This is a genomic window from Mesorhizobium shonense (assembly GCF_040545255.1).
GTDB classification, from domain to species: domain Bacteria; phylum Pseudomonadota; class Alphaproteobacteria; order Rhizobiales; family Rhizobiaceae; genus Mesorhizobium; species Mesorhizobium shonense.
The window spans coordinates 169470-263706 of record NZ_JBEPLM010000010.1; the positions used below are offsets into that span (position 1 = coordinate 169470).

88 protein-coding genes, 1 tRNA gene and 1 pseudogene (1 of these 90 running past the window's edge) are annotated in these 94237 nt (G+C 64.9%); 51 read left to right on the plus strand and 39 right to left on the minus strand.

Annotated features, from left to right (window positions below):
* Nucleotides 1–835, plus strand: partial view of a zinc-binding alcohol dehydrogenase family protein gene (locus tag ABID26_RS24290; protein WP_292342813.1) — the 3' portion only. It extends 182 nt beyond the left edge of the window; 835 of the gene's 1017 nt are visible here — the last part of the coding sequence; the start codon falls outside the window, past its left edge; it ends in the stop codon at nt 833–835.
* 405 nt (nt 836–1240) lie between these two features.
* Here ABID26_RS24290 and phnF read toward each other — a convergent pair whose 3' ends face one another.
* Nucleotides 1241–1987 (minus strand): phosphonate metabolism transcriptional regulator PhnF, encoded by a 747-nt coding sequence (phnF, locus tag ABID26_RS24295; RefSeq protein WP_126097825.1) that lies wholly within the window; start codon nt 1985–1987, stop codon nt 1241–1243.
* A gap of 127 nt (nt 1988–2114) precedes the next feature.
* On the opposite strand from phnF, the gene phnG reads away from it, so the two are divergent.
* The 12 genes from phnG (at nt 2115) to phnE (ABID26_RS24355) (ending at nt 13038) form a co-directional block, all read left to right on the plus strand.
* Nucleotides 2115–2576: a phosphonate C-P lyase system protein PhnG gene (gene phnG, locus ABID26_RS24300; RefSeq protein WP_126097824.1), complete on the plus strand. Its 462-nt coding sequence runs from the start codon at nt 2115–2117 to the stop codon at nt 2574–2576.
* Nucleotides 2576–3187 (plus strand): phosphonate C-P lyase system protein PhnH, encoded by a 612-nt coding sequence (gene phnH, locus ABID26_RS24305; protein WP_126097823.1) that lies wholly within the window; start codon nt 2576–2578, stop codon nt 3185–3187. The genes phnG and phnH overlap by 1 nt, the downstream gene beginning before the upstream one ends.
* 1 nt (nt 3188) lies before the next feature.
* A complete protein-coding gene (locus ABID26_RS24310; protein WP_126097822.1) occupies nt 3189–4301 on the plus strand; it encodes a carbon-phosphorus lyase complex subunit in 1113 nt (370 codons plus the stop codon).
* Entirely contained in the window at nt 4298–5257 is a 960-nt protein-coding gene (locus ABID26_RS24315) for an alpha-D-ribose 1-methylphosphonate 5-phosphate C-P-lyase PhnJ (RefSeq protein WP_245460195.1), read from the plus strand. Before ABID26_RS24310 ends, ABID26_RS24315 begins: the two co-directional genes overlap by 4 nt.
* A 9-nt stretch (nt 5258–5266) precedes the next feature.
* Nucleotides 5267–6043, plus strand: a complete 777-nt coding sequence (gene phnK / locus ABID26_RS24320) for a phosphonate C-P lyase system protein PhnK (protein ID WP_126097821.1) — start codon at nt 5267–5269, stop codon at nt 6041–6043.
* Nucleotides 6044–6045: 2 nt separating this feature from the next.
* On the plus strand, nt 6046–6753 hold the full coding sequence (phnL, locus tag ABID26_RS24325; RefSeq protein ID WP_292302301.1) for a phosphonate C-P lyase system protein PhnL: 708 nt from the start codon (nt 6046–6048) through the stop codon (nt 6751–6753).
* Nucleotides 6750–7361, plus strand: coding sequence for a DapH/DapD/GlmU-related protein (locus ABID26_RS24330; RefSeq protein ID WP_292302303.1), 612 nt, complete (start codon nt 6750–6752; stop codon nt 7359–7361). The genes phnL and ABID26_RS24330 overlap by 4 nt, the downstream gene beginning before the upstream one ends.
* Nucleotides 7362–7765: 404 nt before the next feature.
* The gene (locus ABID26_RS24335) at nt 7766–8476 is read left to right on the plus strand and encodes a DUF1868 domain-containing protein (RefSeq protein ID WP_126097818.1); all 711 of its coding nucleotides are present in this window, start codon (nt 7766–7768) and stop codon (nt 8474–8476) included.
* Nucleotides 8477–8651: 175 nt separating this feature from the next.
* Nucleotides 8652–9509, plus strand: coding sequence for a phosphonate ABC transporter ATP-binding protein (gene phnC / locus ABID26_RS24340; RefSeq protein ID WP_126097817.1), 858 nt, complete (start codon nt 8652–8654; stop codon nt 9507–9509).
* Nucleotides 9510–9641: 132 nt separating this feature from the next.
* Nucleotides 9642–10550 carry a phosphonate ABC transporter substrate-binding protein gene (gene phnD / locus ABID26_RS24345; RefSeq protein WP_126097816.1) on the plus strand — a complete coding sequence of 303 codons (909 nt, stop codon included), beginning with the start codon at nt 9642–9644 and terminating at the stop codon, nt 10548–10550.
* 161 nt (nt 10551–10711) lie between these two features.
* Nucleotides 10712–11671, plus strand: coding sequence for a phosphonate ABC transporter, permease protein PhnE (gene phnE, locus ABID26_RS24350; RefSeq protein ID WP_292302307.1), 960 nt, complete (start codon nt 10712–10714; stop codon nt 11669–11671).
* Nucleotides 11672–11679: 8 nt separating this feature from the next.
* A complete protein-coding gene (gene phnE, locus ABID26_RS24355; RefSeq protein WP_292302324.1) occupies nt 11680–13038 on the plus strand; it encodes a phosphonate ABC transporter, permease protein PhnE in 1359 nt (452 codons plus the stop codon).
* Nucleotides 13039–13196: 158 nt separating this feature from the next.
* Here phnE (ABID26_RS24355) and ABID26_RS24360 read toward each other — a convergent pair whose 3' ends face one another.
* The 3 genes from ABID26_RS24360 to ABID26_RS24370 form a co-directional block, all read right to left on the minus strand.
* Entirely contained in the window at nt 13197–14048 is an 852-nt protein-coding gene (locus tag ABID26_RS24360) for a sugar phosphate isomerase/epimerase family protein (RefSeq protein WP_292302309.1), read from the minus strand.
* A 225-nt stretch (nt 14049–14273) separates the two neighbouring features.
* The gene (locus ABID26_RS24365; RefSeq protein ID WP_292302311.1) at nt 14274–15461 is read right to left on the minus strand and encodes a Gfo/Idh/MocA family protein; all 1188 of its coding nucleotides are present in this window, start codon (nt 15459–15461) and stop codon (nt 14274–14276) included.
* A 155-nt stretch (nt 15462–15616) separates the two neighbouring features.
* Nucleotides 15617–16672, minus strand: a complete 1056-nt coding sequence (locus ABID26_RS24370; protein WP_126097811.1) for a sugar phosphate isomerase/epimerase family protein — start codon at nt 16670–16672, stop codon at nt 15617–15619.
* Nucleotides 16673–17074: 402 nt separating this feature from the next.
* Between ABID26_RS24370 and ABID26_RS24375 the strand changes: the two genes are divergently transcribed.
* The 4 genes from ABID26_RS24375 to ABID26_RS24390 are packed head-to-tail and all read left to right on the plus strand — an operon-like array spanning nt 17075 to nt 20891.
* Nucleotides 17075–17962, plus strand: coding sequence for a sugar phosphate isomerase/epimerase family protein (locus ABID26_RS24375; RefSeq protein WP_126097810.1), 888 nt, complete (start codon nt 17075–17077; stop codon nt 17960–17962).
* A gap of 54 nt (nt 17963–18016) precedes the next feature.
* Nucleotides 18017–19186 carry a mandelate racemase/muconate lactonizing enzyme family protein gene (locus tag ABID26_RS24380; protein ID WP_126097809.1) on the plus strand — a complete coding sequence of 390 codons (1170 nt, stop codon included), beginning with the start codon at nt 18017–18019 and terminating at the stop codon, nt 19184–19186.
* Between the two features lie 2 nt (nt 19187–19188).
* Nucleotides 19189–19905, plus strand: a complete 717-nt coding sequence (locus tag ABID26_RS24385) for a FadR/GntR family transcriptional regulator (protein ID WP_126097808.1) — start codon at nt 19189–19191, stop codon at nt 19903–19905.
* 5 nt (nt 19906–19910) lie between these two features.
* Nucleotides 19911–20891: a hydroxyacid dehydrogenase gene (locus tag ABID26_RS24390; RefSeq protein ID WP_292373313.1), complete on the plus strand. Its 981-nt coding sequence runs from the start codon at nt 19911–19913 to the stop codon at nt 20889–20891.
* A gap of 267 nt (nt 20892–21158) precedes the next feature.
* On the opposite strand, the gene ABID26_RS24395 is transcribed toward ABID26_RS24390, so the two are convergent.
* Entirely contained in the window at nt 21159–22454 is a 1296-nt protein-coding gene (locus ABID26_RS24395) for an amidase (protein ID WP_126097806.1), read from the minus strand.
* A 171-nt stretch (nt 22455–22625) separates the two neighbouring features.
* On the opposite strand from ABID26_RS24395, the gene ABID26_RS24400 reads away from it, so the two are divergent.
* Nucleotides 22626–22973 carry a GFA family protein gene (locus ABID26_RS24400; protein ID WP_126097805.1) on the plus strand — a complete coding sequence of 116 codons (348 nt, stop codon included), beginning with the start codon at nt 22626–22628 and terminating at the stop codon, nt 22971–22973.
* A 215-nt stretch (nt 22974–23188) separates the two neighbouring features.
* Here ABID26_RS24400 and ABID26_RS24405 read toward each other — a convergent pair whose 3' ends face one another.
* A complete protein-coding gene (locus ABID26_RS24405) occupies nt 23189–24400 on the minus strand; it encodes an MFS transporter (RefSeq protein WP_126097804.1) in 1212 nt (403 codons plus the stop codon).
* Nucleotides 24401–24492: 92 nt separating this feature from the next.
* Between ABID26_RS24405 and ABID26_RS24410 the strand changes: the two genes are divergently transcribed.
* Together ABID26_RS24410 and ABID26_RS24415 are read left to right on the plus strand one after the other, a co-directional pair.
* Nucleotides 24493–25461: an AraC family transcriptional regulator gene (locus tag ABID26_RS24410; RefSeq protein WP_126097803.1), complete on the plus strand. Its 969-nt coding sequence runs from the start codon at nt 24493–24495 to the stop codon at nt 25459–25461.
* Nucleotides 25462–25580: 119 nt separating this feature from the next.
* Nucleotides 25581–26012, plus strand: coding sequence for a DUF4437 domain-containing protein (locus ABID26_RS24415; protein WP_292304253.1), 432 nt, complete (start codon nt 25581–25583; stop codon nt 26010–26012).
* A gap of 96 nt (nt 26013–26108) precedes the next feature.
* On the opposite strand, the gene ABID26_RS24420 is transcribed toward ABID26_RS24415, so the two are convergent.
* From ABID26_RS24420 to ABID26_RS24455, 8 genes are all read right to left on the minus strand, one after another.
* The gene (locus ABID26_RS24420; RefSeq protein WP_126097801.1) at nt 26109–26681 is read right to left on the minus strand and encodes a c-type cytochrome; all 573 of its coding nucleotides are present in this window, start codon (nt 26679–26681) and stop codon (nt 26109–26111) included.
* Nucleotides 26682–27050: 369 nt separating this feature from the next.
* Nucleotides 27051–28136, minus strand: coding sequence for an ABC transporter ATP-binding protein (locus ABID26_RS24425; protein WP_126097800.1), 1086 nt, complete (start codon nt 28134–28136; stop codon nt 27051–27053).
* A gap of 105 nt (nt 28137–28241) precedes the next feature.
* Nucleotides 28242–29345 (minus strand): ABC transporter ATP-binding protein, encoded by a 1104-nt coding sequence (locus ABID26_RS24430; RefSeq protein WP_126097799.1) that lies wholly within the window; start codon nt 29343–29345, stop codon nt 28242–28244.
* Nucleotides 29342–29578 carry a hypothetical protein gene (locus ABID26_RS24435; RefSeq protein ID WP_126097798.1) on the minus strand — a complete coding sequence of 79 codons (237 nt, stop codon included), beginning with the start codon at nt 29576–29578 and terminating at the stop codon, nt 29342–29344. The genes ABID26_RS24430 and ABID26_RS24435 overlap by 4 nt, the downstream gene beginning before the upstream one ends.
* Entirely contained in the window at nt 29575–30534 is a 960-nt protein-coding gene (locus tag ABID26_RS24440; RefSeq protein ID WP_126097797.1) for a carbohydrate ABC transporter permease, read from the minus strand. Before ABID26_RS24440 ends, ABID26_RS24435 begins: the two co-directional genes overlap by 4 nt.
* A 1-nt stretch (nt 30535) precedes the next feature.
* Nucleotides 30536–31441 carry a carbohydrate ABC transporter permease gene (locus ABID26_RS24445; RefSeq protein ID WP_126097796.1) on the minus strand — a complete coding sequence of 302 codons (906 nt, stop codon included), beginning with the start codon at nt 31439–31441 and terminating at the stop codon, nt 30536–30538.
* A gap of 70 nt (nt 31442–31511) precedes the next feature.
* On the minus strand, nt 31512–32828 hold the full coding sequence (locus ABID26_RS24450; protein WP_126097795.1) for an ABC transporter substrate-binding protein: 1317 nt from the start codon (nt 32826–32828) through the stop codon (nt 31512–31514).
* Nucleotides 32829–33184: 356 nt separating this feature from the next.
* On the minus strand, nt 33185–33880 hold the full coding sequence (locus ABID26_RS24455) for a TetR/AcrR family transcriptional regulator (protein WP_126097794.1): 696 nt from the start codon (nt 33878–33880) through the stop codon (nt 33185–33187).
* Nucleotides 33881–33992: 112 nt separating this feature from the next.
* Here ABID26_RS24455 and ABID26_RS24460 point away from each other — a divergent pair, with 112 nt between their 5' ends.
* Genes ABID26_RS24460 through ABID26_RS24470 form a run of 3 tightly spaced genes read left to right on the plus strand, consistent with a single transcriptional unit; the run spans nt 33993 to nt 36491 of the window.
* Entirely contained in the window at nt 33993–35189 is a 1197-nt protein-coding gene (locus ABID26_RS24460) for a Tm-1-like ATP-binding domain-containing protein (protein WP_292373309.1), read from the plus strand.
* Between the two features lie 12 nt (nt 35190–35201).
* A complete protein-coding gene (locus tag ABID26_RS24465; protein ID WP_126097792.1) occupies nt 35202–36056 on the plus strand; it encodes a phosphoenolpyruvate hydrolase family protein in 855 nt (284 codons plus the stop codon).
* Between the two features lie 15 nt (nt 36057–36071).
* A complete protein-coding gene (locus tag ABID26_RS24470; protein ID WP_126097791.1) occupies nt 36072–36491 on the plus strand; it encodes a cupin domain-containing protein in 420 nt (139 codons plus the stop codon).
* 213 nt (nt 36492–36704) lie between these two features.
* Here the strand turns inward: ABID26_RS24470 and ABID26_RS24475 are convergent, their stop codons facing one another.
* Nucleotides 36705–37892 carry a Xaa-Pro peptidase family protein gene (locus ABID26_RS24475; protein WP_354416866.1) on the minus strand — a complete coding sequence of 396 codons (1188 nt, stop codon included), beginning with the start codon at nt 37890–37892 and terminating at the stop codon, nt 36705–36707.
* Between the two features lie 339 nt (nt 37893–38231).
* On the opposite strand from ABID26_RS24475, the gene ABID26_RS24480 reads away from it, so the two are divergent.
* From ABID26_RS24480 to ABID26_RS24505, 6 genes are all read left to right on the plus strand, one after another.
* A complete protein-coding gene (locus tag ABID26_RS24480; RefSeq protein ID WP_292304589.1) occupies nt 38232–39842 on the plus strand; it encodes an ABC transporter substrate-binding protein in 1611 nt (536 codons plus the stop codon).
* A gap of 267 nt (nt 39843–40109) precedes the next feature.
* Nucleotides 40110–41096, plus strand: a complete 987-nt coding sequence (locus ABID26_RS24485; RefSeq protein ID WP_292345307.1) for an ABC transporter permease — start codon at nt 40110–40112, stop codon at nt 41094–41096.
* The gene (locus ABID26_RS24490) at nt 41093–41923 is read left to right on the plus strand and encodes an ABC transporter permease (protein WP_292305004.1); all 831 of its coding nucleotides are present in this window, start codon (nt 41093–41095) and stop codon (nt 41921–41923) included. Before ABID26_RS24485 ends, ABID26_RS24490 begins: the two co-directional genes overlap by 4 nt.
* Nucleotides 41920–42933: an ABC transporter ATP-binding protein gene (locus ABID26_RS24495; RefSeq protein ID WP_292345304.1), complete on the plus strand. Its 1014-nt coding sequence runs from the start codon at nt 41920–41922 to the stop codon at nt 42931–42933. Before ABID26_RS24490 ends, ABID26_RS24495 begins: the two co-directional genes overlap by 4 nt.
* Nucleotides 42930–43715, plus strand: a complete 786-nt coding sequence (locus ABID26_RS24500; protein ID WP_292345302.1) for an ATP-binding cassette domain-containing protein — start codon at nt 42930–42932, stop codon at nt 43713–43715. The genes ABID26_RS24495 and ABID26_RS24500 overlap by 4 nt, the downstream gene beginning before the upstream one ends.
* The gene (locus ABID26_RS24505) at nt 43712–44218 is read left to right on the plus strand and encodes an L-2-amino-thiazoline-4-carboxylic acid hydrolase (RefSeq protein WP_126097784.1); all 507 of its coding nucleotides are present in this window, start codon (nt 43712–43714) and stop codon (nt 44216–44218) included. The genes ABID26_RS24500 and ABID26_RS24505 overlap by 4 nt, the downstream gene beginning before the upstream one ends.
* Before the next feature lie 178 nt (nt 44219–44396).
* Here the strand turns inward: ABID26_RS24505 and ABID26_RS24510 are convergent, their stop codons facing one another.
* The 4 genes from ABID26_RS24510 to ABID26_RS24525 form a co-directional block, all read right to left on the minus strand.
* A complete protein-coding gene (locus ABID26_RS24510; protein ID WP_292302599.1) occupies nt 44397–45152 on the minus strand; it encodes an ATP-binding cassette domain-containing protein in 756 nt (251 codons plus the stop codon).
* Nucleotides 45145–46206, minus strand: coding sequence for an ABC transporter permease subunit (locus ABID26_RS24515; protein ID WP_292373307.1), 1062 nt, complete (start codon nt 46204–46206; stop codon nt 45145–45147). Before ABID26_RS24515 ends, ABID26_RS24510 begins: the two co-directional genes overlap by 8 nt.
* Nucleotides 46207–46281: 75 nt before the next feature.
* The gene (locus ABID26_RS24520; RefSeq protein ID WP_292302602.1) at nt 46282–47259 is read right to left on the minus strand and encodes an ABC transporter substrate-binding protein; all 978 of its coding nucleotides are present in this window, start codon (nt 47257–47259) and stop codon (nt 46282–46284) included.
* A gap of 423 nt (nt 47260–47682) precedes the next feature.
* The gene (locus tag ABID26_RS24525; protein ID WP_292302603.1) at nt 47683–48588 is read right to left on the minus strand and encodes a sugar-binding transcriptional regulator; all 906 of its coding nucleotides are present in this window, start codon (nt 48586–48588) and stop codon (nt 47683–47685) included.
* A 265-nt stretch (nt 48589–48853) separates the two neighbouring features.
* On the opposite strand from ABID26_RS24525, the gene ABID26_RS24530 reads away from it, so the two are divergent.
* Nucleotides 48854–49759 carry a tagatose-bisphosphate aldolase gene (locus ABID26_RS24530; protein WP_126097779.1) on the plus strand — a complete coding sequence of 302 codons (906 nt, stop codon included), beginning with the start codon at nt 48854–48856 and terminating at the stop codon, nt 49757–49759.
* Nucleotides 49760–49957: 198 nt separating this feature from the next.
* The gene (locus tag ABID26_RS24535) at nt 49958–51364 is read left to right on the plus strand and encodes an ROK family protein (RefSeq protein WP_435528607.1); all 1407 of its coding nucleotides are present in this window, start codon (nt 49958–49960) and stop codon (nt 51362–51364) included.
* A gap of 32 nt (nt 51365–51396) precedes the next feature.
* On the opposite strand, the gene ABID26_RS24540 is transcribed toward ABID26_RS24535, so the two are convergent.
* A complete protein-coding gene (locus ABID26_RS24540; RefSeq protein ID WP_126097777.1) occupies nt 51397–52296 on the minus strand; it encodes a LysR family transcriptional regulator in 900 nt (299 codons plus the stop codon).
* Nucleotides 52297–52390: 94 nt separating this feature from the next.
* Between ABID26_RS24540 and ABID26_RS24545 the strand changes: the two genes are divergently transcribed.
* Nucleotides 52391–53404, plus strand: coding sequence for a DJ-1/PfpI family protein (locus ABID26_RS24545; RefSeq protein WP_292373305.1), 1014 nt, complete (start codon nt 52391–52393; stop codon nt 53402–53404).
* A gap of 298 nt (nt 53405–53702) precedes the next feature.
* Here ABID26_RS24545 and ABID26_RS24550 read toward each other — a convergent pair whose 3' ends face one another.
* Nucleotides 53703–54380: a GntR family transcriptional regulator gene (locus ABID26_RS24550; RefSeq protein ID WP_354416872.1), complete on the minus strand. Its 678-nt coding sequence runs from the start codon at nt 54378–54380 to the stop codon at nt 53703–53705.
* A 134-nt stretch (nt 54381–54514) separates the two neighbouring features.
* On the opposite strand from ABID26_RS24550, the gene ABID26_RS24555 reads away from it, so the two are divergent.
* From ABID26_RS24555 to ABID26_RS24590, 8 genes are all read left to right on the plus strand, one after another.
* Nucleotides 54515–55102 carry an amino acid synthesis family protein gene (locus ABID26_RS24555; protein WP_126097774.1) on the plus strand — a complete coding sequence of 196 codons (588 nt, stop codon included), beginning with the start codon at nt 54515–54517 and terminating at the stop codon, nt 55100–55102.
* Nucleotides 55095–56891 carry an alpha/beta fold hydrolase gene (locus ABID26_RS24560; RefSeq protein ID WP_292373304.1) on the plus strand — a complete coding sequence of 599 codons (1797 nt, stop codon included), beginning with the start codon at nt 55095–55097 and terminating at the stop codon, nt 56889–56891. Before ABID26_RS24555 ends, ABID26_RS24560 begins: the two co-directional genes overlap by 8 nt.
* Nucleotides 56888–57925 carry an LLM class flavin-dependent oxidoreductase gene (locus ABID26_RS24565; RefSeq protein ID WP_292373303.1) on the plus strand — a complete coding sequence of 346 codons (1038 nt, stop codon included), beginning with the start codon at nt 56888–56890 and terminating at the stop codon, nt 57923–57925. The genes ABID26_RS24560 and ABID26_RS24565 overlap by 4 nt, the downstream gene beginning before the upstream one ends.
* A gap of 10 nt (nt 57926–57935) precedes the next feature.
* On the plus strand, nt 57936–59408 hold the full coding sequence (locus ABID26_RS24570; protein WP_292302609.1) for an aldehyde dehydrogenase: 1473 nt from the start codon (nt 57936–57938) through the stop codon (nt 59406–59408).
* Nucleotides 59409–59474: 66 nt separating this feature from the next.
* Nucleotides 59475–60479, plus strand: a complete 1005-nt coding sequence (locus ABID26_RS24575) for an ABC transporter substrate-binding protein (RefSeq protein ID WP_292302610.1) — start codon at nt 59475–59477, stop codon at nt 60477–60479.
* A gap of 54 nt (nt 60480–60533) precedes the next feature.
* Nucleotides 60534–61394, plus strand: coding sequence for an ABC transporter permease (locus ABID26_RS24580; RefSeq protein ID WP_354416875.1), 861 nt, complete (start codon nt 60534–60536; stop codon nt 61392–61394).
* Between the two features lies 1 nt (nt 61395).
* Nucleotides 61396–62196 carry an ABC transporter permease gene (locus ABID26_RS24585; protein ID WP_292302612.1) on the plus strand — a complete coding sequence of 267 codons (801 nt, stop codon included), beginning with the start codon at nt 61396–61398 and terminating at the stop codon, nt 62194–62196.
* Nucleotides 62193–63272, plus strand: coding sequence for an ABC transporter ATP-binding protein (locus ABID26_RS24590; protein WP_292302613.1), 1080 nt, complete (start codon nt 62193–62195; stop codon nt 63270–63272). The genes ABID26_RS24585 and ABID26_RS24590 overlap by 4 nt, the downstream gene beginning before the upstream one ends.
* Before the next feature lie 26 nt (nt 63273–63298).
* On the opposite strand, the gene ABID26_RS24595 is transcribed toward ABID26_RS24590, so the two are convergent.
* From ABID26_RS24595 to ABID26_RS24630, 8 genes are all read right to left on the minus strand, one after another.
* Nucleotides 63299–64087, minus strand: a complete 789-nt coding sequence (locus tag ABID26_RS24595; RefSeq protein ID WP_292302614.1) for a DeoR/GlpR family DNA-binding transcription regulator — start codon at nt 64085–64087, stop codon at nt 63299–63301.
* Nucleotides 64088–64260: 173 nt separating this feature from the next.
* Complete coding sequence (locus tag ABID26_RS24600; protein WP_292302615.1) at nt 64261–65559, minus strand: NAD(P)/FAD-dependent oxidoreductase; 1299 nt, start codon at nt 65557–65559, stop codon at nt 64261–64263.
* Between the two features lie 2 nt (nt 65560–65561).
* Nucleotides 65562–66938, minus strand: a complete 1377-nt coding sequence (locus ABID26_RS24605; protein WP_292302616.1) for a glutamine synthetase family protein — start codon at nt 66936–66938, stop codon at nt 65562–65564.
* Between the two features lie 386 nt (nt 66939–67324).
* Nucleotides 67325–68086 carry an SDR family NAD(P)-dependent oxidoreductase gene (locus ABID26_RS24610; protein ID WP_292302617.1) on the minus strand — a complete coding sequence of 254 codons (762 nt, stop codon included), beginning with the start codon at nt 68084–68086 and terminating at the stop codon, nt 67325–67327.
* Between the two features lie 11 nt (nt 68087–68097).
* Nucleotides 68098–68910, minus strand: coding sequence for an ABC transporter permease (locus ABID26_RS24615; RefSeq protein ID WP_292302618.1), 813 nt, complete (start codon nt 68908–68910; stop codon nt 68098–68100).
* A complete protein-coding gene (locus ABID26_RS24620; RefSeq protein WP_292302619.1) occupies nt 68910–69803 on the minus strand; it encodes an ABC transporter permease in 894 nt (297 codons plus the stop codon). Before ABID26_RS24620 ends, ABID26_RS24615 begins: the two co-directional genes overlap by 1 nt.
* Before the next feature lie 47 nt (nt 69804–69850).
* Complete coding sequence (locus tag ABID26_RS24625) at nt 69851–71014, minus strand: ABC transporter substrate-binding protein (protein ID WP_292302620.1); 1164 nt, start codon at nt 71012–71014, stop codon at nt 69851–69853.
* Nucleotides 70995–72131, minus strand: a complete 1137-nt coding sequence (locus ABID26_RS24630) for an ABC transporter ATP-binding protein (RefSeq protein WP_292302621.1) — start codon at nt 72129–72131, stop codon at nt 70995–70997. The genes ABID26_RS24625 and ABID26_RS24630 overlap by 20 nt, the downstream gene beginning before the upstream one ends.
* Nucleotides 72132–72249: 118 nt before the next feature.
* On the opposite strand from ABID26_RS24630, the gene ABID26_RS24635 reads away from it, so the two are divergent.
* Entirely contained in the window at nt 72250–73062 is an 813-nt protein-coding gene (locus ABID26_RS24635; RefSeq protein ID WP_292345275.1) for a LuxR C-terminal-related transcriptional regulator, read from the plus strand.
* Here the strand turns inward: ABID26_RS24635 and ABID26_RS24640 are convergent.
* The gene (locus ABID26_RS24640; RefSeq protein ID WP_189521534.1) at nt 73040–73693 is read right to left on the minus strand and encodes a GntR family transcriptional regulator; all 654 of its coding nucleotides are present in this window, start codon (nt 73691–73693) and stop codon (nt 73040–73042) included. The two genes, ABID26_RS24635 and ABID26_RS24640, sit on opposite strands and share 23 nt — an antisense overlap.
* Nucleotides 73694–74028: 335 nt before the next feature.
* On the opposite strand from ABID26_RS24640, the gene ABID26_RS24645 reads away from it, so the two are divergent.
* From ABID26_RS24645 to atzF, 8 genes are all read left to right on the plus strand, one after another.
* On the plus strand, nt 74029–75156 hold the full coding sequence (locus tag ABID26_RS24645) for a BMP family ABC transporter substrate-binding protein (RefSeq protein ID WP_126097759.1): 1128 nt from the start codon (nt 74029–74031) through the stop codon (nt 75154–75156).
* Between the two features lie 104 nt (nt 75157–75260).
* Complete coding sequence (locus ABID26_RS24650) at nt 75261–76403, plus strand: ABC transporter permease (RefSeq protein WP_126097758.1); 1143 nt, start codon at nt 75261–75263, stop codon at nt 76401–76403.
* The gene (locus tag ABID26_RS24655) at nt 76403–77329 is read left to right on the plus strand and encodes an ABC transporter permease (RefSeq protein ID WP_292302623.1); all 927 of its coding nucleotides are present in this window, start codon (nt 76403–76405) and stop codon (nt 77327–77329) included. Before ABID26_RS24650 ends, ABID26_RS24655 begins: the two co-directional genes overlap by 1 nt.
* Nucleotides 77330–77369: 40 nt before the next feature.
* Nucleotides 77370–78071 (plus strand): biuret amidohydrolase, encoded by a 702-nt coding sequence (gene biuH / locus ABID26_RS24660; RefSeq protein WP_126097756.1) that lies wholly within the window; start codon nt 77370–77372, stop codon nt 78069–78071.
* A gap of 10 nt (nt 78072–78081) precedes the next feature.
* Nucleotides 78082–79614, plus strand: coding sequence for an ABC transporter ATP-binding protein (locus tag ABID26_RS24665; protein ID WP_354416882.1), 1533 nt, complete (start codon nt 78082–78084; stop codon nt 79612–79614).
* The gene (locus ABID26_RS24670) at nt 79614–80282 is read left to right on the plus strand and encodes a cysteine hydrolase family protein (protein WP_126097754.1); all 669 of its coding nucleotides are present in this window, start codon (nt 79614–79616) and stop codon (nt 80280–80282) included. The genes ABID26_RS24665 and ABID26_RS24670 overlap by 1 nt, the downstream gene beginning before the upstream one ends.
* On the plus strand, nt 80275–80625 hold the full coding sequence (locus ABID26_RS24675; protein ID WP_292302625.1) for a cupin domain-containing protein: 351 nt from the start codon (nt 80275–80277) through the stop codon (nt 80623–80625). The genes ABID26_RS24670 and ABID26_RS24675 overlap by 8 nt, the downstream gene beginning before the upstream one ends.
* Nucleotides 80622–82454 carry an allophanate hydrolase gene (atzF, locus tag ABID26_RS24680; RefSeq protein ID WP_292345271.1) on the plus strand — a complete coding sequence of 611 codons (1833 nt, stop codon included), beginning with the start codon at nt 80622–80624 and terminating at the stop codon, nt 82452–82454. Before ABID26_RS24675 ends, atzF begins: the two co-directional genes overlap by 4 nt.
* A gap of 68 nt (nt 82455–82522) precedes the next feature.
* On the opposite strand, the pseudogene uxuA reads toward atzF, so the two are convergent.
* Nucleotides 82523–83929 (minus strand): annotated as a pseudogene (uxuA, locus tag ABID26_RS24685) (mannonate dehydratase).
* A gap of 5 nt (nt 83930–83934) precedes the next feature.
* Between uxuA and ABID26_RS24690 the strand changes: the two are divergent.
* Entirely contained in the window at nt 83935–84633 is a 699-nt protein-coding gene (locus ABID26_RS24690) for a GntR family transcriptional regulator (RefSeq protein ID WP_292302627.1), read from the plus strand.
* A 460-nt stretch (nt 84634–85093) separates the two neighbouring features.
* The gene (locus ABID26_RS24695; protein WP_292302628.1) at nt 85094–86449 is read left to right on the plus strand and encodes a glutamine synthetase family protein; all 1356 of its coding nucleotides are present in this window, start codon (nt 85094–85096) and stop codon (nt 86447–86449) included.
* Nucleotides 86450–86460: 11 nt separating this feature from the next.
* On the opposite strand, the gene ABID26_RS24700 is transcribed toward ABID26_RS24695, so the two are convergent.
* The 8 genes from ABID26_RS24700 to ABID26_RS24735 form a co-directional block, all read right to left on the minus strand.
* Entirely contained in the window at nt 86461–87450 is a 990-nt protein-coding gene (locus ABID26_RS24700; RefSeq protein ID WP_292302629.1) for an ABC transporter permease, read from the minus strand.
* Nucleotides 87447–88967 (minus strand): sugar ABC transporter ATP-binding protein, encoded by a 1521-nt coding sequence (locus ABID26_RS24705; RefSeq protein ID WP_292345269.1) that lies wholly within the window; start codon nt 88965–88967, stop codon nt 87447–87449. Before ABID26_RS24705 ends, ABID26_RS24700 begins: the two co-directional genes overlap by 4 nt.
* Nucleotides 88968–89031: 64 nt before the next feature.
* Nucleotides 89032–90024 carry a substrate-binding domain-containing protein gene (locus ABID26_RS24710; protein WP_292304854.1) on the minus strand — a complete coding sequence of 331 codons (993 nt, stop codon included), beginning with the start codon at nt 90022–90024 and terminating at the stop codon, nt 89032–89034.
* 83 nt (nt 90025–90107) lie between these two features.
* Nucleotides 90108–90884 (minus strand): SDR family oxidoreductase, encoded by a 777-nt coding sequence (locus tag ABID26_RS24715; RefSeq protein ID WP_292345267.1) that lies wholly within the window; start codon nt 90882–90884, stop codon nt 90108–90110.
* 2 nt (nt 90885–90886) lie between these two features.
* Nucleotides 90887–92050 (minus strand): galactonate dehydratase, encoded by a 1164-nt coding sequence (gene dgoD, locus ABID26_RS24720; protein ID WP_292304856.1) that lies wholly within the window; start codon nt 92048–92050, stop codon nt 90887–90889.
* An 89-nt stretch (nt 92051–92139) separates the two neighbouring features.
* The gene (locus ABID26_RS24725; protein ID WP_292304852.1) at nt 92140–92883 is read right to left on the minus strand and encodes a FadR/GntR family transcriptional regulator; all 744 of its coding nucleotides are present in this window, start codon (nt 92881–92883) and stop codon (nt 92140–92142) included.
* Nucleotides 92884–93030: 147 nt separating this feature from the next.
* A complete protein-coding gene (locus ABID26_RS24730) occupies nt 93031–93672 on the minus strand; it encodes a ThuA domain-containing protein (RefSeq protein ID WP_292304851.1) in 642 nt (213 codons plus the stop codon).
* A 291-nt stretch (nt 93673–93963) separates the two neighbouring features.
* Nucleotides 93964–94040 (minus strand) — tRNA-Met (locus ABID26_RS24735).
* Nucleotides 94041–94237 lie beyond the last annotated feature (197 nt).

Sequence of the window (94237 nt, forward strand, 5' to 3'; positions counted from 1 at the left end):
GGTTTCGGGCACAGTCGTGGAAAGCGGTGAAGGCGTCGACCTTCCCGTCGGCGAGCCGGTGATCATCAATCCCTATCTCGCCTGCGGCAAATGCATCGCCTGCCGGCACGACAAGCCGAACTGCTGCGTCAGGATCGAGGTGCTTGGCGTACACCGCGACGGCGCCATGTGCGACGAGATCCTGGTGCCGGCCGAGAATCTTTACCCGGCAAACGGCCTGACGCTGGCCGATGCGGCCGCGGTCGAATTCCTGGCGATCGGCGCGCACGCCGTTCGGCGTTCGCTTGGTGCGCAAGGCGCGCGCACGCTGGTCATCGGCGCCGGTCCGATCGGACTCGGTACAGCGATCTTCGCGCGCATTGCCGGGTTTAACGTCAGCCTGCTCGACATGAGCACGGAACGGCTCGGTTTCGCAGAAGGCGCGCTCGGCTTTGCCGCGCTCGACGGTTCGAAAGCACCAGCGACCGACCTGGTACGGGAGGCGACGAGCGGCGAAGGCTTCGACCTGGTCTTCGACGCCGCCGGCAACACGCAGTCGGTAGAGTCGGCCTTCGCCCATGTCGCACATGGCGGCACGCTGGTGCTGGTCAGCGTCGTCAAGGACGACATCACCTTCTCCGATCCCGAGTTCCACAAACGCGAGATGACGCTGGTCGGCAGCCGCAATGCGCTCCGTGCCGATTTCGACCACGTCGCCGCCTCGATCCGCAATGGTGCGGTGCCGCTCGGGAAACTCGTCACGCATCGCACGACGCTCGCCGGAACGCCGCGCGATCTCGCGCGATGGGCGCATGAGAAGTCGGGATTGATCAAGGCGGTTATCGAGGTTGGGTGAGACGCTGGTTCGCAGGTCGGCTTGCGTCGGCGATTGGCGGAAAACGCCAAGGGAGTCGTCCTAGGGTGAAGCAAGGGGCGAAGACTCTGGGACCCTATGACTTCAGAACGCCTCAGCAGCGCAGCACTCCGAAACGCTGGCGGGACAGCACCCCCTCTGTCCTGCCGGACATCTCCTCCGCAAGGGGGGAGATCGGATGTTGCGCGGCTTTCGCCAATTGTCGACGTCGAAGAAGGGCGCGGCGCTTAAGCTGCCAATCTCCCCCCTTGCAGGGGAGATGTCCGGCAGGACAGAGGGGGGTGTGAAAGAACGCGGCGTCACAGTACCTTTCTTAATCGTCTTTATCCAAGGGATCTCCGCGACGGAGCTTCGCTCCTGCTACGCCCCGGATGACGACGTCGAAGGCTAATCGTTCGCCGAAAGCCTGAGTTCCACCCGCTCCGCGGGAAAGCGCGACTCCGCGAACTGGATCGGCTGGCCGTCGAGCGTGACGTTGACCGCAACCGCCACCAGCACGATGGCGCCAGGCTGCAAATCCAGTGCGGCAAGATCGTCGGCATCGGCATGACGGGCCGACAACACCGTCGAGTGCCTCAGATAGTCGTTGATGCCGAAGCGCTTGAGCGAGGCGGTGATCGATCCCGTCTCCGCCATCGCGGCCTCGATGCCGGCGAAGCGCTTGGCGTCGAACCAGGTCGTCGCCCGCGACACCGGATGCCCGTCGGCCTCGCCGCGCGTTTCCAGCCGGATCACCGCTGCCCCCCTGGCGATCCCGAGCGCCTCGGCGATGCGCCGGTTGGCCGGCTCGGTCGAGGACGACAACAGAGCGATGTGGCGCTCGGTCGTCTGTCCCTGCAGCCCGGTCGAAAAGCGTGTGCGGGCGCCGATCGGATAGGACAGCCGCTTGCGCGATAAGACGAAGGTGCCGCGCCCCTGCTCGGCCTTGAGCACGCCGTCCTGCACCAGGGCTGCAATGGCGCTGCGCACCGTATGGCGATTGACGCCGTAGCGTTCCGCCAGCGCGACCTCGGGCGGCAGCGCCGCGTTCTCGGCGAAATCGCCGCTCGCGATCCCCTGCAATATCTTGTCGGCGATCTGGCGCCACAGCGACACGCCGCTGCGCCTTTCAATGCTGCTCGCAATTCCGATCATTTCCCCGCCGCCAAACTTTTACGCTCCTTTGTCATCCACCCGTCATGGACTCTCGCTAGGTGATGAGTATAATTTGTATAGTTGTCTATATCAATAGATAAATTATCTTCATGCGAGGAGTGAAGCCATGCGAGGACAGGAAGCGCGCGAGCAGGCCGAGCGGAAGGCTATGATGGCGACGCTGGCGCATGCGGCGGCCGATGAAATCACGCGTCTTTGGAACGGCTCCGGCCTGCCCTCCGAGGCCGAACTGCTGCGCGGCCCGGAAACCGGGCTGGTGACGGTGCGCGGGCGGATCGGCGGCGGCGGCGCGCCCTTCAATGTCGGCGAGGCGACGGTCACCCGCGCCACCGTGCGGCTGCCCTCCGGACAGGTCGGCCATTCCTATGCGCTCGGCCGCGACAAGGGGAAGGCGAAGCTCGCGGCAATAGCCGACGCGCTCTGGCAGGACCCGGCTCATCGCGAGGCGGTCGAGAGAAAACTGGTCGCGCCGTTGCGCGCGGTGCTCGAGGCGGCGCACGAGAAGCGGCGTGTCGAGACGGCGGCCACGAAGGTCGATTTCTTCACCATGGTGCGCGGAGAGGACTGATGGACATCGCCACGCAATCGATCGAAGGCGGCTTCGTCGATCCCGTCTTCAACGCTCAAGTCGTGTTTCGCGCCATCATGGATGCGATGGCGCGCCCCGGCAGCGTGCAGGCCCTGCCGCCGCTCGCCCATCCGCCGGCGCCGCTGTCGGCGACCGCCGGCGCCGTGGCGCTTTCGCTCTGCGACAACGACACGCCGATCTGGCTCGATCCACGGCTGCAGGCGGAAGCTTCCGTCAAGGCCTGGCTCGGCTTCCACACCGGCGCGCCCTTGGCCAACACGCCGGCCGATGCCCATTTCGCTTTGATCGCCAATCCGGCGGAGATGGCGGCGCTCGACGGCTTTTCGCAAGGCACGCAGGAATATCCCGACCGCTCGACGACGCTGATCCTGTTGGTCGACGATCTCGCCTCCGGTCCGTCGCTGCTGCTTGAAGGGCCGGGCATCGAGAAGACCGCGATGATCGCGCCGACAGCCATGCCGCGCCATTTCGTCGAGCAGTGGAAGCAGAACAACCAGCGGTTCCCGCGCGGCGTCGACATCGTCCTCGCGGCGCCCGGCAGCCTCGCCTGCCTGCCGCGCACCACCCGCATCAAGACGATGGAGGCATGACATGTATGTCGCGGTGAAAGGTGGCGAAGCCGCAATTGCCAATGCGCACCGCCTGCTTGCCGATCGCCGGCGCGGCGACCGCTCGGTGCCTGCGCTGCGCCTCGACCAGATCGTCGAGCAGCTGGCGCTTGGCGTCGACCGGGTGATGAGCGAGGGCTCGCTCTATGACCGCGAGCTTGCGGCTTTAGCCGTCGTCCAGGCCCGCGGCGACATGATCGAGGCGATCTTCCTGGTGCGCGCCTACCGCACCACGCTGCCGCGCTTCGGCTACACCAGTCCGGTCGACACCGGCGCCATGCAGGTCGAGCGGCGCGTGTCGGCCACCTACAAGGATCTGCCCGGCGGCCAGGTGCTCGGCCCGACCTTCGACTACACCCATCGCCTGCTCGACCCCGAGCTTGCCGTCGGCGCCGATGTCGAGGCGCCCGCGCAGCGTCCGGCCGAAGCCGAAGCCATGCCGCGCGTTTCCGCGATCCTCGCCCATGAAGGGCTGATCGAGGCCGATGGGGAGATGCCGCTGGACCATGTGCCCGGCGACATCACGCGCGAGCCGCTGCAGTTCCCGATGGCGCGCGACATCCGCCTGCAAGCGCTGTCACGCGGCGACGAGGGGTTCCTGCTGGCGCTCGGCTATTCGACGCAGCGCGGCTATGCCCGCAACCATCCCTTCGTCGGCGAGATCCGCATCGGCGAGGTCGAGCTGGAGCTTGATGTGCCGGAGTTGCCTTTCGCCGTGCCGCTCGGTTCCATCCGCGTCACCGAATGCCAGATGGTCAACCAGTTCAAGGGCTCGGCCAAGGCGCCGCCGCAATTCACCCGCGGCTATGGCCTGGTCTTCGGCCAGAGCGAGCGCAAGGCGATGGCCATGGCGCTCTGCGACCGGGCGCTGCGCGCGAGCGAGCTCGGCGAGGATGTGATTGCCGCCGCGCAGGACGAGGAGTTCGTCATCTCGCACTCCGACAATGTCCAGGCAACGGGCTTCGTCGAGCATCTGAAGCTGCCGCACTATGTCGACTTCCAGGCCGAGCTCGACCTCGTGCGCCGCATGCGCGCCGAATACGAGGCGCGCGATAATGAAGACAAGGCCGAGGAGAAGAGGGAGGCCGCGGAATGACAGCGCAACCGACAGAGATCGCCACCTACAACTTCGCCTATCTCGACGAACAGACCAAGCGGATGATCCGCCGCGCCATCCTGAAGGGCATTGCCATTCCCGGCTACCAGGTGCCCTTCGCCTCGCGCGAGATGCCGATGCCTTACGGCTGGGGCACAGGCGGCGTTCAGGTCACCGCCTCGATCATCGGTCCGGATGACGTGCTGAAGGTCATCGACCAGGGCGCCGACGACACCACCAACGCCGTCTCGATCCGCGCCTTCTTCAAGAAGGTCGCCAACGTCGCCGTCACCACCGAGACGGCGAAGGCCACCATCATCCAGACCCGTCACCGCATCCCCGAACATCCGCTCGATGCCGGCCAGGTGCTGGTCTTCCAGGTGCCGATCCCCGAGCCGCTGCGTTTCCTTGAGCCGCGCGAGACCGAGACCCGCAAGATGCATGCGCTCGAGGAATACGGCCTCATGCATGTGAAGCTCTATGAGGACATCGCCAGGCACGGCCGCATCGCCACCACCTACGCCTATCCGGTCAAGGTCGAGGGCCGCTATGTGATGGACCCCTCGCCGACGCCCAAATTCGACAATCCGAAGATGCACCGTTCCCCGGCCCTGCAGCTTTTCGGCGCCGGCCGCGAGAAGCGCATCTACGCGGTGCCGCCCTTCACCGACGTCGTCAGCCTCGATTTCGAGGATCATCCCTTCGAGGTGCAGACCTTCGACCAGCCCTGCGCGCTTTGCGGCGCCGAGAACGTCTACCTCGACGAGGTCATCCTCGACGACCATGGCGGGCACATGTTCGTCTGTTCCGACACCGATCACTGCGAGAAGCGGCGCGCCGATCCTACCTCCTCCTTGTGGGGAGGTAGCGCCGAAGGCGCGGGTGGGGGTGATGGCGAATTCCTCTCAACCCCCACGCCGGCGCTGCGCGCCGACCCTCCCCACAAGGGAGGGTAAGGAGGCAAAATGACCGACGAACCGCTGCTGCGCGTTTCAGCGCTTTCCAAGTTCTACGGCTCGCGCGTCGGCTGCGAGGACATCTCCTTCGACCTCTGGCCGGGCGAGGTGCTGGCGGTGGTCGGCGAGTCCGGCTCGGGCAAGACGACGTTGCTCAACTGCCTGTCCACCAGGCTGCTGCCGTCGTCCGGCACGGCGAGCTACCGCATGCGCGATGGCCAGTGGCGCGAGCTCTACCGCATGAGCGAGGCAGAGCGCCGTTTCCTGATGCGCACCGACTGGGGCTTTGTGCATCAGAACCCTGCGGACGGCCTGCGCATGACCGTATCGGCCGGCGCCAATGTCGGCGAGAGGCTGATGGCGGTCGGCGACCGCCACTACGGCAAGATCCGCGCCACCGCAGTGGACTGGCTGTCGCGGGTCGAGATCGACGAGGACCGCATCGACGACGAGCCGCGCGCCTTTTCCGGCGGCATGCGCCAGCGCCTGCAGATCGCCCGCAACCTGGTGACGGGACCGCGGCTGGTGTTCATGGACGAGCCGACCGGCGGCCTCGACGTCTCGGTGCAGGCGCGCCTGCTCGACCTGTTGCGCGGCCTGGTCACCGATCTCGGCCTCGCGGCCGTCGTCGTCACCCACGATCTCGCCGTTGCGCGGCTTCTGTCGCAGCGCATGATGGTGATGAAGGACGGCCGCGTCGTCGAAAGCGGCCTCACCGACCGCGTGCTCGACGACCCGCGCGCGCCTTACACCCAGCTTCTCGTTTCCTCGATTTTGCAGGTTTGACGATGGCCACCCCTCTCGTCGTTTCCGATGTCGCCAAAAGCTTCACCATGCACCTGCGCGATGGCGTCACGCTGCCGGTTGTCGTGGGCGTCTCCTTCTCGATCCGCGCCGGCGAATGCGCCGTGCTCGGTGGCCCGTCCGGCGCGGGAAAAAGCTCGGTCCTGAAGATGCTCTACGGCAACTACGCCGTCGACGAAGGCCAGATCATCGTCCAGCATGAGGGCGGCCTGATCGATCTCGGTTCAGCCAGTCCGCGCACCGTGCTTGCCGTGCGCCGTCATACCATCGGCTATGTCAGCCAATTCCTGCGCACCGTGCCGCGCGTCTCGGCGCTCGACGTCGTCGCCGAGCCGCTAGTCGAGCGTGGCGAGGACAGGGAAACTGCCCGTGGCAAGGCACGCACCCTGCTTGCGCAGCTCAATTTGCCGGAAAAGCTCTGGGCCCTGCCGCCGGCGACCTTCTCCGGCGGCGAGCAGCAGCGCGTCAACATCGCGCGTGGCTTCATCACCGAGCATCCGATCCTTTTGCTCGACGAGCCGACCGCTTCGCTCGACGCGAGGAACCGCGATGTGGTGGTCGAGCTCATCGCCGCCAAAAAGGCGGCGGGCGTCGCCCTGCTCGGCATCTTTCACGACCAGGATGTGCGCGACGCGGTGGCCGACCGCATCATCGACGTCACCGCCTTCGCCGCGGGCAGGATCGCCGCATGAGGAAGCTTTCGGAGACGCCGCTGGTCCACGAGACGGCGCAGGTCGAGAACTCCAAGCTCGGCCGCTGGACCGAGATCGCCGAGCGCAGCCGCATCTCGGAAAGCGAGCTTGGCGATTATTCCTACATGATGCAGGACTGCGCCGTCTGGTGCACGACCATTCGAAAATTCTCCAACATCGCGGCAAGCGTGCGCATCAACGCCACCAACCACCCGACCTGGCGGCCGACACTGCATCACTTCACCTACCGCGCCTCGGACTACTGGGACGATGCCGAGCACGAGAGCGAGTTCTTCGCAGAGCGCCGCGCCAGACGGGTCACCATCGGCCACGACACCTGGCTCGGCCACGGCTCGACCATCCTGCCCGGCGTGACCGTCGGCGATGGCGCCGCGGTCGGCGCGGGCGCCGTGGTATCGAAGGATGTCGCGCCTTACACCATCGTTGCCGGCGTGCCGGCGAAACCGATCCGCGAACGTTTCGACCGCCGCACCGCCGAGCGCTACCAGGCGCTCGCCTGGTGGGACTGGGACCATGCAAGGCTGCGTGCCGCGCTCGATGATTTCCGCGAGCTGGAGGCGGAGGCGTTTCTGGAGAAGTACGGTTGACGCCAGTGATGTTTTTGTCGAATTAGTATCCGCGCAAATTTGCGCGGTGGAGCACATGTGTGAGCCCTATTTTCGCAATACCTCTTTTCATTGGACTGGCGTTAATCGCATTGGGAATTTGGATGGTGAGACTTGGAGTTACGCGCTGGGGACAATCTGACAAAGTCTCGGCAATAACATTGGTAATTTTGGGTTTTGTTTTGTTGGCAGCAGCCATAGCTCCGCTCTATATCTTGTGGTTCCTCGCGAACCTTACAGGAAAGCCAGGCTGACAACCTCTGCACGTTTACGTTGTCAATCTTCCATTTTACAGCTTTACCACCAAGGCCCCCCGGAACATGCGCCGAGTTTCACGTCCTTGACACATGACTCGGACAAGAGCCGATCTCCCCCAGGAGATCGCCATGCTCGCCACTGTTAGACCCTCGCTCGCCGGATTTTTCGAAGGCACGAACCCGGCGCCGCCCGCGCATCTCGGCACCCGTTACGACGCATCTGGCAACTTCCTGCCGGAACCCGGCAACACGGTCGTCAGCCATCTCGTTGAGGGCTCGCCTTCGGAAGTCGCCATCATCGAGGTGCGTGAGCGGATGCTCGCCATGCCGGACGCGGATCGCCTCGCCTTTACGCCGATCTCCAGCCTGCATATGACCCTTTTCCAGGGCATCATCGAATACCGGCGCCGCCTTCCTTACTGGCCGTCGGACGTGCCGTTCGACACCGGAATAGGCGACATGACTCGCCTCTATCTCGAGCGCCTCCAAGGCTTCGAGGACCGCGGCGCATTCAACATCAAGGTCGTCGAAGTCCTGCCGACCGGCCTGACCGTCGCCGGCGCCACCGAGGAAGACCGCCTGATCCTGAAAGCCTGGCGCGACGCGCTGTCGGTGCCGTTCGGCTACCGTCACCCCGACCACGACACTTACGTCTTCCACATCACCTTCGCTTACCAGATCCGCCGGCTTGCCGATGAACGTGTGTCCGCCTGGCAGCACCTGTTCGACGACTGCCTGTCGTTCCTCGACCGCGAGGCCCCGGTGATCGAATTGCGCCCGCCAGCCTTCTGCAGCTTCAAGGACATGAAACGTTTCGAGGAATTGCTGGTCCTTGGATAATCCGATGCATGTCGCCCAAAAGTGCCTGGCGGTTTTTGGACAACGACATGCATAAACAAGGATTCCTGCCTGTGGGTCGTAACAAAACTGACATCAATCCGACACCCCAGCTTCATGGGGCTGCGCTAGCGAAGGTTAACGGACCTTCGAAACCGCGACGTACCGGAGTCTTGCCATGTCAGCATCATCGGCCACGCTGGAAATCCGCGGCGTAACCCGACGATTTGGCAAGAACACTGCCGTCAGCGACATCAACATCTCGATCCCGCAGGGCCAGATGGTCGGCATCATCGGCCGCTCCGGCGCCGGCAAATCGACGCTTCTGCGCATGATCAACCGTCTCATCGATCCCAGCCAGGGATCGATTTTCTTTGACGGCGCCGAGGTTTCCAGCCTGCAAGGCTCGCCGCTGCGCCGCTGGCAGCGCGACTGCGCCATGATCTTCCAGCAGTTCAACCTGGTGCCGCGCCTTGACGTGCTGACCAACGTGCTGCTCGGCCGGCTCAACCACCGTTCGACGTTCTCCAACCTGCTCGGCATGTTCTCGCGCACCGAATGCGCCGAGGCGGTGGCCGCGCTCGAGCGCCTCGACATCGCCCGCACCGCGCTGCAGCCGGCCGGCACGCTTTCCGGCGGCCAGCAGCAGCGCGTGGCGATCGCGCGCGCTATGATGCAGCAGCCGAAGGTGCTTCTGGCAGACGAACCGATTGCCTCTCTCGACCCGCTCAACGCCAAGGTGGTGATGGATTCGCTGCGCGACATCAATTTGCGCGAAGGCATCACCGTCGTCACCAACCTGCACACGCTGGATACCGCCCGCGCCTACTGCAACCGCATCATCGGCATGGCCGCCGGCAAGGTCGTGTTCGACGGCGCGCCGGAGGATCTCGACCGGGACGCCGTCCGCACGGTCTATGGCGCCGACGCCAATGGCGTCGAGATCTCCGAGGCCATCACGTCGACCAGCGTCACCGTCAAGCCGAAGATCACCGCATCCGCCGGCCCGCTCGAACCAGCCTTCCCTGGCTACTGAGTCCACCGCCGGCCGAAATGGTCCCGGCAACTCGTTAGCAAGAGCAACCCGGATCGCACGCCCGCGTCAAAGGCTGAATTCAAAATTAGAACGCTGCCGGCGCGAAGCCGGCAAAACAGGAGAGAGGTCAAAATGTTCAGGAAAATGGTTTTTGGCGCCGTATCGTTGCTCGCCATGGCGGCAAGCGCCGCTCACGCCGCCGACATCAAGGAGTTCCGCGTCGGCATCCTCGGCGGCGAGAACGAAACCGATCGTCTGCGCAACTACCAGTGCCTTGCCGACCATCTAAAGGCCGAATTCGGCTTCGAGAAGGTGTCGCTGTTCCCGGCCGCCGACTATGACGGCGTCATCCAGGGCCTGCTTGGCGGCACGCTCGACTTCGCCGAGCTCGGCGCGTCCGGCTACGCCAGCGTCTATCTCAAGGACCCGAAGGCCGTCACCCCGATCCTCACCACCAAGCAGACCGACGGCTCGACCGGCTACTATTCGATCGGCCTGGCGCTGAAGACTTCCGGCATCACCGACATCAAGTCGGCCAAGGGCAAGAAGCTCGGCTATGCCGACCCGGATTCGACCTCGGGCTATCTGATCCCGCTGACCCAGATTCCGAAGGACACCGGCGCCTCCAACGAGACCTACTTCGCCTCGACACAGTTCAACGGCGGCCATGAGAACAACGTTCTCGCCGTCCGCGACGGCAAGGTCGACGTGGCGGTGGACGATTCGTCCGGCATCGGCGACTTCAAGAACGGCTACACCTCCGGCACCTTCCACAAGGAAGTCGCCAAGGGCGCCGTCGACCCGAACGACTTCGTCGAAGTCTGGCGCTCGGGCCTGATCCCGAACGGCCCGCTGGTCGTCCGCACCGCGCTGGGCGCCGACATGACCGCCAAGCTCGCCGACTTCTTCACCCAACTGCCGGCCAAGGACAAGCCCTGCTTCGAAGGCGTCGAAGGCGGCGATTTCACCGGCTATGTTCCCGTGAAGCCGGACTTCTACAGCGTCATCGTCGAAGCCCGCAAAGCCGCTATCGGCGGCTGACGGCATCAGGAAAAAGGGCGGCGTCCACTAAAGCGACGTGCGTCCACTTGGACGCACAAAGTACGCTTTAGCACTTTGGATTGCCGCATCGGACTTTCCGAAAATCGGATTTCGATTTTCGGGCCGATGCGGCGGCGCCGCCCTTTTTTCATGTTCCGATCATGACAGCCTCAGCGACAATCCATTCCGAAGCGACAAGGCAGCAGGCGGACGCCTGGCGGCGCCAGACGTCGCTCCGCCGCTTCTACACCGCGCTCGGCGTCGGCCTTCTTCTGGTTGCCATGTGCGCGACCATGTGGTTTGCCGACGAGGCCAATGCCGGCCATTTCTTCGAGCGGCTGCCGCATATACTCGATTTCCTGAGCTGGCTTGTCCCGAAGGACTGGTACGATGTCTGGCGGGCGCTGTTCGACATCGCCTCGCCGCACGACAAGGGCACGCAGGAATTCAACTTCCCGCTCGGCCGCGTCTATGTCTGGGGCGGCTTCTACGTCCCCGAATATTTCGAGCTGATGCTGACCACCGTCAATGTTGCGCTGGTCTCGACCTTCATCGGCTTCGTTTTCGCTGTTCCCTTCTCCTTCATCGCCGCGCGCAACCTGACGCCGAACCCGATCCTGCGGCTCGTCGTCAAGCGCTTCATGGAACTGCTGCGCGCCTTCCCGGAGATCGTCATCGCCGGCCTGTTCGCCGCCATCGTCTCGATCGGCCCGGTCGCAGCGATCATCGCCATCGGCCTGCATTCGATCGGCGCGCTGGGCAAGCTGTTCTACGAGATCAACGAGAATATCGACATGCGGCCTGAAGAGGGTCTGCGCGCAGTCGGCGCCAACTGGATCGAGCGCGTGCGCTTCGCCGACCTGCCGCAAGTGCTGCCCAATTTCATGTCCTACACGCTGCTCCGGATCGAGATCAACGTGCGCATCTCGACCATCATGGGCGCCGTCGGCGGCGGCGGCATCGGCGAGGAGCTGAAGCTTTCGATCTCGCGCGGCTTCGGCGCCAAGACGTTGGCGCTGGTGCTGCTGCTCTTCGTCACCATCTTCCTCGTCGACCAGTTCTCCGCCTGGCTGCGCCGCAAGCTTGTTGGTGAGCAGGCTTTCCTGATGAGTGCTGCTTAACCATGGCTATGACAGTCGACGAAATCAGGGCCATCGAGGAACGCCACCCGCGGATATTCCAGCGGCCGGCCTACAAGCGCTTCTGGCCGCTGCTCCTGATCGCGGGCACGGTGCTCTATCTCGCCTACGCCCTGTGGTTCTTCAGCCTGCCGCAGGTGTTGAAGGAATCGCATTGGGAGCGCCTGCCGCTCTTCCTGTCGCAGTGGATCAGCTACGACCTGCAGCCGGAATTCCGGCTCGACCAGTCTCAGATCACGCCGAAATATCCGCGCTTCTCGGCGCTGGGCGAGAACCCCAATCCGGACTGGGTGATCAGGAATCCCGACGGCACCTTCACCGTGCAGATCGACGGGGAAGCCAAATCCGTCACCTTCGACAAGACCCGGGCGACGATTGTCGCCAGCGGCGAGACCATTCCGATATCGCTTACCGGCGGCAAACCGGTCGTCGCGGGCCCGGTACCCTCCTGGGTGACCGTGCATGACGACGAGGTCGTCGCCAAGATGGGCTTTGCCGGCGAGGTGCGCGTCACCGTCGACCGCGTCAAGGTGCGCAAGCGCTTCCTCGGCTGGGCGAACTTCGTCTTCGACACGCGCTCGCCTTTCTTCGGCAAATCGGCCGGGGAGGTGATTTCGCTGATCGTCTCGGGGCCTGAGCTCCAGCCCGGCACCTCGAACCTCACGCTTGCCGCCGACAACATCTGGAACAACGCGCAGTGGCAGCACGGCGACGTCTGGACGAAGCTGTTGCAGACCATCGTCATGGCCTTCCTTGGCACGCTGCTCGGCGGCATCGTCGCCTTCCCGCTCGCCTTCTTCGCCGCCCGCAACATCACGCCGAGCGGCCTGCTCAGCCAGGTCTTGAAGCGCTTCTTCGACTTCATGCGCTCGGTCGACATGCTGATCTGGGCGCTGTTCTTCACCCGCGCCTTCGGCCCCGGCCCGCTGGCCGGCAGTGCCGCCATCTTCTTCACCGAGATCGGCACGCTCGGCAAAACCTACTCCGAGGCGCTGGAGAACATCGACGACAAGCCGCGCGAAGGCGTGCTCTCGACCGGCGCCAACGGCCTGCTCGTGCAGCGCTACGGCGTGCTGCCTGAGGTGGTGCCGATCTTCATCAGCCAGACGCTCTACCAGTGGGAATCGAACACCCGTGGCGCGACCATCATCGGCGCCGTCGGCGCCGGCGGCATCGGCCTGAAGCTGTGGGAAGCCATGCGCACCAACTCGAACTGGGCCAACGTCTTCTACATGGTGCTGCTGACGCTGTTCGTCGTCTTCGTCTTCGACAACATCTCGAATTTTTTGCGCCGAAGGCTGAGCCGCACGCTGCATGATTACAATAGGCTACAGGCGGCGCATGAGTGATGAACTCAGCGCCGGATGGGTGCGCCGAGATTCAGGTCAGGCCGAGTCGAAAATGGTGGCTTCCGAGAACCGGAGCGGAGCGTACTTGAAGTACGTGAGCACCGGAAGCGCAGGAAGCCGGCATTTGCAGGCCGGCCTCACCTGAATATCGGTGTGCCCTAAGCGGCCTTCTTCCACCCGTCCCTGATATGCCGATACCCCTCGCGATAAACCGCCTCCGGGCTCTCCGCAAAATCCCGCCACACCTTGGTCGCCGCCGCCAGATCCTTCAGCGAGCGGCCGAAGGACTCGATGGTCAGCCAGTCGTCATAGCCGCTCTTGCGGATGGCTGAAAAAGTATCCTTCCAGGGGATGTTGCCGCGCCCGGGCACACCGCGGTCGTTCTCCGAAATATGGATATGGACGACGTTTCGGCGATTGCGCGTATAGGCGCCGATCGGATCGGCCTCCTCGATATTGGCATGAAACGTGTCGTACATCGCCTTGATGTGCGGCCGGTCGATCGCGTCGATATGCTCGCACAGATCGTCCATGGTGTTCACCAGATAGCATTCGAAGCGGTTGAGCGCTTCGAGCCCGATGGTCACGCCCTTCTTGCCGGCATGGTCGCCGATGGCGCGCTGCGAGGCGACCGAGCGCTTCTTCTCGGCAGCCGTCGGCCCGCTGCCGGAGAAGGCGCCGAGCGTCGAATGCAACGGCCCGCTCAGCCTGTTCGCGCCTAGCGCAGCGCTGCAGTCGATCGCCCATTTCATGTAGTCGATGCCGGCCTTGCGTGTCGCGCCGTCAGGCGAGATCAGGTTCATTGCCGGATCGCCCATGGCCGAGACCGCGGTGCGCTCCAGCCCGATGCGATCGAGCATCTCGCCGAGCTTTTTGTAGTCGTCAGGTTTGCTCGCGAAAACCGGGATCTCGACGCCGTCGAAGCCTGTCGCCTTGATGTCCTTCAGCAGCGCCTCATGCTTCTTCGAGACGCTGGTCGTCCATAAGAACATGCACATGCCGATTTTCATCGACATCCTCCCCCCTTTGACGGCCGACATTTTCCCCCCCGTCGGCGCTGCCCCCTCATCCGGCCGCTTCGCGGCCACCTTCTCCCCGGTGGGGAGAAGAGACGCGCGCCACCCTCGGCGACCTCCTCTCCCCTCGGGGAGAGGTCGGATTGCCCCGAATTGCTTTCGCAATTCGGCTGGCAATCCGGGTGAGGGGGACTCTCCGTTCGCCGACGAGCGCCGCGACTACAGCTTCGTCCACGCCCCATTCTTCTTCGACGACTTCACGCAGGCCTCGATGAAGGCCATGCCTTCGACGCCGTCCGCGATCGTCGGGAAGACGACATCCTTGGCCAGCTTGCCGCCTTTGCGCCGTGCTGCCCGGATCGCCCGCGCGGCCTCCTGGTAGATATTGGCGAAGCCTTCGAGATAGCCTTCCGGATGGCCGGACGGCACGCGCGACACACGCGCCGCGACAGGCATCGCGCCGGCGCCGGCGCGGGTCAGCAATTGCTTCGGCTGGCCGAACGGCGTGTACCACAGATAGTTCGGGTCCGCCTGCACCCACTCCAGCCCGCCCTTCGAGCCGTAGATGCGCAGCTTAAGCCCGTTCTCGTGCCCAGGCGCGACCTGGCTCGCCCAGATCATGCCCTTGGCCGGATGCGCCTTGCCGACCGGCTTGAAGCGCAGCATGACGTTGACATTGTCGTCGAGCTGGCGTCCCGGCACGAAAGCATCGAGGTCGGCCGAAAGCGAATCGAGCTCCAGCCCCGAGACGAAGCGGGCGAGGTTGTAGGCATGGGTGCCGATGTCGCCGAGCGCGCCGCCGGCGCCGGCCTGCTTGGGGTCGGAGCGCCATGAGGCCTGCTTCTGGCCGGTGGCGGCGAGGTCTTCGGTCAACCAGTCCTGCGGATATTCCGACTGCACGATGCGGATATCGCCGAGCTGGCCCTTGGCCACCATCTCGCGCGCCTGCCGGATCATCGGATAGGCGGTGTAGTTGTGGGTGAGCACGAACACCTTGCCGGTCTTTTCGACCAGGGCCGCAAGCTTCTTCGCCTCGGCCAGCGAAGTCGCCAGCGGCTTGTCGCAAATGACATGGATGCCCGCCTCCAGGAAGGCTTTTGCCGCCGGCACATGCACATTGTTGGGCGTGACGATCGCCACCGCCTCGATGCCGTCCGGACGCTTGGCTTCCGCTTTTGCCATCTCGGCGTAGGAGCCGTAGCTGCGCGCCGGGTCGAGCCCGAGTTCTTCGGCCGAGGCCCTTGCCCGTTCCGGATTCGACGACAGCGCGCCGGCCACCAGCACAAAATCATTGTCCATGCGCGCCGCGATGCGATGCACCGCCCCGATGAAGGCGCCCTGCCCGCCGCCGACCATGCCGTAGCGGATCGGGCCGCCTCCCGTTTCCGACTTCGATGCGCCGACCATTTCTGTCTCCCTTGTCTGAGATACCCCTCCCCCTCGAGGGGAGGGTGGCCCGTAGGGCCGGAAGGGGTCGGTTCATGCCGAGCTCTACGCCCGGCGACCCCACCCCGATCCGCATTGCGGATCGACCCTCCCCTCAAGGGGGAGGGTAAACTGTGCTAAATCCCCATCATCGCGCGCAGCAGCTTCTTGTCGCTGGTGCCGCCGGCGAAATCGTCGAATGCCCTCTCGGTGACCCGGATGATGTGGTGCTGGATGAAGGGCGCGCCTTCGGCGGCGCCGTCCTCGGGATGCTTGAGGCAGCATTCCCATTCCAGCACCGCCCAGGAGTCGTAATTGTACTGGGTGAGCTTGGAGAAGATGCCGCTGAAATCCACCTGCCCGTCGCCGAGCGAGCGGAAGCGTCCGGCCCGGTTCACCCAGCCCTGATAGCCGGAATAGACGCCCTGCCGCCCCGTCGGGTTGAACTCGGCATCCTTGACGTGGAAGGCTTTGATCCGCTCGTGGTAGATGTCGATGAACTCGAGATAGTCGAGCTGCTGCAACAGGAAGTGCGACGGGTCGTAATTGATGTTGCAGCGTTTGTGGCCGCCGACCGCGTCGAGGAACATCTCGAAGGTCGCGCCATCGAACACATCCTCGCCCGGATGGATCTCGTAGCCGACATCGACGCCGTTCTCGTCATAGACGTCGAGGATCGGCTTCCAGCGCTTGCCGAGCTCGGCGAAGGCCTCCTCGATCAGCCCCGGCGGCCGCTGCGGCCAGGGATAGAGGTACGGAAAGGCGAGCGCGCCGCTGAAGGACACCGAGGCCTTGAGCCCGAGATTCTTCGACGCCTTGGCGCCGAACTCCATCTGCTCGACCGCCCATTTCTGCCGGGCTTTCGGATTGTTGTGCACCTCGGCCGGCGCGAAGCCGTCGAACTGCGCGTCGTAGGCCGGATGGACCGCCACCAACTGCCCCTGCAGATGCGTCGACAGCTCGGTGATCTCGACGCCGGCGTCGGCGCAGATGCCCTTCACCTCGTCGCAATAGGCCTTCGACGACGCCGCTTTCTTGAGGTCGAACAGGCGCCCGTCCCAGGTCGGGACCTGCACGCCCTTGTAGCCGAGACCGGCCGCCCATTTGGTGATCGAGGCCAGCGAATTGAACGGCGCCGCGTCGCCCGCGAACTGCGCCAGAAACAGGCCGGGACCCTTCATCGTCGTCGGCATCGGCATCCTCCCTCTCTCGTTTGTCGCGACCAAGCATAGCGCCGATTGGAGTGAGGGCCAGCCTGTTTGGTCGTTCGGTGTTGGCGCCAGAACATGGCGTCATTCTGGTATTACCAAATCCAGCCATTCGGTCAAGCCGTTGCAAACGGCGAGAAGGCGGCGGCCACAACCGCAAAGCGAAGATTTAATCCATTGAAATCAACGCATTGCTTAACGACCCGGGTGCCATATCCGGTCTCCTTGCCGTTCATACGAATTTGCTGTAGAGGTCTTGTCAGGCCCAATTGGTCGAACCAGTTTCAAAGAAAAATCGCTGGAGCGCCTTGGGGAGGAATCGTGTGGCGAGCTCTTTTGAAGTCGTCGCGGGCAAACATGACAGGCGAATTCTGGGAAGGATAGACCATGCATCTTTCGACGCACAACTGGATGCGGGCGGAGCCTCTGGAGACGACGCTCAAGCGCATCAAGAAGCTCGGCTATGAGTCGATCGAGATTTCCGGCGAGCCCGAGCAGTACAAGACCAAGGAAACGCGCGCGCTGCTGAAGGAGCACGGCATCCGCTGCTGGGGCTCGGTGACGCTGATGTTGGGCGAGCGCAATCTCGCCGCCAAGAACCAGGGCCAGCGCGAACGCTCGGTGCAGTATGTCAAGGACGTGCTGACCATGGTGAGCGAGCTCGATGGCGAGATCATCACGCTGGTTCCCGCGACCGTCGGCAAGGTGGTGCCGGACGGCACCGAAGCCGAAGAATGGGGCTGGGTTGTGGATGCCACGCGCGAATGCTTCGCCCATGCCAAGAAGGTCGGCGTCAAGGTCGCCGTCGAGCCGCTCAACCGCTTCGAGACCTATCTCTTCAATCGGGGCGCCCAGGCGCTCGCCCTTGCCGATGCGGTGAGCCCGGAATGCGGCGTCTGCCTCGACGCCTACCACATCCACATGGAGGAATTTAACGTCTACGACGCCATCCGCCAGGTCGGAAAGCGCCTCTACGACTTCCATGTCGCCGACAACAACCGCTTCGCCGCCGGCCTCGGCCAGATCGATTGGCCGAAGATCGTCGGCACGCTGAAGGAGATCGGCTATGACGGCGCGCTGACCAACGAGTTCGTCGCGCCCGTCGACCGCACGCCGGCCGCGCCCTATCCGGAGATGGTGGAGCGCAACCCGGTCGATATCTCGCCCGAGCAGCTCAAATTTATCCAGGACCACGGCTCCAGCCTGCTCACCGAGAAGTTCTACACCGATCAGATGCGCATCACCGCTGAAACGCTGCTGCCGCTGATCAAGTAGCCGATCGAAGCTTAGCCCTTCCGCCCTCGCCGGGCGGCGGGGCCGGGGATGAAGATGCACATCAAAAGCGTCCAGGCCTGGTGGGTTCGCATACCGATCGAAGTCGCGAAGCAGCACCGCAGCGACTTCGGTCAGGTGACGACGTTCGACGCCGCCATTTTGCGCATCGAGACCGATGACGGCCTGGTCGGCTGGGGCGAAGGCAAGAACGCCGCCGGCAGCGCCGGCAGCTATGGCGCGCTGGTCCACATGCTGAATCACGAGATTGCGCCGCAGCTTATCGGCCGCGACCCGGCCGACATCGGCATCATCTGGGAGATGCTTTATAACGGCGTGCGCCACCACACGGCAGCCCACACCGGCCATGCCATGCCGCAGCTGGCGCGGCGCGGCATGAGCGTGGCGGCGATCAGCGCCGTCGACATCGCGCTCTGGGACATCCTCGGCAAGTCCTTGGGACAGCCGGTCTGGCGGCTGCTCGGCGGCCGCAAGGTCGAGCGCATGCAGGCCTATGCCTCGGGCGGCTGGGCATCGGCGGACGCAATCGGCGAGCAGCTCAAATCCTACATCGCCAGGGGCGGCTTCAAGGCGCTGAAGATGCGCGTCGGCGCCATGGACGGCGCGCCGCATATTTCCGCGGCCCGTGTGCGCGCCGCCAGGGAAGCGATCGGCCCCGACGTCGACCTGATGGTCGACGCGCATGGCACCTACACCGTTGCCGAGGCGAAGCGCTTCATCCAGCTCACCGCCGATCTCGACCTCGCCTGGTTCGAGGAGCCGGTGATCGCCGACGACAAGCCGGGCATGGCCGAGGTGCGCGCCTCAGGTTCGGTTCCGGTCGCCACCGGCGAGAGCGAGGCGACGCGCTATGCCTTCCGCGATCTGGCGGTGCTGAAATCGGCCGATATCTTCCAGCCGGATCCCGCTTTCTGCGGCGGCATCAGCGAGGCAATGAAGATCGGCACCATCGCCAGCGCCTTCAACCTGCGTTTCGCGCCGCATCTTTGGGCCGGCGCGCCCTGCTTCTTCGCCGGGCTGCATGTCTGCGCCGCTTCGCCCGCGAGCTTCACCGTCGAATATTCGCTCGGCGCCAACCCGATGATCCACGATCTCGTCGAAGAGACTGTCGAAGCAAAGGACGGTATGATAGCGATCCCTGAAAAGCCTGGATTGGGATTCACCGTTTCGGAGCGATTCGTGGAGGCGCACGCGCAACGCATTTGACGATGAAAGAAAAGAACCTTCTCGCGGAACTCGCCGCCTATCTGTTCTCCAACTCGGACAAGGAGTCGGGCCGCACGCCGTCGGAGCGCGAGCTGGCGGAACATTTCGGTGTCAGCCGCGGGCAAATCCGAGAAGCGTTGGCAATTTTGGAAGCCATGCGCATCGTCGAGCGCCGCGCCAAATCCGGCATCTATATCGACACCAAGCAGGCCAGCGTAGAAGCGTTGGCGCTTTTCGCCCGCGCGGGCCTGCCGCTCGATCCGGTACAGATCTACGAGACGGTCGAGCTGCGCAAAATCCACGAGATCAAGGCGGCCGAGCTTGCCTGCTCGCGCGCCACCGAGGAGAATTTCGAGCGTCTGCGCGAGATACTGAAAGCTTCCGAGGAGCGCATCGCCGCCGGTGAAGGCCTCGCCAAGGAAGACCGCGAGTTCCATCTCGAGATCGTGCGTGCGACCAAGAACGGCGTCTTCCACAACATCTGCAGCGTCTATTATCTGATGGGCGAGCAGCGCCTGCCGATCTATTTCAACGATCCCGAGCGCAATATGCGTTCGCATGCCGAGCACATCCAGATCTACGAGGCGCTGCTGCGCCGTGACGGCAATCTGGCGCAAGCGCTGATGAGCGCCCATCTGCAGGGCGCCGAGAGCTACTGGAAGGGCCTGATCGAAGGCCGTGGGGCCGAGCCGAAAAGCGCGGCGCTCGAAAAGGCCTGAGCCCGATGCGCAAGATTCTCTCGACGCATCCGCTGCACCCGCGCGCCACGGCCATGCTGGCGGGGGCTGGCCGGCTGGCGATCGCTTCCGCCCTCGACGCCAGGACGCTGACCGCTGAAGCCAGGGACGCCGACATCGTCATCGTCCGTGCGCCGCTGCCGCCGGATCTCTTCGACGGCGCCAAGGATCTGCGCGCCGCGATCCGCCACGGCGCCGGGCTGGACATGATTCCGGTCGAAGCGGCGACCGCCGCCGGCGTGCTGGTGGCGAATGTGCCGGCCGTCAATGCCCGCTCGGTCGCCGAGCATGTGATGTTCACCGCACTCGCGCTCTCGCGGCGCTTCCGCGTGATGGACCGCGACTTGCGCGCCAAGGGCTGGCTCGCCGGGCGCGAGCACGCCAATTCGACCAGCGAGCTTGCCGGCAAGACCATCGGCATCGTCGGCCTGGGCGCCGTCGGTCAGGCCGTCGGCCATATCGCCGCGCACGGTTTCGACCTCAATGTCGTGGCGACCACGCGCAGCTTGCGTCCGGCACCGGAACGCGTCGGCTTCCTGTCGATCGACGCGCTTGTCGAGCAGAGCGACATCATCGTGCTCTGCTGTCCGCTGACCGAGGAGACGCGCGGCCTGATCAGCCGCGAGCGTATCGGCCGCATGAAACCGCATGCGCTTTTGATCAATGTCTCACGCGGACCGGTGGTCGATGACGAGGCGCTGATCGAAGCCCTGCGAAAGAGCCGCATCGGCGGCGCCGCGCTCGACGTCTTTTCGACTCAGCCGCTGCCGCCGAACCATCCCTATTTCGGCTTCGACAACGTCATCGCCACCCCGCATTTGGCTGGCATCACCGAGGAATCGATGATGCGCATGGGCGTCGGCGCGGCGAACGAGGCCCTGCTGGTGCTCGCCAACAAGCTGCCGGTCAACTTGCGCAATCCGGAAGTGATCGAACACTATCGGCGGCGGTTTCCGGCCGGCGGTTAGTTTCGCGGCGAGCATCGAGACAGAGCAGACCTGAGATGCCGGCCGGACAGCGCCCCCCTCTGTCCTGCCGGACATCTCCCCCACAAGGGGGGAGATTGGACGTCACCCCCGGCTTTCGCCAATCACCAACGTCGCAGGTTGAGCGCGGCCCTGAAACTGCCAATCTCCCCCAAAGTGGGGGAGATGGCCGGCAGGCCAGAGGGGGGCGCCAAGGAACGCAACGCAAATTTCCCTGATGCCAATTTGCCTCGGTTCGCGGCGTCCCTATCAACGGCCAAGCAAAGCCTCTATCGCGGCAGCAATCGCAAGCAAACGACGATCATCCCCATGCCTTGCCACCAGCATCAGCCCGGCCGGCAGGCTTGTCCCAGGCATCGGCAGCGAGATCGCGCAGAGATCGAACTGGTTGGCGACCTGAGTGTTGCGCAAGAGGAGGCCTTCCGTTCGTTCGCGAAGCGCTTGATCGCCGGCCATGGCGGCAATGGACGGCGCGACCATCGGCACGGTCGGCAGGGCAAGCACGTCGACTGCTTGCAGCCGTTCCTCCATGGCTGCGGCCAATTCCCCGCGGCGGCGGATTGTTCGGATATAGACGGAAGCGGGAACGGCGAGCGCGCGAGACAACGGCCCGCTCACGTGCAGATCGACCGGCACCGAGGAGCCAGCGGCCAGCCAGTCGGCATGCACTTCTGCGCCTTCTATTGCTGCGATCGAGGCCCGCTTTGTCGCCAAGCGCATCTCGGCGATCAGATCATCGATCGGCAAGTCAGCGAGGCGCGCGCCCACCTGATCCATCCCGCTAACACATCTGTCGAAGGCCTCAGTCACCTCGGATTGCGTCTCGCCGAAGAGCACGCCACGTGGAATGCCGACGCGCAGGCCGGCAAGCGGGATCGGCTGGAGAGAAACCGGCTCCTCTCCCGCCATGATCGCGTCGGCAGCCATGCAATCGGCTACGCTGCGGGCAAGCGGACCGATCGAATCCAGCGTTGCCGACAAAGGCAAGGCGCCGGCCAGCGGCACGCGCCGCGCCGTCGGCTTGAAGCCGACGACACCGTTGAGCGAGGCTGGAATGCGCACCGAGCCGCCTGTGTCCGAGCCGATAGAGATGTCGCTGCTGCCCTCGCCCACCGCGACCGCCGCTCCGGACGACGAGCCACCCGGGATCAGGCTGGCATCGGCGGCATTGCCCGGCGTGCCGTAATGCAGATTGTCGCCGATCGCGGTGAAGGCGAATTCGGTCATGTTGGTCTTGCCGAGGATCACGGCTCCCGCCTGGCGCAATCGGCGCACGACTGCCGCGTCCCGCGCGGCAGGCTGGGCACCGGCGAGCATCAGCGAACCCGCCCTGGTCGGCTCGCCGGCGATATCGAACAGATCCTTGATCGAGACGATCGCGCCGTCTAGCGGCCCGAGGCTCATCCCGGCTTTGCGGCGGGCATCGGATGCATCGGCGGCTGCCCGCGCGGCCTCGGCATAGAGCCTTGTGTAAACCCTCTCGTCCGCGGCGCGATTGGCAAGACGTGACAGGATGGTTTCGAGACGGTCGCGGACGGGTTGCATGTCGATGTCGGACTCCGCAAGAATCGAACGTCTTTAGAGCAATTCCAGGAAAAGTGCACAGCGGTTTTCCGTCCGGAATTGCGTAGGAACAAAGGCACGGGCCGATTGGGCCTGCGGAAGGGATAACCCGGCAGGCGTGCCTTTGCACCTGCCAGCGACAGGAAGAGACTGATGCTGTACAAAGGCAGTTGCCACTGCGGCAAGGTGGCGTTCGAGGTCGAAGGCGAGCTCGGCGGTGCGGTGCGCTGCAACTGTTCGATCTGCGCGCGCAAGGGCGCGCTGCTCTGGGCCGTGCCGCACGGCAGCCTGCGTCTGGTCGCCTGGGGCGACGACCTCGGCAAATACACTTTCGGCAAGGGCTCGATCGCGCATCGCTTCTGCCGGACCTGCGGCATTCATCCCTTCGCCGAGGATGCCAGCCTGGGCAGCGAGCGCAGCGCCTACATCAATATCAATTGCCTCGAGGACGTCGACCTCGCGGCGGTGCAGGTGTTCGAGTTCGACGGCCGCTCTGCCTAGTTCCTCGGATACAAGGTGTAGGAAATCCGAATGCCGGCGGGACAGCGCCCCCTCTGTCCTGCCGGACATCTCCCCCACTTGGGGGGAGATCGGACACCACCACGGCTTTCGCCAATCGCCAACGTTGCAGGAAGAGCGCCTTCGGCAAAGCTGCCAATCTCCCCCATTGTGGGGGAGATGTCCGGCAGGACAGAGGGGGCGCGAAGGATCGCGGCCTATCCCTGTTTCGGGCCGATGGCGAAAGTCACCAGCGCCGCGAGCAGCGTCGCCACGGCGCCGTAGGCAAAGGCGCTGGCCACGCCGGCGTGGTCGACCAGCAGGCCGCCGAACACCGCGCCCAGCGCGATCGCCACCTGGAAGGTCGCGACCATCAGGCCGCCGGCGCTCTCGGCCTGGTCGGGCGCGGCGTGCACCAGCCAGGTCTGCAGCCCGACCGGCACCGCGCCGAAGGCAAAACCCCAGGTGGTGACCGCGACGGCTGCCGTTACCGGCGAAGCGCCGAGCGTGAGCAGCGCCAGCGCCGACACTGCGATCAGCAGTGGCGCCAGGCCGACTGCGAGCTTGAGGTTACGCTCGGCCAGGAAGGCGCCGGCGAAATTGCCGAAAAAGCCGCCGATGCCATAGGCGAGCAGCACCAGCGAGATCGTCTCGATCGGCATCACCGGCACCGTCTCCAGGAACGGCCGCACATAGGTGAAGCCGGCAAACTGTCCGGACGCGACCAGCAGCACGACAAGAAGCGCGACGCGGATCGTCCGCCGCTTCAGAACCTCGATCAGGGTGCGGAAGCCTGCCACGGCCGTCGGCGGCAGGCTGGGAATGGTGGCAAGCTGCACCAGCAAGGTCAGCGCGCCGACGACCGCCGCGATCATGAAGGCCGTGCGCCAGCCCCAGATGTCGCCGACATAGGCGCCTACCGGCGCCGCGGTGACGGTGGCGACCGACACGCCGGTCAGGATGATCGACATGGCCCGCGGCATCAGCCGCATCGGCACCAGCCGCATCGCCATGGCGGCCGACATCGACCAGAAGCCGCCAAGCGCGATACCCAGAACCACGCGGGCCAGAAGCAGGACGGTGAGCGAGGATGCAAAGGCGGCAAGCAGGTTGGAGACGATCAGAAGCACCGTGAGCATCCACATCACCAGCCTGCGGTCGAGCCGCTTGGTGACTATGGCCATGGTCGGTGCCGCGATCGCGCCGACAACGGCGGTCGCGGTGACCGCCTGGCCGGCGGCGCCTTCGCTGACGCCGAGATCCTGCGCCAGCCGCGTCAGCAGGCTGGCGGGCAGGAATTCGGCGGTCACCAGGCCGAACACCCCGAGCGCCAGCGAGACCACCGCGCCCCACACAGGCTCGGTTCGTTCTTCGTCATCGGTTCGGTCGAGGATAGCGGCGTCGATAACGCCTGTGGCAGGTTCGGTCATGGAAGCGTCTCCGGGAAAGTTGCAGCGCAACATTTGACTGCAGTGCAACATAGGGAGTGACGACCTGGAGTTTCCATGTTAAAAACACCGAAATGAATTACAATTCGTCCAAAACCACCGTACCGGCATCCGGCGATCCGCTGACCGACATGCTGCGCGGATTGCGGCTCGACGGCGTCGATTATGGCCGCTGCGTGCTGGGCGAGCCCTGGGCCGTTTCCTTCCCAGCGCAGAATGCGGCGCGGTTCCATTTCATCGGCCAGCAGGGCTGCTGGCTGTTCTCGCCGGCGAAGGAATGGATCGAGCTCTCGGTGGGCGACGCGCTGCTGATCCCGCGCGGCGACGAGCACGTGCTGGCCAGCGCGCCGGGCGTGCCGCCCGTGCCGATCGGCCGCTACACCATCGAGCCGGTCTGCGAGAACATCTACGATGTCTCCAACGGCTGCGATGGCTGCAAGACGCTGCTGTTTTGCGGCAGCATGCATTTCAATCTCGACGGCTCGCATCCGCTGCTCGACATGATGCCCGACCTGATGCAGGCGCATAAGCTGATGGCGAACGCGCCGGGCATCCAGCACCTGCTCGACGCGATGGCCGGCGAGGTGACGATGGACCGGGTCGGCTCCGGCGGCATCCTGGCTCGGTTGGCCGACGTGCTCGCCGCCACCATCATCCGCTCCTGGGTGGAGAATGGCTGCGGCGATGCCACCGGGTGGATCGCCGCGGTCCGCAATCCCGATGTCGGCAAGGTGCTCGCTTCCATCCACCTGCAGCCCGACCGCGACTGGTCGGTCGAGTCCCTGGCGCGATTGATGGGGGCGTCGCGCTCCGCCTTCGCGCAACGCTTCGCAACGGTGGTCGGCGAGACGCCGGCTAAATATGTGCTGCGTGTGCGCATGCACCAGGCACGGCAGTGGCTCGCCCGCGACGGCATGAGGGTGTCGGTGGTGGCGGCGAAGCTCGGCTATGACTCGGAAGCTTCCTTCAGCCGCGCCTTCAAGCGCGTGATGGGCGTCGCGCCGAGCCATCTGCGCAGCGCCGGCGGCGACGAACAACCCTGACACCCGCGGTCATGCTGGAGCTGACCTGCCGCCGGCTGGAGGAATTGCCAAGTCTTTTGGACGACGCGTCATTCCGCGCCTGCTGAGGCGGCATAAGCTCTTCGGCGGAGGAAACCGTCATGGCCAAACATCTTGCTCCGCTGACGCTTGCCGCACTCACGATCTTTTCGGGGCAGGCATTCGCTCTCGAAGACAGCTATCTGCCCGCCGACAAGATCCCTTATGCCGTCGAAGCGCCGGACCAGCCGCAACGCCTCGGCCCGCTATGGGGCGAGCGCGCCAAAGGCCCGGCCGGCACCTTGCTGAAAGTTCCCGGCAACTGGCATGCGCCTGTCCACGCGCACACCGCCGATTACCGCGCCGTGGTTATCAAGGGGCTTTGGGCGCATTGGCAGATGGACGGCGGCGAAGCAACCAAGGTCGAATTGCCTCCGGGCTCCTACTGGACCCAGAAGGCCAACGAGATGCATGACGATGCCTGCCTGTCGGACACCGAATGCGTGATCCTGCTGATCAACGACACGCCTTACGAGACTTATCTGCCGAAATAGCCGGCCGGCGGCCGGCGGGTCTCTGCGGACGAAAAGGCAGGCTCGTCAGCCAGCTTGATCGGATGCGTTGGGGTCTCTTCCGCTATCCTGCATGCCTCATTTTTGAGACGCAGCCGCTCCATGGTCTTCACCTTCAGCCTGATGATGCCCCCCACCTTCAGAGGCTTCGGTGATCTTCTCGTATTCGGATAGCGACATCTTCGGAAGACGGCGAACAAAGGCCACCATCGCCCATAGCTCTTCCTGGTTATGCGTTGAACCAAACGCAGGCATCCCGGTCATCTTTATGCCGTTTTGCAGGACCCAATAGAGCTCAGCATCATTTAAGGTGGCAGTGGTTCTTGTAAGGTCCGGCGGCTGGGGCTGCATGTTCCTAGCGAATTCTGCCCGGGAAATTCCCGGACCACCGTGACAGGCGACGCAGCCTTCCTCCTTGAAGTGAAGGCCACCAGTGTGGATCATCTCCGGATCGTCAAGCGATCGAGCGAAGCTGACATTGTGGCCGGCGTGGCGTTCAATAGAATTGGTCCGGATTTTCTCAAGCGACCAGCGGACAACGTTCGCGTCCTGCTCGTTGGCAGCAACATTGTAGAATCCGAAATAGGCGTAGCTTGCCACTCCGATGATGATTGCAAACAGGAAAACAGCGATCGCAGCCAGGGTTCGCACGGGTTAACTCCGTGGCGGCAGGCGTTATCGCGTATACCCACCGTCTGCCAAAGTGAACGCCTGGAGCCGCCAAATTATTCCACGGCTTATCATCGCGACATCGCGAGCCGCGTACCCGAGACCAACGCAGTGATAGCCCGGCTGGTGTGTCAGTCAGAGCATCGAATCGGGATTCTTATTGGGTGCGCGCCTGCGCGGATAGATCAGGTGAGGAAGCGCTGCGTGGCCTGGCCGAACGCCGGGACGTGTCGCGCAACCTGATCCGAGGCGCGGCGAAGCGCCAGCCCACATAGTCCCGCGCTCCGCATAATTCGGCTTATGCCCAGTTCAACATAGGTCAAAAACCGTTCCGATTTTTGCGGCCATGCCCTACCCGGCGTGCCGCAGGCTCACCCCGCTGCCCTTGTCGAACATCACCACCTTGTCTGAGTTCCAGGCAAAGCGGACCGGCTGCTCGATCTCGACGGCGGTCCTGGCAGGCACGGTGGCTCTCAGCATCGCGTCGCCGACCCTCAGCGTCACGATCTTCTCGACGCCGTGATTCTCGACGTCGTGGACGCGTGCCTCGACCGGTGCGCCGCTTTCCAGATAGACGTCCTCCGGACGGATGCCGAAGACGAGCGGGCGACCGTCGATCGCACCGCCCGTCCTGGCTCCCCCGCTAACCGGCAATTCGAAACTCATCGGCGCCATCACCGCGCGGTCGTCGACCAGCTTGCCGTCGATGAGGTTCATCGGCGGCGAGCCGACGAAGCTCGCCACATAGGTGTCGCGCGGATTGTTGTAGATCTCCTGTGGCGTGCCGGTCTGGACGATGCGGCCGTGATTGAGCACGCCGACCTTGTCGCCCATCGACATCGCCTCGATCTGGTCGTGGGTGACGAACAAAAAGGTTGCGCCAAGCTGCATCTGCAGGTTCTTCAACTCGGTCCGCAGCGCCTCGCGCAGCTTGGCGTCGAGCGCCGACAGCGGCTCGTCCATCAGGAACACGCGCGGCTTGCGCACGATCGCCCGGCCGATCGAGACGCGCTGCATCTCGCCGCCGGACAACCGGTCGGTCTTGCGGTCGAGCAGGTGCTCGATGCGCAGCGTGCGGGCGGCGCGCGCGACACGGTCCTTGATCTCGGCATCGGGCAAGCGACGGATCTTCGGCTTCAGCGGGAACTCGAGATTCTGCCGCACCGTGTAGCGCGGATAGAGCGAATATTGCTGCAGCACCAGGGCCACGTCGCGCTCGGCCGCGCCCCAGTCGGCGACGTCGACGCCGTCGATGAAGACCTGGCCCTCGGTCGGCTTCTCGAGGCCCGCGATCATCCTGAGCGTCGTCGTCTTGCCGGCGCCGGTTTCGCCGAGCAGCACGAAGAATTCGCCGTCGGCGATGTCGAGGTTGAGCCCCGACAGCGCGGTGTGCGTGCCGAACGTCTTTGAAATGTTCTTGAGCTGGATATGGGCCATGTCTACCGTCTCAATTTCTTTTCGAGGGCGTCTGCCCTCCGCTATGGCTCCGGACGTTCGGTTGTTCGAAAGGCCAAATCGTTGGCCTTTCGCGTCCTTCGGCCATCACAATCTCACTCCGAGCGACTTGCCGCTCGCGGTGTCGAAGAAATGCGCCTGCGAGGGATCGATCCGGGCATAGACCTTCTCGCCCGGTCCGCTGACAAAGCCGCTCTTGGTGCGGGCGCGCAGCATCTTGGAGCCGACCTTGAGGTCGACGATGTCGAAGGAGCCGAGCGGCTCGACGATCTGCGCCTCGACCGGCAGGAAACCTGCCGCCGCCTCGTGACGCACAAGCACGCCCTCCGGCCGGATGCCAAGCGCAAGCTGGCCGCCGGCACGGCCGTTGAGTTTCGACAGCAGCGCGCGCGGGAACTCGAAGCCGCTGGCCGCATCCCCGACCGTGACCGACGCGGCCGAGGCGTTTTCGGCGACCTTGGCTTCGGCCACATTCATCACCGGGCTGCCGACGAACTGCGCGACGAACAGATTGGCCGGGTGCGAATAGACCTCGTCCGGTGTGCCGACCTGCTGCAGCACGCCTTCGTGCATGATGACGATGCGGTCGGCGAGGCTCATCGCCTCGATCTGGTCGTGGGTGACGTAGATGCTGGTCGAGCCCTGCTTGATGTGCAGCCGCTTGATCTCGGCACGCATTTCCTCGCGCAGCTTGGCGTCGAGCGCGCCGATCGGCTCGTCCATCAGCATTGCCTTGGGACGCCGCACCAGCGCGCGGCCGATCGCCACGCGCTGCATGTCGCCGCCCGACAGCGCCGAAGGCTTCTTGTTGATGAGGTCGGTGATCTGCAGCGTCTTGGCGACCGAGCGCACTTCGGTATCGATCTCGCTCCTGCTCTTGCGCGTCGCGCGCAGCGGGAAGGCGATGTTCTCGTAGACGTTCATGTGCGGATAGAGCGAGAACGACTGGAACACCATGGCGATGTCGCGGTCGGCGGCCTTGAGATGCTGCACCGGCTTGCCGTCGATCAGGATGTCGCCCTGGTCGATCGTCTCCAGCCCGGCTATGGCGCGCAGCGTCGTCGTCTTGCCGCAGCCCGACTGTCCAAGCAGCACGATGAACTCGTTGTCGTCGATCTTGAGGTTCAGGTCCTTGATGACCTGGACCGCGCCGAAGAATTTCTGGACGCTGCGAAGCTCGATCTGGGTCAATGCTGTGCCCCCTGATTTCGCGCCTGCTCAGCCGCCCCGTGTCCGGTGCCGGCTTCCTCCTCGCGCGGGATCTTGGAGGTGATGTTGAAGCCGATCAGCCCGATCAGAATGATGGTCACGCCATAGCTGTGGAGCAGCATGTTCCAAGGCTGGCAGAGCGCAATGATGCCCAGCACCATCAGGATCTGCGATCCAGGCTCCAGGTACTTTTCGTTGATGGCGCGAAAACTCATTTGCGGATCGCTCCGAAGGACATGCCGCGCAAGAGATGGTTGCGGAGCAGGAAGGTGAAGATCGCGACCGGCAGCAGGAACAGGAACGTGCCCGCCGCGATCACCGTCCAGTCGGGCAGGCCGGAACCGACCTGGCTGGGGATGAAGGGCGGCGCCGTCTGCGCGCGGCGGTTGGTCATGATCAGCGCGAAGGCATATTCGTTCCAGGCCGTGATGAAGCAGAACACAGCTGTGGCGGCGATGCCGGTCGCGGCCTCGGGCAGCACGATCTTGAAGAAGGCTTCCATGCGGGTATAGCCGTCGACCAGCGCCGCCTCCTCATATTCCTTCGGGATCTCGTCGATGAAGCCCTTCATCAGCCAGACCGAGAAGGAGAGATTGAAAGCAGTGTAGAGGATTATGAGGCCGAGATGGGAATCGTTGAGACCCGCAGCCCGGTACATCAGGAACATGGGAATCGCGACCACCACCGGCGGCAGCATGCGCGTCGACAGGATGAAGAAGAGCAGGTCCGCCTCTCCCTTCACCTTGAAGCGCGAGAAGCCGTAGGCGGTGAAGGTGCCCATGCCGACCGCCAGGATCGTCGAGGTGATGGCGACGATCAGCGAATTCATGAAGCGGCTCGGATAGCCCGACCACTGCACATTGCCCTGGCCGTCGCGCACGATCTTCTCGCCGCCGTTGAAGACGACGCGCTCCCACCACGGGGCGGCCGCATACTCTTCCGGCGTCGGCGGGCTGCGCAGTTGCGAGCGCTTGGCGAACAGTTTCACGAAGGGCGATATCTCCGGCTGGAACACCACCGTCGGCGGGATCGTCGTGGCGAGGTTGCGCGGCTTGAAGGCGGTCGAGGCGATCCAGTAGATCGGCGCCAGGAAGATGATCGTCACCACCAGCACGGCGACGATAGCGATGCGGTTGAAGGCGACTTCGGAAGACGTGCGGACGGCAGCCATCTCAGCGCTCCTTCACCTTGTTGAGGTATTTCACGTAGATGTTGGTGATCGCCAGCACCATGATCAACACGATGTAGGCCATGGCGCAGGAGCGGCCGGTCTGCCATTCCTGGAAGGCCATCTTGTAGAGCCGGATCGAGATCAGCTCGGCCGTCGGCTGGCTGGTCAGGATATAGGCGAGGTCGAAGGTCTTGAACGCTTCCATGGTGCGGAAGATGATCGCGATCATCAGGATCGGCGCGACCAGCGGCAGGGTGATACGGAAGAAGGTATAGAATGGGCCGGCCCGATCGATCGCGGCGGCCTCGTAGAGATGCTTCGGCACCGCCGAGAGACCGGCCAGCGACAGAAGCATGACGAAGGGCGACCACATCCAGATGTCGGTGAGCGCCACCGCATAGAGCGCCATCTTCGGATCGGACAGCCATTCGAACGTGCCGAGCCCGAGCGCGTAGTTGATGATGCCGAAGGACGGATCGTAGAGCAGCTTCCAGAACAGGCCGACAACGGCCATCGAGAGCATCATCGGCAACAGAAGCAGCGTCGTAAGAAGGCCCTTCATCGGGATGTCGCGATTGAGCAGCATCGCCACGCCGAAGCCGACGAACAGCTGGCCGGCAACCGAGATGATCACATATTTCGCGGTGATGGCGAAGTTCGACCACACATAGGGATCGTTGAGCAGGTCGCGATAGTTCTGCAACCCAACGAAATTAGCCGGCGCATTGGTCGAGGCGCGGAAGTCGGTGAAGGAGTAGCCCAGCGAATAGATCAGCGGGAAGATGTTGAAGACGATCAGGAACAGGATCGTCGGGATGATGAAGAGATTGCGGATCGAAATGTCGCTGAGGCCGCGGGCCGCGGCCCGCGAGGACCTGTCCAGCGTGGTGATCATCGTGGTCGCCAAAGCCCTGCTCCAGATTTCAGAAAAAAAGAGCGGAGGAGGCATGGAATGCCTCCTCCGTGAGGCATGTCGGTTACTTCACGCGGCCGTATTTCTTGAAGGTCGCGTTCCAGTCGCCAGCCAGTGCGTCGAGCGTCTCCTTGGCCGTGCCAGGTCCGCCGATCACATAGGGATAGATGCGCTGGTTGAGCTGCTGCAGCAGTTCGGCATATTCCGGCACCGCCCAGAAGTCCTTCACCTTGAACATGGTCTCGTAGAAGGCCTTGTTGTAAGGCGTGGCGTTCTGGAATTCAGGCGACTTCAGCACGGCCGCGCTGCAGGTGTAGCCGCCGAGCGCCGCCCACTTCTTCTGGGTCTCGTCCTTGATGAACCATTCGAGGAACTTCATCGCCTCGTCCTGCTTCTGCGAGTAGGAGACGATGGAGATGCCCTGGCCGCCCAGCGCTGCGAACTGATCGCCGTTAGGTCCCGGAGGATTGGCGAAGAAACCGGTGTTCTTGGCGTTCGGGTTCGACGCCTCGTTGATCAGCGAGGGGAAGAACGCGAAATAGTTCATGCTCATCGCCGCCAGGTTCTCGGTGATCGCCTGGTTGTCCTCGACGAAGAACGACTTGGCCCAGCCCGGAGGGGTGAACTTGTAGAGATCCCGGTAGGCATCGAGCGCGGCGACCGCCTTGTCCGAGTTGATGATGCCATCGACCTTGTAGGTCGAATAGTCGCCCAATTCGCCGCCGTACGAGAACAGCGCGTTCTCGAAGCCCATCGCCATCGCGTCGTAGGAATTGTCGGTGTAGATGGCGATGCCGTATTTCTTCTGGTCCGGCCGGTGGAAGAACTCGGCGATGTCATGCAGCGCCTTGAAATCCTTCGGCACGTCGAGGTCGTAGCCGTATTTGGCCTTGAAGGCTTCCTTTTCCTTCGGATCCTCGAACCAGTCCTTGCGATAGGACCAGCCGACGGCGTCGCCTTCGAGCGGGATCGCCCAGTACTTGCCGCTGTTGCCGGGATATTCGGCGTAATATTTCACCGTCGCCGGCGCCATCACGTCGTTCAGCTTGTGCTTGTTGAAGAAGTCGGTCAGGTCGACATAGTGGCCGCCGGTCGAGCCGGCGCCGAGCCATTGCGAGTCGCCGACCACCATGTCGTAGGCATCGCCATGGGCATTGAATTCGGTGAAGGCCTTGGTCTGGAAGTCCGACCAAGGCGTGGTTTCCACCGTGATCTTGACGCCGGTTTCCTTCTCGTACTCGTTGCCGAGTTCCTGCAAATAGTTGGCCGGATCCCATTCCGCCCAGAAGATGGTGAGTTCCTTGTCCTGCGCATAGACGGATGTCCCGCAGGCAAGCGACAGGCCGATACCAGCAAGCACGCTGGTTACTATCTTGCGCATAGTTTTCCTCCCTGGTGCGCATTCTACCGTGTCATTGAGAGCCGGCAGCATGGTCGGCCCTGGTAGTTCCTCCCGTGACGGCACTTTTCCGGCATCGAGCCTCCTCATCCTGCCGGAAAAAATGGATCGCAGCCCTCACTTTCGATCCGCTTTATGTCTACTGATCTGGTATTACCAATTCAAGAGGGACGTCAAGCGCTTTCTTGGACGCCTCGAAGCGGTTCGACAAGCCAATCGAGGCAGTATCTGTCTGTTTTCTCTTATTTTTCCTACTCCTTGATACATGAAGGCCTTGCTTCCGGCGATGCACCACAATTATTATCGGTAGCTGGCCCTCCAATCTGGTCGAACCAGATTTAAGACATCTCCGTCTTGGGTGATGTCGAAACTCCACCCGCTTTCGCCTCTGATTCCGCTATCGCCGCGCGCACCAGCGCGCCCGCCGCCCAGTCGGCGACCGACATCATGTCGCGGCTCTCCAGCCCCCATATATCCTTCAGCACGATCAGCACCTCGACGCCGAACATCATCGACAGCGCTTGGGCAAGACGCTTGAACTGACGCGGCTTGAGCTGACCCTTGAGCGGCGCGATCGCGTCCTTCAAAAGATCGACGCGATGACCGCGCTTGAAGGCCGGCTCGGTGCCCAGCGTGCCCGCCTGCCGCTGCGCCCACTGGTCGAGCGAAAGCTTGAGCGCCGCCTTGAACGTCGCCTCGAAAGCCTCGATGCGCGGCATGGCGGTGGCGAACAGCTCCGCCACTCGCCGCTCCGGATCGGTCGAAGCCGATTTCCAGGTCAGGATCGGGCCGAGTCCTTCGTCGACGACCGCCTGCACCAGTGCCGCCTGGCTTGGGAAGTAGCGGTAGGCGGTCGCGCGCGACACCTCCGCCGCCTCGGCCACCTCGCTCACCGAAGGCGTCACGCCAGCCTGCATCAGCCGCGTCGCCGTCTCCAGCATCAGCCGCCTCGTCCGCGCGCGTGGCCCCTTTTCGGCTGCCGGCATTTGCTCGGCGTCGTCGTTCGATGTGGCTTGTTGACGTGAGACATCCATATCAATACGATACGCGCGTCTCAAAAAATTGCAAGGCATCGCGCCGTGCGAGAAGCGGCAGGCGGCAACGCCGGACGCGCCGGAGAACAGGAGAGACAACGGGGAAACGCGGATGAAGCGCATCTATGTGGCCGGCACGGCCGACACCAAGGGTGAGGAACTCGCCTTCCTGGCCGATGCCGTCACTGCCGCCGGTGGCGCGGTCGCCCGCGTCGACATCGGCACGCGCGGCGCCACCGTCCCCGTCGATGTCGGGGCAAGCGAGGTCGCCGCGCATCATCCGGACGGAGCCGGCGCGGTGCTCGGCATCGACGATCGCGGCACCGCCGTTGCCGGCATGGGCGTCGCGTTTGCCCGATTCATGCAATCCCGCGACGACGTCGCCGGCGTGATCGGCATCGGCGGCGGCGGCGGCACCTCGATCGTCACCGCCGGCATGCGCGCGCTGCCGCTCGGCTTGCCGAAGATCATGGTCTCGACGCTCGCCTCCGGGGACACCGCGCCTTACGTCGATGTCTCCGACATCATCATGATGCCGTCGGTGACCGACATGGCCGGTCTCAACCGCCTGTCGCGGGTCGTGCTGCACAACGCCGCCCAGGCCATCGTCGGCATGGCGGCCAAGCCCGCGCCCGCCGCTGCCGGGAAACCCGCGCTTGGCCTCACCATGTTCGGCGTCACCACGCCATGCGTCACCGCAATCGCCGACCGGCTGCGCGCCGACTATGACTGCATGGTCTTCCACGCCACCGGCACCGGCGGCCGCTCGATGGAGAAGCTCGCCGACAGCGGCCTGCTCGCCGGCGTCATCGACATCACCACGACGGAAGTCTGCGACCTGCTGTTCGGCGGCGTGCTGCCGGCTACGGAAGATCGCTTCCGTGCCATTGCCCGTACGAAACTGCCTTATGCCGGCTCGGTCGGCGCGCTCGACATGGTGAATTTCTGGGCCCCGCCGACCATTCCCGAACGTTATCGCGGCCGTCTCTTCTACGAGCACAATCCGAACGTCACGCTGATGCGTACCACGGCCGATGAATGCCGCCAGATCGGCGAATGGATCGGCGGCCGCCTCGCCCGCTGCGACGGTCCGGTCCGTTTCCTCATCCCGGAAAAAGGTGTGTCCGCGCTCGACATCGAGGGCGGCGCCTTCTTCGATGCGGAAGCCGATGCCGCCCTGTTCGACGCCATCGAGCGCACGATCCAGCCGACGAAGAACCGCACCGTGACGCGCCTGCCGATGCACATCAACGACCCCGCATTCGCCAAGGCCGCGGCCGAGGCTTTCCTCGACATCGCCAAGAAGTGAGACCGGACAAGCATGGCCGCCATTCCCCGCAAGACGATTCTGGAGAAGTTCCGCAAGATGATCGCCGAGGGCGTGCCGATCGTCGGCGGCGGCGCCGGCACCGGCCTGTCGGCCAAGGCCGAGGAAGCCGGCGGCATCGACTTGATCATCATCTACAATTCCGGTCGCTACCGCATGGCGGGGCGCGGCTCGGCGGCCGGCCTGCTCGCCTATGGCAATGCCAACGAGATCGTCAAGGAAATGGCCTATGAGGTGCTGCCGGTGGTGAGGAAAACGCCGGTGCTGGCCGGCGTCAACGGCACCGACCCTTTCGTCATCATGCCGCTGCTGCTCACCGAGCTGAAGACGATGGGCTTCTCCGGCGTGCAGAACTTTCCGACTGTCGGCCTGTTCGACGGCACCATGCGCCAGAGTTTTGAGGAGACCGGCATGGGTTTTGGCCTTGAGGTCGACATGATCGCCGAGGCGCACAAGCTCGACCTGCTGACCACGCCCTACGTCTTCAATCCGGACGAAGCGCGCGCCATGACGAGGGCCGGCGCCGACATCGTCGTCGCCCATATGGGCGTGACCACGGGTGGATCGATCGGCGCCACCTCGGCGAAGTCGCTCGACGGCTGCGTGAAGGAGATCGACGCCATTGCCGATGCCGCGCGATCGGTACGCAGGGACGTCATCCTGCTTTGCCATGGCGGGCCGATCTCGATGCCCGACGACGCGCGCTACATCCTGGAGCGCTGTGAGGGTCTGCACGGCTTCTACGGCGCAAGCTCGATGGAGCGGCTGCCGGCCGAGGCGGCGATCGCCAGGCAGACGGCGGATTTCAAGGCCGCGGCAATCGGCAAAGCGAAGACCGCCAGCAACTAGGAAGGGATGAGGCAAATGGCCGACAGGAGCAAAGTGTTCGTCTACCCGAAGGATGTCAGCGCCTTCGGCTTCGACTGGGGCAGACTGGCCCTCACCGTCGCGCCGGAAGTGAACGGCGCGGAGCGCTTTTCCGGCGGCGTCGTCGACCTGCCGCCCGGCAAGGGGCACACGCGCCACAACCATCCGGGCGCCGAAGAGATCATCTTCGTCATCTCGGGCAATGGCGAACAGATGGTCGAGGACGAGAAGGGTAATCCCGTGGTCGCGAAGGTCGGCCCCGGCTGCACCATCTACGTGCCGGAAAGCCGTTTCCACTCGACGCTCAACACCGGCGACCAGCCGATGCAGCTTTTCGTCGTCTACTCGCCGGCCGGACCGGAGCTTGCGCTGCGCGACCTACCGGACTTCAGGCTGCTGCCGCCGGGTAAGCAGTAGATTGATTCCTGTTCACGGCAGCGCCGCCCCTCATTGTCCTGCCGGACATTTCTCCCCGTATAGTGACGGGGAGAAAGACGCTTTCATCAATGCTTTCGCCAATTTTCCACGTCGGAAGGTAAGCGCCGAGGTTGCGGCCATCTGCCTTCTCCCCGTCACTATACGGGGAGAAGGTGCCGGCAGGCGGATGAGGGGCAGCGCCTACCTTTGGCTCTATGAAGCTCCCCTGTTCCAGCCGCGCCCCCGATCGCCGAACATCACATAGCCGGTGTCGGTCACCGCGACGGTGTCCTCCAGCTTTACGAAGCCGCGCTTCGGGTGAAGCACGGTCGTCTCGACCGAGAGCACCATGTTCTTTTCCAGCGGCTTGGCGGCATAGGTGCCCTCATAGGTGACCGGGTGGTTAGTCATCAGGAACGGCGCCTCGTGGGTTATCAGCCCCATGCCGTGGGCGAAGAAATCCGTGTAGGACGCAACTTTCGAAGCCTTCAGCACGCTTTCGGCATGCGCGATCATGTCGCCGCCCAGCGTGCCCGCCTTGACCTTGGAAAAGGCCGCCTGCTGCACCGCTTCAACTTCGGCCAGCAGATCCTGGAGCTCCGCATCCGGCTCGCCAAGCACGCCCATGCGGCAGAGGTCGCCGATATAGCCGTGATAATTGCCGCCGGAATCGATCGACAGCACCTCGCCCTTCTTCCACGCCTGGTCTGACGCCGCGCGGTTGTGGCTGGAGCCAAACGTCAGCAGGCAATATTCGAAATGCGCGCCGCGATTGGTCTCCTCACGCCTGAGCCGCTCTATGATGTCGGTTTTCGTCGTGTCCTCGCGCGCCCAGGCGATCGTTGCCAGCATCGAGTCGGTGATGAGCTCGGAGGCGATGCGCAGTTTTTCGAGCTCGGCCTCGGTCTTGATGGCGCGCATATTCTCCAGCATGCCGGTCGCATCGATCAGCTTGGCATCCGGCAGCGCCTTGCGGATCAGCGTATAGGCATCCGACGGCAGGAAGCCCGGCTCGATGCCGATGCGCGCCGCCGACTTGCCGATCTTCTGCAAATGCTCCACCGCAAGGTTGGCGGCATCGAGCGTGCCCCAGCAGGCGGCATGCAATGTCGGTGTCCAGAACGGATGGTTCTGGTGCTCGCCGCCTTCCATCTTGTTGCCGATATAGGCCGCGCGCTCCGGCCCGCCCTTCTCGTAAAGGACGATCGGCAGGTAGCGGCTGTGGCCGATGGCATCCATCGCTGCGAAGAAGATGAACTTGTAGCCGCCGAGCAGATATTGCGTGTTGTGCTTGGAGGTGGCGAAGAGCACGTCGATGCCGGCCTCCTCCATCAGCCGGTCCACCCGCGCCTGATCGAACGGGATGCTGCTGACCTCGGTTTTGCCCGGAGCGATGTTCATCGGCCTCTCCCTGAATCTTCCGGCCGCTCAGGCGGCCAATCTTCTTGAACTTGGCTGTCGGCCAAATCTGCATCATTTTGACCACTCTGGTCCAGCCAGAATCGACGGCGCTTGGCCGATCTAGCCCTACGGCAGCGGCTCAAAATGGCATTACGCCATATCTGGTCCTACCAGATACTCGCAACTGCAGCCTGCATATAACTGGTCCAGTGAACGAAAATTTCAAAGCCAAGCCATCCTGCGCCAAAACCGTCTCTGGCGAAACCTTTGCCAAGGGCCATAATCCCGCTCATTTTGAGGCTGCCCGTGCCTGTCGCGGGTGAAGAGGGGAGTTGAGCGATGTCCGAATTGACCATTTCGCGCCGAGGCCTGCTTGCCGGTTCGGCGCTGCTTTTGGCTTCGACCGCATTGCCGGCCATCGGCAGGGCGCAAACGCCCAAGAAAGGCGGAAGGCTGATCGTCGCCGCCGACTCCGAGCCGCGCAACTTGAACCCGGCGATCGTCGCCTCCAACGGCGTCTTCTTCATCTCCAGCAAGATCGTCGAGACGCTGGCCGAGGCCTCCTTCGACGGCAAGGATGGACTTGAGCCGCGCCTCGCTCTCTCCTGGGAAGGTGCCGCCGACGGCTTGTCGGTGACCTTCAAATTGCGCGACGGCGTCAAATGGCATGACGGCAAGCCCTTCACCTCCGCCGACGTCGCCTTCTCGGCGCTGCGGATCTGGAAGCCGCTGCAGAATCTCGGGCGCACCGTGTTCAAGGATCTTGCAGCCGTCGACACACCCGACGACCTGACAGCAATCTTCAAATTCGCCAAGCCGACGCCGTTCCAGCTGATCCGCAACGCGTTGCCTGCACTGTCGAGCGTCGTGCCGAAGCATGTCTATGAGGTGGGCAAGATCGAGGACAATCCGGCCAACAACGCGCCGGTCGGCACCGGTCCGTTCAAGTTCGCCGAATACAAGGCCGGCCAGTACTACCGGCTGGCGCGGAACGACGACTATTGGGGCAAGGACGAGCCTTATCTCGACGAGATCGTCTACCAGGTGCTGCCCGACCGCACCTCGGCGGCGGCGGCGCTCGAGGCGGAAGAGATCCAACTCGCCGCCTTCTCCGCCGTGCCGCTCGCCGATCTCGACCGCATCTCCAAGGTGCCGGGCCTGAAGGTCATCACCAAGGGCTATGAGGGGCTCACCTACCAGCTCGTCGTCGAGATCAACCATCGCCGCAAGGAGCTGGCCGACCTCAAGGTGCGCCAGGCCATCGCCCATGCCATCGACAAGGACTTCGTCGTCAAGACGATCTTCCTCGGCTATGCCGCGGCCGCCACCGGCCCGGTGCCGAAGAACGATCCGCAATTCTACACCGCCGATGTCCCGACTTACGCGTTCGACGTCGCCAAGGCCAACGACCTGCTGGACGAAGCCGGCTACAAGCGCGCCGACGACGGCAAGCGCTTTTCGCTGAAACTGCTGCCGGCGCCCTACTTCAACGAGACAAAGCAATTCGGCGACTATCTGCGCCAGGCGCTGGCCGCGATCGGCATCGACGCCGAGATCGTCAACAACGATTCGGCCGCCCACATAAAGGCTGTCTACACCGACCATGCGTTCGACCTCGCCGTCGGTCCGCCGGTGTTCCGCGGCGACCCGGCGATCTCGACCACAATCCTGGTGCAGAGCGGCATTCCGGACGGCGTGCCCTTCTCCAACCAGGGCGGCTACAAGAATGCCGACCTGGACGCGCTGATCGCGAAAGCCTCGGAGACGCTCGATACCGGCGCCCGCACCGAGCTGTACAAAGAATTCCAGAAGAAGGTCGCGGCTGACCTGCCGTTGATCAATGTCTCCGAATGGAGCTTCATTTCCGTCGCCCGCGACACGGTCGGAAACATCGCCGACAACCCGCGCTGGGCGGTGTCGAACTGGGCGGACACCTATTTGGAATCGTGACACACTCGCGCGGATGAGCGTTCGCGAGGAAATGGGAACTTTGGCAAAGGCCGAGTTCCCGCCCACCCCCCTCTGTCCTGCCGGACATCTCCCCCGCAAGGGGGGAGATCAGCAGCTTGTCTGTCTCGCCAATTCTGCAACGTTGGAGATTAGCGAAACCGATAGTGACAGCCAATCTCCCCCCTTGAGGGGGAGATGTCCGGCAGGACAGAGGGGGGTGCCTGGGCGCATTCCTGGCCAGCTTGTCGTCACCCCTTCGAGGCGCGCATGACACGCGCCCTCATCCTGCTGCGCCGCCGTCTCGTCGGCAGCATCTTCGTCCTCCTGATCGTCGTCATCGGCAGCTTCCTGCTGCTCGAAGCGGCACCGGGCGATGCGGTCGACGCCTATATCGTCTCGACCGGCGGCGATGCCGGCATGATCGAATTGCTGCGCCACCGCTGGGGCCTCGACCAATCCGAACTGACCCGGCTGGCAAACTACCTCTGGGCATTGCTGCATCTCGATCTCGGCCAGTCGATCACCTTCTCGCGGCCGATCCGCGAAATCATCCTCGAACGTCTGCCCACCACGCTCATCCTGATGGGCAGCGCCACCGCCCTCTCCTTCGGCCTCGGTTCGGCGCTCGGCATCTTTGCCGGCGCGAGGCCCGGCAGTTTTCGCGATCGCTTCTTGTCGATCGGTTCGCTGGCACTCTATGCCGTGCCCGGATTCTGGCTCGGCCTTGTGCTGATCGTCGTCTTCGCCGTCGACCTGCGCTGGCTGCCGATCGGTGGCATCGAAACCATCGCTTCCGGCAAGGCCGGGTTTTCCCGCTCCGCCGACATCGCCACCCATCTCGTGCTGCCGGTGTCGGCGCTCGGCTTCATCTACCTCGCGCTCTATCTGCGCATGATGCGCGCCGGCATGGCCGAGGCCTGGCGGCAGGACTTTGTCCTCGCCGCCCGCGCCCGGGGCCTGCCGCGCCGCCGCATCGTGCTTGCCCATGTCGCCCGCAACGCGCTCTTACCCTTGGTCACCATGCTCGGCCTGCAATCGGCGCAGATGCTCGGCGGCAGCGTCGTCATCGAAAGCGTCTTTGCCGTCCCCGGCCTCGGCCGGCTGGCGCAGGAAGCCGTCGCCGGGCGCGACACGCCGCTGCTGCTCGGCATCATCCTGGTGAGCGCCGTCCTCGTTGTCGCCATCAATCTCCTGGTCGACCTTGCCTACGCCTTCCTCGATCCGCGCGTCGGCGCCAGCGAGGCCGGCGCATGAACCGCCTGCGCCGCTTCTTCAGCACGCCGGAAGCGATTGCCGGCGCAGTCATCCTTGCCTTGCTGGCCGCAATGGCGCTGGCGGCGCCGCTGCTTTTCCCGGGCGATCCGCAGGCGATCGCCGGCCCGGCGCTGCTGCCGCCGTTCCAGGACTGGTCGCTGCCGCTCGGCACCGACCGGCTCGGCCGCGACGTGCTGGCCGAGCTGTTCCACGGTGCCCGCACGTCGCTGGCGGTCGGGCTGGCAGCAGCCGCCGCGGCGCTTCTGATCGGCGCGGCGGTCGGCACGCTGGCCGGTTTCGCGGGAGGCCTCGTCGACGAGGTGCTGATGCGCATCACCGACGCCTTCCAGACCGTGCCGAGCTTTCTTCTTGCCTTGGCTTTTGTCAGCATCGTCGGCCCCTCGCTCGGCGTCGTCGTCTGGGCAATAGCGCTCGGTGCCTGGACCGGACCGGCCCGCGTGGCCCGCGCCGAAGTCCTGTCGATCCGCGAGCGCGACTATGTCGCCGGCGCCCGCGTCATCGGCATGCATCCGATTGCGATCGCTTTTCGCGAGGTGCTGCCCAATGCGCTGCCGCCGGTGCTGGCGCTCTCGTCGGTGATCGTCGCGGCGGCCATCCTCACCGAAGCGGCGCTCTCCTTCCTCGGATTGGGCGATCCCAACCGCGTCACCTGGGGCGGCATGATCGCCGAAGGCCGCGCTGTCTTGCGCACCGCGCCGTATTTGTCGATCGTTCCCGGCATCGCGCTGGTGCTGACCGTGCTCGGCGTCTATCTCGCCGGCGAAGGTGTGGTTGAAAGCACCGCGGTGCGCAGGAGTCTGTCGTGACGGCACTGCTCACGATCCGCGATCTTTCGGTGCGCTACCGCCGCGACGGCGCTGCGGTGGCGGCGCTGAACGGCATCGGCCTTGAGGTTGAAGCCGGCGAGCGCCTGGCGATCATCGGCGAAAGCGGCTCGGGGAAAAGCACGCTAGCGCTGGCGATTGCGGGGTTGTTGCAGGGAAGTGCGAGGATCGACGGAACGATTGACTGGCAAGCAAGCCAATTTCAAACGCCTCGTTCCGTCACACCCCCCTCTGTCCTGCCGGACATCTCCCCCGCAAGGGGGGAGATTGGCAGCGTCAACGCCGGCTCGCTTCCTGCAGTGTCAACATTTGGCGAAGGCGGAAATGAGAGCGCAATCTCCCCCCTAGAGGGGGAGATGTCCGGCAGGACAGAGGGGGGCGTGACAGAACGCGACCTGTCCAAGATTGATAGCAACCAAATCCCCCTCCTCGGCCGCGACATCGGCTTCGTCTTCCAGGACCCGTCCTCCAGCCTCGACCCGGTCATGCCGATCGGCAAGCAGATCGCCGAAGTCACACGCACGCACATCGGCCTGACCTGGTCGCAAGCCTACGCCAAAGCCAAAACCCTCCTCGAGCGCGTCCGCCTCCCCGCCCCGGAAGCCGTCCTACATGCCTATCCGCACCAGCTTTCCGGCGGCCAGAAACAGCGCGTAGCGATTGCCGCGGCCATCGCCGCCGCGCCCAAGCTTTTGATCGCCGACGAGGCGACCAGCGCGCTCGATACCATCGTCCAGGCCGAAATTGTCGCCCTGATCCGCCGGCTGGTCGCCGAGGACGGTATGACGCTCATCTTCATCAGCCACGACATTGCGCTGGCGGCCACGCTGGCCGAGCGCATCGCCGTGCTGCGCAGTGGCGAACTGGTCGAGCTCGGCGAAACCCGTCAAATCATCAACGCGCCGCGCCATGCCTATACCCGGGCACTGCTCGATGCCCATCTCGGTCTCGACGCCGAACCGTTGCTCGACCGGCAAGGCGTGTTGACATGAGCCTCCTCGCCGTTTCCAACCTTGCCAAGCACTATCGCCGTGGCGGCAAACCCTTCGCCGCTGTCGACGACGTTTCCTTCGAGATCGGGCCGGCCGAGACGCTGGCGCTTGCTGGCCCGTCCGGCAGCGGCAAGTCGACGATCGCCCGTCTGGTGTCGCGGCTGCTCGAGCCGGACTCCGGCCGCATCGACTTCGAGGGCACGGACTTCCTTGCGCTTTCGGGCGCCCGATTGCGCGCCCGCCGCGCCCGTCTTCAGATGGTGTTCCAGGACCCGCTCGCCGCCTTCAACCCGCGCGCCACGGTAGCGCGCGTGCTGGACGACCCTCTGCGCGTCCATGGCATCGCTCCGCGCGCCGAGCGCCCGCGTCGCATCGCGGCGCTGCTGGAGCGCGTCGGCCTCGATGCCGGCCTTACCGCGCGCGCCATCCACGAGATCTCCGGCGGCCAGCGCCAGCGCATCGCGATTGCCCGCGCCATCGCCACGCGGCCATCCCTGGTCGTGCTCGACGAGGCGGTGTCGGCGCTCGACGTTTCGGTGCGCGGACAAATCCTGGAATTGCTACTCGATCTGCAAAGACAGGAACGGATTGCCTATCTTTTCATTTCCCATGACCTCGGCGTCATCCGCGCCGTCGCGCATCGCGTCGTCATCCTCGATGCCGGCCGGGTCGCCGAGAGCGGCGATGCTCGCACGGTGATCGCGTCGCCACAGTCGGCGATCGGCAAGGCGCTGGTGGCGGCAACGCCGAAGCTTGGCAGAACCAGTCAGGACGCATCATGACCGACCCCGCAGCCAGAGCCGAAAACCTGTCGCGCGAACTCGATTCCGCTTTCCGCAACCGGGCCGATCTCTATCGCCTCTTCCTGGATGAACTGACCGCTGAGCTTGGCGCCGAGAGGGCCGAGGCGGTCATGATCCGCACCATCGAAAAGCGCGGCCGGGAAGTCGCCGCGGCTGCCTTTACCGGTTTCGGCCCTAATGATGCGCTGGCGATCGGCGAGGCCTTCCTTTCGGTCAGTCCGGATGGCGGCCGCATGTACCCGACCGACGTCGATCGCGGGCCCGACCACATCGCCTTCAAGGTGAAGCGCTGCCCGCTCAAGGACGCCTGGGTCGAGGCCGGGGTCGGCGAGGAAAAGCTCGCCACGCTCTGCCGCATCGCCGGCGCCTTCGACCGCGGCCTGTTCGAGGCGACCGGCGTGCGTTTCGCCAACGTCACCTGGACGCCGGGCCACGGCTCCGGCTGCTGCCACATCGCGCTGACCAACCGCGACGCCGGCTAAAGCATGATCCCAAACCGAAGGTCAGCGTAGCAAAAAGTGGGAACCGGTTTTCGGACAAGATCATGCTCAAAAAGACCTAGAGCAATTCCAGGAAAAGTGTGAAACGGTTTTCTGTCCGGAATTGCGTCAAACCAAAGAGATAGAGCGGTTCGCCGTTTCCGTGAAACGGTGAAACGCCCTAGCCGCCGACCATCAGCTTGACGACTTCGTCGTGATTGGTCTCGGAGATCTTGCGCTCGCCCGCCTGGACGCCTCGCCTCAGCACGACGATGCGGTCGGAGACGGCGAAGATGTCCTGCAGATTGTGCGAGATGAAGATCACGCCGCGCCCTTGCGCCTTGAGTTGACGGATCAGCGAAATGACCTTGCGCTGCTCCGGAACGCCGAGCGCCGCGGTAGGCTCGTCCATGATCAGGATCTGCGCGTCCCAGTAGACGGCGCGGCCGATGGCGACGGCCTGACGCTGGCCGCCGGAGAAATTGCTGACCGGCGCCTCCAGCCGGCTGACATGGAAATCGAGCCGGCTCATCGTCTCCTTGGCCGCCCTGGCCATCGCCTTGCGGTCGAGCACCGGCAGGAAGCCGAATGCCTTGCGCATCGGCTCGCGGCCAAGAAAGATGTTGGCGCCGATCGACAGATTGTCGGCCAAAGCGAGATCCTGGTAGATCGTCTCGATGCCTTTCTCGCGCGCCTCCTGCGGCGTGGCGAAGCTCACCGGCTGGCCTCTCAGCAGGATTTCGCCGCCGGTCGGCTGATAGACCCCGGATATCGCCTTGATCAGCGTCGTCTTGCCGGCGCCGTTGTCGCCGGCAAGCGCCACGACTTCGCCCGGCCGCACGACCATGGAGAAATCGTTGAGCGCGCGCACGGCGCCGAAATGCTTGGACAGATTCCGGACTTCGAGGAGGGGAGCGGTCTCAACGCTTCTATTCATCCTGACGGGCTCCACTGAACCGGCGCTGCGCCTGGTCGATGAGGACGGAAATGATGATGACGACGCCGACGGCGATGAACTGCCAGAACGGCTCGACATTGACGAAGACCAGCCCGTACTGGATGACCGCGATCACCAGCGCGCCGGCCACGGTGCCTAAGATCGTGCCGGACCCGCCGAACAGGCTGGCGCCGCCGATCACCACCGCGGCGACACTGTCGAGCAAGAGCGGCTCGCCGGCCTGCGCGGCGCCCGCCGTGAAGCGCGCGGCATAGAGCGCGCCGCCGAGGCCGGCGCACATCGCCGACAGCACGTAGAGGCGCAAGATGTGATCCTTGATGTCGATGCCGGCGCGGCGCGCGGCCTGCGCATTGGCGCCGATCGCGTAATTGTGCTGGCCGAACCGCGTCTGGCTCAGAATGTAGTGCATCACGATGATGAAGATCGCGGTGATGATGACAAGGTAGGGCACGCTGTAGAACTTGCCGTTGCCGAGCAGCGCGAACCAGGAATTCTGCACCGGCACCGTTGTGCCCCCGGCAAGCAGGTAAGCGGCACCGCGCGCGACGCCGAACATGCCGAGCGTGCCGATAAAAGGTGGTACCCTGAGGCGCGAGATCAAGAGGCCGTTGATGACGCCGGGCACGCCGGCGACGATCACGGCGGCAAGGATTCCGGCCAGCATCGCCAGCGGCAACGGGATAGCGGCCCCGGCCATGTTGGTCGCATGCGCGGCGATGACGGCGGCGAGCCCCATGATGAAGCCGAGCGACAGGTCGATGCCGCCCGAAATGATGACGAAGGTCTGCCCGGTCGCGAGCAGCAGCGGCGCCACGGCGAATATCGCAATCGATTGCAGGTTGAACGGATTGAGCACGAAGGTCGCGCCATAGACGACCCTTGACCAGACCTCGAAACAGATGATCAAGGCGGCGAGGAACAGCCATGCGCGCCCTTCGGCGATGCGTCGGATCCAGCTCTTGGCCGCTTCGCTGTGGTCGGCCTGAGGGGCGATATGCTTTTCGGCCTGCTGGGCCGGTGTTGTTGAGGTCATGAATGCTCCGCGGCGCGGCTCGCTTCAGGCGCAGGTCCCCTCCCGGCAGGCCGGGAGGAGACCAAACGTGTTTGGTTACTCGGAGTATAGATACTTCGAGATGTTCGGATCCGCGATGTTGGACTTGTCCATGATCGTGAAGCCGGTGCCGATCGAAACCGGGATCGAATGGCCGGTCAGGTGCGCATAGGCCGAGACGACGCCGAAATAACCGATCTCGGCCGGATGCTGGGCGATCGCCACGTCCACCAGGCCGGTGTTGATGTTGTCGACGATGCTGGTCGGAGCATCGAAGGCGACCACCTTGACGGTGCCGGTCTGCCCGGCCTGCTTGACGCCGTTGGCGGCGCCCAGCGCCGAGAACAGGTTGGCGCCGAAGACGCCGACGAGATCGGGATTGCGGGCGAACACCGCCTGCAATTGCGAGGCCGCCTTGTTGGCGTCGTCGTCGTTGAACTGGGTCTCCAGCACGGTGATGCCGGGATGCTTGGCCATTTCCTTTTTGAAGCCCTCTTCCCGCTGGTCGGTGGTCGAGATGCCGGGCTTGACGTTCGAGACATAGACCTTGCCCTTGTCGCCGATGGCGGTAGCCAAAGCCCGTGCCGCGATTTCACCGCCGAGCACGTTGTCGGAAGCGATGTAGGCCAGCGGGAAATCGGCGTCGCCGGCGCCGGTCTGGTAGGTCCCGGTGCCGATGAAGGTGTCGACGGTGATGACCGGAATGCCGGCGTCATTGGCCTTGCGCAGCGGCTCGACCAGCTGAACCTTGTCGGTCGGCGCGATCAGGATCGCATCCGGCTTCTTGGCGATGACCGCGTCAAGCACAGGCACCTGGGTGACCGGATTGAACTCCGGGGCACCCTGGAAAACCAGGTTCACGCCGAGCGCGTCGGCCGCCGCCTGGGCGCCTTTGCGCATGGTGATGTAGAAACCGTCGGTGGTCAGGCCCGGAATGAGCGCGATGGTGTATTTCTTGTCCTGCGCTTGCGCGGGCGCAATCAGCACCCCGGCGCTGACGGCGAGCGCCGCCAGCGCGGCAACAATCTTCTTCATGAACTCCTCCTCTTTGTGGTTGGCAGATTTGCCGTTGCAAATGACTGGAATGGCCATCGATCCGCCCAGGATGCCGACGGCCGGGAACGCCTGTCTGCTGTCGCGGGCAGCTTTCCTCCCAAGCGCCCTCCGGTCGATACGCGAACCGGTCGAAGCCGACCGGCCATTAGCTGCAGTCTCGTTTGCCGGCCTCAGCCAGACCCGAGGAACTGCGCCGCTCGGAGTTCATCCACCGAGTGCGCAGACTTGTAACACTTTGCAGAAATAAATTGCAACTCGGTTTTTCCGAGACCGCAGCGACAGCTTTTTCGCACCGGACAGCATCTGCCTGCTCCGAAGAGGCCCCGGCGGACTATTGCTCCGAGCTTGCGGCGACACAACTGATTTCGCGCCGGCGACCTGCACTGGCCGGCTGCTGGCGGTTTAACGAGGCGGCATGGTGTCGATGACCGCCTGCGCCGTCTTCGTGTCCGTCACAAGAGCATTGATGAGCCCGGCTCGGACGGCGCCGATGATCGCGGTTGCCTTCTCCGGCGAAGCTGCGACGCCGATCGCCAGCGGCGCGGCGCGAAGCTGTGTCGGCGACATCGCGATCATCCGGCTCTCTCCTTCCCAAGGGATCAGCACGCCATCGGCATCGAAATAGTGCCGAAGCACATCGCCCGCCGCATGGACCAGCGCCTGCTCGCTCGGCGTCGCGGCGCTCGCCTCCGGCGCGTTGATGGCATGCGGCAGGCCGACGCCGACGATCGCGACGTCGGTCCGGTCCCAGAGTGCCACGGCATCGCGGATCGCGGCATCGCCAAGGAAAACCTCGCGCAACTCGCTCGACGGCAGATAGGGCGCATGGATGAAGTGCGGCGTGCCGCCGAACTCTTCGGCTGCAAGCCGCACGAACTCGTTGATCTGGAAATGCGGGGCGTGCTGCTGCATGCCGCCGGTGGCGGCAACGGTGAGAACGCCCGGAATGCGCGGCAGACCGGCCCGGATCACCTCGCGTACGGCGCGTCCCCAGCCGATGGCCACCACGGAGCCGGCCGCCAGTTGCGCCTGTTTGAGCAGGCCGCCGAGCGGAGCGGAGAGCGCCGTCAGCGCGCCGGCCGACGGCGTCTCGATCACTGCGGCGTCGCGAAGCCCCAGCCGGTCGATCAGCTGTCGGGTGACGTCCTCCGGCGTCACCAGATCGATAACCTCGATCCTCACGATCCCTTCGGCCCGCGCGCGCTGCAGCAGGCGCGAGATCGTCGCCGTCGACACGCCGAGCTGCCGCGCGATATCGACCTGCGACATCTCCGCTTCGTAATGCAGCTTGGCGACCGTGTGCAGCATCGTGCGCGATGTGGTCGCATCCTGGATCGGAGAGACAGGCAGCTTGCAATTCCTTTCAGCAACGTGTTACACACACATACGCCGACGGGAGTTATCGCGCAAATCCGGCGAAGCCGCAACTTGAGGTCACTGCTCCGGCGAGGCCGCCTTCTGCAGCAGCCGACGGCACCATCAAAGGCGCAAAAATCGCCCTGCGGCGGGTGAAACTGAGCATCCCTGATCCGCGCTCTCGGCGAGGGCGCGCCCAACATCGGACGAAAAGACCATGGCGAAGATGACCACCGCGGAGTTGCGCGGCTACCAGCAAATCTGCGGACCGGACGGGGCCATGATGGCTATCGCATGCGACCAGCGCGGCGGCATGCGCACCTTGCTGGCGTCGGATCCGGCCGAACAGGCCAAGATCACCAACGACATGCTCGGCGACACCAAGACGGACATCACGCGCTACCTCGCCAGCGCCGCGTCCTGCGTGTTGCTCGACCCGCTTTGCGCCGTGCCGCGTGTGGTCGACAAGGGCGTGCTGAGCCGCGACACCGCCCTGCTCATCGGTCTCGACGCCTCCGGCTTCGATGTCTCGCCCGAGGGTTACCGCCTGTCGCGCCTGGTTCCCGGCATCGACGCGCGGCGCGTGCGCGAGCTGGGCGGCACCGGCGGCAAGATCATGGTCTACCTCAGGGCCGACAGGCCGGCGGCCAACGAGCATAACATCGCTATCCTGCGCCAGTGCATCGCCGATTTCGGCAAAGAGGACCTGCTGCTCGTGGTCGAGTTCCTGACCTATCAGCTCGAAGGCGAAAGCCCCGAGGATTATGCGGCCAGGACGCCCTGGCTCGTCGAGGAAGGCACGAGGATTTCGCTGGAGTGCGGCGCCAAGGTGCTGAAGCTTCCTTATCCCGGCACGGCCGAGGCCTGCGCCAACATCACCAGGATGGCGGGCGAGGTGCCGTGGGCGGTGCTGTCGGCCGGCGTCAATCATGCGACCTTCCTCGGCCAGGTCGAGATCGCTATGCAGAACGGCGCGTCCGGCGTCATCGCCGGCCGTTCGCTGTGGAAGGACTGCATCTCGCTCGACCGTGACATCCAGCGCGAAAGGCTGAAGACCATCGCCGTGCCGCGACTGCGCGAGATCCAGGCGGTGATCGGGCGCTACCGGCAAAAGGCCGCCTAGAGCATGATGCCGAAAAGTGTGAAGCGGTTTTCGGGCGACATCATGCTCTATTTCTTTGATTTAGAGCCGGATTCAGACTTCAGGTCGGTTCGACCTGAAATCATCCGGCTCTAGGGCATTGTGATTCAGGTGATGCGGGCCTGACCTCAATCGCAGGCCGGCGCCGGACAAGTGCGGAACATCATGCCACAAAGGTCGATGGCCATCGGGATCGATATAGGCGGCACCAATCTGCGTGCCGCCCGCATCTCGGGCGCGGGTGAAATCCTCAAGCGCGTCGCCGAGCAAAGCGCGCCCGATCCGGAACTGGTGCTCGGCCGCATCGCCGACATGGTGCGCCTGCTCGACACGCCCGAGGTGGCGGCCATCGGCGTCGGCGTTCCCGGCCGCGTCGATGCAAGGCGCGGCGCGGTGTTGTCAGGCGGTTACGTCGACCTTGCCTCGGTCGCCCTGCAACAGCGTCTGGAGAGCATGGCCGGCAAGCCCGTCGTGCTCGACAACGACTGCAACATGGCGCTGGTCGCCGAGATGGCGCTGGGGGCGGCCGCGGGGCACGACAATATCGTCATGTTCACCATCGGCACCGGCATCGGCGGCGCCGTTGCACAGAACCGTCAGATCATGCGCGGGCGCGCAACCGCCGGCCAGCTCGGCCACATCAGCGTCGACGCCAACGGCGAGATCTGCGCCTGCGGCCGGCGCGGCTGCGTCGAGACCACCAGTTCGGGCACGGCGCTCGGCCGCCACATCGCACGCGCAGGCCTGGGGCCGGGCATCTCCGTCGATCAGCTCTTTGCCCGCGACGCGGCCGGCGACGGCACGACGCGCGGCATACTGGAAGCCTGGGCCAAGCCGTTGCGGGCGGCAATCGATTCGGTTGTCGCCATGTTCGACCCCGACCTCGTTCTGCTCGGCGGCGGCCTGGGCCGGGCGGCGCACCGGGCGCTCGCATATGCGCCGGCGCTGGCGCCCTGGTATCAATGCAAGGTGGAACCGGCTAAGCTCGGCGACGACGCCGGCGTGATCGGCGCCGGCCTGCAGGCGCTCAAAGCGAAGGCAGGCACGCCATCGCCGAGGCGCGCCGTGCTCGTCAACGGCATCCCGGCAAGCGGCAAGGGCACCGTCTCGCGCGGCATCGCCGACCGCATGGGCTGGCCGCTGCTGGCGCTCGACACGGTCAAGAACCCGTTCCTCGAAATACTCGGCGGCGCCGACCGCGAGTTCAACCGGACGCTTGGCCGCGCCAGCTACCAGGCGATCTGGTCCGTTGTCGGCGAAGCTCCGGCGGGCGTCACTTTCGTCGTCGATGCCTGGTTCGGTTTCCAGCCACGAGACGTTCTCGAGGACCATCTGCGCAAAGCCGGCGTCGAGCGGACCGCCGAAATCTGGTGCCACGCGCCCGGCGAGGTCCTTGCCGAGCGCTACCGCGCCCGGCTTGACCAGAGGCCCGCCGGCCATCCGGGCGCGGCTTACATCCCCGAGCTGATCGAACTGGCCAAGCGCGCCGAGCCGCTGCGGCGCGGACCGCTTTTCGACGTCGATACGACGCAGCCGGTCGACTTCGACGCCATCACGGCGTGGCTGCGGTCGGCGATGGAGGGGTAGGAGTATTATTGAGCGCAATTTTTCTGCGACGACTACCAACTTCTTGCCGCTTGTAGCAGCCGCTCCCGCACGAATGCGTTCAGCGGCTGCCGCAGCCCCAGCCGATTCCAGGCGAGAAGAATGTCGTTGCTCGGCGGGTCAGAAGGGTCGTGCATCACCACCAGGGAACCTGTTGCGAGATATGATGCGCATAGATACTTCGGCAGCACGGTGATGCCGGCTCCGGCAACACAGGCATCGGTCAACGCGCGCAGGTCGGGGATAACTTGGACGGCCTCGGGCGGCGGTTCAGCGCGGAAGACCTGGCGGAAATAGCGCCGCACGATCGGCAGATCAGGCCCGTAACTGAGCCAAGGCAAGCCGGTGACCGCCGCTGCTCCGGTGCGCGACACCATCGCCGGCGGCATCAACGCCGCCCACCTCGGCGCCCCGACGAGCACAAAGGTTTCGCGGAACACCGGATCATATCCGATCATCTTGCGCGGAATGCGGACGGTGGCAATCGCCATGTCCAGTTCGCTGCTTTGGACACCCTCGATTAGGTCGCGCGCCACACCGAACCGCAATTCGATCCGAATGCCCATGTCCGGGAACCCGCTCAGCGCCGGGAGCACCTTCTCGGTCATGAATTCTATGGGACCGCCCAAGCGCACCGTACCGACAAGACTATCGTGGCGCATTGCTGCCGCGGCCAAGGCTGCCTCGATGCCGTCGAGATGCGGCGCAACGGCACGGGCAAGCGATTCCGCGGCGGCTGTCGGCGCTATGCCGCGTCCAACTCGCCGGAAAAGCTTGCGCTTGAGATGAGTTTCCAGCGCTTTGATGTGCCCGGACGCGGCAGGCTGCGTGAGAGCGAGTTGGACCGCGGCCTTCGTTACCGAGCCGACACGGTAAACGGCGAGGAAGGTTCGCAGTTGGTTGAGCTGATTCATAATTATTTTTATCAATTCGGCTCAACAATATGATTTTTCAGATGTGAGGCCAAGCCATATGAGCAGCATCAGCGGTTTGTTATGGAGACCTCCGATGCCCAAGATACTCATCGTCACCACGTCGCACGACCAGCTCGGCGGCACCGGTCGTCAGACGGGTTTGTGGCTCGAAGAGCTGGCAACGCCCTATTATGCCCTGCTCGATAGCGGCGCCGACATCATCGTGGCATCGATAAAGGGCGGTGAGGTGCCCTTCGACGCGAGGAGCATCAAAGCTGATGGCAACAATCCTCCGCCGGTGCAGCGGTTCCTTTCCGACGATCATGCGATGGCCTGCGTGAGGTCGACACCCTCCATCGATAAGGTACGCGCCTCGGATTATGACGCGATCTTCCTGCCGGGAGGCCACGCTGCGATGTGGGATCTTCCAGGCAATGCGGCGCTCGCCAACGCCCTAGGCCAAGCGTTCGACGAGGGGCGCGTGGTCGCCGCGGTGTGTCACGGTGCGGCGGGCCTCATATCTGCCAAGCGCGCGGACGGCAGCCCCATCGTGCGCGACAGGCGCGTCAGCGGGTTCACGGACGCAGAGGAGGAGGCGGAAGGTTTGACGGAGATCGTGCCCTTCCTGCTCGAGACGCGCTTGCGCGAACTGGGCGCACGTTTTGAGAAGACGTCCAACTTCCGACCATTCGCGGTGCAAGACGGCAACCTTATCACCGGTCAGAATCCGATGTCATCTGCGAAGGTGGCCGAGCTCGTGCTGCAGGCCGTCACATCGGCGAGTGACAGGCCGCCGGCCTTTGCAACTCCCACCGACGCAAGGCCGATGTTTATCACCATGCGGCTTAGCGCAAAGGACGCGGACGCGTTCAAGCGCCATTTGTTGAGCGTGATCCCCGTGACGCGGCTCGCGCCGGGTTGCCGCTACAGCCATTCCTATCAAGGCACCTCAACCGCGAACGCCTTACTATTGGTTCAAGGCTGGGACTCGATCGAACAGCAGCACGCCTATGTCGCCTGGCGCACACGACGCGGCGATTTTGTCCGGTTTCGCGCCCTTCTCGACAAGGACCCTGAGGTCGAGTCGTTCACGCTGTTCGATGCTTAGCGCCAAGATGGCAATATCGCACTCTGGTATGGCTTTGACGAACCCGACAGGATTCGAACCTGCCGTGACCTCCGTCTTCGCGAACGCTATAGATCCCGACCCTCCCATCGGCCTGCCGGCCGCCCCGGCGCCGCTAACATCCCCGAGCTGATCGAACTGGCCAGACGCGCCGAACCGCTGCTGCGCGGCTCACCTCTCGACGTCGACACGACGCAGCCGATCGACTTCGACGCCATCACGACGTGGCTGCGGTCGGCGATGTCGACGGGAGCGTAGAGAGCAAGCTGGCCGCCCTCGGTCACGCCGGCGACGGCTGCAGCGCCGTGCGGGCGATCTTCCAGGCGGATTCGACATGCCGCCGCGCCGCGGCTTCCGCCTCCTCCGGCTTGCGCGCCCTGATCGCATTCATGATCTCGTTCATCTCGGCGATCGCCGGCTCGCGCCGGTTCACTGAAGCGATCGTCATCGAGCGTAGCTGGTTGATACGCACATTCAGTCCGCTCACGATCTCCCAGGCGACGCGCTTGTCCGCCGCCTCGAACAGCGCCTCATAAAATCCGGTCGTCGCCCGCATCACCGCCGGCGGCTTGCCGGATGCCCAAGCCTCAAAAAGGGCCTCGAGCACACGTTCGAGGACAGCCAATTGCCCGTCAGTCGCCGACAAGGCGCAGGCGCGCGCCGCGATCCCCTCGAGCAGGGCCCTGAGCTCATAGATCTCGTCGGTGCGGCCGAGGTCCGGCCGTGCCACCGCCGGCCCGTGCCCGGGGATCATCTGCACGAGACCTTCAGCTTCCAGCTGCCGCAAAACCTCGCGCACAACCGAACGGCTGACGCCGAGCTGGTCGCAAAGCGGCCGCTCGATCAGCCTTTCGCCGGGCTGGAAATGAAAATCCATGATGGCCTCGCGCATGCGCTCGAGAGCCAATGTTCTCAAGGTCTTGGCGCTGCGATCGATGCGAAGCGTGTCGTCCTGCATGTGCTTGCTCCCTGCCTCGCCACAAAAACAGATTCCATGGCCGATTGACAGGTATTTGGTGCTCCATAGTATGGTATACCATAAGACAACGCGGGAAATGGCGCCTTTTCAAGCGTCGCCCGACAGAGGTTTCCATGCAGCCGGCCATTCGCAAGATCGTCACCTATACCGAAAACACGCTGATCGAAGGCGGCAAGGCGGCACCCAGGCCGCTGCGCCTGATCGGCGTCGCCGCCGTGCTGACGAACCCCTGGGCAGGCCGCGGCTTCACCGAGGACCTCTCGCCCGAGATCCGCGCCTGTGCGCCGGTGCTCGGAGAAATGCTGACCCGCGAGATCATTGCAGTCGCCGGCTCGGGCGACGCGATCGAAGGTTACGGCAAGGCCGCCATCTGCGGCACGTCGGGTGAGATCGAGCACGCCTCGGCGCTGATCCACACGCTGCATTTCGGCAACCATTATCGCCGCGCCGTCGGCGCCAAGACCTATCTCGCCTTCACCAATCTGCGCGGCGGGCCGAACACGCCGATCATGATCCCGCTGATGGACAAGAACGACGAAGGCCGGCGCTCGCATTACCTGACCGTGCATTTCCAGATCAGCGACGCCCCGGCCCCCGACGAGCTGGTCGTGGCGCTTGGCGCTTCCATCGGCGGCCGCCCGCATCATCGCATCGGCGACCGCTATCAGGATCTCAAGGAAGTGGGCGACCTGCATGGCTGACGCCGCGCTTGAATGGACCCGGGCCGCCGCGCCCGACGGCACCAGCTTCATCCGCGCCGGATCAGGCGCGCCGGTGCTTTTCATTCACGGCGTCGGCATGAACGCTGCGATCTGGCAGCCGCAGATCGAGCGCATGGCGGATCGTTGGGACGTCATCGCCATCGACATGCTCGGTCACGGCCGCTCGCCGCTGCCGCCGCAGGTGCCGGAGCTGGCCGACTATGCCAGGCAGGCGATCCGGCTGCTCGACCATCTCGGCCTCAATAGCGTATCCGTCGTCGGCCACTCGATGGGCGCGCTGGTCGCGCAGGAACTCGCTCTGCTCGCGCCCGAGCGCGTCAGCCGCATCGTTTCGCTCAACGCCGTGTTCCGCCGGCCGCCCGACCTCGCCGAAGCCGTTCGCGAGCGAGCCGCCGCCCTCACCGGCCACGGCGACACGGCAGGCGCCGCGCAGACCATTGCGCGCTGGTTCGGCGATCCGATTTCTGCGGAGCTCATGGCGGCAGCCGAAAAGACGGCGGCGGCGCTGGGCGAGGTCGACCCCGAAGGCTATGCCCGCACCTATCGCCTCTTCGCCCGCGCCGATAGCGATCACGCCGAGCGCCTGCCGGCGCTGGCCATGCCGGCCCTGTTCATCACCGGCTCGGAAGACAAGAACTCCTCGCCGGCAATGTCGGCCGCCATGGCGCGACTGGCGCCGCACGGCCGCTGTACCGTGCTTGGCGGCGAACGGCACATGATGGCGGTGGCGGCGCCCGATTTCACCACGCGTCACATCGTCGACTTCCTGACGGACGGCGAAGTCGCCGCGCAGAGCAACGGAGCGGATGCAGGCGCCAGCTTCGACAGCGGCGAGTTCCGCCGCGCGCTGGGCTCCTTCCTCACCGGCGTCACCATCGTCACCACGATCGGACCGGAAGGCGAGCCGCGCGGGTTCACCGCCAACTCCTTCACCTCGGTGTCGCTCGACCCGCCGCTGGTGCTGGTCTGCATCGCCCACAAGGCGCTGGGGCACCCGGTCTTCGCGACCGCAAAGAGCTTCGCTATCAACATCTTGAACGAAAGCCAGAAGGCGGCCTCCGGCATCTTCGCCTCAAAAGCGGCGGACAAGTTCGCCTCGGTCGACTGGCGCCCGGGACAGACCGGCAGCCCCATCTTGGACGGCTCGGTCGCGTGCTTCGACTGCGACACGGAGCGGCTGGTCGACGCGGGCGATCATTCGATCCTCATCGGCCACGTCCGCGATTTCCAGCACAACGCAGCACAGCCGCTCGGCTATTGCCGCGGCGCCTACGTCACGCCAGGCCTCAGCCAGGAGGCGCTGGCCGCCGCCCAGCCAGGCACCGATGTCGGCGCCATTCTCGAAAACGGCGGCCGCATCCTGTTTCTGGATACACCGGACGGCTTTCTCGAACTGCCGCGCGGCCGGGGCCTTGGCTCGGCAAGCGACGGCAAAAGCCTCAAGGGTTTGTTTGCCGCAAAAGCCATCGAAGCCCAACTCGGCTTCCTCTACGCGGTCTGGGACGATGCGGGGGACGTCTCGCGCACGCATGTCTATTATCGCGGCACCTTCGATGTGCCGGTGTCCAGCGATCGCGGCATCCGGCTGATCGACATCGACGCGATCGATGGATTGAAGATCGCCGACCCGGCGATCCGCTCGATGCTGGCCCGCTATATGCGCGAATGCACCGAAGACGCATTCGGCGTCTATGTCGGCAACGAGGTCGAAGGCGAGGTGCGGCCACTCGCCAGGGCTGCCTCGCTCATCACAGGTGACCAGGGATGAAGTTCTCGCTCTTCGTGCATATGGAACGCACCGATCTCGCCAAGCCCCATTCGGAGCTGCTGAGCGAGTTGGGAGAGCTGGTCCTTTTGGCGGAAAAGGCTGGCTTCGAGACCGCCTGGATCGGCGAGCATCATGGGATGGAATTCACGATCTCGCCCAATCCCTTCATCAACATCGCCTATCTGGCGGCCAAGACGACCCGCATCCGTCTCGGCACCGGAACCATCATCGCGCCGTTCTGGCACCCGATCAAGCTTGCCGGCGAGGCGGCGATGGCCGACGTCATCACCGGCGGCCGGCTCGACATCGGCATCGCGCGCGGCGCCTACAGCTACGAATACCAGCGCGTCTTCCCGGGGCTCGACGCCTGGGGCGCCGGCCAGCGCATGCGCGAGATCATCCCGGCGATCCGCGGCCTGTGGGACGGCGATTTCGAGTTCTCCGGCGAGTTCTGGCAGTTTCCTTCCACCACCTCCTCGCCAAAGCCCCTGCAGAAGCCGTATCCGCCGATCTGGGTGGCCGCCCGCGACCCGAACTCGCACGACTTTGCCGTCGCCAACCAATGCAAGGTGCAGGTGACGCCGCTGGCTTCCGGCGACGACGAGGTGGCGAGCCTGATGCAGCGCTTCAACACCGCCTGCGATGCGCATCCAGACATCGCACGGCCGGAAATCATGCTTTTGATGCATACATTCGTTGCCGAGGACGCGGCCGACACCGACCGCCTCAGCAAGGACCTGTCGAACTTCTACTGCCAGTTCGGCGCCTGGTTCCAGAACAAGAAGCCGGTGCACCAGGGCATATTGGAACCGCTCACCGTCGACGAGATCGCGGCCATGCCGCAATATGCGCCGGACAAGATGCGCCAGAACCTGGTGATCGGCGAAGCCGACGAGGTGATTACCCGGCTAAAGGCCTATGAGGCGCTCGGCTACGACCAGTACTCGATCTGGATCGACAGCGGCCTTTCACACGAGCGCAAGAAGAAGTCGCTGCAACTGTTCATCGACCGGGTGATGCCGGCCTTCCTCTGATCGCGAGCCCATGACCGACGCTCTTTTCAGGAACTTCATCGACGGCCGCTTCGACGAACCGTCCGCCACCTTCGACAGCGTCGATCCGTCGACCGGCGCGCCGTGGGCGAAGATGCCGGCTGCAAGCGAGGCCGATGTCGACCGCGCCGTCAAGGCGGCGCACCGCGCGCTGCGCTCGGGGCCGTGGCGGACGATGACGGCGAGTGCGCGTGGAAAACTGCTGGTCAGGCTCGGTGACCTCGTCGCCGCCAATGCCGGACGCCTGGCGGAGCTCGAGACGCGCGACACCGGCAAGATCATCCGCGAGACCCACGCCCAGATCGCCTATGTCGGCGACTACTACCGCTACTATGGCGGGCTGGCCGACAAGCATGAAGGCGCGCATGTGCCGATCGACAAGGCGGATCTCGACGTCACTATCCGCCGCGAGCCGATCGGCGTCGTTGCGGCGGTGGTGCCGTGGAACTCGCAGCTCTTCCTCTCTGCAGTAAAGCTCGGCCCGGCGCTGGCCGCCGGCTGCACGGTCGTGCTCAAGGCATCCGAGGACGGCCCGGCGCCGCTGCTCGCCTTTGCCGAGTTGGTCCACGAAGCTGGGTTTCCGGCCGGCACCGTCAACATCCTCACCGGTTTCGGCCAGGATTGCGGACGGCGCCTGACCAGCCATCCGCTGGTCTCGCGCGTCGCCTTCACCGGCGGTCCGGCGACGGCGCGCGCCATTGTCCGGAACACGGCCGAGAACCTCGCCTATACGACGCTCGAGCTTGGCGGCAAAAGCCCGGTCGTCGTCTTTGCCGATGCCGATCTCGACAGCGCCGCCAATGCGGTCGTCGCCGGCATCTTCGCCGCGACGGGGCAGAGCTGCGTCGCCGGTTCGCGCCTGCTGATCGAACGCCCGGTGAGGCAAGAATTCCTCGACCGGCTGAAGCGCAAGGCCGAAGCGATCCGCATCGGCGACCCGCAGGATCCGGCCACCGAGATGGGGCCTTTAGCCACGCTGCGCCAACGCGACCGGATCGAGACCATCGTCGCCGAAAGCCTCGCCGCCGGCGGCACGCTGGTCACCGGCGGCAAGCGCCCCGACATCGGCGACGGCTTCTACTACGCGCCGACCATCATCGATGCCGGTGCCAGCAACCTGCCCTGCGTGCGCGAGGAACTGTTCGGCCCGGTGCTCAGCGTGCTTGCCTTCGACACCGAGGCCGAGGCGCTGGCTTTAGCCAACGACACGCCATTTGGCCTCGCCTCCGGCGTCTTCACCTCGAATCTCGGCAAGGCGCACCGCATGGCGCGCGACATCCATGCCGGCGTCGTCTGGGTCAACACCTACCGCGCCGTGTCGCCGCTCGTCCCCTTCGGCGGCTACGGCCTGTCCGGCCTCGGCCGCGAGGGCGGGCTCGACGCCATCCGCGACTACACGCGCTCGAAATCGGTCTGGATCAAGACCTCGGACGAGCCGATCCCAGATCCCTTCGTCATGCGCTGAGAACGGCATGACGAGGGTGCACTGACAAGAACAAGAAACGGAACAGAGAAATCAGAGGAGAATGACATGAAACTGATCTTAGCCGGCGTCCTCGCCGGGCTTATGGCAGCAACCGCCGCCAAGGCCGATGAAATGGTGTTCACCAGTTGGGGCGGCACCACGCAGGAAGCGCAGACCAAGTCCTGGGCCGAGCCGTTCGCGGCCGGTTCCGGCATCAAGGTGCTGCAGGACGGCCCGACCGACTACGGTAAGCTCAAGGCGATGGTCGACGCCAAGAACGTCACCTGGGACGTGGTCGACGTCGAGATGGACTTCGCCATCAAAGCCGCCAAGGACGGACTGCTGGAGCCGATCGACTTCGCCGTCGTGCCCAAGGCCGATCTCGATCCGCGCTTCAGCAACGAGAACGCCGTCGGCAGCTTCTATTATTCCTTCGTGCTGGCCTGGAACAAGAGCGCGGTCTCGGGCGAGCCGACCAGCTGGGCCGACATGTTCGACACCAAGAAATTTCCCGGCAAACGGACCTTCTACAAATGGTCGGCGCCTGGCGTGATCGAGATCGCATTGCTCGCCGACGGCGTGCCGGCGGACAAGCTCTATCCGCTCGACCTCGACCGCGCCTTCAAGAAGCTCGACACGATCAAGTCGGACATCGTCTGGTGGGGCGGCGGTGCCGAATCGCAGCAGCTGATTGCCTCGGGCGAGGCCGCCTTCGGCCAGCTCTGGAACGGCCGTGTCTTCGCGCTGGAGAAGGACGGCGCCGATGTCGGCGTCTCGTGGAACCAGAACCTCACCGCCGCCGACGTCCTCGTCGTGCCGAAAGGCGCCAAGAACAAGGACAGCGCGATGAAGTTTCTCGCCACTGCCACCAGCCCGACCGGCCAGGCGAAGTTCGCCGAGGCGAGCGGCTACGCGCCGATCAACACCAAGGCCAAGGCCGAGATGGCCGCCGACGTGGTCAAGGGCCTGCCCGACGCCCATGTCGACGGCCAGATCAACCTCGACATGAACTACTGGGCCGAGCATCGCGACGAGATCGCCACGCGCTGGTACGCCTGGCAGACCAAGTAGCCCCCACGACAGGAGCGGGGCGCGGCAACGCGCCCCGTTTGAAAGGGACGTCCCATGACGGCGAATGCTTTCAGACGCCAGTCCTTCGCCGGCCTGCCGGCCGGCAGCGGCGGCGCCTTGCCGGCGCTGACCCTGGTCGGCCTATTCTTCATCGTGCCGGTGGTCGCGCTTCTCCTGCGCAGCGTCACCGATCCCGAGCCCGGCCTGCAGAACTACGCCGCGCTGTTCGGCAGTGGCACCTATGCGCGCGTGTTCCTCAACACTTTCCTGGTGGCTGCCGTCGTCACCGGCGTCACCATCGTAGTGGCGTTTCCGGTTGCCTGGATGCTGGCGATCATGCCGCCGGCGCTCGGCTCGATCGTCTTCGGCATCATCATCCTGTCGATGTGGACCAACCTTCTCACCCGCACCTATGCCTGGATGGTGCTTCTGCAGCGTACCGGCGTGATCAACAGGGCCTTGATGGGGCTCGGCGTCATCCATGAGCCGCTGCCGCTCATCAACAACCTGACCGGCGTCACCATCGGCATGGTCTACATCATGCTGCCCTTCATGATCCTGCCGCTGGTCGGCACGCTTCGCGCCATCGATCCGATGACCCTGCGCGCCGCCGCCCTTTGCGGCGCAAGCCCGTTGCAGGCGTTCCGCCGCATCCTGCTGCCGCTGTCGCTGCCCGGCATCGCCGCCGGCGGGCTGATGGTGTTCGTCATGTCGCTCGGCTATTTCGTGACGCCCGCCCTGCTCGGCGGCACCTCCAACATGATGCTCGCCGAGATGATCGCCCAGACGATGCAATCGCTGCTCAACTGGGGGCTCGGAAGTGCCGCCGCCTTCGTGCTGCTTGTCGTCACCATGGTGCTATACGCGATCCAGCTGCGCATGGTCGGTGCCAAACGGCTTGCCGGAGGGCTATGACATGCTGCTCGACTACGACCGGCTCGGATGGTTGCGCGCAGCACTTGCCGGCTTCACCGCTCTGGTCGCCGCCTTCCTCCTGCTGCCGGTGGTCTTCATCATCCTGCTGTCGTTCGGCTCGTCGCGCTGGCTGGCTTTTCCGCCACCCGGCTGGACGGTGAAATGGTATCAGGAATTGCTGGCCGACCCGGCCTGGATCGATGCCGCACTGACCAGCGCCAAGATTGCCGCGATGGCCGCCATCCTCTCGGTGCTGATCGGCCTGCTTGCATCCTTCAGCCTGGTCAGGGGCGAATTTCGCGGGCGGCAATTGCTGCGCGGGCTGCTGCTGACGCCGATGGTGCTGCCGGTGGTGGTTTTCGCCATCGCCATCTATGCCTTCTTCCTGCGCCTCGGCCTTGCCGGCACCACTGTGGGCTTCGTCGTAGCCCACACCATCCTGGCGCTGCCCTTCGCCATCATCCCGATCGCCACCGCGCTCGAGGGTTTCGACAAATCCATCGAGGACGCGGCGATCGTCTGCGGCGCGAGTCCGCTGCAGGCGAGGCTCAGGATCACCCTGCCCTCGATCCGCATCGGCATCTTCTCGGCGGCGATCTTTTCCTTCCTTGCCTCCTGGGACGAGGTGGTGGTGGCGATCTTCATGGCGAGCCCCACCCTGCAGACCCTGCCGGTGAAGATCTGGGGCAGCCTGCGCGCCGACTTGAGCCCGGTCGTCGCCGCCGCCTCCAGCCTGCTCGTCGGGCTCACTTTGTGCCTGATGATCGTGACCGCCCTCCTTCGTAGAAGACTGTCCAGATGACCCGGCCATTCCTGTCCATTCGCGCGGTGAGAAAGGCGTTCGGCGCCTTCGTCGCCGTCCATGACGTCACCATCGATGTGCCCAAGGGCGAATTCCTGACCTTTCTCGGACCGTCCGGCTCCGGCAAATCGACGACGCTCTACGCCATCGCCGGCTTCCAGGACCCGAGCTCCGGCGACGTGCTTTTGGAAGACAGGTCGCTGCTTGCCGTGCCGTCGCACAAGCGCAACATCGGCATGGTCTTCCAGCGCTACACGCTGTTTCCGCATCTGAGCGTCGCCGAGAATGTCGCCTTTCCGCTGCGCGTGCGCGGGCGGCCGGATGCCGATGTGAAGCGCAAGGTAGCCGACATGCTGGCGCTGGTGCGCCTGGAAAAGTTTGCCGACCGCTATCCGGGCGCGCTGTCGGGCGGCCAGCAGCAGCGCGTCGCGCTTGCCCGCGCGCTGGCCTACGACCCGCCGATCCTGTTGATGGACGAGCCGCTGTCGGCCCTCGACAAGAAGCTGCGCCAGGAAATCCAGGCCGAGATCCGCCGCATCCACCGCGAGACGGGCGTCACCATCCTCTATGTCACGCACGACCAGGAAGAGGCGCTGCACCTCTCCGACCGCATCGCGCTGTTCAAGGAAGGCCGCATCGAGCAGATCGGCACCGGCGAGGACCTTTATCTCAGGCCCGCGAGCGAGTTCGTCGCCGGCTTCATCGGCAACTCCAACTTCCTGCCGGTGGAGCATCTGGAGACTGAGAGCGGCGCAGCAACGGTGCGGCTTGCCGACGGCTCGGTCGTCACGGGCGTGAAGACCACGCGAGCCCTGGATCGCGGCGAGAAGGCCAGGCTGATGGTGCGCCCCGAAGCCTTCCGCCTCACCGCCGCTCCAGGAAATGCAGCACTCGCCGTAGAGATCGTCGACGCCGCCTTCTTCGGCGACCGCCGGCGCGTCGTGGCCCGCACCGCGTCGGGCGACGAGATCGACGTCAGGCCGACCTCGGACGCGGCGGAGCCGGACGACGCAAATGGCGCTTCGAGCCGGCAAATCTTCTTCGATCCCGCGTCGGCCTTCCTGTTTCCGGTCTGACGGCCAGCTATCCCGCGGCAGCTCTATCAGCCGGCGGTGAAGACGTGCAGTTCCGCACCCGCTTCGTCGATCGCGGCGCGAAGCTCTGCCGCCGGCTCGCTGTCGGTGACGAGATCGGAAATCTCGCTCAATGCGCAGACGCGTTCCAGGCTGTTGCGGCCGAACTTGTCGTTGGTGACGACCAGCATCGTCGACAGCGACCGCGCCATCATCGCCCGCTTCACCGCCGCGGCGCCTGAGACCATGTCGCTCGGCCCTTCGGCATTGACGGCCGATGCGCCGATGATGGCGACGTCGGCATTGTAGCGGCGCACGAATTCGACGGTGTCCTCGCCGAGCACGCTGGCTTCCCGGTGGTCATAGGTGCCGGGGCAAAGGATGACCCGAAAACTCGGATTGGCACCCGCAACCGACGCGATGCCGATCGAGTTGGTGATGACCGTCAGATCCCGTCTTAGCTGGGAAAAGCTGCGCGCAACCTCATAGGTCGTCGATCCGCCGTCGATCATCACGATGCGCCCGTTCTCGATCAGGCCGGCGGCGCCCCGCCCGATGCGGGCGCGCTCCTCGATCATGGTGAGGCCGCGCTCGGTGATCGCCGGCTCCGACGTCATCAGCGAGATCGTGGCGCCGCCATAGGTGCGGTTGATCAGCCCCGCCTCGCCGAGCTCGATCAGGTCGCGGCGGATGGTCTCGCCAGCGACGCCGATGCGGCGGGCGAGCTTGGAGACGCGGATCGATGCCGAGCGCCTGACTTCCGACAGGATCAGCTCGTGTCGCTCCTTCTTCGTCAGCCGGCCCGGCTCGATGTTCATCCTCTTCCTTACCCGGATTTCGTCCCCGGCGCCTGGACACTAGAGCATGTCTCCCGAAAGTGGGAACCGGTTTCGGGACAAAGACATGCGTAAAATCAAAAACCTAAAGCGCACGGAGCGAATCTGAAAGATCGCGACGCGCTTTAGCCGCGCCGGGGACCGGAAAGCCAGTATCAATGTCTCAGACGGTCGCGCATGGCATACCACAGCATGCCGAGCACGTAGAGCGGTCCGCGCAGCGCCGTGCCGCCCGGGAACGGCAGCGGCGTCAGCGTCGAGAACAGGTCGAGCCGCGCGGCGTCGCCCGTGATCGCTTCCGCCAGCAGCTTGCCCGACAGCGTCGACAGGATGACGCCCTTGCCGGAATAGCCATGCGCGAAATAGACCTCGCCGTAATGCCCGACATGCGGCAGGCGCGACGTCGTCACCGACACCAGCCCGCCCCACGCGTGATCGATCCGGCAGCCTCTGAGTTGCGGGAAGGTCTTTTCCATATGCGGCCGCACGAAGCCGGCGATGTCGGCCGGCGGCGAAGGCGTGTAGCGCTCGCCGCCTCCGAACAGCAGGCGGCCGTCAGCCGACAGGCGGTAGTAGTTGACGACGAAAAGCGTGTCGGAAACCGCGACATTGGAAGGGATGACGTTGCGCTCGCCCAAAGGCTCGGTGGCGACGATGTAGTTGCCGATCGGCATGATGCGGCTGTTGACGCGCGGCTCGAGCCCCTGGAGCAGCGCATCGCCGGCCAGCACGACATGTTTGGCGCGAACCGAACCCTTGTCCGTGAACACCCGAATGGACGGCTCGCGCTCCAGCCGCACCGCGACCGAGTTCTCGTAGATGGCAACACCCGCGGCGGAAGTCGCGCGCGCGAGCCCGAGTGTGTAGTTCAGCGGATGCATGTGGCCGCCGAGCCTCTCGAAGACCGCGCCCTGGTAGGGTGTATCTACCATCTGCCGCGCCTGCGCCGCCGAGAGGATCTCGACATCGGCAAAGTTCATCACCTTGGCGAGGCACTCGGCTTCCTCCTCGAAGTCGCGCATGTCCGAGCCGTTGACGGCGCCGACCAAGTGGCCAGTCAGGCGAAGGTCACACTCGATGCCATGGCGCTCGATGATGTCGAGCACCAACCCGCGCGCCTCGAAGGCGAGGTCGAACAGCGCCTTCGCCCGTTCGCGCCCAAATGCCTTGACCAGCCCCTTGGCGCCTTTGCGCAGGCCGGGGATCATCTGGCCGCCGTTGCGCCCGGAGGCGCCCCAGCCGATCTTGCCACCCTCCAGCAGCACCACCTTCAGACCGCGCTCGGCCGCATGAAGCGCAGCCGACAGGCCGGTGCAGCCGCCGCCGACGACCACCAGGTCGGCTTCGACGTCACCAACGAGCGCCGGATGGTCCGGCGCCGGATTGGCGGTGGCGACATAGTAGGATTTGCCGATATCGAGACCGGAATTGAAACCAGTTGAACGGGAAGCCACGGTCACACCTTGAGCAGCAGATGGTCGCGTTCCCACGACGTCACCACGGTCTGGAACAGGTCGAGCTCGACACTTTTGACGCGCAGATAGGTCTGGAAGAAATCCTCGCCGAGCAGCGCCCGCACCGGCTCGCAGGCGGCGAAGCGGTCGAGCGCTTCCTCCATGGTCTTCGGCAGCGTGCTTTGGCTGCGATAGGCATTGCCGAAAGCTTCCGCCGAGCGGGCGAGCTTCTCCTCGATGCCGAGATAGCCGGCGATCAGCGAGCCAGCCATGGCGAGATACGGATTGGCATCGGCGCCGGGCAGCCGGTTCTCCACCCGCCGCGCGGCGCGCCCGCCCATCGGCACCCGCAGGCCGCAGGAGCGGTTGTCATGCGACCATTCGATATTGGCCGGCGCGCTGTGACCCGGCCGGATGCGACGATACGAGTTCACATTGGGCGCGAACAGCGGCATCACTTCGGGGATGTATTTCTGCAGGCCGCCGATGAACTGCGCGAACATCTCGCTGTCGGTGCCATCTTTGCCGGCAAACAAGGGCTCGCCCTTCTCGTCGACGATCGACATGTGCAGATGCATCGAGCTGCCGGCCTGCGCCGCGATCGGCTTGGCCATGAAGGTGGCATGCAGGCCGCTCGCCTGCGCCGCCTGCCTCGTCAGGCGCTTGAACAGCAGCACCTTGTCGGCCAGCGCCAGCGGATCGCCATGCAGGAAATTGATCTCGAGCTGCGCCGTGCCGGATTCGTGGATCAGCGTGTCGAGCGGCAGGCCGGCGGCGGCCGAATGCGCGTAGATGCGCTGTATGACCGGTTCGAATTCTTCCAGCGCCTGCATGTCGTAGGGATGCTGCACGCTTTCCGGCCGGCCGTTGCGCCCGACCGGCGCGGTCAGCGGCCGGTCCGGATCGGGGTTTGGCGCCGTGACATAGAATTCGAGCTCGGGCGCCATCACTGCGCGCCAGCCGCGCCGGCGGTAGAGGTCGAGCACCGCCCTCAGCACATGGCGCGGCGAAGCCATCCATGGCCGGTCGTCCATATGGAATGTGTCGGCAAAGACATAGGCTCTGCCGGCGCCGCCGCCTGGCGCAAGGCAGAGCGTCGAAAGGTCGGGCACCATCCGCATGTCGGGGTCCTGATAGGCGAACCCTTCGTCGATGGAGCCGGAATAGCGGCCGTCGATGGCGACCAGGAAGGCGCTGCTCGGCAAGTAAAGCGCCCGGTCCTCGAGTGACTTGAGGAACTTCGCCGCCGGCAAGGCCTTGCCGCGCAGCACGCCGTTCACGTCGGGCACGAGGCACTCGACCTCGTTTATCCCACGCGTTGTCAGCCAGCTTTGCGGATCGGCGCTGCTGGAGAGGGGAAAGTATTGTTTGTCAGGCATCGGTCATGTCCGTACGAAGGAGAAATCGCTTCGGCGGGCACGTCCGTTGGGTTTTGAGCGTTAAATAAGCTGCGCTATCTGAATGACGGACGCCCGCCTGGTGGCCGGCCGAGAGGCCGGATCGAGCGTCCTGCTACTCCCTCGGTCCAGCCGTCACGGACGACATGCGAGCCGACCTTGGTCTCCTCCGCGCGTTGCAGGTTCTCGTGCCGGCAGCAGCGCATGATCAGTGGCACCCCGCTCGCGCAAATGAAACACCGCCGGCAGAAATCGAATGCCTTTCGCGATATCGCTGTTTTGCGGCTTGCATGACGGGTCTCATCAAGGTGGAGCCTATGGTTTGACCGATCCTGGCTGTCGGCGCAAGTCCGCTCTGTTGGAACAGCTCAGCCTATGCTCTCGCCGCCATCGACGACCAGCGCCTGGCCGGTCATGAAGGACGAACGGTCGGAAACGAGGAACAGAATGGCTTCGGCGATCTCCTCCGCGCTCGCCCAGCGCCCCATCGGAATCTTGGTGCGGACATAGTTTTCGATCGCATCGCGTCCGCCCATCTGGGCGATGAACGGCTCGTTGAACGGCGTGTCGACCCAGCCCGGGCAGAGCGCGTTGATGCGCACATTGTGTTTGGCATAGTCGAGCGACATCTGCCTGGTCATTGCCACCACGGCGTGCTTGGACGTGGCATAGGCGATCATCTCGCGGTCGTAGAACACGCCGGAATTGGAGGCGGTGTTCAGGATGACGCCGCCGCCCTGCGCGATCATTGCTGGCATCACCGCCTTGGCCGCGAGGAACTGCGCCCGCACATTGATCCGCCACGAAGCGTCCATGCCGTCGGTGCTGACTTCGGTAAGCGTGCCGCCGACCTGGATGCCGGCATGGCTGTGCAGGATATCGATCCGACCATGCTTGCCGAGCGTTCCCGCGATCAGCTCTTCGACCGCGGTGTCGTTGCCGACATCGGTGGCGACCGCCTCGGCGCGGCCGCCGGCTTCGCGGATGTCGGACGCCGTGGCTTCGCCGGCCGCCGGATCGCGGTCGGCGATCACCACGACCGCCCCTTCTCTTGCCATGATCATGGCGCCGGCGCGCCCGATGCCCGACCCGGCGCCCGTCACCACGGCGATGCGATCTTTCAAAATCATGGACTTGTCTTTCAAGGCGATGGTTTTCGTCGGCCGAGCTGCCATTGGGCGAGCAGGACGAGCAGAACCGAGGCGGCGAGCACGATCGTGGCGATGGCGTTGATTTCCGGTGTCACGCCGCGCCGGATCGAGGCGAAGACGTAGATCGGAAGCGTCGTCTGCGCGCCGGCGACGAAGAAGGCGATGATGAAATCGTCGAAGGAGAAGGTGAAGGCGAGCAGGAAGCCGGCGACCACCGCCGGCATGATCTGCGGCAGCACGATCGAGCGGAACGTCGTCAGCGGCGTGGCGTAGAGATCGCTCGACGCCTCGACCAGGTTGCGGTCGAGGCTGCCAAGGCGCGTGCCGACGATCATCGTCACCAGCGCCATCGAGAACAGTCCGTGCGCGGCGATGATCGAGCCATAGCCGAGCGCAAGGCGCGGCGGCTGGTCGGTCGGCCACAGCGAAGCGAGGAACGGATTGACGACGGCAAAAAGCTGCACCAGCGCCACCAGCGTCGAGATGCCGATGACCACGCCCGGCACGACGATCGCGGCGCCCAGCAGCGCATCGAAGAGCGCCCGCGTCCGCGCGCCGACCCGCTGCAGGCCGAGCGCCGCGGCGGTGCCGCAGAAGGCGGCGAGCAGCGCGCTGGTGGTGGCGATGAACAGGCTGTTCTTCAGCGCCTCGACCAGGAACGGGTTCGACAGCGCCTTGCCGTACCATTGCGCCGAGAAGCCGGTGAACTCGCTGGCATGATGGCCGGCATTGAAGGAGAACAGCACGACCAGCGCGATCGGCAGATAGAGGAAGGCGAAGACGGCGACGACGAAAGCGCGCATCAGATCAGGTCCACGCGGCGTGCGCCCGAGAGCCGGGTCGAGATGCGGTTGGCGACGATCAGCACCACCACCGAGACCAGCACCAGCGTGATGGCGATGGCCGATCCGAACGGCCAGTTGCGCGACTGCAGGAAGAGGTCGACCAGCGCGTTGCCGATGAAGAACACCTTGCCGCCGCCGAGCAGCGTCGGGATCAGGTATTCGCCGAGCAAGAGGATCATCACCAGCGAGAAGCCGGTCATCACGCCTGGCAGCGACAGCCTGAGCGTCACGCCGAGGAAGGTCGACAACGGCGTGGCACCCAGATCGGCGGAGGCTTCGAGCAGCCGGCGGTCGAGCCGCTCCAGGCTGACATAGATCGGCAGGATCATCAGCGGCAGATAGCCGTAGACGATGCCGAGCAGCACCGCGCCCGGCGTGTTGATCAGCCTCAGATCCTCGATCCCGACATAGGCGAGCAGGGCCGGAATGCCACGCCCGCCAAGGATGTACATCCAGGCATAGGTGCGCATCAGAAGACTTGTCCAGAACGGGATGACGATCAGCGCGAGCAGGATCAGCCGCCAGCGCTGCGGGGCGCGCAGCGCCAGATAATAGGCGACGGGATAGGCGACGAGCAGGCAGGCGAGCGCTCCGGCCGGCGCCAGCACCATAGTGTTCCAGAAGGCGGTCGCCCGCGCCGGCAGGTTGGCATATTGCGCGAAGGTCAGCGCTGCCTGGTAGCCGCCCTCGGGCGCCCGCTCGCCGACGCTGAAGATGGCGATGGCGACGAAGGGCAGCACCAGGAAGACGACCAGCCACAGCGTCGCCGGAGCGAGCAGCAGCGCCGTCAGGAGATTTTTGCGAACGAGACTGCCGCGCATCGAGAAAGCCGGTTCAGAGCCGGCGGACATTCATCCGCCGGCCGCATTGTCTGGATCGGGTTTGAGGCTGGCGCCGGTCAAGCCGACTTGAAGCGCGCCATCAGCTCGGCGCGGCCCGGATCGGTGAGGGTCGCGGCGGCGCCGAATTCGAGCGGCTTCAGAAGATCGGCGGCCGGATAGAGGATCGGATTGTCGAGCACCTCCTTAGGCAGCAGCGCGTTGACCCGCGCATCGGTCGAGGGCGCTCCGTTGGCCAGGTGCTCCTTCACCGCCACCTTCGGGTTCATGAGGTAGTTGAGCAGCGCATAGCCGGCAGGCTTGTTCGGCGCATCCTTCGGGATGGCGTAGAAATCGGTCCAGATCTCGCCGCCTTCCTTGCTGAGCACATAGGCGATCTCCGGGATGTCGCGATGGAGCTGCGCCCCGTCATTGGTCCAGCACATCGTCATCCAGGCATCGCCGGCCCGCATTCCCGGCTGATAGTCGCTCGACACCGCGAACAGATGCGGCTTAACCTTGAGCAGCAGCTCCTCGGCCTTGGCGAGCTCGTCCTGCTTCAACGAGTTGAAGGAGTAGCCGTAATATTTCAGCGCGTTGCCGATCGTGGTGAGCTGGTAGTCGTGCACCATGGTGCGGCCGTCGCCTTCCGCCATTGCCGTGTCCCAGAACTCCTTCCAGCTCGACATCGGCTTGGCGAGCTTCTTGGTGTTGACGGCGAAGCCGGTCGTGCCCCAGTTCTTCGGCACGGCATAGATCGTCCCGTCGACCGTGCCTTCCGCCGTGAACCGCGCATCCTCCTGCGAGCCGTCGAAATTGCCGAGCTTGGCCATGTCCAGCGGTTCGATGATGCCGAGCTTCTTGTAGGTCGAGATGGTGTAGTTGGTCGGCACGAACAGGCTCCAGCCCGAGCCGCCGGCCTGCAGCTTGGCCAGCATCTCCTCGTTCGAGCCGAACACGTTGACCTCGACGGCGACGCCGGTCTCGGCCTTGAAGTTCTCGAAGGTTGCCGGATCGTGGTAGTTCGGCCAGGTGGCGATCGACATGCGGTCGCCGAGGTTTTCTGCGGCAAAGGCCGGCGTCGGCATGATGCCGAGCTCGCGCGCCATCACCGCGGTCGCGACGCCGAGGCCGGTGAGGCCGAGGAAGTCGCGCCGGCTGATCGAGCCGCGCTTCAGACGCATCAATTGGTCGACGAATTTTTCGGGGCTTATCGGCAGTCCGTCACGATAGGATTTCGACATGTTGGTCTTCCCTCTGGTTGGTCCCGTTGTTCTTGGCTCCCGGAAATGCCAGCGGCGCTCCGGCGGCAAAGCCGATGGCGACGGGTTCGCCCGGCTTGAAAAATTTGCCCTGGCCGATCACGTGGTCGGCCTTGGCGAGCAGCGATCCGATGCCCTGGACCTCGATCGCGTATTCCGCAGTCGAGCCCAGGAAAATCCGGTTGCGGACGATGCCTTGCAGGCTGCCGCTTCCGGGCGCGGAGAGGTTGAGCGATTCCGGCCGCAGGCTCACCGATACGGCTTCGCCCCGGCTGAGCGGCACCCGCTTGCGGGCGGCGATGACCGTACCGTCGGCGAGCGCCACGTCGACGAGCTCGCCCGACAAGCCAGCCACCTTGCCGCTGAGCAGATTGGTCTTGCCGACGAAGTCGGCGACGAAGAGATCAGCCGGCTCGTCATAGATCTCGCTCGGCTGTCCCAGTTGGACGACACGGCCGCCATTCATGACACAGACGAAGTCGCTCATCGACAGCGCTTCCTCCTGGTCGTGGGTAACCAGCACGAAGGTGATGCCGATCTCGCGCTGCAGGTTCTGCAGCTCGATCTGCATGTCGGTGCGCAGCTTCTTGTCGAGCGCCGCCAGCGGCTCGTCGAGAAGCAGCACCGCCGGCTTGTTGACCAGCGCCCGGGCCAGCGCGACGCGCTGCTGCTGGCCGCCGGACAGCTCGTGGATCTTGCGGCGTCCGTAGCCGGCGAGCTGCACCATGGCCAGCGCCTCGCCCGACTTCAGGCTGATCTCGCGCGACGACAGGCGCGGTCGTGCCTGGCGCAGGCCGTAGGAAATGTTCTCCTCGACATCGAGATGCGGAAACAGCGCATATTGCTGGAACACCATGTTGACCGGGCGCCGGTAGGGCGGCGTGCCGGCCATGTCGCGGCCGCGGATCAGCACCTGGCCCTCGCTCGGCTGCTCGAAGCCGCCGATCATGCGCAGGCAAGTCGTCTTGCCGCAGCCCGAAGGGCCGAGCAGCGCGACGAAAGCCGAAGGCGGGATGGCGAGGTCGATGCCGCTGACCGCGGTGACGGCGCCATAGCGCTTGGTGACCGCGCGAAACTCGATATCGGGCACTGCAGTCAAGCCACGGGCTCCAGCGACAGCGTGAGGCAATTTCCTGACGCTAGCAGAGCCAATGCCGGCTAGTATATACCTCGCGGGTGGTATATTTAGCGGATTTTATCGTTCAGAGGGGTATGGATTGGCCGCCTCCCGCAGTGACGACTACAACGCTTTAGCCGCCGTCATCGCCGCGACGCGCGAGACTGGCGGCGATCATTTCGGCAAGGCGATCGCCGGCTGGCTGCGCGGACACGTCCGCTTCGACCACTGCGTGATCTTCGGTTATCGCGGTGCTGCGCGGCCGCCACTCTTGTTCGAGACTTTCTCCCCGGCGGAGAGCCACATCTTCGTCGCCCTCTATCAGGAGGGACCCTACCTGCTCGACCCGTTCCATCACGCCGCGGTCAAGCGCAAGGAAGGGTTCTGGCGCATGCGCGAGTTGGCACCGGACCGCTTCTATGCCAGCGAGTACTACCGCTCCTACTACAGCCAGACCCGGCTCGCCGAGGAGGTCGGCTTCTTCGTTCCGCTGGCCGGCAAGGACGCGCTGGTGCTGTCGCTGATGCGGCTGCGCGCCTCGGGACCGTTCGGGACTGCCGATGCCAGGCTGCTGCGCGACATGGCGCCGGCGGTGGTCGGCTTCTGCAAGCTGCGCTGGCCGGCCCTGCCTGCCGACGAGGTTGCGGTCCCGCCGCCGGGCGAAACCGTCGCGACGGCCAACGAATTGGATCGCGCCCATATCTGGAAAAGCCTGTCGCTGACGTCGCGCGAAAAACAGGTCGTCGACCTGGTGCTTCAGGGTCACTCCACGGAATCGATCGCCAGGGCGCTCAGGATCGTGCCCGGCACCGTCAAGGTCCATCGCCGCAACATCTATCGCAAGCTCAAGATCAAGTCGCAGGCCGGCCTGTTCGCGCGCTTCGTCGAGATCATCGACGCGCGGATCGGCTGAGCACGGGGGGCATCGGATCGACGGCCGCGAACACGGCGCTGGCCTCGCTGACGATCGAGACATGATCCCTGGCAGCCTTGCCCGCAGCCGCCGCGTCACCGCGCATGATCGCGGTGACGATCACATCATGCTCCTGCCAGGACTTGGCCAGCCGGCCCGGCAGCATGAACTGCGCGCGCCGGAACGGCGCCAGCCGGCTGCGCGTCGTCACGGTCAGATCGTGGATATGCGTGTTGTGGGCGCCGCGATAAAGCCGGCTGTGGAATTCTGTGTTGAAATACTCGTAGTCCTCCTCGGCGCCGAGCTGCACCAGGCGCGCCGAGGCCTGATGCTCCATCTCCAGTGAGCGCCGCTCGGCACCGGTCATGCGCTCGGCCGAGAAGCGCGCGCAGATTGCCTCCAGCTCGGCCATGCTCTCGAACATCGAGGCGAGGTGTTCCTGCGTGACCACGGCGACGATGGCGCCCCTATTGGGCCGTCTTTCGACCAGCCCCATGGCGCTCAAATGGCCGAGCGCCTCCCGGACGGGCGTGCGCGAGACGTCGAAGCGGGCGGCGAGCGAGCCCTCGTCGAGCCTTTCGCCGGGGCGCAGATAGCCGGTGACGATGCGATCCGCGATCGTCCTCACCATCTGATCCACGGTCGTGCCCGACCTGACCAAGCGCCTTCCCGACACGTCTCCTCCGTCCAGTTTCTTGTATCCGGACCCGCGACGTGGACGGCTCGCGGGTTGATTTCGACTCAGGCTGCACCTCTGTATGCCTAGATTTTGACCCTTATGTCAAATTGATCATTTTTCAGGCATAAAGTGCATGCACTTGCCTTGCCTTTATGCAGGCCTTCTAAAGTTATCTATTGATTTTATTACGGAAAACCTCGTCTGGGAACTGGCATAGCGATTGCATGCACTTTCTTGACAGGAGATCAACCGACCCGTGCCGGGTCCAAGAAAGGGGAGCATTCGATATGACCGAGAGATTCATGCTTAGCCGCCGCGATCTGCTCAAGACCTCCGCCGCCGGAGCGGCGCTGGGCCTTGCCTCGGCAGCCTTTCCGATCCGCGCGGCGCGCGCCGCCGCCGCTACCGTCGGCTTCATCTATGTCGGCCCGAAGGACGACTATGGCTACAACCAGGCGCATGCCGAAGGGGCTGCGTCGCTGAAGGGCATCGAAGGCATTTCCATCGTCGAGGAAGAAAACGTTCCCGAAACGGTCGACGTCCAGAAGACGATGGAATCGATGATCAATCTCGACGGCGCCTCGCTGATCTTCCCGACCTCGTTCGGCTATTTCGATCCGCATATGCTGGCCATGTGCGCCAAGTTCCCCGACGTGCAGTTCCGCCATTGCGGCGGCATGTGGAACAAGGACAAGCACCCGATGAACGCCGGGTCCTATTTCGGCTATATCGGCATGGGCCAGTACCTCAACGGCGTCGTCGCCGGTCACACCACCAAGTCGAAGAAGCTCGGTTTCGTCGCCGCCAAGCCGATCCCGCAGGTTCTGCTCAACATCAATTCCTTCCTGCTGGGCGCGCGCTCGGTCGATCCGGCGATCACCTGCCAGGTGATCTTCACCGGCGAATGGTCGCTGGCGGTCAAGGAGGCCGAGGCCACCAACGCGCTGGTCGACCAGGGCGCCGATGTGATCACCTGCCATGTCGACAGTCCGAAAGTGGTGGTCGAGACGGCGGCCGGACGCGGCGCCTTCATCTGCGGCTATCACGCCAACCAGAGTCCGCTGGCACCCGAAAAATATCTCACGGGCGCAGAGTGGAACTGGGCCAAGGTCTACAAGATGTTCGTCGACGACCTCGTCGCCGGCAAGCCGCTGCCTAATTTCACGCGCGGCGGACTGGCTGACGGCTTCGTCAAGATGAGCCCGCTCGGTCCTGCCGTCGGCGAAGCCGCCCGCAAGCAGTTCGACGGCACGCTGGCCGAAATGATGAAGGGCGGCTTCTCCGTCATCAAGGGCCCGTTGAAGAGCAACAAGGGCGCCGTCGTCGCGACCGAAGGCCAGGCCTTCGTCGAAACCGCCATCGAACTCGAAAGCATGGACTATCTCGTCGAAGGCGTCGTCGGCTCGACGGCCTGAGGCATTGCGTGTCGCCCAAAAGTGCGCAGCGGTTTGGGGATGACGACACGCATCCGAACAAGAGCTTGAAGCACGTGCTTCAGGCGAGCCGAGGGAGACGGAACATGGCGGACACGGTGAGCAGCCCGGATGTGCGGACCGTCCTCGACGCCGGGGGATACCGGGCGGCGCTCGAATGGACCGCCAGGCGGGCGGAGGCCTTCGTCATTCCGCTTGCGGCGCTGGTCGTCGGCATGGTGCTGTTCAGCCTGTTCATCTTGGCTGTCGGCAAGTCGCCGGTCCAGCTCTACCAGACGATGTGGCGGGGCGGCTTCGGCTCCTGGTTCTCGATCCAGAACTCGCTGTCGCGCGGCGCGCCGCTCTTGCTTGCTGCGCTCTGCGTGGCGCTGCCCGCGCGCCTCGGCCTGGTCGTCATCGGCGGCGAGGGCGCGATCGTGCTCGGCGGCGTCGCCGCGGCCGCCATCGGCGCTGCGCTGAACGGCGCGCCGTCTTTTCTCGTCATACTTCTCATGGGCGTGGGGGGTCTGGCCGCCGGCGGCATCTGGATCGGTGCCGTCGGCGCGCTGCGCCATTACCGGGCCGTCAACGAAACCATCTCCAGCCTGCTGATGGCCTACATCGCCATCGCCCTGATGAACCATCTGGTGGAAGGGCCGTTGCGCGACCCGGCCTCGCTGAACAAACCCTCGACCCAGCCGCTGGCCGACATCTACCGCGTCGGCAACATCCCGGGCATGGAAGTGCATTGGGGGCTCGTCGTCGGCATCCTTGCCTGCGTGCTCTCCTGGCTGCTGATCGAAAAAACCCGCTGGGGCTTCGCCGCCCGCATCGCCGGCGGCAATGTCAGGGCGGCGCAGGTGCAGGGGTTGGCCGTCGGTCCGCTGATCGTCGGCTTCACTGCGCTCGCCGGCGGTTTCGCCGGTCTTGCCGGCATGCTGGAGGTCGCGGCCGTGCAAGGCGGCGCCAACGGCTCGCTTGCCGCCGGCTACGGCTATACCGGCATCCTCGTCGCCTTCCTTGCCCGCCACAATCCGCTCGCCATCATCCCCGTCGCCATCCTGCTTGGCGGCATCGACGCGTCGGGCGGCCTGATCCAGCGCCGCATGGACCTGCCGGACGCGACCGTCCTAGTGTTGCAGGGCATGCTCTTCGTCGTCATCCTGTTCAGCGAGACCTTCTACGGCCGCTTCAAGCTCTTCAATCCCGACCTCTGGCAGGGGCCCGGTTTCTTGAAGGGGACTGTCTGATGGAAGCCACCGATATCGGGCTGTGGGGGGTGCCGCTCGCCATGTTGGGCGGCGCCATCCGCGTCTCCACCCCGTTCATCTTCGTCTCGATCGGCGAAGCCATCACCGAACGCTCGGGCCGCATCAATCTCGGCCTCGAAGGCACGCTGGTGTTCGGCGCCATGAGCGCCTATGCGGTGGCGGTGATGACCGGCTCGCCGTGGCTCGGCCTTTTGGCCGCGATGGTCGCCGGCCTCTGCTTCGGCCTCTTCCACGGCTGGATCTGCAAATTCCCGAAGGTCAACGATATCGCCATCGGCATCGCCCTGATGCTGTTCGGCACCGGCCTCGCCTTCTTCTTCGGCAAGCCCTTCATCCAGCCTTCGGCGCCGGACCTGCCGGCAATTCCCTTCGGCGCTTGGTCCGATATCCCGCAGGTGCAGGCGGCGCTCAACGTCAACGTGCTGTTCCTGATCGGTGCTGCCCTCGCCGTCTTCCTCTGGTGGGCGGTTCGCAACACGCGCATCGGCCTGATCGTGCGTGTGGTCGGCGACAGCGCCGATGCCGCGCGCGCCATGGGCCTCAACCCGAACACGGTGCGCCTTCTCGCCACCGGCGTCGGCGGCGCGCTCGCCGGTATCGGCGGTGCCTATCTGTCGCTCTACTATCCGGGCAGCTGGACCGAACGCATCTCGTCGGGCCAGGGGCTGATGGCGGTGGCGCTGGTCATCTTCGCGCGCTGGAACCCGCTCGGCTGCTTTGCCGCCGCGCTTCTGTTCGGTGGCGCCGGCGCCCTCGGTCCGGCGCTGCAGTCGGTGGGCGTCACGCAAGGCTACTACCTCTTCTACGCCGCGCCCTACATCCTCACCCTCATCATCATGATCGCCACCTCTTCGCCGAGCCGCACGCTCGCCGGCGCGCCCGGCGAACTGTCGATCACCAAATAACTGCGCATCACGAACCGCTCGCGAGACCGGAGTTTTTGCCATGAACGCCAGACCCGAGATCACCCAGCGCTACATCGACGCCGATCCTTATCCCTGGCCCTACAACGGCGATCTGCGGCCGGACAACACCGCGCTGATTATCATCGACATGCAGACCGATTTCTGCGGGCCGGGCGGCTATGTCGACCACATGGGCTATGACCTCTCGCTGGTCAGGGCGCCGATCGAGCCGATCAAGGCGGTGCTTTCGGCCATGCGCGACAAGGGCTACACCATCATCCACACCCGCGAGGGCCATCGCCCAGACCTCGCCGACCTGCCCGCCAACAAGGGCTGGCGCTCGCGCCGCATCAATGCCGGCATCGGCGACCCCGGTCCATGCGGGCGTATCCTGGTGCGCGGCGAGCCGGGCTGGGACATCATCCCCGACCTCTATCCGGCCGAGGGCGAACCGATCATCGACAAGCCCGGCAAGGGCTCGTTCTGCGCCACGGACCTCGAGCTGATCCTCAACCAGCGCGGCATCGAAAACATCGTGCTCACCGGCATCACCACCGATGTCTGCGTGCACACCACCATGCGCGAGGCCAACGATCGCGGCTTCGAATGCGTGATGCTGGAGGATTGCTGCGGGGCTACCGACTACGGCAATCACCTGGCGGCGATCAAGATGATCAAGATGCAGGGCGGCGTGTTCGGCGCGGTCTCGCACTCCGCCGCGCTCGTCGCTCAACTGCCGTGAGGAACCGGCGATGAGCAGCAGCTTCCACGGAAAGGCGATCGGCGTTGAGACCATCGGCATGACCATGCGTTTCGGCGCATTCACCGCGCTGGACGATGTCTCCATCAAGGTGCCGGCAGGCTCCTTCCATGCCTTGCTCGGTGAGAACGGCGCCGGCAAGTCGACGCTGGTCAAATGCATCATGGGTTTCTACCACCCGACGTCGGGCGACATGCTGGTCGACGGACGCGAAGTGACGATCGCCAGCCCCAGGGATGCCTCGGCGCTCGGCCTCGGCATGGTCTATCAGCATTTCACGCTCGTGCCTTCGCTGACGGGCGCCGAGAACCTGGTCATCTCGCGTGAGAAGGTGCCCGGCGTCATCGACTGGCGCAAGGAGCGCACAGCGCTTGCCGCCTTCATGAGCGGCATGCCGTTCAAGGTGCCGCTCGACGTCAAGGTGGCCGAACTCGCCGCTGGAGTGAAGCAGAAGCTCGAGATCATCAAGCAGCTTTATCTCGGCCGCAATTTCCTGGTGCTGGACGAGCCGACTTCCGTGCTTACCCCGGGCGAGGCGCAGGAAGTGCTCGGCCTGGTGCGCGGTATGACGAAGGCCGGCGACCTCACCGTGCTGATGATCTCGCACAAGTTCCACGAGGTTACGGCATTCGCCGACGACATCACGGTGCTGCGCAAGGGCAGGCTCACCGGAACCGGGAAGGTCTCCGATCTCTCCCACAGGGAGATGGCGGCGATGATGATCGGCGACCAGCCGATCGCCGCGCTCGACAGCCGCGCCGAGCCGAGGCCGGACGCCGAGATCGTGCTCAAGGTGAAGGCGCTGAAGGCGCCCGATCGCACGGGCCTCAAATCGATCGACATCGCGGATCTTGGGGTGCGTTCGGGCGAGATCGTCGGCATCGCGGGCATCTCAGGCAACGGCCAGAAGGAGTTCCTGGAAGTGCTGGCCGGGCAGCGCCCGCGCAATGGTGGCGAGGTCATGGTTCGCGGCGCCGCCTATGCGGCGACGCGCGCCGAGGCGCGCGCGCTCAACGTGCGGCTGATCCCGGAGGAGCCGCTGAAGAATGCCTGCGCGCCAAGGATGACGGTCGCCGAGAACATCGCCTTCCGCACCTTCGACGTCGACGGCAACGGCAAGCCGGTGAGCTGGATCAGCGCCGGCGCCATCAAATCCTTCAGCGCCCGCCTGGTCGAGCAGTTCAAGGTCAAGACGGCATCGCTCTCCTCGCCGATCGCCTCGCTGTCGGGCGGCAATGTGCAGCGCGCCGTGCTGGCCCGCGAGCTCACCGGCGAGGTCGACCTGTTGATCGTCTCCAATCCTTGCTTCGGCCTCGATTTCTCCGCCGTCGCCGAAATCCGCGCCCGCATCATGAGGGCGCGCAATGCCGGCGCCGCGGTGCTGCTGATGTCGGAAGACCTCGACGAGCTCCTGGCACTCTCCGACCGCATCCTCGTCATGTCCGACGGCGCGCTGGTCTACGAGACTTCGATCGCGCAGGCGAGCGTGCACACGATCGGCGAATACATGGCGGGGCATCACTGATGGCGAAAATCGAAGCGCAGCCCTTCGCCTTCGCCTTCGAGCCGGAGACGACGGCGCTGATCGTCATCGACATGCAGCGCGACTTCGCCGAGCCGGGCGGCTTCGGCGCCAGCCTCGGCAACGATGTCGGCCGGGTCGTGGCGATCGTGCCGACGGTAAAGCGGCTGATCGAAGGCTTTCGCGCCGCCGGCCTGCCGGTGATCCACACAATGGAGTGCCACAGGCCCGACCTTTCGGACCTGCCACCCGCCAAGCGAGACCGTGGCAACCCGTCGATCCGCATCGGCGATGTTGGTCCGATGGGCCGCGTGCTGATCGCGGGCGAGCCCGGCACGGCGATCCTCGAGGAGCTCGCGCCCTTGCCCGGCGAGATCGTCATCGAGAAGCCGGGCAAGGGCGCCTTCTACGCGACCGGACTCGGCGAGGACCTGAAACGGCTCGGCGCCCGGCAGCTGGTCTTTGCCGGCGTGACGACCGAAGTCTGTGTGCAGACGACGATGCGCGAGGCCAACGACCGTGGCTACGAATGCCTGGTCGCCGAGGATGCGACGGAAAGCTACTTTCCCGAATTCAAGGCAGCCGCGCTCGCCATGATCAGGGCACAGGGCGCGATCGTCGGCTGGACGGCGACGGCGGATCAGGTGCTCGAGGGAATTGCGAATGCCTAATCTTGCCTTTGCTGGCCTCGTCGACGGTGGCTGGCGCGATCTGGCGTTCGAGCCTTTCCGCGACGGTGTCGCGGCGCATTGGCTGCTCAAAGGCGGGCCGGTCGAACCGTCCGTAGCGGTCCTTGGATACCAGCCGGGTGCCGGCGTGCCGCGCCATCGCCATGCCGGGCTGGAAACCATCGTCGTGCTGGAAGGCATCCAGAGCGACGAGAATGGGAACTATCCTGCGGGCAGCGTGATTCTCAATCCGGTCGGTTCCGAACATTCGGTGTGGACGAAGGACGGCTGCGTCGTGCTGATCCAATGGGACCTGCCGGTGATCTTTCTGGGGGAGACGAAATGAGCGACATTCACTTCGACATCGGCAGCCTGCATGCCGCTTACGAGAGCGGAATCAGCGTCGCCGAGGTGATCGATACGGTCCTTGCCCGCATCGAGGCGGCGGGCGACCCCGGCATATTCATCCACCTTGCGACGAAAGCCGCGATGCTGGCCGAGGCCGAAGCGTTAGGCCGTTTCGATCCGGTGGCCAGGCCGCTCTGGGGCATCCCCTTCGCCGTCAAGGACAACATCGACGTCGCCGGCATGCCGACCACGGCCGCCTGCGCCGAGTTTGCCTACACGCCCTCCACGGACGCCACAGTGGTGGCGAAGCTCAAGGCCGCCGGCGCCCTCGTCGTCGGCAAGACCAATCTCGACCAGTTCGCCACGGGCCTCGTCGGCGTTCGCACACCCTGGCCGATCCCAAGGAATGCGATCGATCCGGAACTGGTACCCGGCGGCTCCTCCTCCGGCTCCGCGGTGGCGACGGCGCGCGGCATCGTCTCCTTCGCGCTCGGCACCGATACCGCCGGCTCGGGGCGCATCCCGGCCGGCCTCAACAGCATCGTCGGGCTGAAGCCGACGGTCGGCGCGCTTTCGACGACGGGCGTGGTGCCGGCCTGCCGGACGCTCGACTGCGTCTCGGTCTTCGCGCTGACAGTCGACGACGCCTATGCGGTGTTCTCGGTTGCCACCGCGCACGATGCCGCCGATCCTTATTCGCGCGGCATCGCCGTCGAGCCACTCGCCGTGCGACCGCCGGTGCTGAACGTCGGCATCCCGGCAAGGGCCGACCTGAAGTTCTTCGGCGACGCATCGATGCAGGCCGGCTTCGAGGCCGCTCTCGCCGCCCTGGAGGCGCTCGGCGCCAGGCTTGTCGAGATCCCGTTCGGCGACTTCTACGCCACCGCCGATCTTCTCTACGAAGGCGCCTGGGTTGCAGAGCGCTACGCGGCGATCCGCGATTTCTTCGAGGCCAACGAGGCCGCGCTCCATCCGGTCACGCGCAAGATCATCGGCGGCGCGAGAAACCTGTCGGCAGCCGACGCCTTCCGCGGGCTCTATGCCTTGCAGGCCTGCAAGGCGCGGCTCGCCCCGGTCATCGCCTCCGTCGATCTCTTCTGCGTGCCGACGGCGCCGACCCACTACACCGTCGATGCCGTGCTTGCCGATCCGATCGCCACCAACAGCCGGCTGGGCACCTACACCAATTTCGTCAACCTGCTCAACATGTGCGGCATCGCCGTGCCGACCGGCACGCGCGATGATGGCTTGCCGATGAGCGTTACCCTGCTTGCGGCCGCCGGGCGGGACGGTCTCGTGGCGTCAGTCGCGCGCGATCTCCATGCCGCGAGCGGTCTCGCTCTCGGCGCGACCGGATGGCCGCAGCCAAGCGCGCAGCCCGTTGCCGCGTTGGCCGAGGACGAGATGATCGAACTGGTGGTGGTCGGCGCGCATCTATCGGGAATGCCGCTGAATGGCCAACTGAAGAACGTTGGCGCGCGATTCTGCAGGGCAGCAAGGACGGCGCCCTCTTACAGGCTCTATGAGCTTGCTGGCCAAATCCCACCCAAGCCCGGGCTGGTCCGGGTCGGCAGCGGGGGCGCGGCCATCGAGGTCGAAGTCTGGCGACTCTGCCCCGACGCCTTTGGCCGTTTCGTCGCCGCCATTCCGCCACCGCTCGGCATCGGCACCATCGATCTCGGCGACGGCACGTCGGCAAAGGGTTTTCTGGCAGAGACCGCTAGCCTGTCGGCGGCGACAGATATCTCCGCCTATGGCGGCTGGCGCAGCTATGTCGCAAGGTCGAACGGGGCGCAACGACAACTGGAGCGCGCTCCCTCCAATTGACCGACGGAGTTCGTCGGATCGCCGAGCGCCTTGAAGCGCACCCCGACGGAAGGCTCGCCGGCCCGACCTCAGGCCAGTTCGAACCGCTCCACCGCCCGCATGATGCCGCGCAGCTCCGCAAGACCTTTCAGCCGGCCGATCAGCGAATAGCCGGGATTGATATTCGTCTTGCCGATGTCGTCGGCAAGCAAATGGCCATGGTCGGGGCGCATCGGGATGCGCCAGTCGGACCGGCCTTCTCTCCGCCGCCGCGCTTCCTCCTTCATCAGCGCCAGGATCACTTCGGCCATGTCGGTCGAGCCTTCCAGATGCTCCGCTTCGTAGAAGGAGCCGTCCTTTTCGCGCGTCACATTGCGCAGATGCGCGAAATGGATCCTCGGCGCGAACTCCTCGATCATCGCGACCAGATCGTTGTCGGCGCGCACGCCGTAGGAGCCGGTGCAGAAGGTCAGCCCGTTCGCCGGGCTGTCGACCACTCCCAGGATGAAGCGCGCGTCATCGGCGGTGGAGACGACGCGCGGCAGGCCGTAGAGCGAGAACAGCGGATCGTCCGGATGGATGCACATGCGCGCGCCGACTTCCTCGGCGGCCGGGATGATCTCCTTCAGGAACCAGGCGAGATTGGCGCGCAGCTGCGTAATCCGCGAGCGCCCCGCGCATTGTGTCGCGATTGTAGGTGCGCTCGGTTGCCGGCAGGCCGGCGATCAGGTTGCGCTCTATTTTCTCGATGTCTTCGTGCTCAAAGTCTTGAGCCGCGCTTCCGCCTCCTCGAGGCGCGCCGGGCTGTAGCTCGCCTCGGCGTTCGGCCGCTTCAGCACGAAGACGTCATAGGCGGCGAAATCGATCGCATCGAAGCGCAGCTCGTAACCGGTGGTGGGCAGCCGGTACATGAGGTCGGTGCGGGTCCAGTCGACGACCGGCATGAAATTGTAGCAGATGGTGGAGATGCCGGCCTTGGCCAGCGCCCGGATCGTGTCCTTGTACCAGCCGACGTAGCGCTCCCGCTCGGGCGAGCCGATCTTGATCGAGTTGTGGACGGGAATGCTCTCCACCACCGACCAGGTGAGGCCGGTCGCCTCGACGATGCGCTTGCGCTCGAGAATGGCCTCGAGCGGCCAGGCGCTGCCGTCATAGATGTTGTGCAGCGCCGTCACGATGCCCGCAGCACCCGCCTGCTTGATATTGTCGAGCGTGACCGGATCGTTCGGGCCGTACCAACGCCAGCATTGTTCCATTGCTGCCTCTTTCCATGATTGCGATCGACCATATTGTCGGACGACGACATCCGTCAAACGGAGGATTGCGGCAGGGCCCCGGCACCGGCCATGGCGCGGTTGGGTCAGCCGGGATAGCGCCCTGGCCTCCCTTGCGGCGCCGCGCGTTAACCGTCTATCGTGCGCTCGAAGCCGCCGGCCAAGTATTGCGGCGGCAGATTGCGTGACGAAACGGGTTTCAGGACGGACGAAGCAGCGCATAGCCAATGGCCGACAAAACACAATTCGGACTGACTGCCCTCGACACGGTACCCCTGCATGAGAAAGTCTATCTGGAACTGGTGCGGGCGCTGATGTCGGGTCAGCTCCAACCCGGCCAGAAGCTGACCTCGCGCAAGCTCGCCAAGGAGCTCGGCACCAGCGACATGCCAGTGCGCAGCGCCTTCATGCGGCTGCAGGCGCTCAGGGCGCTGAGCCCGATGCCGAACGGCAGCGTCGAGGTGCCGATGATCTCGGCCGATCGCTTCCAGCAGCTGACCGACGTGCGCACCATCCTGGAAGGCACGGCCACCGAACTCGCGACAAAGCTCATCAACGGCAACAATCTGCGCGCCATTCGCCGCCACTGCACCGAGCTCACCCAGGCCGCCCGCAGCGGCGACATCGACGACTATCTGCGCAAGAACCACGACTTCAAATTCTCGATCTACCGCCACTGCGGCAACGAGCAGATGATCTTCCTGATCGAGACGGTGTGGATGCAGGTGGGGCCTTTCCTCCGCAACCTGCGCATCGGCTTCGAGGACGACCTCGCCGGCATCCTCGGCATCGACTATCACGAGGAGGCCGTGGCGGCGATCGAGGCCCAGGACGGCGAACGGGCCCGCGCGGCCATCGTGCGCGACATCGAAGAGGGCGCCGCGCACATCCTCAAGCAGATTAAGTTCCCTGAATTGCGGCAGTAGGAAAGCCTTCGAGATTGGCCGAAAGCGTCCCAACTTCGTCATCCCAGGGCGAAGCAGGAGCGAAGCTCCGTTGCAGAGACCCTGGGATCCATTCCGTGACCTCGGGCGTAGAATGCGGCGGAGCAGAATTCTGCACCGCTGCACCGCTCATATGTAACGGAATGGATCCTATGGTCTGCGCCGCGTCGCTTCGCTCCTTGCTCCGCATAGGATGACGACGGGATGGGGCGTTGCCGCCAATTCCCAACTCCCGGCTTGGCTTTCTCTTTGCATGCCGCTATGTTGCGATCGCAGATCGCACAATATGGACCCGAAATGCCGCCCGATATCCCGACTAGTGAATTGAAAAAATGAAGGAAACACGCCCGGACACCTCCAGGGCGGCCTTCACGAACTCACAAGTTGAAAAATGGATATCGTAGCCGAAAGGGCTACAGCGACTCAAAATAGGGGCTGGAAATTGGGCGATGCAATCGCGGACGTTTTGAACTGGCTTGAAAGCAGGAACGACATCCAGAGCCTGAGGGCCGCGGTGTGCGACCTGAACGGCATCATGCGCGGCAAACGCATTCCGGTCGAGCAGGCGCGCAAGGCGCTCGAAGGCAAGCTGCGCATGCCCTATTCGCTGATCGGGCTCGACATCTGGGGCGAGGATATCGAAGGCAACGCGCAGGTCTTCTCGACCGGCGACGCCGACGGGCTTTGCTATTGGACGGGACGCGGCATCCTCCCGGTCAACTGGACGGCGCATCCGACAGCGCTTCTGCCGCTCTGGCTCGCCGATGAAGCCGGCGCGCCCTATCTTGGCGACCCGCGCCGCGCGCTCGCCCGCATCCTCGACCGCTACGCAGCGCTCGGCCTGACACCTGTCACCGCCACCGAGCTCGAATTCTATCTCGTCGACCCGACGTCCCAGCGGCCCGTCGGCCCCGTCTCGCCCGTCACCGGCCGGCGCCTCGATTCCGACGCAGCGCTCTCGATCGACGAGATCGACGATTTCGAGGCCTTCATCCACGACATCTACGAAGCCTGCCGCATGCAGGGCATTCCGGTCGACACCGCGATCGCCGAGAATGGCGTCGGCCAGTTCGAGATCAACCTCAATCACGTTCCCGACGCCTTGCGCGCCGCGGACGACGCCGTGCTCTTCAAGCGCACCGTCAAGGGCATCGCCCGCAAGCACGGTTTTGCCGCCTGCTTCATGGCCAAGCCCTATGGCGAGCGCGCCGGCAACGGTTTTCACGTCCACTTCAGCGTTGTCGATAAGGAAGGCCGCAACATCTTCGACGATGGCAGCGACCAGGGCTCGGACACGATGCGCCACGCGGTCGGCGGTCTGCTCGCCGCGATGGCCGAAAGCACGCTGGTGTTCGCGCCGCATTTCAATTCTTATCGCCGGCTTCGGCCGAGATCCTATGCGCCGACGGCCGTCGCCTGGGGTTACGAGAACCGCATGGTGGCGATCCGCATTCCCGGCGGCCCTTCCGCCGCGCGCCGCATCGAGCATCGTGTCTCGGGCGCCGATGCCAACCCCTATCTGGTGCTGGCGGCGATCCTGGGCGCCGCGCTGATGGGCATCGAAAAAGAATTGTCGCCCGGCGAGCCGACCGGCGGCGAGGGGCAAGGGCTGACACTCGCCAAGCTGCCGCCGGATTGGGCCTCGGCGATCGCCGCCTTCGAGACCGGGCCGCGTGTCGCCGAAATCTTCCCGGCCGTGCTGCGCGACGGCTTCATCGCCTGCAAGCGCCAGGAATTGAACACCTTCGCGCTCAACGTCAGCGACTTCGAGATCGAGACTTATCTCGAAAGTGTCTAGCCCGACACGGGCTACTCTCCCGACCGCGCCCGCTGGCGCTCCTGCACGATGACCGCGAGGATCAGCAGCGCTCCCTTGGCGAGCAGCTGGTAGAAGGTCGGCACGCTGGTCAGGATCATGCCGTTATTGAGCACGCCGATGATAAGCACCCCCAGCATGGCGCCGACGATCGTGCCCTTGCCGCCCTGCAGCGCGCAGCCGCCGAGGATCGCAGCGGTGATCGCTTCCAGCTCCAGCCCCTGGCTGCCCGAGGCCGGCTGTCCGGACATGGTGCGGCTGGCGAGCACCAGGCCAGCCACCGCCGCGGCGAAGCCGCTCATCGCGTAGATCGAGATCTGGTAGCGGCGGATCGGGATGCCGGCGAGCCGCGCCACCGTCGGGTTGCCGCCGAGCGCATAGATGTTGCGCCCGACGACCGTCTCGCGGGTAAAGACGATGAAAGCGGCCATCGCGGCGATCAGCAGCCAGATGGCGAAAGGCAGGCCGAACAGCGTGCCGATGCCGAGCGCGCGCAGGCTGTCGCCGGTGATCGGGATCGAGTTGCCGTTGTTCATCAGATAGGCGAGACCGCGGAAGGCGGACATGGTTCCAAGCGTCGCGATCACCGCGTTGACCGGGCCGTAGACGATGATCAGCCCGTTGACGGCGCCCGCCACCAGCCCGGCAAGAAGCCCGGCAAGGATGCCGAGCGGTATCGAGCCGGTTTCCTGGGCTGCGACGGCCAGCACCATGGTGCTCAGGCCGACGATCGATCCGACCGAGATGTCGAGCCCGCCCGACACGATGACGACGGTCTGCGCCATGGCCAGGATGCCGAGGATGGTGACCGCCAACCCGATATTGATGAGGTTGCGCGGCGTGAAGAAGACGTCTGGCCGCAGCGCGCCGAAGATCGCCAGCAGCACGACAAGCGCGATGAGCAGGCTGATATTCTGCGCACCGATGCGGCCAAACAGGCTTGCCGGCGCGCGTTCGCGGGTGGCCGTTACGGTATCGGTCACGACACTTTCCTTTCGATCGTCTCTTTCCCCGAGCGCATGGCCAGCGCCAGCACGGCCTCTTCGCTAGCCTCGCGCCACGGAAGCTCGCCGCTGATGCGGCCGCTCTGCATGACCAGCACGCGATCGGCGAGACCGAGCAGTTCCGGCATCTCCGAGGAGATGAGGAGGATGGCGAGACCCTGGTCGGCCAGGCTTTCGATCAGCCTGTAGATCTCGGCCTTGGCGCCGACATCGATGCCGCGCGTCGGCTCGTCGAGGATCAGCACCGCCGGCCCGCGCGCCTGCCAGCGCGCGAACACCACCTTCTGCTGGTTGCCGCCGGACAGTTTTCCGACGGCCTGTTCTATGGACGGCGTCTTCACCCTGAGCTCGGCGACGTGGCGGGCGACCAGCGCGCGCTCGCGCCTGCGGCTGAAGAAGCCATAGCGCGACACCTTGTCGGGCACCACCAAGCTGACATTGTCGCGCACCGCCTGCATCAAAAGCAGCGCTTCCTGCTTGCGGTCCTCCGGCACCAGCCCGATTCCGGCTGCCACAGCGTCTGCCGGCTCGCGCGGTCTGTAAGACTGGCCGCCGACGCTCATCCGCCCGGCCAGCAGCGGATCGAGGCCGACGATGGCGCGCGCGACTTCCGTCCGTCCCGCGCCGACCAGGCCGCCGAGCCCGACGATCTCGCCGGCCCTCACCTCGAAGCTGATCTTCTTGAGGCGGCGTGTGGTGACATTCTCCAGCGCCAGCCGGACCGGTCCCAGCGTGCGCTCCTTTCGGTTGAACAGGTCGCTCACCGGCCTGCCGACCATCAGCCGCACCATACGCTGCTCGTCGAGCGCCGCGATCGGCTCGTCGGCGACGCGGCTGCCGTCGCGCATCACCACGCAGCGGTCGGCAAGCTCGATGATCTCGCGCAACCGGTGCGAGATGTAGATCACCGCGACGCCGTCGGCCTTCAAGCGTCGGATGACGCGGAACAGCCGCTGCGCCTCGTCTTCGGTCAAGGACGAGGTCGGCTCGTCGAAGGCGAGCAGCCGCGCGCCCGGCCTCAGCGCGCGCATGATCTCGATCAACTGCCTGAGCGCCGGGCTCAGGCCATGGCAGCGCTGCCCGGGCGAAAGCACATCGGCCACGCCGAAGGTGCCGAGCAGTTCGAGGCTGCGCCGCTCGAGGTCGGCGCGGTCGATGAACAGCCCGCCCCGCGCCTTGATGTCGCCGATGAAGATGTTTTCCGCCACCGTCAGTTCCGGGATGATCTCCGGCTCCTGATGGATGACCCGGATGCCCGAACCATGCGCTGCGCGCGGCGAGCTGAGCTGCACCGGCTGGCCGTCGACCAGCACCCGGCCGCTATCGGGGCGGTGCTCGCCCTCCAGCACGCGCATCAGCGTCGACTTGCCGGCGCCGTTCTCGCCGATCAGCGCGGTGATCTCGCCGGCATTGAAGGCGACCGACACATCTCGCAGCGCCTGCACGGCGCCGAAGCGCTTGCTGACGTTCTCGACGGAAACGACGGGCACGGTCATCGGCGGGCGGCTCCGCATGAAGCCGCCCGCTGTGAAGCCGCCAGCCATGCGGCTGAAGGAAAGCCTAGGACTTGCAACCGAGCGTGTCCTTGAACTTGGCGAAGTTCTCGCCGCTGATCAGCGTGGCGTCCTGGAAGTAGTCCTTCTGCATCTCCTTGCCGGTGGCCTGGTCGTAGAGCGCCTGGATCGCGGCCGCGCCGTGCTTGGCGCTGTCCAGCCACATCGTCCCGCGGAAGCCCGTGGGCTTGCCGGAGCCGAAGGCCTCGCAGGAGCGCGAGCCGTCGATGCCGATGCCGATGACGTTCTCCGGCTTCATGCCGGCATTCTCGGTGGCACGCACGCCACCGAGCACGCCGTCATCGTTGCAGGAGTAGAATATCCACTTCTCGGCGTCCGGATTGGCCGTCAGCGTCGTCGACACCACGTCGATCGAGTTGACCATGGTGTTGTCGTAGGGGATCGAGACGATGCGCGACTTGATCTCCGGGATCGCCTCGACCAACGCCTCCTCGGCACCCTTGTTGCGACGCATGCAGGTGTCGGCCTTCTGGTCCTCGATCGAACCGACGCGCACCTTGGAAAGATCCTTGTCCCAGCCCTCGGCCTTGACGATGCGCGCGATTTCACCGCCGACCTGCTTGCCGATGTTGAGCGCGTTCATGCCGACATAGGCGACTGGCGTGCCGTCGGCGAAGGCGATGTCGTCGTCGACCGCGATCAGGCCGATCTTGGCCGCCTTCGCCTTGTCGGCGACGACCGGGCCGAGCGAGCGATCCGGCACCACCACGGCGATGCCCTTGACGCCGTCGCCGACATAGGTGTCGAAGGTGGTGACGGCGAGGTTGGCGTCGAACTGCACGTCCTGGACAAGCAGGTCGACGCCGAGCTCGGCGGCCTTGTCCTTGGCGCCCTTCACCTCGCGCACGAACCAGGGATGGTCGCCCATTTTGTTGATGTAGCCGAACTTCATCTTGTCCTGCGCGCCGGCGCCGTGGACCGTCAGCGCGACGGCGGCTGTGGCTGCTGCCACAAGGCATGCGTTGATCATCTTTTTCATTGGCTTTCCTCCCTGTCGATCCCGGCCGGCGGGACGTGATCTGCTTGAAGACGTTTCCGGCGACCGGCCGCCGGGGCGAAACCTCACTCGTGGTAGAGAACCGAGCGCCCGCCATCGATGACGATGCAGGCGGCGTTGATGAACGGCGCCTCGTCGGAGCCGAGGAAGACGGCGGTCATCGCCACCTCTTCCGGCTTGCCTATGCGGCGCGGCGGATGCAGGTCGTAGGTGCGCTGGCGCTCGGCCTCAGGGTCCGCAAACGTGTTCCAGTAGTCGACCGCGATCTGCGTCTCGATGTAGCCGGGTGCGATCGCGTTTACGCGGACACCTTCGGCGGCGTATTGGATGCCGAGCGAGCGCACCAGGCCGAGCAGCCCGTGCTTGGCGACCGGATAGGGAAAGGTCGAGGGGATGATCGCGAAGGAATGGCAGGAGGCGATGGCGACGACCGAGCCCTGCTTTTGAGCCCGCATCGCCGGCAGCACCGCGCGCGCCGAGTACCACACGCCGTCGAGATCGACGGCAAAGCAGCGCCGCCATTCCTCTTCCGTGGTTTCCAGCGGCTCGTGGAACACGTTGATGCCGGCATTGGCGACGAGCACATCGATGTGGCCGAAGGCGCCAAGCGTCTGTTCGGCCATCGCTTCGCAGGATCTGCTGTCGGCGACGTCGGTTTCCACGAACAGCGCCCGCGCCCCGCCTTCGACCAGCGATGCGGCAACGCTTGTTCCGCTTGCCGCATCCTTTTCCGCCACGACGATCACGGCGCCTTCCGCCGCCATGGCGCGCGCCGTCGCCTCGCCGATGCCGCGTCCGGCGCCAGTGATGATCGCCACCTTGTCCTTGAGACGCCCGGCCATCGTCACCAGTCCACGACAGTGCCGTCGGCAAGCACGGCGTTGGTGGTGTGCATGACCTCCGGCCTGTAGGGATGCCGGTCGGCGACCGCCTCGTCGACCTCGACACCAAGTCCCGGCGCGTCCGGCACCTGCCAGCAGCCGTCGACCATGCGGATCGGCCCCTTCACCACCTCGAAATACCAGGGCACGGCGCCGACCATTTCTTCCTGGATCAGGTGGTTGGGCGTGGAGACGGCGAAATGCAGCGCCGCAGCGCCGGCGATCGGACCGAGCGGGTTGTGCGGCGCGACGCCCACCGAAACAGCCTCGGCCATGGCCGCTATCTTCTTGGCCTCTAGCAGGCCGCCGCAATGGCAGATGTCCGGCTGCACGATGTCGACTGCCCTTGCCCGGAAAAGGTCATCGAATTCGGGACGATCGACCAGCCGCTCGCCGGTGGCGATCGGCACGCGCGACTTGGCGGCGAGTTGCGCCAGCGCGCCGGTCTCGCCGGGCGGCAGCGGCTCCTCGATGAACATCGGCCGGTGCGGCGCCAGCGCGTCGATATAGGCGAGCGCGGTTGCGGCCGAGGCGGGGCGCCCGTGGAAGTCGACCATGATCTCGACCTCCGGCCCGACCGCCTTGCGCAGCGCCTCCATGAGCCGGCCGACCTTGTCGACCTCGACGAGCGGCGCGTGATAGTGGCTGTAAGGGATGAAGACGGCCTTCAGCGCACGATAGCCCCTTGCCACCACCTCGGAGGCGCGCTGCACCAGCGGCTCGGCGTCGAGCGTCTCATAGACGGCGCGCATATCGCCGAGGCCGAGATGCGTATAGACCTTGACCTGGTCGCGCACCTTGCCGCCGAGCAACCGCCAGACCGGCTGATCGAGCCATTTGCCGAAAATGTCCCAGAGCGCCAGCTCGATGCCGGAGACCGCCGACATGCCGATGACGCCCAGCCGCCAGAACGAGTGCTTCTTGAGGATGCGCACCGCCTGCTCGATGTCGCGAGGATCGCGGCCAACCAGAAGCGGGGCCAGATCGTTGACGGCGCCGACGACGGCCTGGGTTTTCCATTCCAGCGTCGCCTCGCCCCACCCGTAGAGACCCGGCTGGTCGGTTTCGATGCGCACGAACACCCAGTTGCGCATATCCGCGTTCACGACGCGCGTGGTGATCGCCACGATTCTCAAGCGCAACTCCTCCCAGGCGACACTTAGATCATATGAAAAGGAATTATCATACGATCTAAAATGGCGTCAAGGCGGAAACGTCAGTCCTTGGCGTGGAGATCGTCGGCGGCGATGTCGAGCAGCCTGTTCATGGCGGCGCGGGCGCCGGCGGTATCGCGGATACGGATCGCCTCCAGCACCGCGACATGGGCGGAAAGCGCGCGCGACTGCGCTTCCATCAAGGGGTTGGTGACCAGAAATGTGGCGCGCAGCGCGGCTTCCAGCATGCCGACAAGCCCCTTGAGCACGACATTGTGGCTGGCCGCGATCACGCCCTTGTGGAAGGCAAGATCCGCCTGGCAGACCGAGTTGAGATCATTGGGAATGTTGTCGCGCATGCCGACCACCGCGCGCTCGATCTCGGCGAGGTCGGCTGCAGTGGCTCGCCTGGCCGCGAGTTCGGCCGCCGCCGGCTCGAAGATGCGGCGCGCCTCCAGCAGGCCGGAAACCAGTTCCTGATCGTCCTGGATCGCAGGGTGCCAGCCGAGCACAACGGGGTCGAGCAGCCGCCAGTTGTCGCGTGGCAGCACCCTGACGCCCGCCCGCCGCCTGGCCTCGACCAGGCCTTTTGCCGACAGCACCTTGACAGCCTCCCGGACCGAGGTGCGGCTGACACCCAGCATGGCGCAGAGCTCGTCCTCGCGCGGCAGGGCGTCGCCGGGAGCATAGTTCCCTCCCAGGATGCGGCTGCCCAGCACGCTGACGACGGCGTTGTGCACGCTTGCGCCACCCCGGTCAACCGAAGGCATCCAGCCGATTGCATCCGAAGGAACGATGGTTTCCACGCAATCCTCTCCGGTGAAAGCACGCTACTGTCTGTTGTATGAAACGTTAGGTCTTATGTAAATTGGATATTCATATGATGAATATCGCCAGTTGCCGGGCTACGTGGCGGATAGTCGAACCGACGAAAGCAGCCGGCGGCGCTGAGTTCAGCGAGCCGCCCACACCAGTCCGCGGCGCAGGATCGTGCGCATCTGCGGCACCTCGAACTCCTTGGCCACATGGCCGAGCGACGAATAAAACACCCGTCCCTTGCCATGCCGGCGCTTCCAGACCACCGGCATGACGACGCCGTCGATCCATGGCGCATGGTCGCCCGAGAAGGTGGTGGTCGCCAGCACTTCGTTCGAGGGATCGACATGCATGTAATACTGCTCGGAGCGGTAGGCGAAATCGTCGATGCCCTCCATGACCGGATCGTCGCGCCGCACAATGTTGACCCGATAGTCGATGATGTTGCCGGGATGCGCGACCCACTGCCCGCCGCACATGAACTGGTAGTCCGTCGATTCGCGGAACGCGTCCCCCATGCCGCCATGATAGCCGCCGAGGCCGACGCCGCTCTCGACCGCTTTCGTCAGATTGGCCTCTTCGGCCTTGGCGAGCTTGGACATGGTGTAGATCGGCACGATCAGGCTGAGCTCGGCGATTGCCGGGTCGGCGAGCGCCGCGGTCGTGTTTTCCACGTGCACGGCGAAGCCTTCCTCCTCGAGCATCGCCTTGACGACTCGCGCCCCTGCTTCGGGTTCGTGCCCTTCCCAACCGCCCCATACGATCAGTGCCTGCCGCATCTTCCGCTCCTCATGCCTTGCCCTCGCGGCCGACCTGCGGCAGCGCGGAGTCGGGCGACCATCGCTGCAAAGCCCCGCCAAGTCGAGATGGAAAGAGACGTTGGCGAAAAACAAAAACGGCCCGCGCGAGGCGGGCCGTTTTTGCATCTGGTTTCGGGGACAGGATTTGGCTTCTTTGTCCCGCGGCGTCGGCTTCGCCTTCTTGCGGGCCCCTGATGAGCGCTCAAATCAGCCGGCCACCACAAGCCGAATGCCAAAACGGCCCGCGCGAGGCGGGCCGTTTTTGGTATTTGGTTGCGGGGACAGGATTTGAACCTGTGACCTTCAGGTTATGAGCCTGACGAGCTACCGGGCTGCTCCACCCCGCGCCAACCATAGAGGTAAGCTTTCGCTTACCGGATTCAAGAGACCGCCAAATGAAAGGGCCGCTTGCGCGGCCCAGGATCCCGTTTGGCGGGCCTTATGCATGTCGCCCAAAAGTGCCGCGCGGTTTTGCGGCAACGACATGCATCAAAAACCGTAAGAAGAAGATTTATCTCCATCCGGATCCGATCCGGATGTGAGA

Coding starts and splice junctions, on each gene's coding strand:
- ABID26_RS24590 (WP_292302613.1), top strand. CDS start 62,193: ATGACCCGGCCATTCCTGTCCATTCGCGCGGTGAGAAAGGCGTTCGGC.
- ABID26_RS24560 (WP_292373304.1), top strand. CDS start 55,095: ATGGCTGACGCCGCGCTTGAATGGACCCGGGCCGCCGCGCCCGACGGC.
- ABID26_RS24645 (WP_126097759.1), top strand. CDS start 74,029: ATGACCGAGAGATTCATGCTTAGCCGCCGCGATCTGCTCAAGACCTCC.
- ABID26_RS24625 (WP_292302620.1), bottom strand. CDS start 71,014: ATGTCGAAATCCTATCGTGACGGACTGCCGATAAGCCCCGAAAAATTC.
- ABID26_RS24440 (WP_126097797.1), bottom strand. CDS start 30,534: ATGGCTGCCGTCCGCACGTCTTCCGAAGTCGCCTTCAACCGCATCGCT.
- ABID26_RS24385 (WP_126097808.1), top strand. CDS start 19,189: ATGAAAGAAAAGAACCTTCTCGCGGAACTCGCCGCCTATCTGTTCTCC.
- ABID26_RS24370 (WP_126097811.1), bottom strand. CDS start 16,672: ATGCCGACGACGATGAAGGGTCCCGGCCTGTTTCTGGCGCAGTTCGCG.
- ABID26_RS24465 (WP_126097792.1), top strand. CDS start 35,202: ATGGCCGCCATTCCCCGCAAGACGATTCTGGAGAAGTTCCGCAAGATG.
- ABID26_RS24335 (WP_126097818.1), top strand. CDS start 7,766: ATGCTCGCCACTGTTAGACCCTCGCTCGCCGGATTTTTCGAAGGCACG.
- ABID26_RS24710 (WP_292304854.1), bottom strand. CDS start 90,024: ATGAAAAAGATGATCAACGCATGCCTTGTGGCAGCAGCCACAGCCGCC.
- ABID26_RS24405 (WP_126097804.1), bottom strand. CDS start 24,400: ATGACCGAACCTGCCACAGGCGTTATCGACGCCGCTATCCTCGACCGA.
- ABID26_RS24515 (WP_292373307.1), bottom strand. CDS start 46,206: ATGACCTCAACAACACCGGCCCAGCAGGCCGAAAAGCATATCGCCCCT.
- ABID26_RS24380 (WP_126097809.1), top strand. CDS start 18,017: ATGCACATCAAAAGCGTCCAGGCCTGGTGGGTTCGCATACCGATCGAA.
- ABID26_RS24570 (WP_292302609.1), top strand. CDS start 57,936: ATGACCGACGCTCTTTTCAGGAACTTCATCGACGGCCGCTTCGACGAA.
- ABID26_RS24650 (WP_126097758.1), top strand. CDS start 75,261: ATGGCGGACACGGTGAGCAGCCCGGATGTGCGGACCGTCCTCGACGCC.
- ABID26_RS24500 (WP_292345302.1), top strand. CDS start 42,930: ATGAGCCTCCTCGCCGTTTCCAACCTTGCCAAGCACTATCGCCGTGGC.
- phnD (WP_126097816.1), top strand. CDS start 9,642: ATGTTCAGGAAAATGGTTTTTGGCGCCGTATCGTTGCTCGCCATGGCG.
- ABID26_RS24610 (WP_292302617.1), bottom strand. CDS start 68,086: ATGATTTTGAAAGATCGCATCGCCGTGGTGACGGGCGCCGGGTCGGGC.
- ABID26_RS24360 (WP_292302309.1), bottom strand. CDS start 14,048: ATGAAAATCGGCATGTGCATGTTCTTATGGACGACCAGCGTCTCGAAG.
- ABID26_RS24485 (WP_292345307.1), top strand. CDS start 40,110: ATGACACGCGCCCTCATCCTGCTGCGCCGCCGTCTCGTCGGCAGCATC.
- ABID26_RS24415 (WP_292304253.1), top strand. CDS start 25,581: ATGGCCAAACATCTTGCTCCGCTGACGCTTGCCGCACTCACGATCTTT.
- ABID26_RS24690 (WP_292302627.1), top strand. CDS start 83,935: ATGGCCGACAAAACACAATTCGGACTGACTGCCCTCGACACGGTACCC.
- ABID26_RS24470 (WP_126097791.1), top strand. CDS start 36,072: ATGGCCGACAGGAGCAAAGTGTTCGTCTACCCGAAGGATGTCAGCGCC.
- ABID26_RS24510 (WP_292302599.1), bottom strand. CDS start 45,152: ATGAATAGAAGCGTTGAGACCGCTCCCCTCCTCGAAGTCCGGAATCTG.
- phnK (WP_126097821.1), top strand. CDS start 5,267: ATGACCGACGAACCGCTGCTGCGCGTTTCAGCGCTTTCCAAGTTCTAC.
- biuH (WP_126097756.1), top strand. CDS start 77,370: ATGAACGCCAGACCCGAGATCACCCAGCGCTACATCGACGCCGATCCT.
- ABID26_RS24615 (WP_292302618.1), bottom strand. CDS start 68,910: ATGCGCGCTTTCGTCGTCGCCGTCTTCGCCTTCCTCTATCTGCCGATC.
- ABID26_RS24540 (WP_126097777.1), bottom strand. CDS start 52,296: ATGAATCAGCTCAACCAACTGCGAACCTTCCTCGCCGTTTACCGTGTC.
- ABID26_RS24575 (WP_292302610.1), top strand. CDS start 59,475: ATGAAACTGATCTTAGCCGGCGTCCTCGCCGGGCTTATGGCAGCAACC.
- ABID26_RS24365 (WP_292302311.1), bottom strand. CDS start 15,461: ATGGTCGGCGCATCGAAGTCGGAAACGGGAGGCGGCCCGATCCGCTAC.
- ABID26_RS24665 (WP_354416882.1), top strand. CDS start 78,082: ATGAGCAGCAGCTTCCACGGAAAGGCGATCGGCGTTGAGACCATCGGC.
- ABID26_RS24435 (WP_126097798.1), bottom strand. CDS start 29,578: ATGAGTTTTCGCGCCATCAACGAAAAGTACCTGGAGCCTGGATCGCAG.
- phnE (WP_292302307.1), top strand. CDS start 10,712: ATGACAGCCTCAGCGACAATCCATTCCGAAGCGACAAGGCAGCAGGCG.
- ABID26_RS24620 (WP_292302619.1), bottom strand. CDS start 69,803: ATGTCCGCCGGCTCTGAACCGGCTTTCTCGATGCGCGGCAGTCTCGTT.
- ABID26_RS24555 (WP_126097774.1), top strand. CDS start 54,515: ATGCAGCCGGCCATTCGCAAGATCGTCACCTATACCGAAAACACGCTG.
- ABID26_RS24330 (WP_292302303.1), top strand. CDS start 6,750: ATGAGGAAGCTTTCGGAGACGCCGCTGGTCCACGAGACGGCGCAGGTC.
- ABID26_RS24395 (WP_126097806.1), bottom strand. CDS start 22,454: ATGCAACCCGTCCGCGACCGTCTCGAAACCATCCTGTCACGTCTTGCC.
- atzF (WP_292345271.1), top strand. CDS start 80,622: ATGAGCGACATTCACTTCGACATCGGCAGCCTGCATGCCGCTTACGAG.
- ABID26_RS24565 (WP_292373303.1), top strand. CDS start 56,888: ATGAAGTTCTCGCTCTTCGTGCATATGGAACGCACCGATCTCGCCAAG.
- ABID26_RS24455 (WP_126097794.1), bottom strand. CDS start 33,880: ATGGATGTCTCACGTCAACAAGCCACATCGAACGACGACGCCGAGCAA.
- ABID26_RS24655 (WP_292302623.1), top strand. CDS start 76,403: ATGGAAGCCACCGATATCGGGCTGTGGGGGGTGCCGCTCGCCATGTTG.
- phnG (WP_126097824.1), top strand. CDS start 2,115: ATGCGAGGACAGGAAGCGCGCGAGCAGGCCGAGCGGAAGGCTATGATG.
- ABID26_RS24375 (WP_126097810.1), top strand. CDS start 17,075: ATGCATCTTTCGACGCACAACTGGATGCGGGCGGAGCCTCTGGAGACG.
- phnE (WP_292302324.1), top strand. CDS start 11,680: ATGACAGTCGACGAAATCAGGGCCATCGAGGAACGCCACCCGCGGATA.
- ABID26_RS24605 (WP_292302616.1), bottom strand. CDS start 66,938: ATGCCTGACAAACAATACTTTCCCCTCTCCAGCAGCGCCGATCCGCAA.
- ABID26_RS24675 (WP_292302625.1), top strand. CDS start 80,275: ATGCCTAATCTTGCCTTTGCTGGCCTCGTCGACGGTGGCTGGCGCGAT.
- ABID26_RS24400 (WP_126097805.1), top strand. CDS start 22,626: ATGCTGTACAAAGGCAGTTGCCACTGCGGCAAGGTGGCGTTCGAGGTC.
- phnC (WP_126097817.1), top strand. CDS start 8,652: ATGTCAGCATCATCGGCCACGCTGGAAATCCGCGGCGTAACCCGACGA.
- ABID26_RS24530 (WP_126097779.1), top strand. CDS start 48,854: ATGGCGAAGATGACCACCGCGGAGTTGCGCGGCTACCAGCAAATCTGC.
- ABID26_RS24490 (WP_292305004.1), top strand. CDS start 41,093: ATGAACCGCCTGCGCCGCTTCTTCAGCACGCCGGAAGCGATTGCCGGC.
- ABID26_RS24450 (WP_126097795.1), bottom strand. CDS start 32,828: ATGCGCAAGATAGTAACCAGCGTGCTTGCTGGTATCGGCCTGTCGCTT.
- ABID26_RS24715 (WP_292345267.1), bottom strand. CDS start 90,884: ATGGCCGGGCGTCTCAAGGACAAGGTGGCGATCATCACTGGCGCCGGA.
- ABID26_RS24535 (WP_435528607.1), top strand. CDS start 49,958: ATGGCCATCGGGATCGATATAGGCGGCACCAATCTGCGTGCCGCCCGC.
- ABID26_RS24520 (WP_292302602.1), bottom strand. CDS start 47,259: ATGAAGAAGATTGTTGCCGCGCTGGCGGCGCTCGCCGTCAGCGCCGGG.
- ABID26_RS24730 (WP_292304851.1), bottom strand. CDS start 93,672: ATGCGGCAGGCACTGATCGTATGGGGCGGTTGGGAAGGGCACGAACCC.
- phnH (WP_126097823.1), top strand. CDS start 2,576: ATGGACATCGCCACGCAATCGATCGAAGGCGGCTTCGTCGATCCCGTC.
- ABID26_RS24425 (WP_126097800.1), bottom strand. CDS start 28,136: ATGGCCCATATCCAGCTCAAGAACATTTCAAAGACGTTCGGCACGCAC.
- ABID26_RS24585 (WP_292302612.1), top strand. CDS start 61,396: ATGCTGCTCGACTACGACCGGCTCGGATGGTTGCGCGCAGCACTTGCC.
- ABID26_RS24315 (WP_245460195.1), top strand. CDS start 4,298: ATGACAGCGCAACCGACAGAGATCGCCACCTACAACTTCGCCTATCTC.
- phnF (WP_126097825.1), bottom strand. CDS start 1,987: ATGATCGGAATTGCGAGCAGCATTGAAAGGCGCAGCGGCGTGTCGCTG.
- ABID26_RS24525 (WP_292302603.1), bottom strand. CDS start 48,588: ATGCTGCACACGGTCGCCAAGCTGCATTACGAAGCGGAGATGTCGCAG.
- ABID26_RS24505 (WP_126097784.1), top strand. CDS start 43,712: ATGACCGACCCCGCAGCCAGAGCCGAAAACCTGTCGCGCGAACTCGAT.
- ABID26_RS24545 (WP_292373305.1), top strand. CDS start 52,391: ATGCCCAAGATACTCATCGTCACCACGTCGCACGACCAGCTCGGCGGC.
- ABID26_RS24480 (WP_292304589.1), top strand. CDS start 38,232: ATGTCCGAATTGACCATTTCGCGCCGAGGCCTGCTTGCCGGTTCGGCG.
- ABID26_RS24595 (WP_292302614.1), bottom strand. CDS start 64,087: ATGAACATCGAGCCGGGCCGGCTGACGAAGAAGGAGCGACACGAGCTG.
- ABID26_RS24705 (WP_292345269.1), bottom strand. CDS start 88,967: ATGACCGTGCCCGTCGTTTCCGTCGAGAACGTCAGCAAGCGCTTCGGC.
- ABID26_RS24310 (WP_126097822.1), top strand. CDS start 3,189: ATGTATGTCGCGGTGAAAGGTGGCGAAGCCGCAATTGCCAATGCGCAC.
- ABID26_RS24390 (WP_292373313.1), top strand. CDS start 19,911: ATGCGCAAGATTCTCTCGACGCATCCGCTGCACCCGCGCGCCACGGCC.
- ABID26_RS24640 (WP_189521534.1), bottom strand. CDS start 73,693: ATGGTGAGGACGATCGCGGATCGCATCGTCACCGGCTATCTGCGCCCC.
- ABID26_RS24475 (WP_354416866.1), bottom strand. CDS start 37,892: ATGAACATCGCTCCGGGCAAAACCGAGGTCAGCAGCATCCCGTTCGAT.
- ABID26_RS24580 (WP_354416875.1), top strand. CDS start 60,534: ATGACGGCGAATGCTTTCAGACGCCAGTCCTTCGCCGGCCTGCCGGCC.
- ABID26_RS24550 (WP_354416872.1), bottom strand. CDS start 54,380: ATGCAGGACGACACGCTTCGCATCGATCGCAGCGCCAAGACCTTGAGA.
- phnL (WP_292302301.1), top strand. CDS start 6,046: ATGGCCACCCCTCTCGTCGTTTCCGATGTCGCCAAAAGCTTCACCATG.
- ABID26_RS24460 (WP_292373309.1), top strand. CDS start 33,993: ATGAAGCGCATCTATGTGGCCGGCACGGCCGACACCAAGGGTGAGGAA.
- ABID26_RS24410 (WP_126097803.1), top strand. CDS start 24,493: ATGAATTACAATTCGTCCAAAACCACCGTACCGGCATCCGGCGATCCG.
- ABID26_RS24670 (WP_126097754.1), top strand. CDS start 79,614: ATGGCGAAAATCGAAGCGCAGCCCTTCGCCTTCGCCTTCGAGCCGGAG.